The following is a 104,454-nucleotide window of genomic DNA, read 5'->3' as shown; positions in this document are numbered from 1 at the left end:
ACCTTTCACGTCTTGCTCTGTGATTTCTACAAATTCGCCGTTTTTGAATGCCGTTGCGTTGAATGGTTTGATTTCTGTGTTAATCATGATTTTACTCTCTCAATAATTCGGTTGTGTTCGCGCTCTCTTGCGCTGTTGGGGTTATATTGCATCGAATCATCTGAAGGGTAAATTTGGAGTTTTCTATTGATTTAGTAGGTAAAACCTATCAAAAGAAACCTGAACGAAAACAGCCCAGTACGTACCAATAAAAAACGGACCCAAAAGGTCCGCTCATTATTATGATGATCTTCAACTAATAAACGCCTACCTATCAGATCCAGAAAATCACCCTTTCGCCAGTACAAACATGTGATAGCCAAACTCATGAGCACGCTTCGTACATAAGTCAACTTCATGTTTAATATCTTTAAACGCTGCAGATTCCGCCATTTCGCTCTCAAGCTCAGCGACTCTTTGGCCTAGTGGGCCGTAATAGTTCAGCCAAGCTTCCTCACTCATTGGAAAATGGTCCACGACCTGATAACCCGCCTTGTTCATCTGCTCAATGCGCGTTTGTACCAATTGGATATCCGGGTACTCTTGGTGCCAAAAGTCGATAGATTGTTTGCTCGGCGAATCCGTGCGCCAAACCATATCGCTGATCATGAGGTAACCATTGTCACTTAGCAGATCTTGCCACGCAGAGAGGGCTTTCTCTACACCCATGATATAAGCGCTGCCTTCGGCCCACATTAAATCAAAGCTTCGTTTAGCAAACGGCAACTCAGTCATACTCGAACATTCCGTCTTGAGACGCTGAGACAAGCCGAGTTGCTCAAATCGTTCGGTTAACCTGTCTAGTGCTAACTGTTCATTATCAATCGCGGTAATCGTCGCTTCAGTTTGTTCTGCCAATACTTGAGTCGCTAATCCTTTACCACAACCTATCTCTAAGATCGTAGTCGGCTTAGTCGGTACTCGAGACAGTGCTTTTTTAGTCTCTTCTTCGCTGCCTGGTCCCCATCGCTCTAGCGTTTCAAATACACGCATAAAGTCAGCCATATAGAGATCATGTTCGTTCATATCTTTTGATAACCATTTCAATCGCAAGGCTTCTTTCTCACTAAAGCCTTGTTTCATTAACCAATCAAGATGAGCATCTGGAGCCAACTTATCTAGCCCTTCATGCCATGCCTTTAAGTCCCCCTCTCCGAGCATCGCCGCTAATAGGGTTCGAGACTTTTGTTTCTGCTCTATCTCTTCATCCAACGCTCTGAGTCGATTCTGAAGTAATTGCCTGTCTACCTTAGCCTCAAGACAAATCTTGCACTCCTGTAGAGTTAAACCACCAGCCTGCAATTGTTGAATCAAACGCACACGTTGCACATCTTTGTCGCTGTATACGCGATACCCGTTCTCTAATCGGCGACCAGAGATAAGGTTTTGCTTCTCGTAATAAAGCAGCGCAGTGCGTGACAGCCCTACTAGCTTTGCCAGCTCAGATATTTGATACATGGTTTACGCTCATTTTTGCTTAAGTTCACTACTTTAAACTATGAAGTTATAGACAAGTCAACCAAAGAACGCTGAGTGGTAGCTCACTTCGCCCTCAGGGAATTCACCGTTGAATGACAATGCTAGGAAGTACTCTGCTGGCACACCTGATAACGTTAATTTTGGCTGTGCTTTGAAGCCGAATCGACCGTAATATTGAGGCTCACCAAGTAACACAACGCCCTCAAAGCCTAAGTTTTGAACTTGTGAAAGTGCCTCACGAATCAAAGCACCTCCAATACCTTTACCTTGATGAGAAGGAGCTACGGATACTGGGCCTAAACCTAGCCATCGGCTATCGTCTCCTTTAATCAGCACTGGAGAAAAGGCAACGTGTCCGATGAGTTGTTCCTCTTCCTCGCAAACAAGCGAAAGCGTTAATGCGTTTGCTTTTCGCAGTCTTCTCACGATCAGATGCTCGGTCGGTTTTGCGCCCGGTTCATGATGAGGGTGATTTTCAAATGCTTGGTAAGTGATTGACTCTATGTGATTTAAGTCTAGTTCTGTTTCATGTCTAATGTTCATATCTGTCTATCCAATTAATGAGTATTCGCCGACAACGATTTAACGTCTCGGCGTCTTCAATAATCAAACTATAAAGTGTAAAGCTATAGACAGGTCAATGAGAAAAATAGACTTTATTGTACTTTAATTTGCCGAAAGACAGATAAGAAAAAGGCGATCATAAGATCGCCTAGTTCAATTGTGATTTATTATAGTGACTGAGCGAGTGACTCAAAGGCTTCGAGCCTAATTTTCGATGTTTCTCTGGCTGCATTGGAAGCACTATCGGCAGAAGAGAACGTCGCTATAACCACATTTTTGTCTTGGTTGATGTAGAGGAACTGACCAAATACACCACGGTAGGTCGCGATATTTTTCTCTGAGTCATGCACCCACAAGAAGTTCTTGTACCCCTCTAGATGAGAATCATACACTGCGCCCTCTTTCTGTTTGTAGATACTGTTGTTTGTGGCTTTTCTATCTTGCTCATCAACATTAAACGAATCTTTCACCCACTTCTCAGAGAAAACCTGTTCGCCGTTGTATTGCCCATTATTGACCATGGCTAAACCTACACGAGCAAAATCGCGTAATGTTGTGTTAAATCCGCCTGTTGCAATTGGGTTATAGCCGATGTCAGCCATAAAGAAGGCATCATGCTCAGCGCCAAGCTTATTCCAAATGTTGTCTGCAATGAATTCGTTTAGCGGCTGACCCGATACTCGCGCAATCACCCACCCAATCACATCCACATTTGGGCTGTGATATTCAAAGGTGTTGTTGATTGGTAAACCTTCTGCCTGCTCAAACATGCCTGCAAAACTAAGTAGATCTCGTGGCGTGTCATCTTTGGTTGGATCAATAGCCATCAAATCATACGCTGGCACAAACCCTAAGCGACGGAAATATTCATAATGTACCTCGCCTGGCGCCATATTTACGTAGTCTTCACGGTAATTAAGTGCAGATGTCATGTTTAGAACGGTGTGCAGTGACTGTTCACCAAAGTGAGTGCCAGCAAGTTCAGTCACATATTTGCTCACCTTTTCGTTCACATCGACTTTGCCTTGCTCTACCAACAATCCCAGCGCTTGGCCAACGAGCGATTTGGTGCTCGACGCCCAAAGGTGCTTGTCTCTATGTCCAAAGTCACCAAAATACTCTTCATGTAGGACTTTGCCATCTTTAATAATGATATATCCGTCGGTGAAGTCATTGATCATAGCGTCTCGAAACGTGTATTCGTTTTCGCCATATTTAAACTTGTGCTCAACAACTTCAGGACTCAAATTCAGTGGAATTTCGCTAATCGCACCGTCTCTCGGAACCATCACTACCGGGTGAATACCCATATTTTGAAACGACCAATGGTTGTAGGGGTGCTCTGTGTAGTTGCTTAATGTGACTTGATCAGCTGGCTTTGCAGGTACTGTCGACATGGGTTTGATTTCTGCAACCGCTGCGATAGAGAAGGTGCTCGCGATAACCGCGGTAAGTAATGATGGTTTCATGTTCAAACTCTCCAAGAATAGTCTTTGTGTACGCAGCAAGAATATCGTGATAATTTCGAACATATAAATCCATAATGTACGTCTAAAACGTACAAGGGTGAAATCATGATCTCAATTGAGCAAGTTACCTGTTTCACTGCCGTATATGAGCGACAAAGTTTTAGTGCTGCCAGCACTCAACTCGGTAAAGCACGTTCTACGGTACGTGAGCGTATTAATGCGCTGGAAGATCTCATGGGAGTCGAGCTGTTTATTATTGAAGGTAAGAAAGCAAAACCCACTGGTATTGCACACAGGCTTTACCCTCGCGCTCGCTTGCTAGCTCGTCAATCATTAGAATTTGAGAACATTGCCTTTTCAGCTTACAAAGGTGAGCTCAGTCGAATCAGTATCTACCATGACTCTTCGACACCAGCTCAAATGCTCACTTTGATTGATCGCTCTGTGAGAGAAAAGCACAGCAATATCGTGATTAATTGGCTTCAGAGAGATAGAACTACAAGCTTGAAGGCGGTAGAAGAGGGAGATGCTTTTCTTGCTCTCATGCCCGGGCTTGGTCACCTCCACTCTAAGTCTGGAGTTGGTAACATTAACCTCGGTGCCTTTGATTTAGGGCTATTTACATCAACAACGTCTCCTCTGCCAAAGCGGCCAATAACCATAGCGGAGCTTGGGGTCGAGCTTCAATTGGTGAGCGAAAATGACCTGTCGAATGAATTAAGGCATACCCAAGTAAGCTGCCAACTAGAGATAGTCTCTTGCAAGCACTTACTGGTCGAAAAGCTCAAATACTCAGGTTGGACAGTGGCAAATCAAGCTGATTTACTGCCCTATATTGAGGGCGGAGAGATCAGAAAACTTGAAGTCGTTGAAGCCCCTAATTTATTAAAGCAAGACTGTATTCTATTTTACAATCTCTCTTCAGAGGCCTCTGAATTAGAGTCCGATATCATCGCAACGATAACGCAAGTCGCGAAAGATTACCTTAATCGCTAAACATACCTTAAGCGCGAACAATCCCTTGAGTGCCCAAAGCGAGATTAAGTTTGTTCAAGAATCCATGAAGAAAGTGCAGCGTCGTATTTTAGTTACAACTGCATATAAAGAAATCCCCACTTCGAGAAAGTGGGGATTATTCATCAACAACGGTAGTACAACGATATTAAGTTGCCATCGATCTCTTGAACCTTGAATGGAATCTCATAGATATCACTCAAAACATCCTCACGAATCACTTCATCATATCGGCCGCTTTTCACCACTTCACCTAACTTCATTGCGACGATATTATCGGAGTAGCATGAAGCAAAGTTAATATCGTGAATCACAATAACGACCGCTTTGTTGTGCTTCTCAGCAAGCTTTTTAAGCGTTGTCATGATATCAACCGAGTGTTTAATATCGAGGTTGTTTAGTGGTTCATCAAGGAAGATATAGTCGGTGTCTTGCGCAACCACCATAGCAATGAAGGCCATTTGACGTTGACCGCCAGAGAGTTGGTCAATGTATCTGTCTTGCAGGTGACCTATATCCAAATGATGCAAAGCGCGATCAATGGTCTCGTTATCCCTATCAGTCAATCGGCCTTGAGAGTATGGAAAACGGCCAAATGCCACCAATTCACGTACTGTGAAGCGCATGTTGATGTTGTTTGACTGACGCAGCACTGATAAGCGCTTTGCTAATTCAGCAGTATCCCATTGCTCTAATGGCTTATCACCAATCACGACCTGGCCAGCATCGCTCTCAGTCAGTCGACTTGCCATTGAAAGCAGCGTACTTTTCCCTGCGCCATTTGGGCCAATAATACTGGTGACTTTCCCCTGAGGAAAAAGTGCATCAGCGTTTTTCACAACGTATTTGTCGTTGTATTGTTTACTTAAACCGCTAATTTTAATCACGAGTGAAGCCCTTAATCGAATTTATTTCTTGCAAGGAGATATAGGAAGTAACCACCACCAAGGAAATTGATGATCACGCTAATGGTGGTGTTGAAATCAAACAAACCTTCAACAATCCATTGGCCACCTAGCAGCATCATGATAGAGAGTACGATGCTTGCGGTTAGCAGAAACTGATGTTGAAAGTGATTGAATATCTGACGAGTCAACGCCACGACAATCAAACCAAAGAACAGTACTGGGCCAACTAAGGCCGTTGAAATAGAGACCATAATGGTCACCACAAACATCACTTTCATGATCAGTCTGTGTGTGTTGATCCCAAGACTGGTCGCGTTGTCGACCCCAAGCCACAACACATCTAACAGGCGACTCAGTTTATAGAGGTAAGCTAAGGCCAAGCTTAGGGGAATAATGCTCCAATAAACCAATTCATTATTAACACTGTTGAAGCTCGCAAACATCGACCCTTGAATATAAGAGAACTCATCAGGATCAATCACCATTGTGAAGAAGCTGGTTACGCTACCAAACAGGCTGCTTAATACCACGCCCACCAATAACAAGGTGAATATGTTGCGACGCTGATTCCTGAAGTAGAAATGAAACAGCACCATGGCACTCAGTACCATCACACTGGTTGAGAGTACAAAGTTGAGCTTGCTGTCCATGATGTAAGCACTAACTCCACCAAACGTCGCGACCAAGATCACCTGAATCATGACATAGAGAGAATCAAAACCCAGAATAGATGGGGTTAAGATTCTGTTAGAGGTAATGGTTTGAAATACCAAAGACGAAGAAGCGATGGCCATCGCTGCCAGTATGATTGCCAATACCTTTGGAATTCGACGCGAAAGGAAAAACTGGTAGTTATCAGGAGTTAAGCCTTTACCGATAAAGATGGCGCAAATCGCAACGGCAATCAGGGCAAATAGACTAAGTTTTACTGAATCACGCATTCGCCTTATCCCTCAAAATTAGATAGATAAACAAGCTGCCACCAATGATGCTAATCACCATTGAGATAGGCACTTCATAAGGGAAGATGATCAATCGGCCGAAGATGTCACAAGACAGAACCAATACCACGCCAAAGAATGCAGTCCACGGCAGATTGCGCCTCATGTTGTCACCAAAGAACAGTGAAACCACATTCGGTACAATCAGACCTAAGAACGGAATCATGCCCACGATCATCACCACGGTAGATGACAGAACCGCGACCAGAACAACACCAAACATCACGATTTTTTGGTAATTGATACCTATGTTCTTCGCAAAGGTTTCACCAACTCCAGTCGCACTAAATTTATGTGCATAGGTATAAGCAAGCAGCGAAACAGGAACCGCGAGGTATAAGAACTCGTAGTTACCTTTAAGCACAGAAGCGAAGTTAGCCACCGTCCACGCTCCTAGGGTTTGAACGAGGTCATACTGATAAGCGTAAAAAGTTGTAAGCGCAGAAATGACGTTGCCGTACATGATGCCAATCAATGGCACTAATACCGTGCTTTTAAACTTCAATGTCTGCAAAAAGCGTACAAAGACCAAGGTGCCGGCAATGGCAAAACAAAATATGATGATCAGGTGAACCCAGCTACTCGCGTCCACAAAATAGACCAGAGCAACAATGTAACCGAGCATCGCAAAGTCGATAGTGCCAGTGGTAGAGGGTGCCGCAAATCGGTTTTGAACGATCTGCTGCATGATTAAACCTGCAATACTGAGGCCTGCTCCCGCAAGAGTAATCGCGAGTAAGCGAGGTATGCGGCTTGTATATAGGATATTGCTATCTAATGAATTCGGGTCGAGTAGCTGAGTGAATGACAACTCGGCGACACCAACGAACAGAGATGCAATCGCCAGTGAAACCAAAGTTAGACCAGCAAATATATGGGATAATTTCATGAGTATTCAGCAAAAACTGGCAATGTCTAACACCCATTACCAGTTTAAATGTGGTTGTCTAAAGAGCGCCTTCTACGTCATCTAGCATCGTTAGCGTTGACTGGTAGCCACCCGCTGTAACGTACCAAATCACAGGCTGTAGGTATGTAATCGAATCGTTCTTATATGCTGGTGTGCTTTTTACAAGATCGTTATCAAAACGCTCTTTTGCTTTACCAGATGCTCTGCCGACTGCTTGGTCTTTATCCAAAACAAACATCATGTCTGGTTGGGCATCGGCAATGTACTCAAATGAGATTAACGCACCGTGTTTTTTCGCTTCTGACTTAACATTTTCCGCTTTATCTGCAGGTAAAAAACCAAGGTCTTTGTAGATGAAAGACAGGCGGCTTTCAGTGTGGAACATAGAGAGTTTGTTACCTACGCTCATGATCGCCATGGTCTTGCGAGGCTCAGATTTAACTTCCTCACCCACTTCGTCGATACGGGCTTGAACAGTATCAATCATCTGCTGAGCTTTCTCTTGCTCACCAAAGATCTCACCCATTACTTTCCAGTTTTCTGAGGTGGTTTTCCAATAATTAGTATTGTCCACACTGTACATGTAAGTCGGTGCAATCTGACTTAGATCTTTATAAAGCTTGCCCTGACGGTTTTCCGCAATAATCAGATCGGGCTTTAACTCAAACAGAGTTTCATAGTTCACTTCGAACATAGAACCTGTGTTTGTGATGTGCTCACCACGGTACTGACTTAGATGTTCAGGAAGCAGCTTTTTCGTGGTGGCAATTGGTTTCACGCCAAGGTTCGTAAGAAAATCGAGACTACCGTAACCCAGAACTACCACTCGCTTAGGTACGTCGTTAATTTCAACGCTGCCTAGTGAATGCTCGTAAGTTTTTGCAAATGCAGACGTTGCTGCAGAAAGAGCCAATACCGCAGTTAGGAATGTGCGGGTAATTTTATAATTCAACATAACGTTTCCGTTTCTATGTACTTTAAAAATTGGGAGCCAAACTAGAGCTCAGACAACACGCCTGAGCTCTCTAGAGAGGATTTAAAACTGTGCGCGAAGACCTAAGGTGTAACGACGACCATCGAGAATCTTTCCGTATTCTTCGTAGTTTACGTCTTCATCAAATAGGTTGGAGATACCTGCGTAGGCATTGAACGTGTCATTCAAGTCGTAGTTCGCGCCAATATCAGTGATGGTGTACGACGGCGCATCGATGACCGTGTTTTTACCTTGAATCGCTTCATCGGCACTGCGGTATTGCACCTTACCCCATAGGCTGATCTTCTCTGACATTGAATAGCTGCCTGATAAGTTGACCATGTGAGATGGGATGTAGTTAAGCTTGTCGCCTTTATTGACACCTTTGGTGATTTCACTGTCTGAATACGTGTGACTCAGCGTAATGTCATAAAGATCGGCCATGTATTTCACACTTGTTTCAACACCCATGAGTTCAGCAGAATCTTCGTTCTCCCATTGGTAAACGATGTCATAACCGCCTTCACATGCTCCATCAACGTTGACATCACAGATGGCGTTCAGAACAATCGCATCGCTGAACTCGGTGTAATAAGTCGTTAGGCTCGCATTCCAATGTGAATGATCTCTCCAGTTAATAGACGCTTCGTAGTTCCAGCTCTTTTCTGATTTGAGATCTTCATTACCTTTGTTCGCGCCGTTAACACCGCTACCACCGCCGCCTTCAATCCAACTAGAATCCGACTCCTTGATGTTTGGAGTACGGTAACCCTTACTTACGCCACCTTTAAGAACCCAATCTTGGTCTAGCTCATACACGGCATAAACACGCGGCACTACTTCGCTACCGTATTTTTCGTCATAAACGTAACGAGCACCTGAAGTTAGGACCAGATCAGAATTGATATCCCAGTGTAATTCACCGAACAATGCGTAATCATTTCGAGTCAGCTCTGTGACGCTGTCTTCTAGTGCACGATCGGGATCGTGATTAATGTTTTGATGGTTGAACTGACCACCCCAAACCACATGGCCGAAGTCAAGTAGCGTTGTCGTTTGAGAGTTCAATGTATGACGTGTGTAATCCGATTCATCCGCGTTGCCGGCAGTACCCGCTAACGTATCCACATATTCCATTTGCCAGTAAGAAACGGTCTCGTTATCTCCCCAACTAATGTCATGGCCAATACCGTAGAATTGACGTGATACGTCTAACTCAGTATCAACACTCTTATTTGGGTTTGTTGGGTTCTGACCCGACTTATCTTTCTTACCGTCTTCGACTTGAGATGCAAAACCTGCTTCAAAAGTCAGTGTTTGCATCATGCTCAGGTACCACTCTAATTTAATAGAGTTGTTGATGTTGGTTGTGTCTTTTGAGCCGTAAGAGAATTCACTTTCATCGTGCATGTATGCATTACCGGAAAGCGTTAGCATCAGATCTTCACTGCCTGCTGGACCACTCACGTAGTAGCTCAACTTCTCGCTATTTCCTTCATCGGAGTCTTCAGAAATAACAGTTTCCACGCTAACTTCACCCGTCCACGTATCCTGACCACGCTTGGTGATAACGTTGATAACACCGCCGAGAGCGTCTGAGCCATATAGAGACGACATAGGCCCACGAACAACTTCAATACGTTCAATTACAGAGATAGGTGGCAACCAATCAAACTCTGCACCACCACCATAACCGTTGTAATAAGCTTGGCTTGAACCTTGAGGTTTACCGTTTACAAGAATGAGAGTGTAATCCGAACCAAAGCCACGAATGGATACATCTGAAGTAGCACCTTTACCACCGTTTGAGCCTTCTTCCGCGTACACACCCGGCACGCTTTGCAGTGCTTCTGTAATGTTACGATAGCCTTTGTTCTCGATCTCAGATGCATCGATGACAGTAATCGACGCCGGCGCTAACGCCATCTCTTGTTCGAATCCAGTACCGGTAACGGTCATAACCTCATGTTCATTTTCCGCTTCAGCTTGTACCGCCAAAGGCAACATCGCCGCAGCAACGGCTAAGCTTACTAACGTGCGATTTGTGGTCGCGAGCATAATTTACTCCTTTAAATCTTCTTGTAGACTTCCCACTGCAGTGGAGAAAAATTAATTCTTCTTCGCTCACTTCCCCATTTTAATTTTTTAATGCATCCTAAAGCGCATTTCGATTGGGGCTCTTTACTGGCGAAGAAGTAATGGAATTGAAAACGATTCGCATTCTATACAAGTAACCTGACGCTATCCTGACGTCAGCGAAAAACATTACTGACTCAACGGTTAATCAACCAACTGAGTGAGAATTAGACAAAAATGAGAAAGATATGAAGTTATTGATCGTTGAGGATCATCCAGAGCTAAGCAAATTGCTAAAAACAGAGTTAAGCCATTTGGGACATATTGCAGACCAAGCAGCGTCTGGAAAGCAGGCTCTGCACTTGCTTACAATCAGTCGATATGACGCCGTATTGTTAGACCTAGGGCTACCCGATATTGACGGGATGCAGTTACTTTCTCAGCTAAGGAAAAATGAGACCAACGATATTCCTGTTATCGTAATCTCGGCTCGCGACGCCCTGGAATCTCGCCTTGAAGCATTGAACCTAGGTGCTGATGACTATCTCACCAAGCCTTTCAATACCATGGAGTTAGAGGCTCGTCTTAGAACAATTTTACGTCGTAGTAGTGACCGAATGGACGATCTCATTAAGTTTGGAGACCTCGTTTTTAATCGGACTGATCGCGTATTGAGCACAAACGTCGATACGCTTGTATTGGCAAAGCGAGAATCCATGCTGGTCGAAGCCTTAATGAAATCAGCGCCCCGCATCGTGATCAAAGACAACCTAGAAGAGAACCTTTACGGTATTGACGAGTCCAGTTCGACGAACGCTGTCGAAGCTTTGATTTCTAGGCTGCGTCGTAAGCTAAAGGAATTAAAATCGCAATGCACTATCGAAACCAAACGAGGTATTGGCTATCGCTTGGTATGTGCTGACGAGGGGTAAACTTTGAAATCAATGAGTCTCAACAAACGAGTTGTCGTCAGTATTTTAGTGGGCTTTATACTCGGCATTCTTACTGTATCACTCTATGCTGTTCATAGCGTAAAACAGGTAAGAAGAGTCGCGGCATATGCGCAAGCCACGGCGCTAGTAACAGGTTACGACCGCACACAAGATATCAATCAGCTACCAATAATCTTCAATGATGAGCCTATTTCCTACACCCTATTTGATCGTGATGGCAATGTTTTACAAGTGTCAGATGATCGAGAAAAACCTTTAAAACTAAAACCTAACATCGTTTATAGCGGTGGTTGGCTCCCTACCCTAGAAACCCGCGGCGATCGCATGGGCGTTCCTGTTACATTAGATAATGGGGACATCTTAATGGTCGAACAGGTCGACACCAAAAATGGTCAGTTGATTTTTCAGGTCGTCGAAGAGTCAATCAAGGTTATGCTGATTGCGCTTGTTCACCTAGGCTTGTTGTTTTCGCTCATCGTTTATTGGGCCGTTCGTTGGACGCTATCACCAGTTAAAGCAGCAGCTCAAGCAGCTGATACTATATCAACATCGAACCCGACCTTGATATCTCGCAACAAACAACCCAAAGAGATCCTCCCCCTGATCGATGCCGTAAATGGCGCAATCGGCCGTTTAACCGAAGCATACCAAGCGCAACAACGGTTCATCGCTGATGCCGCACACGAGCTTCGTACACCTTTAACAGTATTAAGCTTGCGATTAAATCAGCTCAATAGTACCGGTTGTAAAGAGTTAGGGCAGGCAGAATCTGAACTGCAACAAATCCAACATCTGACAGAACAATTGCTCGAGCTTGCCCGGCTGGAAGGCGTGATGGAAAATAGTAAAACGCCTCAAGAATCCATTGATGTGAACCGCTTACTCCGTGAGTGTATTGTTGACAGCTATCCTTTGTTTGACAACGCCAATCGCGAAGTCGAACTAGAAGCATCGCCCCATCAGATCCAACTGTCTGGATACAGTCACTTATTAAAGAGTGGTTTTAGAAATCTATTAGAAAACGCTTTTTATCACGGAGAAGGAATCGTCACCGTCACGAGTCAAAGCTACAAGGATTACTTTGAGGTCATCATTAGCGATGAAGGTGAAAGCCCAAGTGCTGAGCTACGTCAGCACTTGTTTGAACGCTTTAAAAAAGCCAATGTATCTAGCGGTGGCTCTGGGCTGGGTTTGTCAATCGTTAAGCAAATTGTACACTTCCACGGTGGACACATCACCTTTATGGATACACCTACCACGAAGATTAAAATGCAATTTCCTTCCAACACCATAAAGTAGCGCAAGAGCTTAAAACGGAAATTCGCTGCATGTGCAGTGCTGATCACAAAGTACAAATTGTTCCGTGGTCCAAAAGTTGGATGGTAAGCCTCTAACCTTCATAAACGAAAACAGCCCCAAACTGTTCAGTTGTGGGGCTGTTTTTTGACGATTAAAAGCTAGAGGTTAGTACTTCACTTCATAGTTTAAGTGGAAACGACGACCTGGTGCATTGTAGTAGCGGTTTACGTGAGCATCTGCTTGTGCGTAAGGCGTTACGTACTCTTCGTTAAACAAATTCTCAATAGCAAAGCTTACAGTACCAAATGGTAAGTCGTAATCCATGCCCGCGTTAGCGGTGAAGAAACTATCTACTGCATGATAGTCAGTTGTAGTATCACGAATATCATTAGATACATCGCGTGAACCAGAGTACAAGAAGCTCAGATTGTATCGACCATACTCACTCGCATCGTACATAAATACAGAAGTTACTTTGATTGGAGCAATACGGCTACCATCCAAAGGTTCCCATTTCGCTACACCAGATTTATCTGTCCAGTAGCGTTCGCCTTCTTGCCAAGACACTGTATTCTCATTACGAAGGTTTGCAAGAATGCTGTACCCAAGTGTGGCTTCAGCACCCCAAACTTTCTCTGGTGCACGTGAACTAGACAATTCACCCGTAGCACTTTGAGATAAAGTTGCACCTAAATCAGACTCACTGTAGAACGCGGCTAAAGAGTAGTCGAAATCAGAAACTACACCACGAATACCAGCTTCATAGTTGTCTGTGACGATAGGTTTAATTGCACCATCTACATTCTTAATAGGGTTATCTTTGTCGCCACCATCGCGGATATCACGGAGAGCTTCGTTTGTTGACATACCTTGTGCGTATGAAGCAAATAATTGGTGATCTTCCGTTAAGTAATGAGTCACACCAACGTTAAACAAGAACTCGTCAAAGCTTGGATCGCCACCTTCGACGAAGTTACCTGCATTGCCGTTACTGTAAGTATTACCCACAATAAAATCATCGACACTCAAGCGTACATACTCATAGCGCAAACCGTAAGAGAGTGATGTATCAGCGGTAATGTCACTAACAAATTGAGCAAATGGTGCAATCGCAAATTGTTCAACATCTGGAGTGTTATTGACATAACCAACACTGTTTGGCTGTTTGAAGCTCTGCTGCTCCATATCCAAGCCCCATGTCACCCAAGCCCACTCAACATCACTGCTTACATTCACTTTCATGCCATAGCGATCGAAGTCAGTTTCATTATGACCGTAAGCCACTGGTACTGCAGGATCTGTGTAATCCTTCATACCAAACGTATAAGTTTCTGTGTCTTGCGTCATCCAGTAGCCCGTTACATCGAGCATGCCCAAAGAGAAACCTAAGTCTTGGTAACGAGCTTGATAGTTCGCAAAAGTACGAGTCACTTCATTTGGAGAAGCGCCTGCGGCTTTCGCAGCTTCATGGTCATAACCATAGCCGGCACCACAGTGAACAGCTTGAGCAGGAACACCGTTATCAGGATCTGCGCCAGTCGGACACCAACCATCATTATCGGTAATATTGCGAATGCCAAAAGTAAGAGTCAACGAACGATCTTCATCAATGTTGCGATTCCAGACACCATTGAAATTAATGTTATCCATATCGTCTTCATTATTAATAGATGGTAGGCGATCGCCGTTTGCCCCGTAACTACCGCCACGTTGCTCATACCCTAAGCCCATGCGCCACTGATCCTGCGCATCACCACCTTGAGCTTCTTGATAAACATTCCAGGTAAATGCGTCACTGCCAAACTCTTGGAAGCTCGTACCAACTTTTGTGCGGTATTCAACCTCACCTTCTTCAGGCATTTTGGTGATGACATTAATAATGCCGCCCTGCGCGCCAAGGCCGTAAACTGCAGAACCACCACGAATAACTTCGATTCGCTCCACGTTTTCTGGGTCAATTGACGAGAGCTCTTGACCAAAATCTAGGAAACCATTGTTTTGAGCCACACCATCAATAAGTAGCAGAACACGACGACCACGAATCTGATTTTGACCCTTACTACTTAGGTTACCGTGAATTGATGTTCCCATGCCTGGAACAAGAGTTGAAAGCACGTCGTTAATACTGCGGCTTTGTTTCAATTGAGTCGACAATTGCTCTTTGTCGATCACCGTAACCGAGCGTGGAACGTCATTTAAAGTCTGTTGGCTACGGCTCGCCGTAACAACAATAGTTTCCATTTCTTTAACTTCAGAGCTTTCTTGAGCAATAGCTGAGAAAGTTGACACTGAAATAACACTAGCTACGGCAAAATGCAGCTTGTTTTGTTTAAATTTCATCGAATACCACTACCTATACAAATCGAAGATATTTTTACACAAAGCTTATGAGCCCGATGTTATTGAGGGCTTTATCAATGCGTGGTAGTCTAGCACGCATGTAAATAATGTAAATATCAACAATTATCATTTCCCATCTCATGAACATTAATAAATCCACAAATAAATTCATAAAATCAATATTATTTGGGGTACTTATTTGTAAATCTTGGCCAGCTCTATCCATTCCGAATGATGACTTAGGCCAGATTATTAAACAGGCTGAATATGATCACTTCCCACGAGTCGCAAGTGTTTCAAATTTTGGTGCTGAACTGCTACTTGCTCTCGGTGAAAAGCCAGTCGCTTTGTCTGACTTCCCTCAAGGACAACCTGAGTATTTAGATGATCTGGATGACATCCCAGCACTAGGGAATCGCTCAAGAACCAGTTTTGAGGCTCTCTATAACTCTCAACCTGATCTTGTAATTGGGTTAAGTCGAATGCTAGCGCCTTACCATCAGAGATATACAGAAATTGCCCCATCATATGGATTCGACTTAATTACATTAGAAGATGGTTACTCGGCGGTAGAAAAAGCAAGCTACGCACTCGGGAGAGCCGAACAAGGGAAAAAACTCAATCAATGCTTTGATCATTTTATCTCTGATTTGCAAAGCCAAATCGGAAACAGAGAACTATCGGGGCTATTTCTCACTAGCGCCGGTGTAACTCCACGAGCTTATTACTCGCACTTTGGCGCAGTGTCTCTCATGGAAGAACTAAAGATAAAAAGTGCTAGCGGAGCGTCTCCCTACTCCAGCAAAACTCCATTTTCCGGGCAAATAGGTTTGGAGTGGCTAGCACAATTGGACCCCGACATCATTTTTATGTACGAAACCGCAAAGCCCCAATTTACCGACTCAAAAGTTTGGCACAGTCTCAAGGCGGTTAAAAATAACCGAGTGTACAAAGTATCAATGAGCTGGCGAGAACCCGAGGGACCCATTTCTCGTATCTGGGTGACTATGGATATTGCACATAAGGCCTATCCAGCGCTGTTTGAAGCACCAACTACTGAGCGTGTATATGAGGTGTTGAATGAATCTTGCTCTTAATCCCACAACTTCAGTTGTTGGTACGATTAAGCGTATTGCGACTGTGCTTGCGTTTGTTGCAATCGTTTTACTCTCTTTAAGCACAGGTATTTACCAGTTCAGCTTTAACGACCTTATCGCTTTTGTTACCGATACTAGCTCAAGCAAAGAAGCGCTCGTCTTTTGGGAACTGAGATTACCAAGAACACTCATCGCCTTATTTGGCGGTGCAGCTCTGGCAGTTTCTGGGTATCTAATGCAAGACATTGTGCGCAATCCGCTGGCTTCACCAAACCTTACTGGTGTTATGTCGGGAGCCGCATTAAGCGTATTATGCGCGACCATGTTTTTATTGCCGTTACCGCCGCTATTTTGGGGTGTTCTTGGTGGCCTACTCGGCGGTGCGATTACGTTATCAATCAGTTGGAAAAACGGCGTTACCCCTGCCCGCCTTGCATTGGCAGGCATTTCGGTGAGTGCTTTTTGCCAAGCTGCGGTGACTTATATCCTTCTTTCAGACCGAGTAGACAGTGAAGCCCTGTTCTTTTGGCTAACGGGCAGTAATGCTGGTGCAAACTGGGAGGTATTTACTCCGCTTGTTTACACTGTCATCCCGCTATTTGTCCTTCTGGCTATCACCCATCGTCAGCGCGCTTACTTGCTGCTTGATGATACCGTCGCTCGCGGACTTGGCATTGCGATTAACCAATATCGCCTTGTGTTTGGAATCATCTCCGTGGTTTTGACTGCGGTTTCAGTTGGTGCCTTTGGTCCTGTCGGTTTTGTTGGATTGGTTGCCCCGCATGTCGCACGAATGATGGGTTTAGGGCTTGGCGGTGCATGCTTGATTGGCTCAGCACTTGTTACAGCCGCGGATTTATTAGCGCGTACTCTACTCATGCCATTAGAAATTCCTATTGGCGTGATTACCGCACTCATTGGTGCACCATGGTTTCTGACTCTGATCATCAAAAAGCTAAAGGGACACTCATGATACGTCGTAGTTTAATCCCACTTATGGTCGCCCTAATCCTTGCACCAATAGCTTTTATCTTACAAAGCGAAGAGCTACGCCAATCAGGCGCCCTATTCATCGCCCAAGGAACCTACCATCCATTTTGGTCACTAACATTGCCACGCTTTTTACTCGCGTTAATGGCGGGCATGATGCTGGCAATTTCTGGTTACCTTCTTCAAACCACGCTCAAGAACCCACTTGCTGACAGCGGCATTCTAGGCGTGAATGCGGGTGCATCACTTGGCGCGGTTTGTGCCATTCTTCTGCCCTCATGGTTTGGATGGGAGATATCGGTCGAGAAAGCGCTGCTTCTGTTTGCTATGGCTGGCGGCTTACTAAGCGCCATTCCGGTATTGATTGCAAGCCGACTGGGCAACGCGAGCCTAACCTTGCTAACCGGTGTTGCTATTACGGCGATTCTTGGCGCAGCCAGCTCAGCGCTGATTTTCACGATTGGTCAGGGCAAAACAGACATCGCATTACAATGGATGGCGGGTGGCATGTACGGTCGAGGCTGGGAGCAAGTCTCTTACTTGTTACCTTGGTTCTTGGGCTGCATTGTGTTTGTCGCTCTGGTTTATATTCCGCTGAAATGGGTTCGTTATGATGACTCAGTACTGCGAGGCATTGGCATCAATGGCGCACTGCTACGAGTGGGTCTACTGATTGGTACGGTGTTGATCACGGTACCTGCCGTATCTGCCGTTGGTCCTATAGGCTTTATTGGCTTGGTTGTTCCCCATGTTGCTCGTCTTCTTTGTGGAAATAACCCACTGTATAGCATCATTACCACACTTATTTTAGGCTCTACGTTCTTGGCACTATCTGACTTCTTAGCACGTCATTTGCTGTATCCAACCGAAATTCCAGCTGGTGTCATCACGGCACTGTGCGGCGTACCTTTTTTCTTATTCTTGTTAAGGAAGCACTCATAATGACTCTGTCGAACCAACCGCAAACCTCATCTGGGTTAGAAGGTCAGTCGTTAACGTCCGGTTATAACGACACGATGATCCTTAATGATGTGAATATTCGCCTACAAGAAGGTAAAGTCACCGCATTTATTGGCCCCAACGGCTGTGGCAAGAGTACCTTAATGAAAACACTGACCGGAGCTATCAAAGCGAAAACCGGCAATGTGAGTTTCAAAGGGAAGCCGCTGAATCAATGGAAACTCAAAGAGCTAGCAAAACACGTTGCGATCTTACCCCAGCACCCAACAGCACCTGAAGGCGTATTAGTTGAACAGTTAGTGGCGCTTGGTCGTGTTGCTCATAAGAAATGGTATCAAGGTAACAGTGAAAGAGACCAACAAGTGATTTTAGAATCGCTTGCCTCGGTTGGCCTTCATGGTTATGAAAAGCGAGACGTTAACTCCCTCTCTGGTGGCGAGCGACAACGTGTTTGGCTTGCAATGTGTTTGGCTCAAGAAGCGCAGTGGTTATTGCTTGATGAACCGACAAGCTACCTTGATCTCGGCCACCAGCTAGAGCTTCTAGAGGTTCTGGATAAGTTGAATAAAGAACGAGGGCTTACCATCGTTTATGTACTTCATGAATTGAGCCAAGCCGCGCAGTTCTGTGATGAACTAGTCCTAATGAAAAAAGGCCAGATTCTCAACCAAGGCGCGCCACTTGACGTATTAACCGATGAGACCCTGAAATCGGTCTTTAAAGTCGATGGAACAATGGAAGTGATTAATGGCTTCACCTACTGTCTGCCAAAATCGTATGTTCGTGAGGAAGCGATCTAATGGAAAGAATACAACAACAATTTCTCCCACTGATTGAGTTGCCACAAGATGCCAATACGCTAACACTTAAGCAGCAACAAGCTATCTTGCATAAGCACGAACCATTCTTGCGTTTAACCGTGACTTCTCACCCAGTAGGAATCAAAGGTCGTGATTGGTTTGAGACCGAGTTTTCTGAAACACTGCATGCTTACGCGGAGTCACTAGAGGCAAAATTGCCATTCAGCACACCGGTATGGCACAAAACGTTTAATGCGATTCTGTTCTCTTCACTGGTCGCGATGCGTGTGGTGTTCAACCGTGTACCAAAACTCTCTTTGGACAATATCTATATTTCAGTTGCTGATGACCACCGCATCGACAAGGTCGAAATCTTAGATTCGACACCTTACTTCAGCTTGGATGATTCTGGAGAAAAAGTTGCTTCACAGGAGGCGCTTGACGATAAGCTGGTGGAAACCATTCTCGCGCTTTCTACTTCATTGTCGGATAAGTTTAAGAAGCACAAAGTAAACCCTCGAGTGTTTTGGGGCAATATCCTTTATGCCTGTAACATCAGCTTTTCAAAGCTTGCAAATCAGCCTCTTGATGAAAAGACACATCTGATAGATGAAATGGTTGTTTCCGAGTGGCAGCAAAACCTGTACAGCAAAGTGTTACCGAAAGGTGGTGAGCTAAACGAGATCAAGAAAGTGACGTTCAATGGCTTCCAAAAGATCTATACCCGCAGAGAAACCTGCTGCTTGAAGTACAAACTGGATGGTAAAGATAAATGCGCGACTTGTAATCTGCATGATGAAAAAACTCAGCAGCAGCTGATGCTAGATAAGCTCAATAAAGCGATCGAGCACGCTGGAAATTAAGGACTTATCTCGCCTAGAACGGCAAAAAGCGGCCTATTTTAAATAGGTCGCTTCATTTCTTCTTCGTTAGGGTAAATCAAACACCAGTGCTGTCACTGGCTCTGCTGATTGGTTGGTGAAATTCAACTGACTCTGAGCTTCAACTTTAGCGCCATCACCTTTGTTTAGCTCTACTTCATCAACAGATAGCTGCCCAGCGACCTGATGAACGTATACTTTTCGCCCCTCACTGATCGAAAACTCAATGTTCTGACCAGGCTCAAGGATAAGCTGGTGTAGTGAGGCGTCTTGTTTTATGTGCAATGTGCCATCTCGACCATCGGGGGTTGCTATCGCGGTAAGGCCAAGCGTTTTACCAAAGTCTTTCTGCTGGTAACCCGGCTTATTGCCGACAGTATTTGGTTGTATCCAAATTTGTAGGAACTTTAAGTCTTCACTCTGTGAACCGTTGTATTCACTATGATAAATACCACTCCCGGCAGACATGAGTTGGAACTCTCCAGCAGGTAACGTTTGTACATTACCCTCGCTGTCTTTGTGCTCAATTACACCCTCTAGCACGTAACTAATGATCTCCATGTCGCGGTGTCCATGAGTATCAAAGCCCGCGCCCGGTTTGACTCGGTCATCATTGATCACACGCAATGCCGAAAACCCCATGTGTTTTGGATCGTAGTAGTGACCAAATGAGAATGTATGTTTGCTATCTAACCAACCGAAGTTTGCTGTTCCTCGATCGTTTGCATGACGTAATGTGATCATAATTACCCCCTTCAATTCCTGATTTAAGCCAGTTTCTTAGCTATAGCTTCGTCAAGTGCTGCCTTTCCTGCGCCCGAGAAAGCCAAAGACACACTTGCGGCTAGTAGTGCTAAGCCAAACTCGTAGCCGTTGTTTGACATGAATAGACCGTTTTCAAAATGAACCGTGAAGATCGCAACTAACATGGTTACCGCTAACGCTGCCGCCGCAGGGCGTGTGAGCAACCCGAGAAGGATAAACAGACCGCCGAAGAACTCAGCGCTGCCTGCCAAGAATGCCATCAACACTCCCGGGCCAAGTCCAATTGATGCCATCCATTGTCCTGTGCCCTCAAGGCCATAACCACCAAACCAGCCAAACAGTTTTTGAGCGCCGTGCGCCATAAAGATAATGCCAACAGGTACTCGAAGTGCCAATGCGCCAAAGCCAGCGTTTGATTGTGCGAGTTTTTGAATAAGTGCTTTCATAATCGTGTCCTTAAAGTTATTCGATCAAAATGAGGTGGCTTGATTGCTCTTCCTCAGCTGTTGATGAACAGTCTAGGTGTCACTAAGAGCAGAAAGAATCCGGCAGTTTTGATGCATTAATTCGAATTTTTCGAACAAGATTTATTGAACTATTTCTCGAATGAGATTGATAACAAAATATTATTAATAATATAAATTATGATAATTTCATTTAATTGCTATGACACCCTATTATTCTCTCCATCGAAGCGAAACGCTGAAAACAAGACAATTTATCTAGACAGATTTTGGAGCAGAATATGAAAATGAATCACGTTGGTATCATGGTTGGCGATATGGACAAAGCGGTAGAGTTCTACACGAAAGCGCTAGGTCTTCGCGTTGTAATGAACAACACTAAAGTGATGGAAGAGCGTGAGTCGGCAATTGGCCGTATGTGTATTGCTGTATTTGGTGAAGGCTTCAAAGGTTTCAACATTGCGCACCTAGTAACATCAGATGGTATTGGCGTTGAGCTATTCGAAATGGTTGACCGCGAAGAGCGTCATAACGTTGACTTCTCTCGTCTAGGTATCTTCCACTTCTGTTTGCAGCTACCAAAAGAGCAGTTTGAATCAGCAATCAAACGTGTTGAAGAGTTTGGCGGTAAAGTACGTATGGACATCATGCGCTACCACCCAGAAGACGACTCTAAGCAAGCACAGATGGTTTACCTAGAAGACCCGTTTGGTAACTTATTTGAATTCTACTCGCACTCTTACGAAGACACATACGCTTCTGACTACGAGTAATTATCTCATTCGGAAATAAGCAAGTTTTCAATGCCCATTAGTCGTTAGTGCTAATGGGCATTTTCTTTTTATGGGACTTTAACCCGAATACAACAGCGCAAATCTAAACGTGCTTGGTTGCGAGTTATTGCGTCGCTTTCATCAGACCAAACAGATCTTTAGGATTGCTCATGCGCGGCACTAACTCTATTGTTTCGCCAAACCCGAGCTGAGTAGCAAGATCGTAGATATAACGCAGCACTGAAAGATCTTCGAGGGCAAAGCCAACCGAATCAAAGATGGTGATCTGCTGTTCACTCTCTCGTCCAGTGCTCTTACCTGCAATCACTTCCCATAGTGGGTATACAGGGTGCTGATCTGGCAACTGTTGGATATCCCCTTCAACACGAGTTTGCGGCTCATGTTCAATAAAGATTTTGCCACTAAGCAACACATCAAGATGCAACTCGGTTTTGCCCGGACAATCCCCGCCCACGCCATTGATGTGCATACCCGGTTCGACCATATCAGGTGTTAAAATCGTCGCATACGCCTTATCTGCGGTCACCGTTGTGACAATATCAGCACCGCGCACACACGACTTTGCGCTGTCGGCTTTGATCACCTTAAGATCAGGGTAAGCCTCAAGATGCGCAGCTAATTTATCCATCGCATCTGAATCGATATCGAAGATTCTCAGCTCTTTAATTCCTAAAATGGCATGAAATGCGATGGCTTGAAACTCACTCTGAGCTCCGCAACCAATCATCCCCATTGACTGGCTCTCTTTTCTTGCGAGCGCCTTTGCCGCCATCACCGAAGTTACCGCTGTACGCAGAGCCGTCGAGATAGTCAGTTCGGTCAACAAGCGCGGATAACCAGTCGCTACCTCCGATAATGCTCCAAACGCCATCACAGTCGAAAGCCCTTGGTTTGGGTTTGATGGATGACCATTCACATATTTAAAACCATATAAATTCTGGTCTGCTACTGGCATTAGCTCGATAACCCCAACCTCGCTGTGCGCTGCTGTTCGAGCCGATTTATCAAACTCTGGCCAACGACAAAAATCTTGTTCCATATATCCAAGTAGATCAGCCATGAACGTATCGGCACCTTGCGCATTCACTAGGCGACCTAGCGCCTGTACATCCAAAAATAGTGTCATCTAACAGCTCCTCAATCTCTTATTATTCACATGCATACTGCGATTGGAGATAGTCTAGACGCGACTTGAGCCAACAAAAAGACAACAGAACGTACAAATCTTCAACTTAAACTGGCAATTTGTTAGTATGAGTTTGCAATATGTGAGTTAAAAATCAGTTAGGAGGAAAGGCGTGAGCAACCTAGACGATAAAGACCGAGAGTTAATCGCACTACTGAGAAAAGATGCGCGCATGCCAGTGGTCAACTTAGCCAAGCAGCTCAAAGTATCACGTGCGACAGTGCAGAACCGGATCAGCAAGCTTGAAAAGTTAGGAGTGATCCTCGGCTATACCGTCATACTTAGTGAAGATACTGAGCAGAGTCAGGTAGAAGCAATCATTAGCATTTGTGTAGCAGCAAAGGATGAGAACAATGTACTTAAGAACCTGCAGAGTTTTCCTGAGGTATTAAGCGTGTATCACACTAATGGAAAATGGGACCTGATAGCCAATCTGCGCAGCCCAAACCTTTCAATGTTGGGTGGCGTGCTAGGCCGAATACGCTCTATCGAGGGCATTGAGCAGACCGAAGCTAATTTGCTGATAAACAAAATCTTTTGAATGGAAATAGAACGAGAAGTTGGCCAGATAAAGACGCGCGGTTAATAAGACCGCGCTAGTCAAAAAAGGTGTAATTTGGGTTTGATATAGGTGCAGCTAGATAAAAACAATAAGTTAATGCATCGAACTACGTAATTTGTCACTTCGAGCGAAGGTGAACATCAAGAAAAAGCACAAGAGCAGTAATGCTGATGAGATTTGTAAGGTAAACAAGCTTTCAGATACAAGAGGTAACGCCAATGAAAAAACACAAAGCGCTACAATAAACAGTTCGAAAGCGGCGCCTATAAATGAATAATTATGACGAAAAAGTGCCCATCTATAACTCATTGATAACTCCATTATTGAGTTTAGTTAAAAAAAGCGAAGGAGCATGCTCCTTCACTTTTTTCGAGGTTAAGAAATAACCCCAAGCTGAGTGGGCACTTTATAAAATCATATTGACAATATAAATACTTAAACCCCAAAAGATAGACATAAGACACATTTCGTTAGAGATCTTAAAGGCGGAATATTTCCTCCGCTATTAATACAACTATTAAACAATGAGTGTCTAGAATCGACATCTAACGGTAATTGGTCATTAACTAAGCACATAAAAAAGGATTGGTAGTAACACCAATCCTTCCCGATTCATACTGCGGTAATTCACTCAATACCACTACATAGTAAAGACTGGTGACATTCCACTTTCTTGTCCATTCATAAGAAGCACACCGATGAACACGAGCAGTAGCCCGCCAAACAGTTGTAGGTAGTGTCCGGTTACCTTTAATGTGGCATTATTTTTTTGGCCACCAGCCGATAGATAACGTTTCACTAAATGCTTCCCAGTCAAAGTCATCATTGCGATAATTGACGTTGTTAGAGCAGTTCCAACTGCCATTGCTAATGCACTTAAAACCCCCATCCAATACAGTCCAACCATATTTGCAAACAGCAGTACCATCACAGCACCAGTACAAGGCCTGACACCAATCGTCACAATAATGCCGGCATATTCTCTCAATGTAGAGGCTTTGTTTATCGCCTCAGCATCGGCAACATGCTGGTGACCACATCCACAATCTGCGTGATGCGTATGAGCTGGCTTTTGAATGCTGATAGAATTCAAGGTCGGCGCTTGCATCGTTAATGGTGACTGTCCAGTTGTCGCAAGGCCGGTAATGGCTTTAACTTTGAGCTTTGGTTTGCGCATTGCTTGGTAGATATTGCGAAGCGCTTTCCAACAGATCAAAGCCCCTACCGCAGCCACTAAAGCGAAGCTCAACCAAACGAACATGTTGGCTTTATCGTTGACCACACGCATCGAGGCATTGAACCCCCAAATTAGAACGCTGACTAACAGAATAGCGACCAATGCCTGAAGTAACGCAGAGACGATCGTAAGAACTAGACTCGCTTTTGCTTTTGTAGGGTGTGTAGCCAAATAAGTGGTGACGATGACCTTGCCATGACCAGGACCTAAAGAATGCAACATCCCATAAATAAAGCTAAATCCGATCAGGTAGCTGCCTGCCGCCCACGGTGCAGACTTAGCTTCATAAAGCAGGTCTGCAAGCTGAGTATTGACTTCTCGTTGCCATTGAATACTAGCAATCACTAGCGATGGCCACATAGACCACAACTGATAAGCACCTACAACGACAAGCAATAAAGCACCAGCACCGATCAAGCAGTGGCTCGTTTTGAATTGATTTCTTTGCATTGAATTAGAACCTATAATTTTTCTTTTTTATCACACAGCATTACTGAGAATCAGTAACCTTGGCGCAGTTAAGTTTGATTGTTTGAGTAAAGAGCTGACCCAAGGTGTTATCAGGGTCGGCGTCAACCGACAACGACATTGCGTAGCTCATCTGCTCTGGAGTCGGGTTAGGTTCAACCAATTCAAGCGCACATTGCCGCTCTAACTCTGGGGATAAGCTAACGTCGCTCTGAGAATTCCAGGACATGTCAACAAAATAACTCGGGTCAAAGATGAGTAGGCGCAGCGTATCTCTTGTGACAGCTTTAGGTTTAGAAAGTGGCAGATCAAAAGTCATCACCAGTTTCGCTTTATCACGTTCAAATTTAGCATTCTTGGCAACGCTGTATTTTATCGGTGTCTCTTCATCATAAAAATAAGTGAAGTAATGCTCATACATCATGTTCTCGATGACAGACGCAGCGAGTTTTTCAAAGGTTTCTTGTTCACTCTCAGCGGCTAAGTCTTCACCGTCTAGCATATACATCGAAGTCATAGCATCAAATGACCACTCCATGGACAGGCCGGTAATCATCCCGTTTTCCCCTTCTATATGGGTTTTCATCTCAACCCAAGAGTGAGGATGAGCCTGTAAGCTAGCCGAAAAGGGAAGTAATGCGAGGCCAAAAGCCGCACATTTTTTTAAGTGGGTCTTCAATAAGCGCTTGACGCAGATGGACAGATTGCGAAAAGAAGAGTTGATTGATACAGATTGCAATTTCATGGTTAACATTGGTAGTGCGACGTAATGTTATAATATAACAAAGCATGCGAAAATTGCATCTAGTTTGAAGGTGATTAATCAAAAACAGTAAGTATACAAATATCTATAAATTCAACATTACCAATGTAAATACCTAATGCTTAATAAACCTAAATGCCGCCCATATTAAATAAAAAGCAATCACTAAATGTTAATAATAGATTACGTTATAACATCACAAAATATATGTTATAACGTATCAAGAATAAAACCCAAGACCCAAAATAAATTAAGTCATTGATATAGATGATTTTTTAAATTTTGCCACGCACCTCAAATCATTACCATAAAATACGAGTATATAGACCTACCAAATGCTTATTCCTTGGTTATAATTTAATTTGTTCCACTAGTTTTATGTATATTAAATTAACGTCAAAATAGGAATATCAAGGATGGCTTGTACAAATACTCACTCTCACCCTGAACATGTTCATGGACCAAACTGTGGTCATACGGCAATACGCCATGGTGACCATATAGATTATTTAGTTGACGGTGAACTCCACCACCCTCATGGGGACCACTGCGATACTCATGCCGTGGAAGTCAGCGACAAAAACCCTTCACACTGCCAAGCGACTCATAGCTGTGGAGATCATGTTCATGGCCCAGGATGTGGCCATGAGGCGATCAAGCACGGCGATCATATCGACTACATTGTCAATGGCAGGCTGCATCATCAGCATGGTGACCACTGTGATGATCACGGCCCAGTAGAACTCGCTTAAAAACACACGATTTTTCAGTGTGTATAAAAACAAAAAGCCACCAACTTTGCCAAGTCAGTGGCTTTTTTAGAAGAGTCAAAATATATAACTTAAGCGGAAACTATCGTTTCTTACCCTGCTGTACTAATTTCTCATGCCAAGCAGTATTTCCATCACGCTTGCTCACATCATATTCGGCACAAAACTGAGAAATGGTCATATTGTTATCGCCAGTGGCCAGTTTTAAAGCCAGCTGAACTTGCTGTAGTTTACTTTGCAGGCGAAGAATTTGACCTGCGTTTGGACTTTTCTCTTTCGCGTATTTCAGTGCTGCGTGCTTACGTTCCGCCGCTCCAGCTCTTCGATCCGCCTCGCCCAAGAGAAACTTTAGTTGACCAATCGTTTTGCCTTTCTTAAAAGCAGGGTCAAGCAGCTCAACACATTCATCAAAAGTCGGATTTTCAATGTATGGATCGATTTTATGTGCTTGTTGGCGCATCCACTCTAGCGCTAATTCTTCATCTGACATAGTGAAACCTTGGCGAAAAAAAGAGACATATAATATCGCTCATTAAGGATGGGCTGCAACACTAGATTCTACTCGCATCAGTCGTATTAATGAGCAGTTACTGTAACTATTGTATACAAAATACCTATTCTGCTAGATCGTCATCGCTATGAAGCGTTTAGCACAGCTCTTTGACCACAAAGCCTTTCATGTGCAACCTAGCTCGACTATCACCAATCTTTTCCCTTGTATCGCTCACAGCGAAATGTTGAGTAAGAACAAAACGAATACTTGCAATACTACTTACTAGATTAATTGGATTAATAAGGCTTTCATCCATTTTTCGAAGCCTTTATCACCTGCCCGAATTTACAGTTGAAATCAGTTTTTTTAAAATAAATAATCATTATTGATTTTTCATTAACAAATATTTAGTTTGTAAGCATAAGCCAAACCTGCTTGTAAAATGTGTTCTTCCCCGTATTATTCGAGCCAACAAATAACACTTAAATAAATAAGTCAGGCTCAAAAATGAAAAAAACAATTTTATCTACAATCATCGTTTCAGTTATTTCATCACCAGCGTTTGCACTAACAGTTGATCAAATGGTTGACTCACTAAATAGCGAAACCAAGCAAGTAAGCATTGCTTCTAAAAATAACGCTATGATTGGTGATAACGCTGAAAAAATTTCTGAAATCAAGCATGAATTACTTGTTAACAATATTGCTACTGGTCTAAACGAAGAGCGCACAGTTGTAAACAAGACAAATATCGAAGCTCAAGCAAAAGTGATCGCTGACATTAAACATGAGCTTCACTGGACTAAACAGCACGCCCTAGCAAACGAAGATACTCACGGCGAAGTACAATGGGAAATCAACCAAATCAAAGCTCAAGCTAAACTAGATAACGAAGCTATTGGCGAAAATCTTGATGCTATTGACAATATGAAAGAGACTGTTAAGGAAAATCGTGATATGTCAGCAACTGCCCTTGCAAAAGCAATCATCAGTGAAGAAAACATTGAGAACAACACTAGGGCCGTTGAGTCTACTACAGCAAAAACTGAGTCGAACTCTGAACAGATTGCTGACAATAAAGACCGCCTAAACAAACATGAAACTATCATCGCCGCTCACCACAAAGAAATCTATGGTGATATGGAAGGATTCAGCCGCGCCCTTACTGCTACAAGCTCAGCAGCTAAATCTGATGCTGACATTAACAAAGCTGCTATTGCTCAGAATACCGCATCTATTAAGAAAAACAGCAATGATATTGCTGACCTTCGCCAAGATTTCGAGCGTATGAGCAAAGAATATGCTGGTGGCATCGCAGGTGTCGCAGCAATGGCTAACGTTCCTCATACATACGGCAATGGTGACCTATCACTTGGTGCTGGTGTTGGTCACTTCAGCGGTGAATCAGCTATTGCAGTCAGTGTTGGCTACCGTGTTACTGAATCAATCACAACTCAGCTTGGCGTATCAGCTAACACTGGCAACGACGTAGCACCAGTTATTGGCGCTGGCGTATCAATGTCACTCTAATTAATATACTTAACGTTATCCTACTGCCATATAAAAATTAAAAAAGGCAATCCTAATTTATATTATGGCCACTTTAATTAGTGGCTTTTTATTTATCAAACAAAAAAACACTCATTATTAATTATTTAACCTACATAAACCATCCCAATCTTTCATATTCAATCTCATCAATATCTTAAATAATTTTCGTTCGTTTATTCTTAAATTCTGATCTTTGCACTATTCTTGTGGTGTATCAACTTCTTATTACGTTATTTTTAATCGTATACCTGTTTTCGAATTAACTATCTCTCCACACATAACAAGTTTTCATCACGGAGTAACGAGAATTGGATAAAACGATAGTAAATGAAAAAGGCTATGTCATCTTTAAAGTCCGTATGTATACCACCGTTCAACGCTGAAGCTAAAAATCACAAAGTCGTTTACATAAAATTAGTCCTTAGCAGCAAGGCTATACGACGGTACCCAGAACTGTTAGGTAAGCATGACAATGTTATCGCTCATTAAGAATGGGCCCAATGCCCGATTCTACTCGAATTAGTTGATTTGATGGAAAATCACCAAATTCAATTATATAAGTTTTGTTGATAGTGTTTCTATATAGACCTTATTTATCTACAAAATGATAAGTAATAAGTTCGTTCCATAAGAAAACGGAATGGGAAATGGAACGATGACACTAAATCAATTACAACAAGCACGCGATGTGCAACGTCCAACACGAGAAGCAATGCTGCAACGAGCGCCTGAAGTTCATACGTTTTGGAACAACAATAGAACACTCTTTCAAAACGCATGGGGTGAGTGGGAAAAGAGTCAAAGCTTAGCGCCACTAACAGAGTCACTTATCGACCATAAACTGCGTAATGCGATAAATAGTTCATGGGCTGACCCAACGAAAGAAGATGCAGTCAAAGATTTGCTGAGCGAAGTCGCGCCTGGCGTCTTTAAGTTTCAGTTCTTTGATGTTGAGAGTATCAAACAGCTTCGCAGCTACTTGTCTTCAGCAGCGAGCGCAGACATCCCCTTAAGACCGCCTTACGGCATTGCGTTGAATCGAGGTGGTGCAATGTTGGATGAGCGCTCAGAGGGGTACCTAGCCGCACCAAGCTTCCAGACGTTCTATCGTGAAATGTTGGATAAATACATGAGACCGATCGCACGACTTTTGTTCCCTGAAATAGTAGGTTACGACGCACAAACATTCGGTTTTTCAATACGATACCAACCGAACACAGATACATCTTTAAGAATGCATACTGACGCTTCTTCGGTGACGTTGAACATCAATATGAACCTGCCTGAAGAGACCTTCTCAGGCTCTGAAGTCAGCTTTTATGACCCAACAACTGGAGGGTTAGTTGACCAAACCTTTGAGCCGGGTGTGGCGTTGATCCACCGCGGACATGTACCGCACGCTACTGACCCTATCACGCAAGGTGAACGCTCAAACTTGGTGTTGTGGTTGTATGGAAATCGTGGGCAAATTCCGATGCAGGATGTGAGCTATACATCTATCGATGCCACCCAGCGTTGGACCACACCTACCAATAACCGTGACGCATTTGCTCCTTTTTAACGCGTCATCAGTTAGTTAGCATATCGCAGTGGTTTCATTCTCTAGATATTGGTTTGCCGAATCCACTGAGAATGAAGGCCACTGTATTCGTTTTGCATGACAACTTTTGGCTCAGTATCCTTGCCTGACTCTCCAGTTTGTGGCTCAATGGCGGCAAATATTTCATAACTCGTTACACAACGCGACGCATGAACACTTTACATCTGCTGCCATGCAATCGACACTTCTAATGAAGTAACTAGCAGCGATATAACAGAGTCAATAAAGCATTATGAACAACACGACCGAAAAAAAGTCGAATCCCCTATTCGAGATCCTTTTTAACGTATTTATCCCATCTTTTATCTTGATGAAGTTTAGCGGTGAAGAACACCTAGGCACAGCAATGGCGCTGGTTGTTGCCTTGCTGTTTCCTGTCATTTACGGTGGCATGGATCTTATCCGTAACAAGAAGTTCAATTTCATCGCCGCTCTTGGTTTCATCAGCGTTTTATTAACGGGTGGCATTGGTCTACTTGAGCTAGACACTCGTTGGTTAGCACTGAAAGAAGCCTTAATCCCGGGGCTTATCGGCTTAGCGGTATTGGGCTCAACCTTTACTCGTTACCCATTGATGCAAAAGATGCTGCTTAACGACACCGTACTTAACTTGCCGCTAATCAATGAGCGTCTTGAAGCCAACGGCAAAAAAGAAGCCTTTGATCGCTGCTTGATGTCTTCAAACTACCTATTCGCAAGTACGTTCGCTTTCTCTTCAGCAATGAACTACTTCTTAGCGACGTGGATTGTGACTAGCCCCGCTGGCACAGCAGCGTTTAACGAAGAGTTAGGCAAACTCACTCTTTACAGCTACCCAGCGATTGCAATCCCAAGCATGCTGATGATGTTTGGTATTTTTTACTACATCTGGCGTCAAGTCCGCGCAATGACTCACTTAGAAACCGAGCAAATTTTTCACACTAAGTAACGGTTTCATCTAAACAATAAAACGCCTCAAACGGAACAATTCGTTTGAGGCGTTTTTGTATTGGTGACAACGATTGTGTAACCCATTATCACAACTCCCCTTCAAACAGTGTCTCTTTTACTCATATGAAGCTTCCCTGCTGATTGACCTAACCTCTTATTGGATAAGCTTTAACAGAAGCAATATTCAATTTTTGAGAAACCTCAATAGGATTTTTCTATCGAAGAAATAGAAATAACTAATCTGCAAATTTGCCGTTTTAATGCCATTCTTAACATATAGACACATAACCATAATAATTGTATGGTTATAGTTAATTAATCATACAAATAACACAAGTATTATAGGCAACCAACCTCTCTCAATTGAGGTGCAGTGTTGGGTCTTAGTTAACTTCGTCGCATTCAGGAGATAGATATGCACGGTGAGCAAACTGGTAATGCGGGCAAATGCCCAGTAATGCATGGCGGGAACACAACGCTTGGTGGAAAAGCAACGAAAAACGTCGATTGGTGGCCTAACCAATTAAACCTAAAAATCCTCCACCAAAACGATAAAAAGTCGAACCCGCTGGATGAAAACTTCAATTACGCTGAAGCGTTCAAAGCGCTGAATCTCAAAGCAGTTAAAGCCGACCTTGAAGCTCTGATGACAGACTCTCAAGACTGGTGGCCTGCAGACTATGGCCACTACGGCCCATTCATGATTCGTATGGCCTGGCACGCAGCAGGTACATATCGAACTTCAGATGGACGCGGGGGCGGTAATACAGGTAACCAACGTTTCGCTCCACTAAACAGCTGGCCAGATAACGGTAACCTAGACAAAGCGCGTCGCCTTCTATGGCCCGTGAAAAAGAAATACGGTAATAGCCTTTCATGGGCAGACCTTTTCATCTTGGCGGGTAACGTAGCAATCGAATCTATGGGTCTACCAACTTTCGGTTTCGCAGGTGGCCGTCAAGATATATGGGAACCAGAAGAAGATATCTACTGGGGTGCAGAAAGTGAGTGGCTAGGTGACGAACGTTACTCTGGCGAGCGTGACTTAGAGAAACCTCTAGCAGCGGTTCAAATGGGCTTAATTTACGTAAACCCAGAGGGACCAAACGGCGAACCAACCATTCTAGCTTCAGGCCGTGACATCCGTGACACGTTCGCTCGTATGGGTATGAACGACGAAGAAACGGTAGCACTGGTCGCAGGTGGCCATACCTTCGGTAAAACACATGGCGCAGGTTCTGAAGAGCAAATGGGACCAGAGCCTGAAGCGGCACCATTAGAAGAGATGGGCTTTGGTTGGAAAAACAGCTTCGGTAGCGGTAAAGGCGATGACACAACCACCAGTGGTATCGAAGGCGCTTGGACACCAAACCCAATTCAATGGGATAACGGTTACTTTGACATGTTATTCGGTTACGACTGGGATCTAGTTAAAAGCCCTGCAGGCGCATGGCAGTGGGAGCCAATTGGCGTAACTGAAGATCACATGGCACCGAAAGCTCACGACGCTTCTGTGAAAGTGAAAACCATTATGACGACGGCAGACATGGCAATGCGTATGGACCCGATCTACGGTCCAATCTCAAAACGTTTCCATGAGAACCCAGAGCAATTTGCTGACGCCTTTGCACGTGCATGGTTCAAACTGACTCACCGCGATATGGGTCCTAAGAGCCGCTACCTAGGTGAAGAATCACCATCTGAAGATTTGATCTGGCAAGATCCACTTCCAGAAGCAAGCTTCTCAGCGCTTTCTAATGATGATATCGCTGAGCTAAAACAGGCGATTCTTGCGTCGGGTCTAACAGTGTCTGAATTGGTTTACACGGCTTGGTCAAGCGCATCGACATTCCGTGGTTCAGATTTCCGCGGTGGTGCAAACGGTGCTCGTATCCGTTTAGCTCCTCAAAGAAGTTGGGAAGCGAACCAACCAGAACAGTTAGATAAGGTGCTGGCAAAACTGGAAGCAGTACAAGGTGCATTCAATCAAGGTGAACGTGGTGTTTCCATGGCAGATCTCATTGTCCTAGCGGGCAGCACTGCTATCGAAAAAGCGGCACAAGACGGCGGTTTCACTATCGAGGTTCCATTCTCGGCAGGACGCGTTGATGCAACGGCAGAGCAAACCGATGAAGAATCTTTTGCGGTGCTTGAGCCAGAGGCTGATGGTTTCCGCAACTTTGCGAAGAAACTCTTCACAGTACCAGCAGAAGAGATGCTGCTTGATAAAGCACAGCTACTTGGACTGACAGCCCCAGAGATGACGGTATTGGTCGGTGGCCTACGTGTACTGGGTGCGAACCACAACAACACGCCTCACGGGGTGTTCACCGATAAAGTTGGTGTATTGAGCAATGATTTCTTCGTAAATCTTGTTGATATGGCGACTGAGTGGAAACCTGTTTGTCCAAACAACAGTGCATACTTGGGTACAGACCGAGCAACAGGAGAGAAGAAGTGGACAGCCACACGCGTGGACCTAGTCTTCGGCTCTAACTCTCAATTGAGAGCACTTGCTGAACTTTATGCGTGTGACGATGCGAAAGAGAAGTTTGTGAAAGACTTTATCGCCGCATGGACGAAAGTCATGAACGCAGACCGTTTTGACCTGAAGTAAAGCTTCGGTTAAGAAAAACAAAGGGTAGCATTTCGCTACCCTTTTCTTTTGTTTCCTTTTGAATCGTCAGATTTTCTAATGATTGCACAAACTTTCAAGACACAGTGTCCTGCATGAGGATATTGATAGCGTATCCGTTCCCACTCACAATGCCCTTTCCATTCTTCACGTTAAGCAAGGTCTGACTATTGATTTCAAAACAATGGACAGCTTACGACCGGTTCTACATTTCAGAGCTTTTTGCCTTTTGAAAACAACAATTGATGCTAATCTGATTGCTTATAGATCAGACAATTACTATTTAGACCTCGTCAGAATTTTATTTATACAAGGCGCACTATGGAATTTGAAAACAACATCTTACACCTTGGGTCGTTCTTTGCAGTAACCATGGGTATCATGGTTCTCTTTATTGGAAGAAGGCTTAACCAAGTCATCGGCTTTCTCAAAGAATTCAGTATTCCTGAGCCCGTTTCAGGCGGGATCTTAGCCTCCATTTTGTTTGGCGTTCTTTACGCGACGACCTCAATTGAAGTTCAGTTTGATCTGCTAGCACGTGATGTTTTACTGGTCTACTTCTTTACTACCATTGGTATCAACTCGAGCCTGAAAGACTTGTTCAAAGGCGGTAAACCTTTGATCATTCTGTTGGCTATCACCATCTTATTTATGATCATGCAAAACATTGTCGGTATTTCTGTCGCTTCAATGTTTGGGTTAGAGCCAGTCTTTGGCCTATTGAGTGGCAGTATCTCTTTGATTGGTGGTCACGGAACGGCTATCGCTTGGGCACCTAAAGTCGGAGAGCAATTTGGGCTAGAAAGCGCGATGGAAATTGGCATAGCGAGTGCAACATTTGGACTTATCTTAGCCAGTTTGATGGGCGGTCCTATCGCAAAATGCCTGATTAAGCGACACAACCTAAAGCCTTCTGATTCAAGTCCTGCGGTACAAACTGAAACATCAGAAAGTCAGACGCAGCAGTTGACCTCGTTCCAATTCTTAGATGCGGTGTTGGCTATTCATCTATGTGTCATCGTTGGTGCACTATTAAATGAATTAATAAGCCAAACAGGATTACAACTCCCTCTATTCGTATCCTGTCTGTTCGCTGGTATCGTAATCACCAACGTAATTCCAGACTCTTACCCAAGAATATCGGGTACCAAATGGCCTACGCGATCTCCCGCTATTACCTTAATAGCCGACATCTCTTTGGGCACCTTCTTAGCAATGTCGTTAATGAGTATGCAGCTTTGGACACTCATTGATCTAGCAGGGCCAATCTTCGCGATATTAGGTATGCAGCTACTTCTGGCCGTCATTATTAATATCTTTGTCGTATTTCCTTCAATGGGCAAAACCTATGATGCCGCTGTTGTATGTGCAGGCTTCGGAGGGATCTCTTTGGGTTCAACTCCAACTGCAATGGCGAACATGTCAGCAGTAAGCCAAAAGTATGGACACTCAGTACAAGCCTTTATCATCGTACCTTTAGTGTGCGCATTCTTTATCGATTTAGCCAATGCGCTAATCATTCCTTATTTCATGAGAATGATGTAATTAACCAAGTTTTGGTCCCCCGTCAATCCTAGTCTTCGGCTAAGAAAAACAAAGGGTAGCATTTCGCTACCCTTTTCTTTTGAATCGTCAGATTTTCACTGCACAACCCAGTCAGTAATGGAGTGAGTTACTCTGCAGACAACTCTGGCGAGTCAAATACAGTTATCTCTGGCAAGTCGCCTTCGAATTTCTCTATATTGACCAACGCGCTATGAGCCGCAGTACTTTGTGACAGCTTCGAAGTACGTTTATCGTGAGTCAGAACGTTCGGGTTTCCATGCTTATCTAGACTGCCTTTTTCACTCGGATTCTTCGGGTCATACCATGAACCAGTACACAGATAGATGGTTCTTTCTCGCATATCTTCAGTAACAACAGCCCCAGCTAGACACGCCCCTCGATCATTAAAAACCTTAACGATATCGCCGTCTTCAATTCCTCGAGCCTTCGCATCCACCGGATTGATCATCACAGGCTCACGCCCTTTAATCTTAGCGTTTCGGCTGTAACTACCGGAATCGAGTTGACTATGCAGCTTAGTTTTCGGCTGACCTGAAATCATATGAAGCGGGAAGGTTTCCGCTTGTTTTGATTTCAACCATTCTGTCGGAGGTAGCCAGGTAAACTGCCCTGGACAATCGTCGTATCCAAACGAGGCAATTCGTTCGCTATAAAGCTCGATCTTACCACTTGGTGTCGTCAATGGATGCAAATCTGGATCTTGTCTAAACTCTGCAAGCAATACAGTGTCTGGGTTAGGATCTGCAAACTCGATAACATCCCCATTTAAAAACGTATCAAAATCTGGAAGCTCAACACCTAAATTTTTCGACTCAGGGATTAGCTTTTGCCACATGCTCTCAAGCCATTGTCGTGAGGTTTTGTTTTGAGTGAAATCCTCTTCAATTTCCAAACGCTTTGCGATCTCTGTGAAAATATCAAACTCATCACGAGCTTCACCAACAGGCTCAACAACTCTAGGCATTGGGATCAAGCTGTTGTCACGAGAGCCAGCACCGATATCCTCTCGCTCTAACGTTGTCGTTATTGGTAACACAATATCGGCAAACCTTGCCGTTGAAGTCCAGTTGATCTCATTAACGATGATGGTTTCAGGTTGCTGGAATGCCTCAATTAAGCGGTTAATGTCTTGATGGTGATGGAATGGGTTACCACCTGCCCACCAAACCATACGGATATCCGGATAAGTCAGGTTCATACCGTTGTATTGGTACTCATCCCCCGGATTGAGCAACATATCGGAAATACACGCCACCGGAATAAAAGCATCAACGTCGTTTTTGCGTTGTGGGAATGCTGGCCAGCGAATAGGACGATGCATCAGTCCAATCCCACCATCAGATCCATACGCAATCGCGTAGCCACCTCCAGGTAAGCCAATTTGGCCAAGCATAGAAGCTAGAGTGATCGTCCCCCACAACGTCTGTTCACCATGTTCCGTTCTCTGAACCCCTGCAGCTGTGCAGATAAAGGTGCGTGACTTTGCCATCTGGCGAGCGAGTTGTTTAATGCGTTCAGCTGGAATTTCCGAGAGAGCACTCGCCCACTCTGCTGTCTTAGCAACGCCGTCTTTCTCACCAAGCAGGTACGCCTTAACTTCATCAAACCCAACGGTATATTTGTCGAGGAATGCGCTGTCATGAAGGTCTTCAACAAGCAAGGTATGCGCAAGTCCAAGCATGATCGCTGAATCAGAGCCCGGTACTGCTGCCAGCCATTCTGCTTCAATTTCTGCCGGAGAGTCTGAACGACACGGATTGATGTCGATAAACTCCACACCCGCTTTGCGACATGCCAGTAGTTCGTCTCTCAATCGATGACGCGCACAACCGCCAGGAGAAACTTGAGCGCTCTTAAGTGGCACTCCACCAAACATAACAACCAACTCGCCCTCTTTGGCAATAGTTGACCAGCGTGTGGCAGTCGATGTTAGTTTGTCAAAATCACCGACTATATGTGGTAACAAGATAAGTGCCGTGTTGTAGCTGTAGTTACCTTGACTACTTACAAAGCCACCAGCACAGGTTAGGAATCGCTTCAGCTGGCTTTGAGCATGATGGAAACGCCCCGCACTACCCCAACCATAGGAGCCGCCGAATATCGCTTCATTACCGTGCTCATTACGAGTGGATTTAACCGCTTTGCTGATCAGGTCGAAGGCTGTTTCCCAAGACACTTCTACAAAAGGCTCTTGACCCCTGGTGTTGTTTTTATGTTGTGGTCCGTTCTCAAGATAGCTTTTACGAACAGCTGGTTTCTTAATTCTGGCTGAGCCATAGAGAGAGCTGTGCATGTTGTCATTGATAGGAGAAGGATCCGTATCGATTGGATGTGCACTGACGCGAACTAATTTGCCGTCCTTGACCTCTGCAATCCCTGCCCCCCAGTGACTGGAGGTTGTGTACTTTTTCGTCATAGTGGTACTTAATTAAAATGATTAGAACGCTGCAATAACTAGTATGTTGACCAGCAACGCTTGCTATAGATGCCCAACAGAAGGCTTTGGCTGAAAGTTTACCCTCGCGGGATACAATTGTTCCAGACCTGATTCAGGATATTTGAGAATACGTTATTACCAACCAATAGCCGATCGAGTAAAAACAAGACCCAATGAAGATGCCTTTAATTACAACAGAGCCTCATATTCTTTGATCCCATGGACATTAAAAAGAGACACACCTGATCTTAACTGCAAAATGAAACGTAACTGGTTGCCTAAAAAGGGAAGAAAACATTATGGCCACCGTTTATGTCAGCATCGGAAGCAACATTAACCGCGAACATCACATCACCGCATCTATCAATGCATTGAATGAACACTTTGCACCATTGCACGTTTCTAAATTCTACGATTGCGAACCTGTTGGCTTTGAAGGGGACAACTTTCTGAACCTAGTTGTTGGATTCGAATGCGATATCCCAGTTGCTGAACTAGCTAACATTCTGCGTCAAATCGAATTAGACAATGGTCGTCAGCGTGAGACCAAAGCGTATGCGGCAAGAACGATGGATATCGACATCCTTCTTTACGACGATTTGGTAGGCATCATCGACGGAGTAGAACTGCCTAGGGGTGAAATCACCGAATACGCTTTTGTGCTTCGACCACTCGTCGATATTGCCGCGCAAGAACGTCACCCCACTTTAGACATCTCGTATCAACAGCTATGGGATAACTTCGATAAGGCTAGTCAAAAAACCGAATCCATACCTTTTAAGCTCAACCTCACTCAGCCTGCACAACAGCTCCAACAATATTGATTGAACTCTTAATCACCTGAGCTTTATTGATCTTTTCGTAAAACAAGCACGTAACTGACATCACTCTCTAAGGACTGGACACTGTTATGAATCACAACGCCATCATCACTATTACAAACCTCAGACTGCGAACTTTCATAGGCTTTAATGAAGAAGAGAAAACCAAGCAGCAAGACATCGTTATCAATGCAGAAATCCACTATCCCGCAAACAACCTATGTCTCTCAGACGATGTCGAGAATGCGCTCAACTACAAAAACATCTGCAAAAAAATTATTCACCATGTCGAATCTGGACGTTTTCTGCTTTTAGAGAAGTTGACCAGCGATGTCCTCGGTATTTGTATCGATCATTCATGGGTGCGATACGCCCAAGTAAGAATTGATAAGCCTCACGCACTACGTTTTGCCGACTCCGTCTCGCTCACTCTGAGCTACGAAGCAGACCACGACAACCATCAATAAGGAGTGAGCCATGTTGAACACAGAAGCTGAAAAAGTAAGAGAGGCTTTGCTCGCGAAAGGGCTTGAAACCCCGATGACACAGAGCGAAATGAATAGTGACCAAAAATATAACCGCATTAAAGGTCTCTTAACGGAAGTGGTTAGCACGCTAGGATTGGATTTGACCGATGACAGCCTCGCTGAGACGCCGCACCGCATAGCCAAGATGTACGTTCATGAGATATTTTCTGGGCTCGATTACAACAACTTCCCAAAAATCAGTGTGATAGAAAACAAAATGTCGGTCGATGAGATGGTTAAAGTATCCGACATCGATTTAACATCAACGTGTGAGCATCATTTCATCACCATCGACGGTTTAGCACAGGTTGCCTATATTCCTGAGTCCAAGATTCTCGGGCTGTCTAAAATCAATCGTATTGTTCGCTTTTTTGCTCAGCGCCCGCAGGTTCAAGAGCGTCTAACTCAACAAGTCCTTGTCGCGATACAAACTCTGGTTGAAACAGAAAATGTTGCAGTAACCATCAAAGCCACTCACTACTGTGTGAAATCGAGAGGCGTTATGGATGCTAACTCTGAAACCACGACAACCGCACTGGGTGGTATTTTCAAAACTAACCCTCAAACTAGAGCTGAGTTTTTACGATGAGTGAGACGATTCTAATTACCGGCGTGGGCAAACGACTGGGGTTCGCACTGACGCAGCAACTTTTGTCAGATGGGTATAAAGTGATCGGAACTTACCGAAGCGACTATCCCCAACTGCAACAGCTGCGCGACTGTGGGGCTGACTTACAACAGGTCGACTTTTATCAGCAAAGCAACCTAGACGATTTTCTTCATTACGTTGGTCAGGAGTACAGGACACTTCGAGCTGTCATACATAATGCCTCCGACTGGAAACCAGAAAACAAAGACAACCCGAGTGAGAACGCCTCACAAATCATGAACCAGATGATGACGGTACACGCGAGCGTGCCCTATCTTGTCAATTTAACGCTCAAAGACCAACTGACGGCTGGTGACGAATCTTCAGACATCATCCATATCAGTGATTACGTTGCGGAGAAAGGCAGTAAAAAACACATCGCTTACGCCGCCAGTAAAGCTGCGCTCAACAACTTAACGCTATCGTTTTCAGCCATGTTGGCTCCCAAAGTGAAAGTAAACACCGTCTCTCCGGCGATGATTAAGTTCAATGAACATGATGACGAGGCCTACAAAACCAAAGCTCTGCAAAAAGCACTGATTCCTGCGGAAGCCGGGTTTGAAGAAATAATTGATGGCATCAAGTATGTCCTAGCCAGTCACTATATGACAGGAAGAACCTTGCACCTTGATGGTGGCAGACACCTGAAGTAAAAGGTTGGCCTCCTTCTAGATTAACTCTCCCGCTAGAGCTTCAAACTCTCTAGTGAGAGAGCTCATATATCGCACTCTACTTGTTCAATTCGCGCTCACCACTCTGGTTAAACCAAACCCATAACGTGACAAACTTCACATTTATGCCAATTCATCTCCTGAATTGCGCGCGCTGTATTAAACGCGACTCATATTAAACTTCGCGTGAACCCACCTAGCTCTTTAGGGTTTGAGCGTTCAAACAAAAAATTCAAACAAATGTTTAAATTCATCAATTTTTGAAGCGATTTTCCACTCATTTAACTGGATGACTTTCGCTTTGATCTTGATCAATATGTTAACTGTTGCGCAACATTTCGAACGATAACTTGCATTAGAAGTGAACATTCACTTCCCCAATTTGCTTAGTACAAGGAATGAAACTATGTCTACTCAGGAAACCTTTAAAGCCTTCACTTCACAGCTAGAGTCTGTAACCAACCCGTTCTACAACTTCAATCAGCTAGTGACTAAAAACATCGAGACACTGACCAAGATTCAACTTGATAGCCTACAAGCATACAGCGCGCTTGGTAATGAATCTTTGCAAAGCCTTGCGTCACTAAAGCAGCCACAGGACATCCCTGCATACGGCTCAAAACAAATGGAAGTCGCGAGCAAAATATCACAGCAGCTAATGGAAGATAGCCAAAAGCTGACCCAACTTGGTCAAGATTTTAAATCTGCCGCTGATGAGCTAACGGCTTCTGCGGTTAAAACTGCGAAAAGTGCTTAATTTATTGTTTGTCGGTTGATGGCGAAGCTCAACGGTAAGCATCGCCATCTCTCAGCATCACTTCTTACAAGGATGTCAGAATGGAAAATAAATCGCCCTTTGAAGGTATGATGGATCTTATGTCCCAATATGGGCAAGCATGGATGGACAACCTAGGTCAGCCAACACAATCCACATTGATGAAAACCCAATCAGAAGACTTTACAAAGTGGGCAAACTCAATGGTGCAGAACCCAACCAATATGGTTGAGCAGCAGATGAATTGGTGGACACAACAAGTCAATTTGCTCAACGATTGTATTCTTGGTACTCAAGAACAAACCAAAGAGACCGATCGCCGCTTCCGTGACCCTTCTTGGAACGACACGCCACTTTATCGCTACATCAAAGAGAGCTACAAACTCGCCTGTGACAACATTCAGCAATCAGTAGAAAACAGTGAGGGTTTGGATGACGAGACCAAAACTCGCCTCTCATTTTTCACTCGCCAGTACCTCAATGCCATGTCGCCAAGTAACTTTGTTGCGACCAACCCCGAGATACTCAAACTGACCATGGACAGTAACGGTGAGAACCTTATCCAAGGAATGAAGCAATTTCGTCAAGACTTGGAGCAAAGTGCCGACATCCTCAACATTCGCATGACGGATAAAAACCAATTCACCTTAGGTGAGAACATTGCTTCGACTCCGGGAAAGATCGTGTTTCAAAATGAGATGTTTGAACTGATTCAATACAAGCCAACCACAAAGCAAGTCTATAAACGTCCAACACTGATCGTACCGCCCTTCGTGAACAAGTATTACATCATGGACGTTAACCCTGAGACCTCTTACGTGAAATGGTTGGTCAGCCAAGGTCATACAGTGTTTATGATTTCTTGGATAAACCCTAACGCACAAATGCGAGATGTCGACTTCGGCAACTACGTTACGCAAGGCGTGTTACCCGCGCTTGATGCAATTGAAAGTGTTACTGGCGAACGCGAAGTCAATGGCATTGGCTATTGCATTGGTGGCACAACCTTAGTCGCGGCCATGGCTTATCTTTCAGGTAAACGCCGCAAGCAACGTATTAAGTCGGTCACTCTGCTCACCACCATTCTCGACTTCACTAAACCCGGAGAACTAGGTGTGTTCATCAATGACCCAATCATCAGCAGCATTGAAGCACAAAACAACCAGCGCGGTTATATGGACGGTCGCCAAATGGCGGTGTCATTCAGTTTGCTCCGAGAAAACAGTCTGTATTGGAACTACTACATCTCCAACTACTTGAAAGGCGAAAGCCCAATGGCGTTTGACCTGCTCTACTGGAACTGTGACAACACCAACGTGACTGCCGCGACCCATAATCAGCTACTACGTCAGTGCTATCTAGAGAATCGACTCGCCAAAGGTGAGCTGGTGATTGATGGCGTGACTATCGATTTAGGTAAGGTAAAGTCACCAGCCTACTTCCTATCTGCCATTGATGATCATATCGCCCTGTGGGATGGCAATTTTGAAGGCACTAAACTACTAGGTGGAGACAACAAATTTGTCCTTACCGAGAGCGGGCACATTGCTGGGCCAATGAATCACGCCGACTCAAATAAATACGGCTTCTGGACCAACGACAATAACGACCAAGCTCCTTCTCAATGGCTTGCCAGTGCCGACAAACATCAAGGCTCATGGTGGGCGCATTGGCAAACTTGGGTTGATGAGCGTAACTTCTCTGAAATGATTGAAGCCCGTGAACTTGATGGAGAGCTCGACGCACCGGGTGAATACGTGAAACAGCGCATTCAAGATGTCATCGCACAAGAAGTAGAAATGGAAAAGGAGTCCGCATAATGAAGCCAGAAATCGGCCAAACTGCCACAATAGAAAAGACCCTAGATAAACAAACCGTCGAAGCGTTTGCGAGTGTCTCAGAGGACTACAACCCAATCCATTTAGATGAAGATTTCGCTAAAACCACGCAATTTGAGCGCCCAATCGTACATGGCATGCTGGCATCTAGCCTTATCTCTGGCCTATTGGCCTCAAAAGTACCCGGAGCTGGCAGCATCTATTTAGGGCAATCCTTGAAGTTTGTTCGCCCTATCTTTGTAGGCGAAACCGTCACCGCCAAAGTGGAAGTAACTAGCGTACGCGACGACAAACCCATCGCAGTGATATCAACTCAGGTATTAAACGCGAACGGTGAAGTCGCAGTCGATGGCGAAGCAACGGTGATGTACTCCGTTTAAGTCTCAAACGAAAAGTTAAGCTCCATATTCAGCGCATCTAGTTGGTTGAAGAAACGATCGATGGATGTTGCTGGATGGCTTCTTTCAGGTCATGCAAACTCATTTCTAGTAAGATTGCGGTAACAAAGAACTAAGCGGAAGAGTCCTGTGTTTACGTATAGAAGTTTTCTGTCTAAGTGCTTTCAGATTATGCCTAAAGGAAAGACTATGGAAAGTATCATCAAACACGCCATCGAATTACGCAAAGAGTCTAAGTACCAAGAGTCGAGAGCCTTACTTAAAACACTATTAAAAGATGAAACTTTTGCTGCTAAGGCTCACTTGCAGATTGCTTGGTCGTACGACAATGAGGGCAAAGAGCAACAAGCGATCGAGCACTATCTATCTTCTCTTTCAGGCTCATTATCGTCGGTAGAAAGGTTTGATGCTTTGTTTGGGCTAGCGAGTACTTATCGAAGTCTAGGTATGTATTCGAAGGCACTAACCTACTTCGAACAAACGCTAAGCGAGTACCCCAACTCTGTTGAAGTTCAGCCTTTCTATGCAATGTGCTTATACAACTTGGGGCGCCATAAAGAAGCAACATCATTACTGCTTGAACTTTTAGTATCAACCACAAGTAGCGATGCCATTAAAGAGTATCAGCGTGCCATTTCTTTATACGCTAAAGATCTTGATAGAACGTGGTGAGTTGAAAATCAGACTCAACAAGCGTAAGGCAGTTTTTAAAGCTAGTCGCATAATAAACGCAAAACCAGAACATTTATTAGATGGTTTTTATTTGAGCCTCTTTCTAGTTTGTCATTAGCGTTTATATCACAACAGTTTAGGGTGGCTTCTTGGCTACAAGTGATTCTGAGGAAGTTGTGACTGGCTGAGTACAGCTACAACCAAAATGAAGCCATCTTCTTTTGTAAAATAAGCAGTATGCTTGCCTACAGGGAAATAGAACCCGCCTGGATATATCTCATTACAACTGCGACCAACAGCTGGGTTATCAGCAAGCATTTGAAAACCAGCTAGTAACGTATCTTTGTAACTTAGCCACTGCATCTCAGAGAAATTGTTAACGGTATAGCTTTTGATTTTCCGTAAATGAGCCTGAGCTAACTTACTCAGTTTGTATTTATTATTTTGCATAGTGGGTTATAAGGCATTTAAAAAGTCTTCACCATCAACTTCATTACCTTGTGCCAAATCTTGTTTGGCTGACTCGAAACAATGTCTAAGGTAATCAGCTTTCATCGCCTCCAGCTCTTCATAGTCCTTAATAGACATTACAACTACAGCATCTTTGCTGTTTTTACTAATCTTCACAGGCTCACGTTGGGCGCTTAGAAGTAGCTCACCAAAATTACGTTTGGCATCATTTGCTGTTAGTGTGTGCATGTTCAATCTCCACATCTGGACTTACAGTAAGATTGTAGTTGATCGCATGAAATGGTCAATATAATTAAATCGTGCGATTTGTGCGAAAGGTAAACATACAAAGCATTCAAAGTTTCAAGATGCTTACTCAATTCCCCATCGAGTGTGTTAGACCTTAACCTCTACCTCGCTTCTATCCAAAAATCAGATAAAGACCAAAAATTAAAACCTGCAATGCAAAAACGCCTCCCAAAACGGAGGCGCTTTTATATCAATATCTCGTGCCAATAAAATAGCATTACGTTAGCTCCCAACGAGCTCTGCGATACTAACTGCATTTATGCCCATTTCACACCTGTTCCATGCCAGCTTATCAAAGCAGTACGCTTGGTAGGTACAAGGAAAGACTTGGGATGAAGGTTACGATCAGCACCATAGGCAGGTGTCCAAGCAGAATTAGCTTCATGGTTGGCTTAATGTATTTGTCGAGCGAGAGCTTGGCCACTCCCCCAGCCATGAAAAGCATAGGTGCGCATGGTGGTGAGATGTTCCCCAATCCTAAGTTAACGCCCACGATAGCAGCAAAATGAATCGGATCGATGCCTAGTGCCTTAATGATTGGCAGGAAAATAACCGCAGCAAGAATACTTCCGGAAATATCGTCTACTATCATGCCAATCAGCATTAACAATACATTGATCAATAAGAGTAGTACCAATTTGTTATCACTAATCTGCAGCAACGCATCCGCGATCTGATTCGGTATTTGCTGAAATACCATTGCGCGACTCATGACGAATAAAAAGAACAACACCGCGATAATGGATCCCGTCATCGCTACTGAACTGACAGTAATGTCCATTAGCTGTTTAAAGCTGATGCCTTTGTACACCATGAGTCCAATGACAACCGAGTAAACAACAGCAATAGAGGCAGCTTCCGTCGGTGTCGCCAAGCCACTGTATATGGTGCCTAAAATAATGATCGGCATAAGAAGAGCGAACGTTGCTTTTCTTCCCGTTTGTTGGATATTTTGAAACTGAGCTTTATAAGACTTGGGTTTATGTACTTGGATACCCTGCTCATTTCTCAAGATGAAATGGTTGAGTACGCAGTACCAGAGAGCGAGTAACAGCCCCGGCACTATGGTTGAGAGGAATGCTGCTCCTACAGAAATACCACTGGTAATTGAGAAAATAATCATAGGTATGGATGGTGGGATCAGCAACGCCAATACTGACGAGCAAGCAACCAAACCAGTGGCGTGCCCTTCTGGGTAGCCCTCTTTAACCATTCGTGGAATCATAATTTTGCCAATAGCGGCAATAGCAGCCGTTGAACTTCCTGAAATTGCGCCAAACAGAGTACAACTGATCACAGTCACAGCTCCCAAACCGCCTTTGATGCGCCCAACAAACGCATTAATGAAGTTGAGAATACGTTCAGAGATGCCACTTTCGGCCATCACAAAACCGGAAAAAATAAACAGTGGCAGTGCCAACAGTGAAAAGCTGGCTACTGTGTTATAACCATGCGGCAGCAAGAACGAGATGTTACTACCGGTGATATAAGAAAAGAGTAGTGCGCCTACCCCAAAAGCAAATGCGACAGGAACACCGATCAGCAGCAGCACGACGGTGACTGCCATTGCGAGAATAAATAAGGTCATGATCTGCCCTCCGGTTTAAACAGTTCGCGAACGTCACGACCAATATCGAGTAACAAATAGAGTGAAGAAAGGACAAAACCAAACACCATCGAAGAAGACCACAACCAGCGAGGCCAAGCTAGGTTGGTGCTTAACCGCCCCCTGTCATAAATTTTCATCACATATTCCATAGCGAGATAAGAAAAGAACATCAGTGCGCTGAGAGAGACAAGATATCCAAACAGCTTAATCAGCTCGATGGTTCTTGGATTGTTGACGACAAGATGAATGACTCCCCCTGTGATATGCTCCTTCGTCTTAGTTGCGTAGGCCATACCTGAAAAATAAACCCATACCCCAAGTAACAATGCGACTTCTTCGATACCAGTAAATGGAGAATCAAACACGTAGCGCAGGATGACTTGAAAGAACATCAATAGTGACAAGCTAATAACCGAGCTAATCATGATGAATCGAAGTAACATTTCTAAGAAATCACACACGCTGTAAAAAGCAGGCACATCACGTTGTGCAAGAGAGTCGTTCATAATTGCCTCACATCGCTACTTCTGAACACCGGAGACGGAATAGACTTGATCCATGATGTCTTTACCTACCGTTTTCTCCATGCTTGGCCATTCGTTGCTATAAATACTGGCCTTCGCTTTATCCATTTGCGCGTCAGTAAGTGAGACTACTTTGATGCCCGCTCCTTTCACCTTCTCAAGGTAATCAGCATCAATTTGTTCTGCTTTTTGCCAAACAACTTGCATGGTTTTATCAGCCGCTTGTTGCATTTTGTTGCGCTCTTCGTCTGACAAGTCATCCCACCACTCTTTGTTCACCAGAAAGAATCCTTGCTCAAAGTAATCTTTGGTCAGAATGTAAGTCTCTAGTACATCACGCATTTGCCAGATTTCGATCGAAGGGCCAAAACCACGGCCATCAATCACGCCAAGTTGAAGAGAGGTGTACAACTCACCATAGGGCATAGGTACCGCTGAGAATCCCCAGTCTGCAAAACGGTCAACCGCGACAGGTACATCGACCGTACGAATTTTCAACCCTTTGGTATCTTCCGGGAACTCGACAGGCACTTTCCCTACCCCTTTGCGAATTGCCATAGAGCCAAAACCCGTCGGTACGATGCCAAGAGCATGAAGGCCGATATCAGCAAAGATGTCATTGTAGATGTCGAGCATCCCACCTTTCAGACCATAGATCTGTTTAGCGCTGTTCCAATCGTCGGCAACGTAGCCGAGCCAGGTCAGATCAAGGCGTTTATCGAACTCAGACGCACCAAATGAGATGGTCATCGGGATCACCCCATCAACCGCTTGCTCAAACTGAGACTGCCAATCGCCGAGATCGCCCCCAGAGTGATATTGCGGTGTGTAGTCAGAGCCTGTTTCCTTAAGCTCTTGCATGAACGTCTCAGCGGCAAAGTTAAAGATGTGGTCGTTTGGATAAGCTTGCGCCAAAATGAAACGCTCAGCGGCTGCGTTAAATGCTACACATGAACTGACCGCTGCGAGTGCTACTGACTTGAATAACTTGTTAGTTTTCATAGTTCCTTCCTTGTCAAAAAGACGGCTTAATAAGGAATTAAGCCGGTAGAAAGATGAGTTAGAACAACTCATTAGGGAAATTTAGCTTGGGAATGAGTACTTGATACCTTCACGCACACCGGAAGATGGCCAGCGTTGAGTGATGGTTTTACGATCGGTGTAGAAGCGAATCGCATCTGGCCCATAGATACACAGATCGCCAAATCGCGATTGCTTCCAACCACCAAAGCTGTGATACGCCACAGGCACAGGTAGAGGGATATTAATGCCGACCATGCCCACTTTAATTTCGTCACTGAAGTAGCGCGCCGCTTCACCATCTCGGGTAAATAGACACGTGCCGTTGCCGTATAGGTTGTCATTGATGATTTGCACGGCTTGATCCATTGACTCAACACGAATCACTTGCAGCACTGGGCCAAAGATTTCCGCTTGGTAGCTGGTCATTTCCGTGGTGACATGGTCAATCAAAGTCGCTCCGACGTAGTACCCTTCCTGACAGCCAGCCACTTCGATATTGCGTCCATCGACAACAAGGCGAGCCCCCTGCTCAACCGATGACGTAATATGCTCTTCGATACGTTGCTTGTGCTCTTGACTGATAACCGCACCAAAGCTGTTCTCTTTCTCAGCATAATGGCCAACTTTGATAGAACGCATCTGCTCAGTCAGTTTGGCAATCAGTGCATCTGCGACTTCATCTCCAACCGCAACAGCGACTGATAGCGCCATACAACGCTCGCCAGAAGAGCCAAAAGCAGCTCCAATCAGTTGATCGACAGCGTTATCCAAATCGGCATCTGGCATTACAATCGCATGGTTTTTCGCACCACCTAATGCCTGGCATCGCTTGCCATAACGCGCTGCTTCTTGATAAACGTAATGAGCAATCGGTGTTGAACCCACAAAGCTGACGGCTTCCACTCGAGGATCTTCTAGCAGTGCGTCTACCACCAGCTTGTCGCCATTAATCACATTGAACACACCGTCTGGCAGGCCAGCTTGCTGAAGAAGCTGCGCTAGGAATAGCTGCGCTGAAGGGACACGTTCAGAAGGTTTGAGAATAAAACTGTTGCCGCAAGCAATCGCCATCGGATACATCCAAAGCGGCACCATCGCCGGGAAGTTAAATGGCGTGATGCCTACAACGACCCCAAGCGGTTCAAATTGACTCCAAGAATCAATTTGGCCTGCAACATCTTTACTGAATTCACCTTTAAGCAGTTCAGGGACTCCAGCTGCATACTCAATATTTTCAATCCCGCGGATCAGCTCCCCCATCGCGTCATGGCTTATCTTGCCATGCTCTTTACCTATCAACTCACACAGTTTCTCTGCGTTATCTTCAACCAACACTTTAAATTTAGCGAAGACCTGTGCGCGTTTTGCTGGTGGGGTTTTACGCCAATCTTGCTGTGCTCGCTGAGCAATGGTGATGACTTCATTGACCAAAGCTCTATCAGCCATTGCCAACTTAGACTCCACTGCTCCTGTTGATGGGCAGTCGACATCTAAGAAATTCTCACTGGTTTCTACCACGCGTCCATTAATATAGTGACCAATAATGTTCATTACCTTCTCCTTGTCTTATTTGTTCTCAATGCTTTCGCCTAGTGCATTAACCAGTCGATCAATCTCATCAGGGGTGGTGATAAATGGGACGCCCAGTTGAACCGTATCGCCGCCATATCGTAGGTAGAACCCTTTGTCCCACATGCGCATCGCCACTTCGTAAGGCCGTTTTACAGGTGAGCCATCTTTATGTGTCAGGGTAATTCCGGCCGCTAATCCGTAGTTGCGGATATCGCTGATGTAGGGAAGATCACGCAGAGAGTGAACCGACTCTTCAAACAGAGGAGAGAGACCATTCACTCGCTCCATGATGTTTTGATTTTCGAGTTCGTCGAGTGTGGCCATCGCTGCGGCACACGCAACCGGCGATGCGGAATAGGTATAACCATGAGGGAATTCAATCGCGCTGATATCGCCACTGTTTGCCATGAAAGCGTCGTAGATTTCACTTTGACAGATCACCGCGCCCATCGGAATAATGCCGTTGGTTAACTGTTTCGCTGTGGTCATGATGTCTGGCGTGACGCCAAATTTCTCTGCGCCACTGTAAGCACCCATTCGTCCGAATGCGCAGATGACTTCATCAAAGATCAATAGGATATTGTTCTTATCACAGATCTCTCGAACCTTTTGCAGGTAGCCCACAGGAGGTGGCAACACGCCCGCTGAACCCGCAACGGGTTCAATAATCACCGCGGCAATATTGCTGGCATCATGCAAAGCGATCATTTCATTAAGCTGCTCAGCTAAGTAAGCCCCTTGAGCTGGTAGCCCTTTTTGAAACTCGTTACCGGGAATGATGGTGTGTGATAAGTGATCGGTATCCAACCCTTGTCCATAAAGTGCCTTGTTACCAACGATGCCACCGACGCTGACTCCACCAAAGTTCACACCGTGATAGCCTTTTACGCGGCCGATGTATTTGGTTTTGCTCGCCATACCTTTCTTTCGCCAGTATGCGCGTGCCATTTTCAGAGCCGTATCGACAGACTCTGAACCATCATTGGTAAAGAACACTTTATCCAAACCTTTAGGCATCAAGTCTGCAATCCGTTCAGCTAACTCAAATGCAGTGGGGTGACCAAATTGAAACGAAGGGGCGTAATCTAATGTGGCTAACTGTTTGGTTATAGCTTCATTGATATATTGGTTGTTATGGCCCAAGCCACAAGTCCATAAACCAGACAGCGAGTCGTAGATCTTGCGGTTGTTTTGATCGGTAAAGTAACAGCCTGACGCAGAAGTCATTAATCGCGGATTACTTTTAAACTCACGATTTGCCGTAAACGGCATCCAGAGAGAATCCAACTGATTCGGGGTGAGTGCTCCATTCATGTTAACGTTCCTTTTTATCTGCTGTTACGACATGCAGCCAAAACAGCAATTAAGCAAAGTGGTAACATTTACTTTACATACCGCATTACTCGCATTAAATTGCATTTACCAAAACGTAAGTTTGCTTATTTCAAACTAACTAGAGATAGCAATGGCTAAGAAAACGATTAATCAATTTTCCCACTCTGATTTACGCCTGCTGAACATCTTTAAAGTGGTGGTTGAGAATAATGGCGTCACCCCAGCCCAAGACGTACTAGGCAAAAACAAAGCAACCATCAGTATCGCCCTGTCAGATCTAGAAACTCGATTTGGATTTTCCCTGTGCCAAAGGGGGAGAAGCGGCTTCAAGCTAACACCTGAAGGGGAGGTAATTTATCGTGCCTACTTGGCCTTACATGAAGGGATTGATAACTTCACCAATGTGATCAATTCCATCGATGAGACCGCTCGTGGCGAGCTACGTATTTACATCGACGACAACTTTATTAATCACCAAGAGATGCTGGTCACCCACACCTTACAGAAGGTCAGCCAAAAGTTTCCCAACATTAATCTGTACCTCACGATGGGAAGCAGCCAAGCAGCGAAAGAGAAGCTCAGTCATGATGAAGTCGACATTGCCGTTATGCAGAGGGCGACGCCTGACGCCGGATTGACCTATCTCGACCTGTACAAAGAAAAAGAGTATTTGTACGCGTCAAGCAACCACACCATTTTCAGACGCAGCTATCTCGACATCAGCAAAACGGATATTTTGCAGCTGCCGACAATACAATCAAACTACTCTAATGGTGTAGAGTGGTCGCGCTATAACACCAAGGCGACGACCGACGACAAAGAAGCTACGGCTTTCTTGATTTTGACTGATGAATTTGCTGGCTACTTGCCAAGCTTCTACGCCAAACAATGGCTAGACAGCGGTCGAATGAAAGCGTTAAGACCACAAGATTTCAATAACCGCATCGATTATTGTGTCGTGATGAAAACAACACGCTGCAACGAACTGCTTATCAAAACCTGGCTCGATTGTTTTGATGATATATTGAGAGAAAAAGGTTACGTCACAAACTTTGAGGCTTTACGTTAACGTTGTTCTAGATAGGACTCGCTAGTGTATAACGGAGGCTTTCAAGCCAGTTGTTCATCTTACCGTAGGGGGCTTTCGTGACTGGCAGCTGGGTGACTTCTGGTCAAATATATCTCGACTACCTAGTTAACAGACTTCCTATACTCGACCGGGGTCATTCCCGTTTTCGCTTTAAACAACTTCGAGAGGTGCTGTGGGTACTCAAACCCTAATCCATAAGCAATCTGGCTTACTTGCTCATTGGTGCTCAATAGCGCGTTCTTAATCCGTTCAATCAGTTGGTCTTGAATATACTGTTGAGCGTTACGACCCGTTGCGTTTTTCATCATATCGCTGAGGTAACTGCTCGACATACACATCGCTTCACTGAGATATTTTACGGTTGGTAAACCCTTTTCAGTGATATTGTCAGACTCAAAATACTGGTTCAAGATGATGTCGACTCTCTCCATCAAATCTAGGTTATGGTTTTGGCGGACAAGGAACTGACGCTCATAGTAGCGAGTGCAATAGTTCAGGATCAGCTCAATATTAGAAACGATAAGGCGCTGAGTATGCTTGTCGATGTTCTGGCTGTACTCTTCTTCTATCTGATAAATTAAGTCACTCAGTATGTTCTTTTCTCGCTCTGATACATGCAGCGCCTCGTTGGTATCGTAAGAGAAAAAAGAATAGCCATCCATGTGACTCGCTAGCCCTGAGCGACGAATCAAATCCGGGTGAAACAACAATACCCAGCCATGCTCATCTTCAGTTTCAGCCGTATTGCTATAATGCTGCGCTTGTCCAGGCTTGGTAAACACCATGCTACCTTGGTCATAATCATAATGGTTCCGACCATAGGTGATGTCACCAGTAATACCGGACTTAAACGCTATTTGATAAAAATCATACACATAGGTAGTGTCGCCGTAATCGTAGTTGGTGACTCTCTCATCAATTTGAATTAAAGAAACAAGGGGGTGCACCGGAGCCGGCAGTCCAAGTGCTTTATGGATCTGTGCAATAGCTTTGATGTGAACGATATCTGACATAAAGTACCTTACGACTTACTCACTTGGGTATAAATCTAACACACGATGTTTTAACGCATCCGCCATATTCTGATACTGCTGTTGGGTATGTGTTTCATCCCAAAAATTGACGTACACGCCAGTGTAGTCCTCATGGATAATAAACTTTGTTCCGAGCTCATGCGGTTCAAGATAATAGTGTTGATCAAACGTAATGATGCCCCAGACACCACCGTTATGATTCAAATGAGCATGAGGAGTAATCTCGATGACTCTGGAAGAGATGTTCGCAGCTTTAGAGTCGGTCTCTTGAAAGCGATACGTCACTTTATTACCCTCTTTAAGCTCACCATTAACCAACGTTATTGCAGGGTTCCATTGGTAATAACGTTCAATGTCAGCAAGAACTTGCCACACATTTTCAGGGGCGCTAGGAATGATCACTTCAGTATGAACCGACTTTGCACCAAGCAGTGCGCTCGCCGACACACTTGCTGCGAGCAAGGCTTGAGAACTAAAAATAGGCATAGCAAGTCTCCAACATTACTTGAGTTTCAATGACTAAAGTTAACGAACCATAAAATCAATAATTCGATCAAAGATTCTGTCGCTTAGGAAGCGTCTCATTAGCAGAGTTGTGGTAGAAAATTTTCCCACTGCGTAACGTGTCTTAGGTTTTGGGCTATAAATAATCTCTTGCACCACCTTGGAGATCACCGCCGTTGGTGAGCCAGCACCATCTTTTCCCGACTCTTTAAGGCTCAGATTTGCAACTCGCTTCGCTAAGTCTTGATAAGGTCCGTGGCCGGAATTCCCTAACACTTGTTTTGACATCACTTCAGGGAACTCAGTTTTGATTGCACCAGGTTCCAAAACGACGACGTTAATGCCTTTCGGCTCTAATTCTAGTCGCAAACAATCACTGAAGCCTTCAACGGCGTGTTTGCTCGCGTGATACCAAGCGCCCATAGGTGCGTAGATTTTACCGCCAATCGATGAAGTGTTGATAATGGTCCCTGATTGAGCTTCTCGCATAAACGGGGTCACCATTTGGGTTAATCGAGCTAGCCCAAATACATTTACTTCGAACTGGTATCTAGCATCTTCAAGGCTAGTTTCTTCCACCGAACCATATAAGCCGTAACCTGCATTGTTCCATAGAACATCAATACGACCTTGTTCTTCAATGATTTGGTTTACGCTGTGTGCGATGTCTTGTTCATTGGATACATCGAGCTGAAGCACATACCCACCCGCTAGCTTGAGATCATTCATCTCTTCAACGCGGCGCGCCGCACAATAAACAATGTGGCCTTGCTGAATGAGATCCATCGCCGTATCTTTGCCCATACCAGAAGATGCACCGGTAATGAAAATAACTTTCGCCTTAGTCATTGCTGTTCCCATATTAGTTTTTAAAAATTTCAAATTAATCTGAGGTTTACATGTACTTATTGAAGAAAGTACTGAGTCGTTCCGGTGATTGACCTAACCAGTCGTAGGCAGCCGCGCGGTTTTTAGGTAAATCGAGCATTAACAGCTCTTTTTCTCCACCGAGTAGTCGGTAATACTCATCCACTTTGTCTAATTTGGTCCACGGGTCATTCTTATTTTGAATCACTAGAGTCGGTACTTTGATGTTAGATACATGTTCAAAAAAGGATCCTGCAAGGTCTGCCCCACCACGTTTAATATTGTATTGATTCACCCGGTTGGTTAAGAAGTTCGGAATGCCCATTGCACTCATGTAATCAACATAACGCAGCGGCTGAACAGAGATCAGTGCTTTGATGTTTGGGTAATGTTGTAAGCCATTCTCCAAACCATACGCAAAAGCAGTAGAACTAGTGCCCATGCAGATACTGAGTAACCCAATCTGGCTGTTTCTATATGTAGGGTGGTTTGAAATAAAATTCACTGCGGCAACAACATCTTTCGCCTCTTCACAGCCCCATGCAATATATGGGTTAGAACCTTGTTCACTGTTGCCATGGTTACGCAAGTCGTACATCAGAACGCTGTAACCTTGGTCAACTAAATGCTTTGCTTGGCGTAAAAAAGAGATGCTTTCTTTGTAGAGCTTTATGAGGCCTTTGCCTTCCGGGGTGAACCCTGCACGACTACATTGAACGCCAAAGTGCGACTGAATGATGACTTTGTCGGACGAACCTTCGATCAGCCAACCTGATAGCTTAACGCCATCCTCAGCCTTAAAAGTGACATCTTGGTAGCTCAAGTCATACTGATCTGGCGTCTCGAATACTGGTGATTGACCGCCTTTCGTCATCATATCTGCAAGGTATTTGGTAATCATGATCATCTCTCCGTATCACAGTGCTTAGGGACGAGAGTCAGTATATCGAGAATGTTTTTGAGCGGCGTATACATATCCTAGAAGCACGTATACATATTCCGAAAGGCAAGAAAATGCTTGCAAGCATGGAAGGGAGATAATGACTTATTGCCTAAATCTAATTAATCCCGCTCGCTAGACAATGAAAGCTCTATATTGATAACGATTAGAATATACAAAATCGCAATAACAATACAGGATATACGAAGTAAGTAAGAGTCGACTAGGTTAAAGTTCGAATTGTCGGATTGGACAATAAGTAGTGCGAAAGGTGAGAGTGTAAAAGCTGAAATATTGGAGGGCTCTGGACCATAGATAAAGTAGCCGAGTACGCTTGAAGTCATGAAAGCTATAACTAACCCAAGCAAAGAGGATTCTCCAATGACTATGGATATGAATTCGTACATACAAAAACCAAAGATAGCTAATAACCCACCGAGCAAGTTAGCTTTAAGGTATTTAAAGCTTTGGTGCTTAATAGCCTGTGGATTTGTTGCAAAGCTCAAAATGCAAATAACGATTACTATTGTGTAGTAATCGGGAATTTCAATTAATAAAAATAAGAAGACTACCGGTGATAACATCATTGGAGTTCGCCAAGGGTTGAAGGTAAATGACTTTTCTGTGACATGATGTTCTTTGGATGGTTGAGTGTTTCTCAGAAACTTATCTACAGTGAGACTCATTGCCATAGCGATTGAAAGATTTAAGGCCAAAGCTACGGAAAAATCAATCGAGCTATTTGGCTGAACGAGAGTGGTCGTACAAACCAATGTGGCACATATAAGTCTAAGAGATGTGTAAAAATCATTTGAATGAAACCTGTCCTTATGTGACAGAACCAGCAACAAACACAAGAAAGAAAATACAAACAGTATGGGAGATACTTGGTATAACTGACTAATAGCTAAACCTGAGATAATCCCCCCAAGACTAACAAAAAGTATTTTGACGTAGATGTAAAAAGGTAGGGATGTCAGATCATAATAACGAATGTGTAAGCAGAGCAAAGGGCATAAGAACGCGGCTGGCCAAGAGTAAATGTATAAAAGGCTTATCGCTGAGGTGAATGTAAGAGAAAAACTCAAGATATTGATAGTTGAAGTTCTGTCTAACTTGAACAATGGTAGCTTCTCAATCTGCATTTAAGGCGTTCAATAATATCACGAAAAAGAACGCTAATGAGATTGTGTGGTGATATGAATTTCTCGCTGAACGAGTACAAATAAATTCTCCGTCCATAGACACCCTATCTATTTGAAAGGGTGTCTAGCAATCACTTATAAACATTGAGCTGAAGCTCATTTAATACTTAGATTAATTGAATATTTCTATCGAGCGTTGTTCGCATGGTAATCTTCGACAAAACGATTAAAAGCGGTATTTATTTCTTGGAATGCCTCCATTGCGTTATCTGGCGTGAACTCTTTGAATTTCCACTCAATACCAAATGTGCGCTCAACGATTTCCACCGTCATATCTGTCGCGACCATGGTACCATCTTCACGGATCTCAGCAAAACCTTCCGCCATGTTACCCGCTTCATTCACCTTGATCATCTCTTCAAGTGTGGTGCCTTCAGGAACGATAACTTCAACGCCTTTCGCACTGACACGTGCAGGATAACAACCCGGCAGGCCTTGAGGCGCAGGTACATTCATAACGCGATTTTCATCAAACAACATTGCACGTGCAATCGCCACACCGTGAGCTGATGTTTGTTCTTGGTCGCAAAGACCCGCTTCATTTGGCCACGTATTTTCTGCCACCATTGATGGGAATATTTCGCCTTCGAAATCTAGATCAGCCGTTACATTTTTACCTAGAACAGCGACGTTAATGTAGTAAGGAATGTTTTGGTTAGTGCCAAACCACATTAGCGGCATGATGAGCGAATGATGACCCGCCATGTGAACCGTTACATCAGTTTGATCAACATTGTACTTACGCGAGACGATACGCTTTATTGCTGGCTCACCGAGTGCGAAGTCACCTAAACCACATACTGGCTCAAGGCCGCGAGACTTAAGAGCCACGTGTAAGAAGTCACAACCCGAACCGTTGATCACTTTAGTGTGTTCAGAAAGACCTGCGTTTTTGATTGAGTTCATTAGATTGACAAGAAGAACTGCATGACCTGGTGCCCATGGGCGAAGACCTGTACCTACCGGGTTTGGATCGTAGATGGTTTTTGCCACTTCCAACGGTACTGAGGTACGAATTTTACCCGCAGCGAGAAGCGTTGCTAAATGAATAACCACATCTGGCTTGATCTCTTCGAGTTGAGCGGTTGTCGCTTCAACATCCATGAGGTTCATGACCACTGGCGTGATGTTTGGATACGGCTTATGTGGGTTAGACCACATTGCGTTATCTTTCATGCAACACGCCTTTTGGGTAATAAAGTTTTCACGAATATCGCCAAGATATAAATCGACACCAGGAAGCGCTGCCGTTAAATGCGCAGCAAACACGCCTACACCACCAACACCTGTAATAAGAACTCTTTTATTTGCCATGAGGACACCTCTGTATTTTTCACGTTTATCTCGAATCCTTCGAGTTGGGTATCGTCCGTGTATTGACATCACGACACTAAATTTGAGGGACGACGCTAAACAAGTCGAGAGATACGAGTATTTCCAACATGGAAATACCTTTACAAAAAATCACCAACATCAAGCAATACTACATAATGCATGTAACGAAAAATCAACAAGTTAAAGAGATTTAAAATTATAACTGAACACGCAATTTACCAATTGGAAACCAAAATGTGCGAATATGGAAAAGCACTCTGATTGCATTGTTTCTAATGTGCTGAGACAATTCACCTTACAACGGCCTATTCTCAGAGGTAACCCTGTGAAATTAAACTTAGACATTCAGAACATTCTGGTGCTGAGAAAGATGTACGAGCTGAGAAACGTTAAACTGGTTGCGGAAACCTTAGGTAAAACACCCGGTGCCATCAGTAAAAACATTTCTAAATTAAAGACTCAGCTAAACGATCCCCTATTCGTTCAAACCAAGCAAGGCTTTGAGCCAACTGCCTTTTTAGAAGAAAATTTATCCAGCTTCGACGCGATCCTTGCCAGTGTGGAATCAATTGGCAAACGTGAATTTTCTGCTGCAGCACTGCGTGATACTGTCATCATTTATGCAAACACGCTGTTTTGGGATCAATACGGCGATCAGCTCTATCTAGACTTAAGAGAGCAGGCCCCACATGCGAAGTTTTCATTTCGACGTTGGGGACAAAATCCGAAGAACCGTCTGATTGATGGTGAGAATGCGATTGCAGTACACAATATTGATGAGTCTTTACCTCAATCTATCTATCAGCGCACATTAGGCACTGATCGAGCAGTTTTCTTTGTTCGCGAAGACCACCCAGCAAAAGACATTTCGTCGCTCATGGCTTATCCAATGGTGGTTCTAAAAACACCTGGATGGAACGACCATAAATACCGGATGTTAGATCGCTTAAGAATCTTTGGCTTTCAAGTTAACCCAGCCATAGAAGTTGAGCATCCTGTTATCAGCCATAAGATCGTTCAGCAGTCTGACCATTATGGTTTGACTATGTCGTACAACGTACCAGATGGTTGCCGCGTCATTGAGCCACCCAACAGTGAAAGCTTTAATGTCACTTATGTGGTCAGTTGTCGTCGCGCACAACAACGTGATCCGCAAAACCAATGGTTGTTTGATGCCATCATCAAGACTATGAAAAAAGCCAAAGTGTAATCAAAAAGTCGCGTTTGGGGAGACAGGTAAAAATGAAAACCTGTATCCCCACCCTAATCTTGTCACTCGCCCAAAATCACCTACTCGCTCATACAATTGAACGTTCGTAAATCTTGCTTTTCCTCGTGAGGCCTTAGGCCTACCTCGTACTATCTGTCTAGATTGGCGTGATTTTTCGCGCTGTAGACAATGCTTAAGTGTATATGAGGTTCTCTCAATGAAACTAACTAGAACAGCGATGATCGTTTCTGCTCTGTTTGCGACTGGTGCCCATGCAGGTGGTATTACGCTTCCAGAGATTGCAACGTTTGACAGTGTTTCTTCGGCAGGGATTGCCAACGCAACAAACCGCACGGACGCTTCAGCGATGGCTACCAGCCCCGCAGGTTTAGCCTCCGTGAAAGATTACAGCTTCTCGGTTGGTGCCTCCTTCTTGGATGCAGCTTCCGCACACAGTGGCTACTTATACAACCCAGAATCTGATAAGTACGATATCTACACCACCACCCGCGGTAAAAAGCGCAAACTGATTCCTAGTGCCGCCTACGCAAAGCGTATAAACGACCAAGTGGTGCTTGGCGTATCTGTCCATGGTGAAGGTGGTCTTGGACTCGATTACAGCAACGGTCTAATGGGCGGTGGCATCTACGACGAACAAGCAGTAGAGTTCATCAACTTCAACTTCGGTGGTTCATATCAAGTGAACGATAAGTTCACTCTTGGTGCTGCGGTCATTGCGCAATACATGGAAGCCGAAATCAAAACCAATGATGTTGCGGGTCTTGGACGTGTTAATGCAGACGATAACTCGGTAGAGCCAACCTTTATGCTCTCCGCAATGTACGATTTTACTCCTGATACTTACATTGCTGTGAATTACAAGCACGCAGCAAAGCATAAAATCCATTTACAAGGCGTCGGGGATAAAGAGTTTAAATACCCAAGTATTCTTACCGTCGGTTTAAGCCACCAGTTTGACGAGAATTGGGGAATTAAACTTCAAACAGGCTTTGAAGAGTGGAAAGAGTATGGCAAAGGCGACAAAATCGTCGGCATTAAAGACGGTCGTGAGATGAATAACGTCTACCACTTAGGTGCAGCAGTAAATTACACTGACGGAAACATGAAGTACCAAGCGGGCGCACGTTGGGACAGCAAATCAATGAATGCCAGCGATGCTGAGTCGGACCTGCCTTTGGTCGAGCAATACGCGATTGGTGCCGGTTTAGAATACACCATGAGTAATGGCCATCGTGTTGGTCTCGCCTATGAATACCGCGATCTTGGTACGCCAACTGTTGCTTACGATTTCGGTATCATTGATTACCAAGGTAAAATGACCTCACACCGCCTGCATTGGTTAAGCCTGTCTTACGCTTACTAAGTCACGACTAGCTTTCATTCAAAAGCAGCATAAAGTGTCACTTTATGCTGCTTTTTCTATCGGCACCTTTTGAAAATTCTCACAATCTATGTTTTTTACTTTAGACAATGTCAATAGCGATTCCACGTATTTCTGTGCGAACCAATGTAAATCGCTTTGCCTCATCGATAGCCTTAAAGCGTGAGCTTTGCTTAGATGAAAAAAGCCAGCAGAGATGCTGGCTTTGGGGATACGAGAGGAAATTGGCTTTACCGCGCATTAGGCTTCCGTAATTGGGTTCTTTGCTACGTAGCGTTTGAAGCCTTCGTTGATTTCTTGGAACGCTTCCATCGCCTGATGGGGTTGGAATTCACGATATCTCCACTCCATCTCAAACTCTTCTTCAATGATTTTGGTTGTATAATCGTTCGCAACCATAGTACCGTCAGCGCGGATTTCAGAGAATCCTTCCGCTACGTTACCATGTTCGTTAACCGCAATAAGCTCTTCACGTGTTGTTCCCTCAGGAATAATGACATGAACGCCGTCTTTATTAACACGACATGGGTAACAACCTGGTAAACCTTCAGGGCCTGGTACATTCATGATTTCGTTGGTGTCAAATACGATCGCACGAGCAATAGCAGCAGCGTGAGAAGACGTTTGCTCTTGGTCACGATCTTCTGCGACCTCTGGCCATGAATTGTACTTGTGGAACTCTTTAAAGATATCGCCTTCGAAATCAAGCTTGTCAGTCACATCGGTACCCAAAACTTCCACTTTAATGTATGAAGGAATATCAAGTAGGCTACCGTAGTATGCAAGAGGCATGATCAATGAGTGGTGACCCGCTAGGTAAAGCGTTACGTCGCGCTCGTGAACATCAAGACGCTTAGCAATGGCACGAACAAGTCCTGGCTCAGCCAGTGCCCAATCACCTAGACCACAAGTTATTGGCATGCCGATATTGTGGAATGCCACGTTCAGATAATCACAGCCAGAACCATTAACAACGTGCGTTTGGATACCAGAATCCTTAATTGCCGACATTAGGTTGAATAGCAGTACACAGTGACCAGGTGCCCACGGACGCAAGCCAGTACCGACTGGGTTTGCATCGTAAACTTTCTGAGCCGCTTCAAGTGGTAGAGCCGCTCGAATTTTTTGAGCCGCCATCATTGTTGCTAAGTGGATGATAACGTCTGGTTTGATCTCTTCGAGCTGCTTTTGCATGGCTTCTTTGTCGAGCATATTCATCGAAACAGGGAAGACATTCGGACGATTCGCTTCGTTTTTATTGAAGTAATATGCAGAGTCATACACCGAGTTTGCTTTTGCAATCACGTGCTGCTCACGGATATCAGCTAAGTAAATATCAGTGCCTGGCATAGTTGAAAGAAGGTGCGCAGTATGAATGCCAACGCCACCAACACCAGTGATCAGAATTCTTTTGTTGCTCATAGGGGTTTCCTCGTTATTGCTAAATGAGTTATTCAGCTGAGATCCTTGCTGATCATGTTAAGTACCTCCTGTACTTGCCAGCTTATAGTTACCGATAAAATAGCCCTCTTCGAGGAAACGTAAGAGTTCCCAACAGGAAATTGAAACTAAGTAATTGAAAGATAAATCAAATACCAAAATTGAATCGCGTAATTATTAACAAGAGAGAGGCATTCATAAAACTCATCCGTTGATTAAGAAAAGCAAATATCCGCCTAATCAATAGCCGCCTCAATAAGTCAAATACTTAACTCACTGATATCAATAAAATAAAAGCGCCCAATCCCGATATTTGCTAATAGAACGCTTTCTAAAACCTTGTCTTAACTCCAAACCTTTCCGTAACGAGCACTCATTAAGAGCCGTGTGCTCTCTTTTCCCTCGCACGCCTTAGCGCTTTCCCAAGAGTAAATTCTGCCTTTCCTCGTTTAATTTTTGCCAACTTTCTATGATGAATTCAGTTTAAAAACCCCTACATACGAGGACATGAAAATGTTACTACAAGATAAAGTTGCCATTATTACTGGTGCTGCTTCTGGCATTGGCCTAGACAGTGTTCGTCTGTTCCTAGAAGAAGGTGCAAAAGTAGTTGCAGGTGATACCGTTGCTTCTGACGACATCCTTACGCTCGCTGAGACAAACGAGAACATCGTTTTCGTTAGAGCAAATGTAACAAGTTCTGACGACCATCAGATGCTTATTGACACGGGTGTTGAGACGTTCGGTAAGGTTGATATTGCATTTAACAATGCAGGTATCATCGGTCAAACAGACAAGCTTGGTGCTGACCAAGACATGGACGTGTTCGACAAAGTATTTGAAATCAATGTTCGTGGTGTTGCTCTTGCGATGAACGCTCAAATCAAATACTTCCTAGCAAATGGAATTGCTAACCCAGCGATTATCAACACGACGTCAATTGCAGGTCGTGCTGCTATTCCATTCTGTGCACCTTATGCAGCATCTAAACATGCTGTAAATGGCCTAACGTCTACTTACGCGGTTGATTATGCGCGTCACGGTATTCGTATCAATATGGTTGCACCTGGTGTGATTGAAACACCAATGATTACTGAAGAGGCGGACGAAGAGTCAGCAGCTGCCGTTCTTGCTGCTCACCCAATCGGTCGAATCGGTAAACCACGCGAGATCAGTGAAGTTGTTGCTTTTCTTGCTTCTGAGCGCGCGGGCTTCATCAACGGGGCATATTACAACGTTGATGGCGGCTACTTAGCAGTCTAGTAAAGCTGCACATTTGTGAACTTCTTCTTTTTAGAGCGAACCCCGCTTGTTTGGCCAGCTATCACGCTGGCCCTTTTTTTATTGTTCTGACTAACAACTTATTAGGTGGAATGACATGAAAAAAACAACCCGATACCAACACCCTTACTTTTTATTATTCACGTCATTGGTGGCGAGTCCTTGCTTCGCCCTCAGTGGGTTTCTCACCCACTCTCAAAACCATGTAGCCAATGGGTATCATGAGTACGTGGTAGAGAAAGAACATGAACACACTGCACTCAATCACAACTATGAGCCATGTCGAGATAGGACTTGGGTCGAAACTAGCTTTGCGCCTCCTTCATACCCTGACATTGTTTATCCGAAATATAACCCATTGACCAGAAAGGCGGGAGAGACAAGAACGGGTAAGCTATGCGAACGAAACAACTTACCTTTGCCAATACCAATAATGGACTAATTAAGCTTTATATGAGCCATTTACTCACGTATACAAGCGCTTTCCCGTTCGTAAATTCCGCATTTCCTCGTGCCAGAAGAATTCGAAGCCTACTATAACTGCGTAAATTAGCTCGGCTAATTTTTGCTTCTTCCCAATTGACGAGGACAAAAAATATGAAAACTCTACAAGATAAAGTTGCGGTTGTAACGGGTGCAGGTTCAGGGATCGGACGAAGCATAGCTATTGACTACGCAAACAACGGCGCAAAAGTTGTTGTTTCTGATATTAACGAGCAAGGCGGACAAGAAACGGTTGATCAAATCGTTGCTCTTGGCGGCACTGCTTGCTTCCAGTATGCGAATGTTGCAAACATGGAAGATCATATCGCGTTAGTTGAGCGCGCAGTATCCGAATACGGTCGTTTGGATATTGCTTGTAATAACGCAGGTGTCAGCCACGAGCTTCACGCAACAGGCGACATCACAGTAGACAGCTGGAAGTTCGTTATGGAAGTGAACCTGTCTGGCGTTTTCTACGGCATGAAAACGCAAATCGAGCAAATGCGTAAAAACGGCGGTGGCAGCATTGTAAACATCGGTTCGGTATTGAGCCAACGTGGTTTTTCGGGTGCAGGCGCTTACGTGGCTTCAAAACACGCCGTTATCGGTTTAACTAAAAACGCAGCATTGGATCACGCAGGCGAGAACATTCGCGTTAACTGTGTAGGCCCAGCTTATGTCAACACTCCTCTTGTAACGGCTGCTTTGAACGACGAGCAAGTAGAAGGCTTGAAAGTACTTCACGCAGTAGGTCGCCTTGGCGAAGAACAAGAAATTGCAGACGTAGTGACTTTCGTTAGCTCTGATAAAGCCAGCTTTATAACAGGCAACTACTACGCAGCAGACGGCGGCTACCTAATCCGCTAATCAATTAAGTGCTGCTCTAGACAAACCTAAGGCAGCACTTCTTCTCCTAAAATGACAAGAGGTTTGTTATGACAACAACTACCACGACCAAAGCGGATCCAAAGAAATGGTTTCCGCTTTATGTGTTACTGGCAGCTCAGTTTTCTACTATGTCGGACAATGCAGGTTTAGCGGTTGCTACTGAAGCTATGCTTAGCTTATTCGGTTCGACGATGGCAGAAATTCAAATGGCGAATGCCATCTATCCACTCGTGGCCGCAGCCGGCATGATCACAGGTGGCCTAACGGGCCTCATAATTGGCTGGAAGCGCCAGATGATCATTGGTGCAGCATTGATGGCGATTTCCGCTTTTGCTAGTTCTGTTGCACCGAATATGGATGTGCTTAACTATGTTGCTCGTCTGTCTTGTGGCGTTGCAGGCTGCCTCTTAATACCTGCCGTACTAGCCAACATTGCAGGTATCTACAAAGGTAAAGATCAGGCGATTGCCTTCGCCTCTATTGCGGCTTTCCTCGGTGTAGCCAGTGCACTTGCTCCCGTTATTTTCGGCTTCATGATCGACATTGCAGGTTTCCGCGCGGCATTCGCAGTCCAAGGCCTTTACTGTGCAGTGCTGACTGCGTCCGTTATTTTGGTGATTCCTAATATCGATTCAGAGAAGTTCTCTGGAAAAATCGACTTCACGGGCATCATATTGGCTGCTATCGGCCTTGCATTTTTCGTTACAGGTCTACTGAAAATTTCTGAATGGGGTTTAATTGAGCCGCTTGGCGACGTCCAAATCTTGGGTATCTCTCCATCACTCGTGTCAGTTGCTTTGGGGATTATGATCCTAATTGCTCTAATCAAGTGGGAGAAGAAGTTTGAACTTTCTGGTGGTACGCCTTTGCTTCCACAAATATTCTTAACCAACCCACAGGTACTGCGCGGTCTATATTTGTGCGCGACTGTATTCCTACTGTTCGGCTTTACATCATTTGTGAACGTGAGTTTCATGCAGCTTGTCGCAGGCTTCAATGCCATTGAATCAGCATCTGCATTGGTGGTTTTTGCGGTGGGTATGATCGTTGGCTCTATTGCAACTACCAAGCAGCTTAGTCACTTAACCTGCCGACGTGTCACTCAGCTTGGCTTCGTTTTAGTTGCAAGTGGTGTACTCATGATGTTCCTAGGTTTCGATGTTGATGGCATTACTTGGTGGCAATTTCCATCCCTACTTCTGTTTGGAACAGGCACTGGTATTGTAGCCTCTCAATCCTCATTGGTTGTAACCGATGCTCTACCTGAAAAAGAAGCGCGTCAATCGGGCGGTATTCAAGCAACATTCCGCAATTTTGGTCAAGCGATGGGCGTAGCCATATTGGGCTCCATCATGCTGTTCTCTTTCACAGGTGAAATCAAAAAAGATGTGATTAGTGCGTCTAACCTCTCTTATGAGACTCAAGAGATCATATCTCAAGAGAAACTGATTCCGTTCTCCTCTAATGAGATGGTGGTTGGAATGATGGAAAATAGCACCATTGACCAGTCTGATTACAACGAAGTGTTAGCCATTGTCGCAGACTCTCGTCTGACATCGGTGAACTACACTATGTTGGTTTTACTCATCTGGATGTCTCTGTCTATCTCAATCTGTAATGGGTTACCGAATTACTCACTAATGAAAGACAAAATATAATAGATTGTTATCTAAGATACGTTTAATTATTCCATGGTTTCAAAATGTAGTGGCTCAGCGAAACTGGCCACTACTATTGGGCTGCTCTCTAGTCACGGTCAATTGCAAACGGTGACCAAGCCTGACGGGTTGGCATGACCTCGACTCTGTTGATATTAATATGATCTGGTAGAGACGCAATGTAGAACATATGTTCGGCGATATCTTCAGCGCTTAACGGCGTTGTGCCGCGATATAAGTTATCTGAGGCTGACTGGTCCCCTTTGGTTCTCACTAGCGTAAATTCCGTTTCTGCTATGCCTGGCGAGAGGTCGGTCACTCGCACTCCAGTACCTTGAAGGTCGCAACGCAGGTTGTAACTGAACTGCTTTACGAATGCTTTACTCGCACCATAGACATGACTGCCCGGGTATGGCCACTGACCCGCTATCGACCCAACGTTGATGATTGTGGTCCCTGCCCCAACTTCAATAAGCTTAGGAAGTAGCGCGTGGGTAACGTTAACAAGACCTGTACAGTTTGTGTCTATCATCGTGTGCCAGTCGGTAAGATCGACCTTCGGCGCACCCTCCGGAGCCAACGCCAAGCCCGCATTGTTAATCAATGCCGTCACCTGTGAAAACTCGCTTGGTAACGCATCAACAGCCTGTTTAACGGCATCAGCATCACGCACGTCTAGCTGTATGATGTGCGTCGGTACACCCAACTCTTCTTTAAGATCTAGTAATCGCTCTAGGCGTCTACCCGAGAGCACCAAAGACCAGCCTTCGCTTGCAAACTTATGTGCTGCTGCGCGTCCAAAACCAGAAGTAGCGCCGGTAATAAATGCAATTTTCTTCATCTTGCTTTTCCCTTTTAAAGTAAGTCCCAATTAGAGTAAAAATGTAACGAGTGCTAGCCCCATCAGAATGGGTGCGGTTGTTAGCCTTGGAGAAAGCTCAGGCAACCATTGATGCATCTTCTTACCAATGGTGTTACCGACTAACGCAGCGGGTAGCAGCGTCATACTCGTCATGATCAAATGTCCGGTCACCGCCCCAATGACTGTTAGCCCTACAATCGACGTCATTGCACTCGCCATGAAAAATACGATGGCTGTCGCCCGAAGCTCGTTAGAACTCATCATCAGATTGAGTAAATACAAAATTAAGGGCGGTCCACCAGCAGAACCAGCCGTCATGCCAAATCCAGAGAATGCTCCGACAGCTAACGAATAACGCTTATCAAGCCAATTTAGCCTTAGATCCAACATGATCAATCCGCCAGCAACCATAGATAAGCCAGCAATAAGAAGCTTTAATCCATCCGATGACACCCATGACACTACAAACAACGAAAAAGGTGTCGCTATTAGCATCCCCGTAATCAGCTTTGTTACTAACGGCCTATCGATGTTGGCGCCAACACCTCGAATAAGACACAGGCTACTAAGCAAATCGAGAGTAATAGCGATAACAATCGACTCAATTGGCGTAACAACAAAGTTCAGACAAAGCGCAGCAATCACAGCAAATCCAAAACCTGAATAGCCGCGAACCACACCCGCAAAAACAATCAAAAGTGATCCAATTCCGAGTTCTGTCCAAGTCATGAGTTAGTGGTTCCATTGCGTCTACTGTGCACCTGACATCAGATGCGTTCCGTGTTTTCAATGTAATGAGGTTGACTTGAACGCCATAGAGCCAGTTTTCTAAATCCTTTAGGGCAGACAGACGCGGCGATACTGACCCACCACTTTTTTTAAACTGACACTACACCTCCACGAGTTTTTCTCGCCAAGATAGCGTTACTGCTCGCCATCAAGAGCGATGTTATTGCACAGGAGAATAAAATGGATTTGTTATCATCTGAAATCACTAACCAAGACGTCATTGAACTCGACAAGAACGTGTTTCATTCTTGGTCCGTTCAAGAGAGTGCCACCCCAATTGCGATAGCTCGTGGGCAAGGTTGCACTATGTGGGACTTTGACGGGAGCGAGTATTTAGACTTCAGCAGTCAGCTTGTGAACACCAACATTGGTCACCAGCACCCTAAAGTGATTGAAGCTCTTAAAATGCAGGCGGACACACTCGCAACCATCGCTCCGGCAACCGCAAACTTAACTCGAGGGATAGCAGCTAAGAAAATCCTTGAGCGAGCACCAAGTGCCTTCAAAAAGGTGTTCTTTACCAACGCAGGTGCCGATGCCAATGAAAACGCAATTCGAATGGCACGACAGTTTACTGGCCGCGACAAAGTGCTATCAGCCTATCGCTCGTACCACGGCAATACAGGCTCAGCCATCGCAGCAACCGGAGATTTTAGACGCGTCCCCAACGAATACAGCCGTGGTCACGTACACTTCTTCAACCCTTATTTATATCGAACTGAATTCAACGCGACGTCAGAAATAGAAGAGTGTGAACGCGCATTGGCTCACTTAGAGCGCGTTATCGAGTGTGAAGGCCCAGGCTCTATCGCAGCCATTTTACTTGAGACGATTCCGGGCACAGCAGGCTTCCTGCTCCCGCCAGAAGGTTACTTGCAAGGCGTTCGTGATCTTGCAACCAAACATGGGATTCAATTGATTTTTGATGAAGTCATGGTCGGTTTTGGGCGCACGGGTAAATGGTTCGCGTTTGAGCACTTTAATGTCACTCCAGATTTAGTGACCTTCGCGAAAGGGGTCAACTCAGGTTATGTACCCGTCGGTGGTGTACTGGTCAGTGAGGCGATATGTGACTTCTTCAAGTCTGAGTTCTTCATGGGCGGGCTTACCTACTCTGGCCATCCCCTTGCAATGTCTACTATCGTAGCTGCCATCGACGCCATGGAGGAGGAAGGCATCATTCATTACGCAGACGAGATTGGTAACTCGCTTCTTGGGCCATCACTGATCGCGTTAATGGAAAAACGTAGCATCATCGGCAACATTCGAGGCAAGGGCATGTTTTGGGCAGTGGAGCTGGTCGAAGATCGCGCGACCAAGGAACCACTTAGCAACGCGAAAATGGGTCAAATTAAGCAAAAGCTCACCGAACAAGGCCTACTCACCTTTATCGTAAACAATCGCATTCATGTCACCCCTCCGCTCATTATTAAGCCGAATGAGATCAAAGATGGTGTGGCGATTATCGATGAAGTTTTAAGTCAGTTCGACTAATACAAATCAGCCAAAGATTAAAACAAGTGCCAAGCAACATGCTTGGCACTTTTAGTTAATGAACCCAAAGACAAGTTGTTAGAACAACACGGTATTCAATGCGGGTTACTTCAATCCATCAAAGGCTTTCGCCAGTTCAATAATCCCCGGCTGAATGAGTTCTTTATCGATAGAGTGAAAGCCCAGCCTGAAATATCGGTTGGCATCATTGCTCATTAACGTACTCCTCATCGCTGGACGACTCGAAATGGATCGCCCTTCACTGCTCGTTGGCACACTCTCTTGGGGTGGCGTCATAAAATGCGAATGACCTGTCTCTACTAATACACCGTATTGCGCTGCCCTTGATACCAACATCTGACTACTGACTCTGTCCGGCGTTTGCAACCACAACGCATTGCTTAGCTCATTCTTAGCAAGTCGCTCACAGTATGGAATGTGCTTGGATACCGCATCATTAATAATATCCCAGCGCTGACGGGTGTTCTCTCTGAATCGACGCACAAAGCTATCGTAGTAACCCTGAGCGATGAAATGCGCCATTTCCATTTGCAGGCGTGTTGGAGGATGTCGGAGCATCAAACGGCGAAGAGCTCTGAGTTCGTAAATCAGCTCCTCTGGCGCGACGATAAACCCAAGCCTTAGGCCCGGTGCGAGTATTTTAGAGAAGCTACTCACGTAAATCACTCGACCTGTCTTATCTTGAGCTTTGAGTGCCGGTGCTGGATTTAATTCAAAGTTGCTGTTGGAGTCGTAATCGTCCTCGATGATGATGGCATCGTTTTGGTGGGCGAGGTCCAAAATCTGTTTGCGGCGCAGCGAACTCATCGTTACCCCGGTTGGGGCTTGGTGGCTTGGCGTCACGTAAAAGTAATCACACATTGATGAGAGCGAGTTGAGTTTCAGCCCCTCTTCATCCACTTGATGAGGATGCAGCTGAGCGCCCGCTAAACCAAATATGTTGTAAGCCTCTTTATACCCAGGGTTCTCAACACCGACACGAGATTCGCGGTTCATTAGCAGCTGCGACAACAGGTACAGGCCATTTTGCGAGCCAACGGTTATCAAAATCTCATCGTTGCTGGCGTGGATCCCCCTTTGAGGCAGAACTCGGGTCCGGATCTGTTCAACGAGCAGTTCAACATCTTTATCGACTTTGTCACATAACCAACCGTGGTCTTGAGAATCGGCAATCACTTTTCTCGACGCTTCACGCCAATGAGATAATGGAAACTCATCAATATAAGGTTGGCCATAGATAAACGGATATTTATAACAGCTCCATTGCGTTGGTTTTACAATTCTAGGAAACTGATGCGTGTTGACCTTTATTTTATTACCCCAATTTGGTGCAGCCATTGCACTATTTTCTTCAGTGGCACTTAATTCTATTTCCGTTTCTTCCTGACTATTTTTATAGCTATCAGATAAATAATACCCACTGCGTGGTCTACTAATTAAGTACCCATCATCGAGCAAACTTTCATAGACTAAAGACACCGTATTACGCGACACTTTTAGCTGCTGAGACAGCTTGCGGCATGAGGGTAACGCCTGCTCTGGTGCGAAGATCCCGGCCAAGATAGCCTTAACCAGATACTCTCGCACTTGTTCTTGTAGGCTCCTGGTTGAGTCAAACTCAATAAAACACTGATAGTCGATAGCCACTACGTCAACCTCCACTATTATTCTACGAAAACCATATATTTTGGCTGGAGCAAGAAATAGACCACAACCAATATGGTTATTATTTATTTACAATCTCATAGCTGTCCCATTGCGATTTAGAAATTGGCTCTACCTAATAATCCCTTCAAATATCTAAAGTGAAAGTGTTCAAGAAAAACGTTCACGATATTTAAAAGGATGGATATATGGGACATGGAATGAATGTAAAAAAATGGTTTTCGCTAGCGGCTATCACACTGGCAGTGGGGACATCAGCGAGTGCCCTCAGTGCGGATCTTCCTCAGGTATTAGAGTCTGGCGTACTCAAGGTAGCCACTGAGGATAATTACTCTCCGTTTAACTACATTGCGAAAGGTCAACCAAGCGGCATCAACAAGGACCTGCTTGATGAGCTTCGCGAGTATGCCAAGTTCGACGTGAAACAAGATATCTTACCGTGGACTGGCCTACTTGCCTCTGTCTCAGCGGGACAGTACGACCTTGCGCTCACCGGTGCTATCGTCACGGATGCTCGCCTTCAAGTCTTCGATTTCACGCCACCTATCGCTTCTGCGCAACACTACTACCTTGCTCGAACCAAGGATGATTCTATCTCTGGCGTGTCAGATTTAGATGGTAAAACTGTCGGCCTACAGGCAGGTAGTGCCTTGTTGGAGCGCTTGCCGGAACTCAAAACTATGCTAGAAGCAGACGGTAAATCACTGGGCAGAGTGGTTGAATATCAATCCTACCCAGAAGCCTATGCGGACCTCGCCAATGGTCGCGTTGACTACGTCATAAACAGCATCGTCTCGGTCAACGAGGTGGTGAAAACCAAATCAAAAGTGTTCAAGAAAGGCGAAGCGGTATCTGGCCCTGGTTTCGTGAGTTGGCCAGTGCCTAAGCAAAACCCTGAACTTCTCGCCTATTTGACCGATTTCTTCAAACACCTCAAAGAGACGGGCCGACTTGCGGAGTTACAAGAGAAATGGTTTGGCGAGTCATTTGATGACCTTCCTATCGAGCCAATCACGTCAGTTGAACAATACCATTCTCTGACAGCAGTAAACCCAAGCTAAAAGAACAACCCCAATAGCGGGCTTACTGTTTTAGCTGTAAGTCCGCCTTCAACATCAAACCGTTATCGGAGGTGCATACATTATGGATTACTACGCATGGATGCAGTTATTAGAAGGCGCGTGGACGACCGCTTGGATCTCCCTAGTATCTATTGTCCTTGGGGTTGCAATTGGGTTAGCCATTGCACTAGTAAGAATGGCCAAAATTCCCTTTATCGACCAGTTTCTCGGTGTTTATGTAAGCTGGGCTCGAGCCACTCCATTGGTCACGCTAGCCCTATTCATTTTTCTTTCGTTTCCCGCTTTTGGTATCAACTTAGATAAACACCTATCAGCAATATTATGTCTCACACTAAATACCTCCGCGTTCAATGCTGAAATCTGGCGCAATGCGTTTTTGAACTTTTCGAATGGTCAACGCGAGGCAGCGGAAGCCATTGGCATGTCACGCCTCGTTTATTTCCGCCGCATTATGTTCCCGCAAATGGTGATTGTGAGCCTACCAGCACTGGTGAACGAGATGTCTTTTCTTATCAAAGGCAGCCCAGCGATTGCCGTCATCGGAGTAGTCGACCTTACGCGAGTGACCAACCGTATCGCCGCAGTGACATACGAGCCACTTGGGCCAATTTTATGCGCGGCAGTCCTTTATATGTGCATCATCGGCTTGCTGATAAAGCTTCAAAACGTGGCTGAGCAAAAAGCCAGTAATTTAGCTGCCTAGGAGAAATGGATATGAATGAATGGCAAATCATTTGGGATCAAAAAGAAATTTTTACTTACGGCTTAGTCACAACGGTGGTGCTGTTTTCCTCGGCATCTGCGATTAGCTTCTTTATGGGTTTAGCACTACTGAGCGTACTTGAGAATGGAAGTAGCGGGCTAAAATTCTGTGTAAGAAGCAGCATCAACGTCATGCGAACACTGCCGTTCCTGATTCTCGCCTACTTGCTTTACTACGGCTTACCACAAGTCGGGATACGTATGGACGCGATGACCGCTGGCCTCGTCTCACTTTGCCTCTATCACAGTACGTATTTTTGCGAAATTTTTCGGGGCGTAAGAAAGGACATGGACGAAGGCTACATCGAGGCAGCAAAATCATGTGGTTTCTCGAAGTTTAAAATATTCACCCGCGTCATTACGCCCAACGTTTTATTTAAATCCATACCGCTCATTGCGAACCAGCTCATCATCTGCCTTAAAGACACCGCGTTTTTAAGCATCATTACCGTCAGTGAGATCACTGCAGCGGCCAACAGCATTCAGTCAACCTACTTCATCCCACTTAACGCCTTTATCGTCGCGATTGGCTTGTATTGGATGGTCAGTATTGCGGTTGAACAACTAACAAAACTAGCACTTAGCAAAGTGCTACAACGAGGGCTAAGTCATGCTTAAACAATCTGTTGAAACTCTATCGACCACTGAATCCATACCAGCCGTTGAAGCTTTACCAGCCGTTGAAGCTATACCAACCGTTGAAACTAGGCCAGAAACACCAGTTAGTGAGTTTAAAGAGAGTGCCGACCTACATATCGTCGAACCTTTGGAGCAGGCGCAATCAGAAACCGTAGACGCAATACAAACACACCCTGCTGATCAAGATTCGATTATCAAAATCATCAACCTGTCCAAGCAATTTGATGGCATTGAAGTTCTAAGAGACATCAACCTCAATATTCAAAAAGGCGAAGTAGTCAGCATTCTAGGGTCTTCCGGTTCTGGGAAATCGACCTTGCTCCGCTGTATCAACTGGTTAGAACAGCCAGAAAGAGGGTTTATCTACATCGGTGATGAGCGTATTGGCGTCAACGCAGAAACCAACAAACCCGCTAAGTATAAAGAGCTCGCCCAGATGCGCCAGCGAGTCGGTATGGTGTTTCAAAGCTTCAACCTGTGGCCACACCTTACGGTTAAACAAAATGTGATGGAAGCATTGATACATGTGAAGAAGTGGATGAAAGCCGATGCAGAATCCATGGCCGAAATCCAACTAGAAAAAGTCGGCATGTCACACAAGCTTGATAGCTATCCGAGTATGTTATCTGGCGGACAAAAACAACGTGTCGCCATTGCTCGCGCACTAGCCATGGAACCTAAAGTGCTGCTCTTCGATGAACCCACCTCTGCGCTCGACCCAGAGTTGGTTGAAGAAGTACTAACCGTTATGCAGAAGCTTTCTAAAGAGGGCTATACCATGGTGATCGTGACTCACGAAATGGACTTCGCACGCCAAGTATCAGACCAAGTCGTGTTCTTGGAAAAAGGAATATTGATAGAGAAAAACGCTCCCGAAAAATTCTTCACCAATCCAGATTCAACGCGCGTAAGGCAGTTTTTGAAGCTAGATGCATAGTCAGAGACTCAACCAAAACACTCACGACTTGATGTTTATTAGGGTCACTTTCTAGGTTGAAAGTGACCCTAATTTTATTTGCGCACTATTACCGTCATATCTCACCAATCACCCACAACAAACTCATAGCTTCTGCCTATGAAACGTATCGTGGCTAATCCCTATATCAATTCTGTCCCACCATTAAAATAGCCTTCATCCCCTTTATATCGCTAGCCGATCTTTCCTATCTAGGAGGTCAAATACCTATCTGTAGCCCCATTCATAACTTTGGAACAAACCGTTTTGTTATAAATCTCTATTAACGTTGGTCATTGAAATGAGAAATAAATTCTTACTTACAGCAATAACACTAGCGCTACCCTTCAGTTCATATGCTTCTGGAAATGTACTACCATACGAAGCCCCAGAATTTAACGGGAAGATTGGTCGCACAATCGCAGAATCACAAGAAGATTACCCACAACCCGTTGAAGCTCCTGAAGGTGCGCCAAACATTATCCTCGTCATCCTTGACGATGTTGGCTTTGGTCAGACATCCACTTTAGGCGGCCCGATCCCAACGCCAGCAATGGATGAGTTGGCTGAAGAAGGCGTTACTTACACCCGTTTCCACACAACAGCAGTATCCAGCCCAACGAGGGCGTCACTACTGACAGGACGAAACCACCACCAGCTCGGCTTTGGAACCATTTCTGAAATGTCATCGGGCTACCCGGGTTACCACAGTATCTGGGGTAAAGACTCGGCCAGTGTTGCTGAGATTTTAAAGCAGAATGGTTACAACACGGCTGCTTGGGGTAAATGGCACAATACCCCTGATTGGGAAACCAACCAGACCGGGCCATTCGATCGTTGGCCTACTGGATTAGGTTTCGAATACTTCTACGGGTTTATGGGGGGTGAAACCAGTCAGTATGAGCCTCAACTGTTTAAAAATACCTTACCAGTAGAACCTGAAAAGAAACCGGGTGAGACATACCACCTGACTGAAGATCTGGCGAGAGATGCTGTTAAATGGATTAAACAACAAAAATCCCTTAACCCAGATAAGCCTTACTTCGCGTACTTCTCAACGGGTGCCATCCATGCGCCTTTCCACGTTGGTAGCGAATGGATCGATAAATTTAAGGGCCAGTTCGACGATGGCTGGGATGCGATGCGTGAGCACACATTTAAGAGGCAGAAGCAACTTGGCATCATTCCGAAAGACACAAAGCTGACTCCAAGACCGGATGAGATCCCTGCGTGGGATGAACAGTCTGAGGACGAGAAGAAACTCTTTGCACGTCAAATGGAAGTAGCCGCTGGGTTTATGGCGCACACTGATCATTGGGTGGGTAACCTAATCAAGGAAGCGAAGGATATTCCAGGGGCAGAAAACACCATGGTTATCTATGTCGTAGGCGACAATGGCGCTAGTGGTGAGGGCACGCTCATCGGCACAACTAACAACATGATGGTACAAAACGGTTTCCCAGACACGGTTGAAGATCAGTTGGAAGTGATTGATGGTATCGGTGGAAAAGACTTTGAAAACCACTATGCAGTACCTTGGGCTTGGGCGGGCAGTTCCCCTTTCCAGTGGATGAAACGTGTCCCATCTCACTTTGGCGGAACCCGAAATGGTCTCATCGTCTCTTGGCCAGAAGGAATCAAAGCGAAAAATGAAAAACGCACACAGTTCCACCATGTTGTCGATGTCGCCCCGACTATCTATGAGGCAGCTGGCATTGAGCTCCCGACAGAAGTGAACGGTGTTGAGCAATCACCAATGGCTGGTGTTCCGATGAACTACTCATTTGATGGTGCAGACAAAGAAGGCACTAGGAAAACACAGTACTTTGAAGTAGCAGGTCATAGGGCTATTTATCATGAAGGTTGGGTGGCATCAGCATTCCATGGCGTGCCGTGGGCATTCATTGGTTCGAAAGGGTTTGATGATGTTACTTGGGAACTCTACAACATTGATGAAGACTTCTCTCAAGCAAATGATCTTGCTAAGTCTCACCCAGAGAAACTTGAAGAGCTGAAGAAGATATTCGATGAGGAAGCCAATAAGTATGACGTCTACCCATTGGATGACCGCTACGCCGAGCGCGTAGTAAACCCAAACCGTCCGTCGATTACTCGTGGTAAGAAGAACTTCAGATATTACCAAGGCACAGTGCGCATACCAGAAGGTGGTACGCCTCCGGTCTACTCACGTAGCCATACTATTGAGTCGAAGTTGGACTACAACCAAGGTGATGAAGGTGTCATCGTGGCAGTTGGGGGCAATGTTGCTGGCTACACCATCTATATTAAGGATGGAAAACTGCACTACCACTATAACTTCTTCAACAAAAAACGCTTCCATGTGACATCAGAAGAGCCATTGCCGAGTGGCACACTCGACATCAAGATGGACTACAAGCAAGAGTCTAATGAGCATGGTGGCGGTGGTACCGCAACACTTTACGTGAATGGCAAAGAAGTGGGTTCTGAGAAAATTGGAAACACGGTGCCGCTGCGCTTTGCAGTAACAGAAACTACCGATATCGGTATGGATCTGGGCTCTCCAGTGACACCAGAATACGAAGCGCCTTTCGAGTATCCGAACCGTATTGAGTTTGTGGATTACACGCTCAACTAGCGGTCACTTTATCACAGCCTGTCGCTGCCAACCGAAGATGTATTGTCTCGGTTGGTAGCAACATACAGCTCCCACTAAGCAACATTCAACAACACCTAATTATCAAGCCCCCTTTGGCCGTGAGGAATTTTCATGCAAACACCGACTAGTTGTCATGTAATGGCAAAACCGACTGGCTCAGTCTGTAACATTGACTGTGATTACTGCTTCTATCTAGAGAAAGAAAAACTCTATCCAGATCGCCAAAACAACTGGCGTATGAGCGACGAAACGTTGGAAGCTTATATCAAGCAGACTATTGAAGCACAGAAAAATGACCACGTTCAGCTTACTTGGCAAGGAGGCGAGCCTACGCTCATGGGGCTGGCTTTTTTCCAACAAGCCGTAGAGCTGAGTACAAAACACGCAGGAAAAAAAACGGTTGAACACAGTTTTCAAACCAATGGGTTGCTGCTTAATGATGACTGGTGTCGTTTCTTTAAACAGCACAACTTTCTTGTTGGCCTGTCGATTGATGGCCCCGCTGACCTGCATGACTGCTATAGAAAAAACAGAGCCGGCAAACCTACCCACGCAAAGGTAATGCAAGCGGTCGATCTGCTAAAAAAGCATAACGTAGACTTTAATACACTGACCGTGGTGAACCGAGAAAACGTGAAGTATCCGGAGCGTGTCTATCAATTTCTCAAGGGTATTGGTTCAACCCACATCCAGTTTACGCCTCTGGTCGAACGCGAAGCGAGGGAAGTCATAGGTGATCAATTACGTTTGGTTCTACCGAACGAAACATTGGCGGATGTCACCGAGTGGTCTGTACCTGCGCGTCAATATGGTGAGTTTTTAAACGCTATTTTTGACCAATGGGTACGAAAAGATATCGGCCGAATTTATATCAACATGTTCGATAGTACATTGAGCAGCTGGTTTGGTGAGAACCCTAGTATTTGTCACTTCGCCCAGCGCTGTGGTCACGCCTTTGCTCTGGAAGCAAATGGGGATTTATACAACTGTGATCACTATGTTTATCCTGAACATTTATTGGGCAATATTCACGAGAAATCTATCGAAGAATGTAATACAAGCTCTCAGGCTATTCAGTTCGGAAAAGACAAACAAGAAACGCTAAACGCAGACTGCAAACGCTGTAAATACAAGTTCGCCTGCAATGGCGGCTGTCCAAAGCAGCGCTTTGCTGTTAGCCCAAATGGCTTACCTAACCACAACTACTTCTGTCAGGGTTATAAGCTGTTTTTTGAGCATACCGCTACCTATATGCAGGAAATGTGCAGCTTACTCAAACAGGGACGATCTCCTGCAGAACTGATGTGGGCACTCAACTACAGAGAGCCCAAAACCAGTGCGACAAAAATGAGCCCTATAGGCAGGAACTCACCTTGTCCATGTGGCAGTAGTCAAAAATACAAACGTTGCTGTGGGTAATCTAATCCAATGATTTAAAAGGTTGCCACCCGCCCGCGATACGGCGCTTAATAGCATCTCTGAGCGACTTGTGTTGCTCGTTGCTAGCGTATCGCTTGTGGTAAGCCAAGCTATAATTGATAGCACTAAGCTCAATGGGACACGCTAGCGTTTTTAATCCCAACGTGTTTTGCCAGTACTTGGCAAAGCCTTCTGATACAACAGCGACCGCATCAGATTTCGATACCAACATTAACTTGGCCGAAAGCGAACCCACAACGCTATGAACCTTGCGTTCTTGAACTATCGACTTAGCGCCATGCTCAAAGCCCGACATTCTTTCCCATTTGGTGGATAAAATGACATGTTGCTGCTGATAAAACTCCTCACTAGTCATTGAGTCGCCAATTGCTGGGTGGTCAGCTCGACAAATGACTATCGCGTTTTCTTCAACAATGGGCTCAATAATCAGTGAGGGATCTCTAACCGTAAATACAGACAGTGCGAGATCCAAAGATTGGTTGCGCAGACGTTCTATCACATCCATCTGCTCAGCTGGCGTTTCTTGTATTTGAGCATGGTCGAGATTAACGACTTGATGGAGAAGCGCTTCATTAACATGTACCTCGAAACTCACATCCTCTGTCACTGCATTAATAATCTCATTGAAGCCTTGATGACATCGTGCAGCGAGCTTATGCGCATTGGCAGTAGGGCTAATACCCCGCCCTTGCTTTACAAAAAGCTGATAACCGATATCCGCTTCCATTTTTCTTACCGCAGCACTTACAGAAGGCTGGCTTATACCAAGGTTATTGCCCGCTTTAGTAAACGAACTCGTTCGGTAAACCTCAAAGAATGTTCTGATTAAATTCAAATCAAATTGCTGATCACTTTGCATAGATTTCATTTTCTGTAGAAAGGTATTTTTGCCCACTGGCATGTTCAGTATAACGACATGTTTTCTAAACCACCAAAGTGTGCTTTCAGGTGAGAGTGGTGAACATCAAGCGATTGAAAAGTCATGAGGAGCTCGTTCATGGATTCACAAAAAATAGCGATAAGTTAGTTCGACTATCGATATAAATCTAGGTAGCCACATCTATATCTCTCATAGACGGTTGCTATCTATAGGTTGAACCTATGGCAGGTATAACAGTACTTCCCTACACCTGGTTTTTCTCCCGAATACAATGAGTTCGTTGACAGGTCCCCCTCCACTTTCGTATTTTTAACTGGGAAAGCTTCCATGAAACTCAATCAAACAACACTCGCTATACTTGCCGTCGGCGCATTTAGTTCGTGCACAAATGCTGCTGGCCTTAGTATGTCTCAACTCGCGACCACCAAAAGTGTTGCTACTGCTGGCGCTGGTAATGTAACCAACGCGTTGGACTCATCAGCGACGGTTTCCAATCCGGCGGCTCTATCTCAAATCAAACAGAGCTCTTATCAAATCGGAGGCCAGTATATTGATGTCTTCTCAACATTCACACGCGAAGACAATGGAGCAACGACTGAATCATCAAAAGGCTTGATAGCACCACATCTGTCCTATGCGAAGCGTATCAACGAAAAGACGGTAGTAGGCGCATCATTACACTCGGCAGGAGGGCTTGGCGTCGATTACAGCAACGGTGTTTCTGCTGACCCAATTAATCTGATCAGCGAAAACGCGATATCTATTGTCAATTTAACAACAGCAATGTCTTATCAGATTTCAGACCAACTTTCGATTGGTGGTTCTGCAATCCTTCAACATGCAAGTATTGATGTGGTTGGAGGTATCAACTCAAGTAGTGACAAGCTTGCTTCCGGAACCAGTATTGCTCCGACTTTTGCTGTAAGCGCATTTTATTTGATGAGCGATCAAACAAGCATTGGGGCTCAATACAATCACAGTAGCGATCACGAATTTGAAGTCAGTTCATCAACAGGACTCGATCCCACAGTCGGACTATCTTGGGTTCGCAGTTTTGACGTGGGCATTCGCCACTCATTAAGCGAATCAACAGCGATAATGCTCAATGCGAAAATGGAAAACTGGCATGACTACAATGCCAAATATGACATGACTTACTCTCTAGGTTTAGGGCTACAAAAAAATTGGATCGTTGGACGCTCTACACGGGTACAAGCATCGACTCTAGCCCTGTATCAAAAGAAAAAAGAGATGTGTTACTCTCCGTCGATAAGCAATGGCGAATCGGTATTGGTGCAGAGTATTTGCTTGATTCAGGACGACAATTAGGGGTCGCCTACCAGTATCAAAACAACGGTGAAGCAGAGATCAATGCAGACAATGGTATTATTCAGCCAACAGGTGATTACTCCGATAATCGAATTCACTTCTTAACAATATCTTACCGTTATTAGTCTGGACGTGCTCTACGTGTAGCGGAGTACACTTCGAATATTGTGAATCTAAAGTGCTATCTCATTACTGCCTAGATAGCACTTGAGCAATCACGCTTTGCTATATATCTCTAAGCTCGCTCCATCAATGGAGTAGCCTGACTCGACCCCGATATCATCAGAAATGACCGTTTCTGCTTTCAAGGTTCCGGTAATGTAGACGATATCCCAAAGGTCTTTAGTGGGAGCCCCTTCTTCAAATTTGACGTAAATAATCTGGTTGGGCGGTGGTGGTGGAACGTGAATGCACGCACCATAAAACGGAACCAAAAGAAACTCAGAGATGGACTCTGAGTCCCCTTCTAATGGAATCACGAAACCGGGTATCTTTACGTTGCTGCCATGCAATTCTGGACGAGCACTTCCCACTAACGCCTGCTGAGCAACATTCGCACTGTGGTCAAGGGCAGCAAAGGTTTTATCGCTGACGCGTGCGCGTTCTCTTTCTGGGTTTAGATCAAGCCACTCAATTTCTACCGTATTTTTATAGCGAACCTGGTTTGCCGCAAAAGAGGCAGAGCTGAGTGTCACCATGATCAAAGAAGCGATGAACAATATGCGTTTCATATATTAACCTTTGTGTTGCACAGACTTGCGCGTCGATGGAAATCGCCACCGGCTTTGGGTGATAAAGCCGGTGGCGAGGGGCACAGCGAGCTAAGTCTTATTTCACCTGGTACTTACTGTTAGTACGGATGTAGATTGTCGCCTCAGAGTCACCCGTGTTGGTGATGTCATGAGAGAACTTGCCCTCAGACTCAACGTAGCTTCCCGGGTTCAAAGTAAGATCGCTGCTTTGTTCTTTTGAGTTGTACTCAATCGAGCCTGCAATCACAACGGCGCGAAACTCACTTGCGTCTGTCGTAATTTTGCCGTCAAAGCCTGCTGGCAGTTTTTGAAGCTAGATGCATAGTCAGAGGCTAAACCAAAACACTCACGACTTGATGTTTATTAGGGTCACTTTCTAGGTTGAAAGTGACCCTATGTGAGACAGAGAAGGATTGAAGCTTTTTTCAATAATCTAGCGTGTGAAATGCATTTAATAGGTCAATGTTGCACAGTTTGACATCACATATATAGATAAAAGTAATGAGCATTACATTTATAAATGAGATGTATATCTCTCTTAATATTTTGATTACTTTCTAAGCTTAGTTGATTTTTATCCAATTAAACAGAAGGTTATATGATAAATAGAATAATAACACTAAGTGGCGTTGCATTACTTTGCTCAGCGAGTGCGCATGCACAAATGCAAAATGGAAGTTTTGAAAACTGGGAAGGAAACGCACCATCTGGATGGAGTGTAATTGATTCCGGGATTGCGGTTTCACCCGCTACTGACCCTGTCAAAAACGGCAGTTTCTCTGCGCAAGTAACAGTGAATACAGGCACTCAAAGTAATACTGATTTTCTGCAAACGATATCCGTTGAACAGGGGAAAACTTATGATTTCTCTGTCGATGTTTACCACACGGAAGGCAACGTGAAAGCTCGCCTTTTTGTTGATGGCTATTTGGGTTACTCGAACAATGGTTTAACTAATCAGTGGCAGGCATTGACTCACTTATACAGTGCTACGAGCACCAAAGATATTGTTGTGGGCGTGCGATTTTATGACGATGCAGATTTTGATGGATCAGAAGTGGTGTATCTAGATAACTTTCAGCCTACGGTCACTCCACCCACGCAAAGCTGTAATGATACCCGTGCGACACTTACGCTAGTGACGGATAACTATGGCTCTGAAACCAGTTGGTCTCTTAAAAACTCAGTTTCTCAAACTCTTTATTCTGGTTCAGACTACCAAAGTAACACCACCAATGAAGTGGAAATGTGTTTAGCAAGCGGTACCTACACACTAGAAGTTCTAGACTCTTATGGCGATGGGATGTGCTGCAACGTGGGCAATGGTTCTTACAGTTTGTCAGTTAATGGGACCGTTGTGGCATCTGGCGGTGATTTCCAATCAAGCCAGAGTACACAATTTGTGGTTGGTGGCTCAACGACACCACCAACTGAACCACCAGTGTTAGGCGAGTATTACAAAGACGCAGAAGGCAAAACGGGCTTTGCACTAAAAACGGCCTTGTATCAAATTATTGATAACCATAGTAGTCAAGGTTACACCGCTATTTGGACATTGGTGTCTGAGGCTGACTTAGACGCATACTATGAGACGGATGGGTCGATTCTCGACATGTATTCAGAGAAGCCTTCAGGTTCGGATTCAATCCAGTTCACTAAAGTGACTGATCAATGCGGTCAGTACAGCAAGGAAGGTGATTGTTACAACCGAGAGCACTCTTTCCCGAAAAGCTGGTTTGGTGGGAAAGTCGAGCCAATGAACTCTGACGGTCATCATCTATTTGCCACTGACGGTTACGTTAACTCGAAACGCAGTAACTGGCCATTTGGTGAGGTAAGCAGCGCAACATACACATCAAGCAATGGCTCTAAACTAGGCAATGCAGCGAGCTCTCTTGGTTATGTGGGTACTGTATTTGAGCCAATTGATGAGTTCAAAGGTGATTTCGCAAGAGCATATTTCTACATGGCAACACGCTATGAAAATGAAATCGCGAACTGGGAAGGTAACTCTGCAAGCTCAGATGCCGTTCTGGATGGAACCAATACCACCGTGTTTGAACCTTGGTTACTTACGATGCTTAAGCGCTGGCATTCTGAAGATCCGGTAAGTCAAAAAGAAATCGACCGAAATCAAGCGGTACATGATTTTCAAGGGAATCGTAACCCGTTTATTGACCACCCTGAATTTGTCAGCCAGATCTGGGGAAATTAAATGTAACGTAACCATCATGGCAATCGTTTCATGATGACTGGATTAAGCCCAAGCATTTCTTGGGCTTCTTTTGATATTGAAAGGCATTGGGTGCATGACAGTATTCTCTGTGTATCTTATCGATAGTAACAATCAGCCTCTTTCATAAAGTCGGAACGCCGTCGTTATAACTAGTCATACAGTGAATAGTCAGTTGAGATGCAATACACGTTTCACGACTCTCGGTCACTATTTGATAAAGCAGGGACACTTGTTGACATTAAGGTTACAAATCTCAAGCAAAACTCATTAGACTCTCGATCATGACTTTTAACGAGAATCACTGGATGCACAGGCTGACACTAGCCCTTTGTTTATTGTTTTGGCTCCCTACGTTAGCCAATGCACAGAGCTTGCAAGGCAAATGGCAAGCACTCTATCAATCGAGCTGGCAAGCATCCCCAATCTTTGTTTCTCAACAAGAGTTATCCCATTACCCGAAGGCTCTGCTCAAAGACCGTAGTCGTTACCCCGATTTCAAAAAATTCAGTTGGGAGGATGTTGCGTCGTTAGCCGCAATACAGCAAACATGCCAAGCGATTGAACCTTCTAATTCTGCGTTAAACGATGCCATCGAGTTCGAGCTCGCTTTGTGTCAGCAACAAACCTTAGATGCAATCTGGTTTGCCGCTCATTCTAAACAACACCCTGCTGGTGGAAGTTTCGCGGACCGTTATGTAGCGCATTACCCAGAGACAAAAGAACAAATTTACCCGTTTTTAACGATTACCAATCCACTGCATCCGCTCTACACCAAACTACAGTCCTTAACAGCGGAAGGTAAAGAAGCCCTGCTTGATGGATATCGAGCCTGGCAACAAGGTGATGTACTTTGGTTAAGTGGAGAGCAAGGCTGGAAGGCCGTCCCGCAGGATGTTTGGAAGCCAATTGCGAAGCAACAAGGCATGACCTTATCTGGAGAAAGCTGTTCGTTTCGATACAGTAATCTCTGCATGAGTGAAACGAACAACGACACTCTTTTAATGAAAGTAATGATCTTCTCTTTGTTGATTGTTCTATTTTCAATATTAGCAAGATCACTATTTCTAAGAACAAAACAGCGTAAAGAGAGACAGTTTGTTTTGCAGCTCCTGACTCATGAACTTCGCACACCAATTACCAGCCTTGGTTTAACCGTCGAAATGTTCAGAAATCGCTACGATGAGTTCCCAGATGAAACCCAAGGTGCGGTTTGGCGTTTAATCTCTGACTATCAAAGGCTCTCTCAGCTCACTGAAAACAGTAAGGTCTATCTGAGCACTGAACAAACAGAACCTTTATTGAAGCAAAACGCTTCTCTTGAAGAGTGGCTCGATCATGTATGCGAAAAGCACAACATTGGCTATCAATGTGATTCCGGCGAAATAGAGCTTAACCTACCCTATTACTGGCTGACCATCTGTTTGGATAACTTAATCAAGAACGCCAAGCAACATGGTAAAGGCGAAGTAACAGTTACCGTCACTCTTAAAGAGAAGCTAAGAATTGAGGTCCAAGACCAAGGACATTTCCCTTCGTTGTTACAACGTACTTTGTCCAGAGTCACTCCAAACGACCCACATAAACACGATAACATGGGTATTGGCCTCACCATTGTGGAACATTTAATGAAACAGGCAAATGGACGCCTCATTATTCTTCGTAATCCAACCAGATGTATCTTGGAAATAGCTTATGAACACCCTACTACTGATTGAAGATGACCCGTTACTTGGGCAAGGCCTCGTCAGTTTCTTTGAGTCTAACGGTTATCAATGTCTTTGGGCGCAAGATTCCAGTAACGCCAACAAACTGTGGTTACGCGCCGATCTTGTCGTACTCGATAGACAACTAGAAGACGGTGACAGCTTACAACATCTTCCAAACTGGTTGCTCCTTAAAGCGCTACCCGTGATTGTATTAACCGCCAAAGTAGAAGTTCAACAACGTGTTGAGGGCTTAATGGCAGGAGCAAAAGATTATGTGACCAAGCCATTTTCAAATGAAGAGTTGCTGGCGCGGGTCATCACTCAACTGCGCCCTCTAGGTACAAGCCATCTAGCTTACGCCAACATAAAGATCAATTTATCAGAAAGAATTGCTTATCTGGAAGAAAGCCCTATCGCTCTGAAACCCAAGGAGTTTCAACTTCTGGTTCTGTTTATCCAAAACCAAGGACGAGTGTTCCACCGAGACGAACTGCTTAATAAAATTTGGGGCTATCAAGCCTTTCCAAGCACCCGAACAGTAGACAATCACATACTCCGTTTGCGTCAAAAACTGCCAACACTCCAATTAGAAACTCATCGTGGTGTTGGCTACCGTTTGGTTGGGGATTCGCAATGAAAGTAACATCGCTAACCGCTTTGCTGTGTGCGTTGCCGTTTGCTAGTCATGCGACTTGGTTTGTAGAGACACCTTTACAACGCTCCTATCAATCACTACTTGATGAGCAACCGCAGCTTGCATGGCAAGAACTACAGATCGCACTTAATCAAGAAGCACTTGATAGTCAGCTTTGGCTGCCCGTAAAACAAGAAATACTCACTAGAACTCAATGTGGAAGACAACTAAAACAAAGTGATGTATCTACCCACCATATCCAAGTGAGCTTTATTAAGCGTTACGGTCTTTCATCACAGGGCTATCAGATTAAAATCTCAGCCGAACCACGCAGCAATGATCTAAATGAACAGACTCAGGCATTCACACTCATCGCTCCAGATGGTCTTTCGATGATTGAAGGGCAGCTCGACTCGGGCGTTGATTACCAAGAAATCGAGACGAATGAGATGTTTATTAAGCCTGAATCTGGTGTTTATCAATTAACCATTGGGGCGAACAGCTACCCCATTGTTGTTGCTTTAGATGACAGTAATCGCTGGTTAACACTGAAGAATAAACTTGAGAACGCACACCTTGTAGTGACGCCACCAGAGGTTATCGATAACTGCCCTAATACCCACGTAAGTTGGCAATGGTTTGATGAAAGCTACAACATGTTAGGTTTCAAAGTGCCGATCAAGGCAAAGCAAGTTGCGGTTCCTGCACAAAGCCCTGCGGGAGAAAAGGCCAAGCACCTAAGCGCATCAGTGGAAATGTTCGAGTACCAAGGTGCGATTGAGGTCCAATACGTTCAACGCGTCGCTGTACCTTTCTAGTAAGCGTTTTTATAACTTTGATGGATATCTTGGTAGATAGTTTTGATGGGTCGCTTTGATAGTTCTTCGAGATAGAAATAGAGACATATAGGTGACAAAACATTAACGCATCTTGGGTGTAATAGCCGTAATTACTACCACGGAATCTAAACATGCTGAATATCCACCATAAATTAAATGCTTCGTCTTGTGCCATGTTAGCCCTATTCACCGCTTGTACTTTTTCAACAGAGACACAAGCGAGTGGATTTACACTTCAAGACCACAGTGGTGACAACACCAACAATACTGTTCTAATAAACCCATCAACACTCACGATAGATTGGAATGGCTTGAGCGTTAACAATGCTGCGCTAACCGTTGACGGTATCTCTCAAACAGTAGCCGAGATATCCCGGGATTCAACCAGCGCCTCTTGGACGTTAATGCCAAGCCTAGTCGAAGTAAAAGCGGAGTTAAAACAAGGTGAACTGTTCCTGCAATTCATCCTACCTTCCGATATCAAGGTAAAGCGCAACCAACCAATCGAACTGGCTTGGTTTGATCTTGCAGAAAAAGAAACACAAACACTGCTACTGCCCTTTAGTGAAGGTATGCGCGTGCCTACCAACCATAAACTTTGGGCCAACTATCTCGCCAATAACCACTCTGGGAGTAACACCACTCAAGACTTAAAGATGCCGTTTTGGACCACGCAGCAGAGCGATCAGTTCATCAGCTACCAGTTGATCAACCCAACCAATAACCAACTGTTTTTTACTGATATCAGTTCTGAATCGAGCTCTAAGAACAAATCCCTTATTGATATGAGCGCATCGCATCAATTTACCTCGCTAAATCAATCTCAACCTTTTGCTGTCCGCATAACGCTCGGCGATTCAATACTCGACGGTGCCAAGCAATACCGAGACTGGCGCATCGCTAATGGATTATCAGAATCACTAGCGTCAAAACAAACACGTAATCCAGATATCAGTAAGCTGGTTGGTGCAAGTCATGTTTACCTGTTTGGTAAAGATCCTTTGAGTATCCAAGATGTAAAAGACTGGTGGGGACTAAAAGAGTGGTACTTTGAACGCTCTAAGCTCAACATATCCGAGGAAGCTCAGCGCGAACTAGCCACTTTATCCAAGGGGAAGGACTGGTTGAGCCAATACCACAAACAGTTGCTGTTGGATTCGATTAGCCAATCACTAAAAAGCTTATACCCCGTCGCATCCCCTACACTGGCTGATAACACGATTGAGGCACAATACATCGCCGCGCAAAGCAGAAAAAAATGGTTGTCTGAATATGCCTCTTCGTTTCTAAACTCACCAGACACTTGGGGACAAGCCTTATCATCCGCCATGGTCGATAATCTAAATAATGCTGGATTGAACAAGCTTTGGTTGGGCTTTGATAACTGGATGCCTGCCTTTTATCAACCAAACGCGGTCGAGCTAGCCAAACAATCTGGTTACTTGGTTGGGACTTACGACTCCTATAACACCGCAATACCGGCTCAATTAAATGACAGTTGGTTAACCGCCCAGCTACCAGATCCAATACGAAAAACATGCGCAATTGAACAAGCTGATGGGGCATTGAAAAAAGGATTTCGTGGTAACGGCTTCTACTTAAACCCTAATTGCCATTTGGACTACGTAAAACAGCGCGCTAAAGACATCATGAACTTTGGGCACTTCAATAGTTTATTTTTAGATGTCGATGCGACCGCAATGGCACGTGAAGACTACAGTGACAATACCAGTGAATCGCAGATGCTTTCCGCTTTTAACAACCGAATGCAGTGGCTAAGCGAGCAATCATCTCTCGTATTGGGCTCCGAAGACGGCAACAGCTTAACCACCAAAGGCATTGCATTTGCGCACGGCTTAGAAACGGTTGGGTTCGGGTGGACAGATAAAGAGATGAAACAAGATCGCCAGTCCCCCTACTTTCTAGGTCGCTGGTATCCTGATCATAAGCCCGACTTTTTCTTCAAACCGGGAAAGGTTAAAGAGCCGTACAAGTCACTACTGTTTTCGCCTCAATATCGCGTTCCGCTATACCAAACTGTATTTCATGATGAAGTGATTAATACGCACCATTGGCACTCAGACAGTCTCAAGTTTACCAATGTGAAAACCAACCGTGACTTAACAGCCATGTTGTATAACACGCCCGCGATGGTGCACTTAACCAGAGACGAAGCTGTGAAAAGTACAAGCCCAAGGCTCAAAACCTTAAAACACTATCAAGATGGGTTTAAACCGATACATGAACAGCTGTGGAATAAAGCCTTGATTGATTTCTCATGGTTAAATAGCAACGGTACCGTCCAACAAACCATGTTCAGTGATGGCAGTAAGATCATCGCCAATTTCTCTGACCAAGCGTTTGATCAAGGCGACATTGATGTAGCTGCGGCTTCTATCCAAGCAATATTAAGCAATGGAGAAGTCATAAAGTGGAAAGCCGAACTTAACTAAGTGTGATTTGTTTAGTCCCTTAGCTGATAGCAAAAAGCTAAGGGATTAAGCTTTCCGAAATAGCGTTCAGGATTAAGCTAACTACTTACGCTTCTCACTCTGAAACGGTAACTCCTCTTTGTAGACCTTCAGCGATAAATGTGGGGAGTGTAAAATGACAGCTCGCTCTTAATGCACTAAGTGCACCTGTTTTGCTACCTTTTGAAAGGACTCCTTCTTTTTACAAAAGGTAGAAATTCTCAAAAGCCAGAAACAAGCATTCAATCGCTAGTGAGATTGGAATATGGTAAGAATACAATCAAAATACGGATCTCTAAGGCCTTACTATCATGAATTTCAGTATTGAACAGTTAGTCACATTTGTAGCCGTCTACGAGGAATCCTCGTTCAGTAAGGCCGCTGCAAGTTTAAATAAACACCGAACAACGGCGAGCCAGGTTATTTCCAATCTAGAAGATCTATTGGCAGTCACCTTGTTCGAAAGAGATGCGCGCAGTGTGAGGCCAACGGAAGAGGGTGAGCTGTTGTATCATTACGCGAAAGTCGCGATAGAACAAACCAATATATTTGATCAAATTGCGTTGAGTTTGGCTAGCGGAAGAAATGAAACGATTAATTTTGCTTACTCTAGCTTGATACCACATGGGGCCCTTTCACAGATCCGCAAGCAACTTGCAGTCGACTTTCCTACACTAAGAGTGAATTATATCGTCCGTAATCAACAAGAAATTGAAGACGGTATCGTCAATGGAGAGTTTCACTTTGGTTTAGTTAATGTTGACCGAAGTCGAGGCGTCTATAACAAAGATGTGACTTTTGTAGGTAATATTCAGTTTTTACCTTTTACCAAAAAAGGCGGCACATTGACTCAAGTGCCTAAGAATCGTCTCGCCGCAACCATGAGAACCACTCGCCAATTTGTGCTTACATCCTTTATAGAAGAAGGGTTAGGCAAACGCGTGATTCTTTCTGCTAATAATGAACAAATTGACCAAATGTCTTTGGTTATTAAGTTACTGCAAGAAGATTTAGGATGGGCCTGGTTACCTAGAGTGCTCTCTGAATCTCCCTATATCACCGAGCACCTAGAGCCACTTCAAATCAATGAGATGAAGTTTGGTATGCGCTTTGGTTTTTCTTTATGGAACCCGCATACAAAGCATGTTCTGGTGATAAAGAATTCAGTTATCAAGGCAATTGACGACTATATCGCGAAGTTCGATGCTCTCGAGCGGTAGAATTGCTCAATAAAGAGTTGAAATAAGATGAACCAATGGGGCCTTCCTAGCCCGTTTAACATTGGATTAGAACGTCTGGGTAATGCGGAAACTATAAACACTTGTTCTATCGACAGAGGCGTTGTATGCCGGATTGAAAATCATCTGATAACCCACGGACGTCTCAACGTTTTTAAATAGATTGATACGATAGAAAGTATCAATGCTCCACTCATCCCTTTCCATAGGGTTATACACTGGCTTCACATAGCTTGCTGCAACCCCAAACATGTCATCTTTCAACGCCACGTTTGTTTTTATGTAGCGAACAGAGCCCTGCTCTTTATATACCGCAGCGTCATCAAAGGCACGACCATAACGGAAAACCGCTATATTATTTCCATCTTTAGTTAACTGCTGTTCATGCTTCACAAACAGACCCCAACCTTCTTCACCAGTACTCCCGCCATTCGCTTTTTCTGGGTCATCAACACCATCAGTGTGCCAAAACGACAGTGTTGAGAAACCAGCCTCTTCATTTAACGGGAATAGCTTGGCTTGTAACTCAACGGCCTTGAAAAAGTCACCTTCAGTGATATCGCCAAAGTTCGTACGATCGCCATACGCATCGGCAATAACAGCACCGAACCTAAATCGTTCCGAAGGATAAAACGCCACTGCAGCACCTAAAGCGGAATCAGGATAAGCAATACTTGGTGCTCCTTGGCTGCCAACGGGCAGAAATGTTGATGTTGCATTGGCATATTTTGAAGAGCCTAGCATTCTATCTACCGTCATTTTACCTAATCGATAGCTCCAACCTTGATCTTCAGATCCGCCTCTCCAATAGAGATCGCGTAAAACAAATGTCGGGTTCGTCGCATCATAAGGATCGGCACTACCAGTCGCACTGCCTATTGCTTGCTGCCCTAACTCTACCGGTGTAAGCAAATTGCCGTACCCCCACCGAGCTTCTACCCCAAACCCTATCTGGCCCGCAGAAGGATCATCATGTTTAACGGCATTCCACGTACCATACAAAGCAGCGATAGTGGCAAGACCAGTATTGTCGAAATCTGGTTTAGTATCACTGGCAACCTGAAACAAAGAGCTGTGAAATCCGGCAAACGCAAACCCGTGTTCATCATAAAGATCTGATTTTTTGTTGTTGAAAGACGAGTAAGAGTCCTCCCAACTTTGGGCGCTAATCAGCGTACTTCGATCATTCACGTCTGCTTGCGCGAGCATTTCCATTTGAGCCTCTTCCGAAGCCAGGGATGGTAGAGCGACAGTCATTGCCATAAGACAAAGTAACGTTGAGTAATTCGATAGGCTTTTATTGTAATTTGTGTCTGTCGCAGCATTATTTTTACTCACCTGCTGGGGAGAGTTTAGATGATACATAAGATTTCTCTCGATAAAGGGAAGTTGAAAGTATTGAAATAGGAGTTTAAGGGCTCGAAAAGAACCCTTAGATTAAGCAGAATTACTCTTCTGAGAGACCGGTAGAAATCAGGATATGCTCTGCAATTTGCTCTGGTGCTTCCGCATTAGGAAAGTGACCAGTGCCCTTGATTTCGACATAATCAGCGTCAGGTGCAATTTTATTAAGCTCACGACCTATCTTTACGTTTGCAACAGGATCATCTTGCGCCCATACAATGCGTAGAGGCTGAGTATCTGTAATCGCATTTAACCAACGATCGGCATAGACGTAACGCTCACGCATGTACAAACTTTGAGCAGCAAGACGCTCCACACCTTGATCACGAAGTAGTAGTTCACTCATTAGATCGATGCGTTCTTCACTCAAGTTGCCAATTGTCATTGATGTCAGAATGTCTGGAATAACTGGAGATGCTTTACGGAATGCCTTAATTGCTTCGAATAATGTCTCGTTACTCTCGGCCAATTTTTGCTCTGGTGGTTCATCAGAGATCCACTGAATGATGCTGCCATTGGTCAGCATTGAGCTTTCTAGGTCAAAACTGAGGCTTCCTTCTAAATGTCTTGCCATCAATTCAGAGTGAACACTCGTCGAAATATCGTGGCTCACAACGTGAGCCGATTTTACATCTAGCTCATTTAGAATCTCTTCCGTAATGTCAGCCATTTCCATTAGTGAGTAACTAAACGCGACAGGCTTGTCACTCAAGCCCCAACCTACATGGTCGAATGTGATCACTCTGGCTTTATCTTTCAGAATATCGACAGTTTCACGCCAGTCTAAGCTTGATGATGGATGCCCATGCAGAAGCACGATAACCGGACCTTCACCCACATCATGATAAAAGATGTTGTGGCCTTCAATCGTCAAGTAGTTACCTGTCGCCTGCCACTCTTTTGCCGCTTGTGACAGTTCCGTATTCTGTGCTTCAACTGACACAGGAACTTGAGAGGTCGCTGCCACAGACAGTCCTGGAATCGCGAGTGAGAAGCCTAAGCCAACAACCAAAGCCGACGCTCTAAACATTTTAACTAATTTCATAATTACCGATCTCATTTCAATTCATTTGATGCCAGTAAGATTTCTGGCAAGAGTTAAGCGAGTACAAGCACTACAGTTCACAAAAGTGTTAGTCATCAACAGAACTGTTTACTTGCGGTGAGTCGCTTTGACGGATGAATAATATGAGGATTTAGGCAACGCGAGTAATCGCTAGCGATTGATGCGATCCATCAATCGGCAATTGTGTTAGATAGGTGTTTTCAAGAAAAGACTTGAGTGCCAGTAGCGGTACAGAATTTGATGTCTGTAACCTAAAACAACTGGACTCAAGAAAAATTGAATAAACGATATCACCTGTCGGGGAAATGAATGGGTTGTTTTTAGGTGGTGCCATTTTCGATCATTGATAACAAATCATTGATAGATTTTAGATAAAAATACGAACTTCAACTCTCGTAACCCCTACCTCACCATCCCCTTCAACCAAGCGACAAACAGATTTACTTTGTCCGATTTCCTCTCAGGGGCAGTGGCCACGTAATAGTGTTGCTTGCAGGTCACTTCGGTGTTCGAAAACGGGACAATCAACTCGCCAGACAAAAGCAGAGGTTCAATTAAGCTGGTTCTTCCCATTGCGATTCCTACCCCATGCTGAGCGGCAAGCACCGCTAAGTCAGAGCGGTCGAAGCTCATTCTTGAATAGTGTTCAACACCTTCGAGGTTGTTCGCATGCGCCCACACCTTCCATTCATCTTCATTTGAGTCGTAATCCCAAGCTTGGTTGTCATGCAGTAATGTGGCGTGGCGCAGTTGCTCTATTGACTCACTTAAGTTCAGTTTCTCGGCATACTCTGGCGTGCATACAGGAATAATGGTTTCTGAAAAAAGTGATTCACACTTAAGGTGTTTAGGCTGCTCGGCATCAAAATAAATCGCAGCATCAATGCCGTCTCCTTGAAGCTTTATGTTCTCATTGCCGGTTAGCAATTTGAGCTCAATTGACGGGTATAACTCTTGGAAACTGAGAATGTTAGGTACTAACCAGCACTGAGCAAAGGAAGGGCGACAATACACCGTCAGCAGCCCTGAAACGTCGCCATTTTGAACATCAAATACATCTTGGTTTAGAGCATCTAACGCTCGGCTCACCGACTCGTAGATACGTTGACCTTCTTCAGAGAGAGTGATTTTTCGGTGGTTTCGAATAAACAGTGGAATACCCAACTCTTCTTCAAGCTTAGTGATTCGATGTGAGATAGCACTGGGGGTCAAGGCAAGCTCTTCCGCAGCCAATGAAAAGGAGCAATGACGAGCAGCCACCTCAAAGGTACGCAGCTTAGATAGTTGAAAGCTGTTTAATCGGTTCTGCTTGGTGAACATATTGTCACTGGTATACATAATTTACCCAAATTTCTACGCCAATTTGATAATCAGCTTACATCATAGGTATGAGAAATTTTATTCCAAACCTCAATTATTCACACCAAATCCTTTTAGATTCAGATTTTGGTTTAATCTATTTCATCCAAATGTGAGTTATCGTCATTTGTCAGCGACCTTAAAGATCTATTTAATAAAGTTAGAAACTATGGTGAATACTAGCTTTATGAAAGACATCCACCTCTATTTGTCACAATGAAAGGTATCAAGATGACGATCGCAATTGACCAACTCACCCAACAATATCCGCTTATTGAAGAGCTAATCTCGCTCAAGGAAACAGCTTGGTTCAACCCTGCTATCACCAGCTTTGACGAAGGATTGCCGCATGTTGGACTTGATCAAAGCGACATTAAAGACGCCAGTGACAGACTGAATCGATTTGCGCCCTACCTCGCCCATGTTTTCCCTGAAACCCGTGAAAGCAACGGTATTATTGAATCTGATGTGGTCACCATCCCATCGATGAAAGCAATTTTAGAAAGTGAGTACGTAACCCATATCACTGGACAGTTGATGCTAAAGAAAGACTGCCACCTACCTATTTCAGGCTCGATTAAAGCCAGAGGTGGTATCTATGAGGTGCTGGTACTCGCAGAGAAATTGGCACTCGATGCTGGAATGCTCAATGAAAGTGATGACTACACACTATTAGCAACCGAACCATTCAAAGCGTTCTTTAGCCAGTTCAGCATTGCCGTTGGATCGACAGGGAATCTTGGCTTGTCTATCGGGATCATGAGCGCAAAATTAGGCTTCTCCGTCTCAGTCCATATGTCAGCAGACGCCAAAAAGTGGAAAAAAGACAAATTGCGCTCTCATGGAGTAACAGTTGTCGAATACGAACAAGACTACAAGACTATGGAGTAGCGGTGGCTCAAGGGCGAAAAGAAGCGGAGAAAGATCCAAGCTGTTTTTTCATTGATGATGAGAATTCGCAGTCGCTGTTTCTAGGATATTCCGTGGCTGGACAGCGATTAAAGCAGCAGTTTTGTGAAAAGAGTATTGTCGTAGATGCTGAGCACCCACTGTTTGTTTACCTTCCTTGTGGCGTCGGCGGAGGCCCAGGTGGTGTGGCATTTGGGTTGAAAGCCGCATTTGGCGATCACGTCCACTGCATTTTTGCTGAGCCTACCCACTCACCATGCATGTTACTTGGCGTACACACAGGGCTTCACGATGAAATCAGCGTCCAAGATATTGGTATCGATAATATCACCGCTGCAGACGGCCTTGCTGTAGGTCGCGCTTCTGGTTTTGTTGGCCGAGCAATGGAAAGGCTGTTAGACGGTTACATCACAATCTCTGATGAACGTATGTATCGCCTACTTCGCCAACTCAGCGAGTTGGAAGACATTCAGCTTGAACCCTCTGCGCTAGCCGGCATGCTTGGTCCGGTGATCTTGACCAACAATAACGAATACCGAGAGCGAATGGGCTTCGACGATATCAAAATGGCTAACGCGACTCACCTTGTTTGGGCCACAGGAGGCGGGATGGTTCCTCAATCAGAAATGAAATTCTATCTGGAACAATCAAGCAACTAACACTTCTTGCCTTTCGGTTGGCCACCGGCGCCAACCGCTCTAGGAATGCTCACAATCAAAAAAGGGGCGCGGTTATAACCGCGCCCCTCATCGTTCAAGTATCTATTTTTGGACAATACAAGGGTTTAAGAGAACAGCTCCGTTCGATTGCGGCCATTTCTTTTAGCCTTGTATAAAGCGTTGTCTGCAAGCTCAAGTGTCGACGATATTGGTGTAGCATCACCGTACCACTGTGCAACACCAATCGAGATCGTGGTACCCTCTTCGAGCGATGTAATATCTGATTCAATTGACAGTCGAATGCGCTCCGCGATCTCGTAGGCAACATCCATACTGGAGCCGTCTAAAAAAATGATGAACTCCTCACCGCCAGAACGACACACAATATCAACATCTCGAACCTGAGCTTTCATCAAATCCGCGGTTTGCTTGAGCAGCAGGTCGCCAAATTGATGGCCATATTTGTCATTTACAGCTTTAAAATGGTCAATATCCAATGCCAGTACAGACACAAGCGAGTCGCTATTTTGAAAGTTCTCGATAGCTCTCTTCAGTCCACGTCGATTTAACAGCCCTGTCATCGGGTCGGTCAGGTTTTCAGAGTGCAGTTTCTCTAGTTGATGAGAAACCAAATTAAAGGTGTTTTCATAACTTAGCTTGAGCTGGGATGCTTCAAAATACCAAGGTTTAACACTGCTCAACTCGCTGGTTACCAGTTGTGTGGTATCGAGCTTATTTACTGTGTTGGCGAGTTGCCACAGTGGCCTTGAGATATAAATTGCAGAAATCCAGATGAAAAACAGAGTCCCAATTCCTACAGGAATAGATTCGAACATTACGTACTGCATTTGAGATTCTAATTCTAAAATCGCTCTATCTTTCGGCGTTTGGGCGACGATCCCCCACCCAGTACTTTTCACCATAGCAAACCCTGACAGCATGGCGACGCCTTGAGTGTTTGTTATCCCCATAGCGCCATCACCTACGTTGAGCACCTCTTCAATCGCCGCGTTCCCCAACACCACTTCACCGATGCGGTTCTTTTGCGGGTGATAGATCAGCGAACGATTTCTGTCGACCACATACAGATACGAACCATCTTTGTAGTTATGGCGACTCAACAAGTTGCTAAGAAGGCTTGAGTCTTCAAGGTAGATACTCCCACCAACATACCCAAGATACCTGTCTTGAGGGGAGAATATCGGATAGGTCATGCTGATAAGATAATTACCCGCAGGCGAGATAAATGGGTCGGAAATCAAAGGTGCTTTTGCTCGCAATGACTGCCTAGAACGTTCAGTAGTGAGTTTGACACCCTTAATGTCCACGCTCACTGGCATAATCGACGCGATCACACCCTCGTCATCCACCACATACACCGAATTGAATGAATCCGTCTGTTGTTTCAGTCTCGTTGTTTCTTGAGTGACAAAGTTGGCATCATTGAGACGAGAAGAGAGCAATTGCGCACTGTACTTCAGTTGAGACATAACTTGCTCAACATACACATCGGTCATTGCTGCCATCTTGTCAGCATATACACGATTTGCTTCTAGGTTCTTATTGATAATAAGTTCGTGTTGAGCTCGGTAGCTCGAGTGGAATACGTTCATCAACGTAATAGCGACACTCAGAATACACAAAGATAAGACAAGTAGTCGTAAGTTAATTCGATGACCAATCACTGACGTCATGCCTGACTTCCATTGAAAAAAAATACCCCCCTATTTCTTGGATGATATACATCACCAGATAGGAGAGTATTATAAAGAATTTAAATTTATAAAATATATTACCAATAGTGATTCGCTAAGTAAAAACAAATATAATCAGAATGAGATTTCAATCTTATTCGAGATTAAATAACAATATATGTTGATATTAAAAACAGCCAAATCATTTAAATGTCAAACTAAAATCTCGGGTAAGCCAAGGTTTTTGCACGCCTGTCTCAAAAGTGAACCACATCTTAGTATTTGAGTTTAATGATCTTTTTCATAGTCGAACATAAAAGAAACCATACCACTTAAGGGTTAGGAAATACCGGGCACAAGGCTTATTGATAACTTGTTTATACCGCAAGCCCACTATTTAATGACCTCGCATTCAGATATAACACTTGATGGGCCGTCTCCATTAGCATATTTATTCACAATAAATACTGGTAGTCACACTTATATTTATCAAGCCAACATGACTGGTTAACATGTTTTTATTTGTTTCCATACGTTTCATTTATTCAATCAATAATTCCAAATTCGCATGATAACTTTCCCCTTCAATTGCCTTGGTTTTTCATTTAATGTGATGAAACTTGTAATCACCAGCGGCCAAAGACGTGAACTTAAGACAACTCGAAATCTTTTATGCGGTAATGAAATCAGGCACCGTCTCTGGCGCAGCTAAAACACTTCATGTATCACAGCCGAACGTCACGCGCGTGTTATCTCATACTGAGCAACAATTGGGGTTTGCACTGTTTGAACGTATCAAAGGGCGACTGGTTCCAACCAAAGAAGCGCACCTTCTACTTCCTGAGGCTGAAAAAATCTACCAACAGCTTGGGCAATTTCGTAACCTAACCAACAAGATAAAAGCCGGCGATAAGCACCTAACCATTGGGGCGCCTCCTATTTTGTCTTCCACTATGTTGGCCCCACTGATAGCTCAAATATGTAAAAGTGGTGACTACACCATTGAAGTATCAACAGGAAACCAAGACGAGCTGTGTGATGCCCTGTTAAAAAATCAAATCGATCTTGCGATTTGTTTTGGTAACGATGCCCCTAATGCTTTGGTACAAAAAACATTGGTGACATCTGAAATGCGCGTGATCAAACCGCTTTCACTAGCGGCATCAGAGCCCGTAAGTCTTCAGCAACTCCTTTCAGGCCAAAACACGCTGATAGGTTTAGACAGCCGAGACCCATTAGGAGCTCAACTCGACCAAGCAATACATACGCTGATGCCAGACTACCACCCAAAAGTAACGGTAAGAAACTACAGCTCCGCCGCGGAACTGGTCGCCCAAAACGTTGGTTGTGCCATCGTAGATCCTTGGACCGCACAGCAATACCAAGGCCGAGTTAGTTGTATCAATCTAGACCCCGCTATCGATATCTCTGTCTCTTTACTTTATGCCGAGCATGCGCCATTAAACATCGCCGCCAGAGCGTTCGTACAACAGTTAGAGAACAGCCTATAACCTCTTGTTATAGGCTGACAACAAATAAGCATTCGATATACATACCCTGCCCTTTTACTGTGGTTGCACACACCACCGTATAACAAGGATGCACAATGTCTATCGCTCAACCCTACCTACTTTTCTTAGGCGACGTCACTGACCCAATTTCAGCAAAAACGGCCCGAGGTATTGCACTTTGGCGACCAGAATTGTGCATCGGAGAGTTAAGGCTTACTAAAGAGACCGTCTCTCTAGGCTTAAATGAATTGACGCTAGAACAAGCACAAAGTCAGGGCGCCAAGACGCTAGTCATCGGCACAGCCAATGCGGGTGGCGTGATCCCAGAATCTTGGAAGAGCACCCTTATAAAAGCGGCACAGCTAGGCTTTGATATTGCTTCAGGTATGCATTCACGACTAGCCGACATTCCTGAGCTTGCAGAGCTTCAAACCGCAGGCCAAACCAAACTTCATGATGTGCGCCATTACGATGCGCCGTTGGATGTTGGTACGGGCTTCCCTCGCCAAGGAAAACGTGTCCTTACCGTGGGAACAGATTGTTCTGTCGGAAAAATGTTTACCGCTCTGGCACTAGAGAAAGCATTACAAGACCTAAACGTGAGTGCTCAATTCAAAGCAACGGGACAAACGGGGATTCTCGTTGCAGGAGATGGTATCTCCATTGACGCTGTAGTCGCCGATTTTATTTCGGGTGCGGTAGAAGCCATCAGCCCAGACTTCAATGATCATGATTGGGACATCATTGAGGGACAAGGCTCACTATTTAACCCCTCTTTTGCTGGCGTGAGTTTAGGGTTGCTCCATGGCGCTCAAGCTGATGCTCTGGTCTTGTGTCATGAAGTAGGACGACCTCACATTCGCCATCTTCCACATTGTAAAGTCCCTTCAATTTCTGCCACGATAGAAGCAAACTTGATAGCAGCAAGATTAACCAACCCTAACGCAGCATTGGCAGGGATTAGTCTCAACACATCGGCGCTCAATGATGATGAAGCCAAAATACTTTGCGCCGAGTGGCAAGAGACCTATCGAGTACCTGTTACCGACCCTGTACGTTTTGGTATTCAGTCTATTGCCCACAACCTGAATACCAAATTTTAATTGGTGAGAACGGATCATGTTAATAGAAGCCAAGGCACACAGTATTGAACTCGCAACTCCTTTTGTTATATCAAGGGGTGCTCGAACCCACTGCCACACCGTAAGAGTGACAACGTCACATAAACAACAGCAAGGTACAGGCGAATGTACTCCTTATCCTAGATATGGCGAAAGCGTTGAGTCAGTCATTGCCCAAATAGAAGCCTGGGTACCCGAGTTAGAAAACCTTTCACCTCAAATGGCCAAACAGCGATTGCAAAACATGCCAGCGGGCGCCGCGCGCAACGCCGTCGATTGTGCTCTTTGGGACTTGATTGGAAAGGTAGAAGAGACCTCATTTCCTTCGCCACATTTCCATGTCGACAATGCGATTGAAACCGCTATGACAGTATCGATTGGCGATGTCCATAAAATGGCCGAACAAGCAGCACAGTATGTCGAGCAAGGCGCATCACTGCTCAAAGTAAAACTGGATAGCGAAGCAGTAATTGAACGTGTCGCAGCGGTCAGATCTGCCGCCCCCAATTGCAAGATCATACTCGATGCAAATGAAGCTTGGGGCTCTCTCAATTTAGAACAGTTATTCGAACAGCTCGCCCCTTTTGATATCACCATGATTGAGCAACCTTTACCGTCAGGGGAAGACCATCCCCTAGCCAGTATTAAGCACCCTATTCCACTCTGTGCAGACGAAAGCTGCCACACTAGAGCACAACTTGCCGACCTGAAAGGGCTTTATGAAATGGTTAATATTAAACTCGATAAAACAGGTGGGTTAACAGAAGCGTTGCTCTTGGAAAAGCAAGCTCGCGAAAACGGCTTCTCTATTATGGCTGGTTGCATGCTGGGTACGTCGATCGCAATGAAGGCCGCTTTGCCAATTGCAACCAATGCAGAGGTGGTTGATTTGGACGGCCCGGTATTGCTTGGAGGAGATGTTGAAGACGGACTTAAATATCACTCTGGAAAACTGCACCTATAGCCTTTTCATCTAACCGAGATGTTTCGTTAGCTGCCCTCAACACAGGGCAGCCTTGCTTTCAATAGAGTGGGGACTCAAGTGAGCTAGTTCGCCCATTTCCAAAGCGGCGTGTCGAGTATTCCCTGCCCCGGAATGCAAGTTTCACCCAACTGTTTATCTAAGAAGATAGAATTACATTCAGGGTGCTCTTCTAACGTCGAGACTAAACGGGAAGCATGAGACACCACCCAAACTTGCGCCACTTCAGAAGCTTTAATAATAAGTCGCCCTAGAGCTGGGAGTAAATCAGGGTGTAAGCTGGTTTCCGGCTCGTTCAATACCAACAAAGAGGGTGGCCTTGGGGTCAACAATGCAGCAACAAGCAATAGATAGCGAAGAGTTCCGTCCGAGATCTCGGATACTTTAAGTGGTCTTAATAACCCCTCTTGGAAGAACAACAGTGAGAAGCGGTTGTCTTCACCTTTAGTGATTGAGATTGTTGCTCCGGGGAAAGCGTCGTCAATCGCTGCCGCTAACGCTTCTCGATCACCAATTTCATAAATGGTTCTCAGTGCAGCGAGTAACCCATGCCCCTCATGATCAAGCACAGGCGTAAACGTACCAATTCTAGACTGACGAATGGGTGAGTCGACATCAGTACGGAACTGATCGTAGAAACGCCAGAGTCTGATTTGTTCTCTCACTCGGAAAATTTCAGGTGCACTGCTCGGGTCGGCAAGCTCTGTAAGAATACTATCGAGCGTTGAAAGATGGTCGGCATGCACACGCCAAGAGCGGCCCTCGCGAATCTTCACTATCGGGCCCTGCCTATCGACTAAACAGCTTGCAGGTCTGTATGACGAGCCCACCCAAATACACTCTCTGCGAATAACTGGATCAAACTGAAATAGCGTCGGGTCAGGGTTGTCACCAGTATCAGGAGACGGTAGCCCTAGTGAAATACTGTAACTGAACTCTTCGCCAGCGAAGCCAAACTCCAGCCGTGTCGGTTTTCGCTTTTTGTACGCCCCTTGAATTGGTGCCGTACCTTGAATCATCTCGCGCGATAACTTTTCTGGCCCCGCCCAAAAAATGGACTCCAAACCGCCACTTTGAGCCAATGCAGAAATCAAGTTTCCGTCCGCAGTTTCGCTGAGCAGTTTTAGTGCTTTGTAGAGGTTTGATTTACCACTGCCATTAGCGCCAGTCACCACATTTAAACTCGACAATGGTGCTACTATCTCTTTTAAAGAGCGGTAATTTTTAATCGCAAAGGCTTCAATCACGGCATTTCCTTCAAGGTTTTGTTTAAGCTATCACGCTAGTGAAATCAAAAATGTAGAGAAGAACATCAACCTACATACCCTAAAATCTATAAGGCTTACGCCGATTTCAAGGCATACTTGCTTTCATAAAACTGTTGCTGCTCTTCAATCGCCATCAAACTGCACGTTTTACACATTCGAACTTTATCAAGCTTGTACTTTAAACAGCATGTTTTCCTTCGTGCAAACAGTGCATAACCACTTTGGTTTGAGGTCGATTTGATCTCCACCAAACTATTCTTCTCACCTAATATTGAAAAGAGCCACTTTTCAACAGTCTCGCTTTGGTCATGGCTCAGACCATTCTTGCGATGATCAGACAATCGAGTGAAGCCTTGCGCTAGAGCGTTGCTCAAGTTGCCCCAAAAACGTTTTCTATTCACACGTTGCTCGGCAAAAATAGGCTCTAGTTGAGCCCCAATATTAGCGACAACTTCAGCAAGTTTTTTATCTAACGCTAGGTCACTCAGAGCTCGGCTGTCTTGGTTTTCGAGCGCGATGGTATTGATTCTACCATTAGGTTCGATGTTTAAATGAATCGCCTTCGCGTCTGTCTCTGGAACAATCCCATATTTCCAGCGCAACGCGACCAAGGTCGGAAAAATCAGCTCGACAAGCTGTTTGTGCCATAAAGATGCGCATACCGCAGTCCCTAACTGAGTGTGCTCAGCATGTAGAGACATCAGCTGTGCGAAGGATTCGTTTAGCCAAGTATTCAAGTCGATATTTTCGTCGCTAAGCACTTTGAGTTCATGGCGTTGATCAACCTGCATTAATTCGTTTAACGCCAGCTCTAGCGAGTAGTGTTTTCTTTCCCCCCATAAAGATTGCAGGTGGTTAAAGTCCGTTGTGGTAAAGCCCGATGAAACCACCTTTAAGGGAGCGGCCTGGATTGATTTGATTTTCATTCTAAAACTTAACTTTGTTGTTCACAGACAAACTGTGCATTATCTATTTCACACTGTATGAGATATCGATACTGTATTCGCGCTGCTTCCATGTGACGAAATCGGGTGCAGCAGGAAACGGTTCCGCTTTTCGAACAAGCTTAATTGCGGCACGATCAAACTCACGAACTCGAGAAGGCTTCGCGATTTTATAATCTTTGATCATCCCCAATCTATCGAGGGTAAATACGACCACCACTACGCCCTGTTTACGCCTTGATTTCAATATCTTAGGCGTCACCTTTTTAGAAAGTAGGTGCTGGCGAATATAGTAGTCAAACTGCGCTTCATCAGCGATACCGCCCGCTTGGTTCCCTGCACCGGTTTCTTTTTGCTGAACGTTTTGCTGCTTCGAACCGTCTACACCTTGCTCTCCAACTTTCTTTTGCGCGAGCAATTCAGGGGAAGGTTTAACCTTGGCTTCTTGAGGTTTTGGTTCGACAACTTTCTCTTTGGGCTTTGGCTCAACTTTACGCTCTTTCGCTGGTGGTTTTTCTTTCGGTAACGGTTTCTTTTTCACTGACTCTTTCTTTTGCACCTCTGGCTTTTTTACAGGTGCTTTTTTAGGAACCGCTTGTTTTACTGGCTCTGGCTCTGGCT

The 104,454-nt window shown here is 44.6% G+C and carries 90 protein-coding genes and 2 pseudogenes; 49 read left to right on the top strand and 43 right to left on the bottom strand.

All coding sequences use genetic code 11. From position 1 onward, the window contains the following. The 4 genes and pseudogenes from KI655_RS00460 to KI655_RS00445 all read right to left on the bottom strand — a co-directional run. Positions 1-87 (bottom strand): annotated as a pseudogene (locus KI655_RS00460) (peroxiredoxin); the annotation flags it as partial. 240 nt (positions 88-327) lie between these two features. Then, positions 328-1,497: a MerR family transcriptional regulator gene (locus KI655_RS00455; RefSeq protein WP_285400751.1), complete on the bottom strand. Its 1,170-nt coding sequence runs from the start codon at positions 1,495-1,497 to the stop codon at positions 328-330. A 57-nt stretch (positions 1,498-1,554) separates the two neighbouring features. Beyond that, complete coding sequence (locus tag KI655_RS00450; RefSeq protein ID WP_285400750.1) at positions 1,555-2,061, bottom strand: GNAT family N-acetyltransferase; 507 nt, start codon at positions 2,059-2,061, stop codon at positions 1,555-1,557. Between the two features lie 188 nt (positions 2,062-2,249). Then, entirely contained in the window at positions 2,250-3,551 is a 1,302-nt protein-coding gene (locus tag KI655_RS00445; protein WP_285400749.1) for a serine hydrolase, read from the bottom strand. Positions 3,552-3,656: 105 nt separating this feature from the next. Between KI655_RS00445 and KI655_RS00440 the strand changes: the two genes are divergently transcribed. Then, positions 3,657-4,547: a LysR family transcriptional regulator gene (locus KI655_RS00440; protein ID WP_285400748.1), complete on the top strand. Its 891-nt coding sequence runs from the start codon at positions 3,657-3,659 to the stop codon at positions 4,545-4,547. A 143-nt stretch (positions 4,548-4,690) separates the two neighbouring features. Here KI655_RS00440 and KI655_RS00435 read toward each other — a convergent pair whose 3' ends face one another. From KI655_RS00435 to KI655_RS00415, 5 genes are all read right to left on the bottom strand, one after another. Further along, entirely contained in the window at positions 4,691-5,452 is a 762-nt protein-coding gene (locus KI655_RS00435; RefSeq protein WP_285400747.1) for an ATP-binding cassette domain-containing protein, read from the bottom strand. 11 nt (positions 5,453-5,463) lie between these two features. Next, positions 5,464-6,414 carry an iron chelate uptake ABC transporter family permease subunit gene (locus KI655_RS00430; protein ID WP_285400746.1) on the bottom strand — a complete coding sequence of 317 codons (951 nt, stop codon included), beginning with the start codon at positions 6,412-6,414 and terminating at the stop codon, positions 5,464-5,466. Beyond that, on the bottom strand, positions 6,407-7,363 hold the full coding sequence (locus tag KI655_RS00425) for an ABC transporter permease (protein WP_285400745.1): 957 nt from the start codon (positions 7,361-7,363) through the stop codon (positions 6,407-6,409). The genes KI655_RS00430 and KI655_RS00425 overlap by 8 nt, the downstream gene beginning before the upstream one ends. 58 nt (positions 7,364-7,421) lie before the next feature. Beyond that, positions 7,422-8,339, bottom strand: a complete 918-nt coding sequence (locus tag KI655_RS00420; RefSeq protein WP_285400744.1) for a siderophore ABC transporter substrate-binding protein — start codon at positions 8,337-8,339, stop codon at positions 7,422-7,424. A gap of 81 nt (positions 8,340-8,420) precedes the next feature. Beyond that, the gene (locus KI655_RS00415; RefSeq protein WP_285400743.1) at positions 8,421-10,415 is read right to left on the bottom strand and encodes a TonB-dependent receptor domain-containing protein; all 1,995 of its coding nucleotides are present in this window, start codon (positions 10,413-10,415) and stop codon (positions 8,421-8,423) included. A gap of 266 nt (positions 10,416-10,681) precedes the next feature. Here KI655_RS00415 and KI655_RS00410 point away from each other — a divergent pair, with 266 nt between their 5' ends. Then, positions 10,682-11,365 (top strand): response regulator transcription factor, encoded by a 684-nt coding sequence (locus KI655_RS00410; protein ID WP_285400742.1) that lies wholly within the window; start codon positions 10,682-10,684, stop codon positions 11,363-11,365. Between the two features lie 12 nt (positions 11,366-11,377). Continuing rightward, the gene (locus KI655_RS00405; protein WP_285400756.1) at positions 11,378-12,685 is read left to right on the top strand and encodes a HAMP domain-containing sensor histidine kinase; all 1,308 of its coding nucleotides are present in this window, start codon (positions 11,378-11,380) and stop codon (positions 12,683-12,685) included. Positions 12,686-12,850: 165 nt separating this feature from the next. Here KI655_RS00405 and KI655_RS00400 read toward each other — a convergent pair whose 3' ends face one another. Beyond that, positions 12,851-15,025, bottom strand: coding sequence for a TonB-dependent receptor (locus KI655_RS00400; RefSeq protein WP_285400741.1), 2,175 nt, complete (start codon positions 15,023-15,025; stop codon positions 12,851-12,853). A gap of 140 nt (positions 15,026-15,165) precedes the next feature. Between KI655_RS00400 and KI655_RS00395 the strand changes: the two genes are divergently transcribed. Genes KI655_RS00395 through KI655_RS00375 form a run of 5 tightly spaced genes read left to right on the top strand, consistent with a single transcriptional unit; the run spans position 15,166 to position 19,735 of the window. Beyond that, the gene (locus tag KI655_RS00395; RefSeq protein WP_285400740.1) at positions 15,166-16,122 is read left to right on the top strand and encodes an ABC transporter substrate-binding protein; all 957 of its coding nucleotides are present in this window, start codon (positions 15,166-15,168) and stop codon (positions 16,120-16,122) included. Further along, positions 16,106-17,095, top strand: a complete 990-nt coding sequence (locus tag KI655_RS00390) for an iron ABC transporter permease (RefSeq protein WP_285400739.1) — start codon at positions 16,106-16,108, stop codon at positions 17,093-17,095. Before KI655_RS00395 ends, KI655_RS00390 begins: the two co-directional genes overlap by 17 nt. Next, on the top strand, positions 17,092-18,054 hold the full coding sequence (locus KI655_RS00385; protein ID WP_285400738.1) for an iron ABC transporter permease: 963 nt from the start codon (positions 17,092-17,094) through the stop codon (positions 18,052-18,054). Before KI655_RS00390 ends, KI655_RS00385 begins: the two co-directional genes overlap by 4 nt. After that, complete coding sequence (locus KI655_RS00380; RefSeq protein ID WP_285400737.1) at positions 18,054-18,872, top strand: ABC transporter ATP-binding protein; 819 nt, start codon at positions 18,054-18,056, stop codon at positions 18,870-18,872. Before KI655_RS00385 ends, KI655_RS00380 begins: the two co-directional genes overlap by 1 nt. Continuing rightward, positions 18,872-19,735, top strand: coding sequence for a (2Fe-2S)-binding protein (locus KI655_RS00375; protein ID WP_285400736.1), 864 nt, complete (start codon positions 18,872-18,874; stop codon positions 19,733-19,735). The genes KI655_RS00380 and KI655_RS00375 overlap by 1 nt, the downstream gene beginning before the upstream one ends. 66 nt (positions 19,736-19,801) lie before the next feature. Here the strand turns inward: KI655_RS00375 and KI655_RS00370 are convergent, their stop codons facing one another. Further along, entirely contained in the window at positions 19,802-20,497 is a 696-nt protein-coding gene (locus tag KI655_RS00370) for a pirin family protein (protein ID WP_285400735.1), read from the bottom strand. Positions 20,498-20,520: 23 nt separating this feature from the next. Further along, positions 20,521-20,964: a DoxX family protein gene (locus KI655_RS00365; RefSeq protein ID WP_285400734.1), complete on the bottom strand. Its 444-nt coding sequence runs from the start codon at positions 20,962-20,964 to the stop codon at positions 20,521-20,523. A 299-nt stretch (positions 20,965-21,263) separates the two neighbouring features. On the opposite strand from KI655_RS00365, the gene KI655_RS00360 reads away from it, so the two are divergent. Then, a complete protein-coding gene (locus KI655_RS00360; RefSeq protein ID WP_150873126.1) occupies positions 21,264-21,755 on the top strand; it encodes a VOC family protein in 492 nt (163 codons plus the stop codon). A 124-nt stretch (positions 21,756-21,879) separates the two neighbouring features. On the opposite strand, the gene KI655_RS00355 is transcribed toward KI655_RS00360, so the two are convergent. Beyond that, positions 21,880-22,902, bottom strand: coding sequence for an ornithine cyclodeaminase (locus tag KI655_RS00355; RefSeq protein WP_285400733.1), 1,023 nt, complete (start codon positions 22,900-22,902; stop codon positions 21,880-21,882). Positions 22,903-23,074: 172 nt separating this feature from the next. Between KI655_RS00355 and KI655_RS00350 the strand changes: the two genes are divergently transcribed. Beyond that, complete coding sequence (locus KI655_RS00350; RefSeq protein WP_285400732.1) at positions 23,075-23,503, top strand: Lrp/AsnC family transcriptional regulator; 429 nt, start codon at positions 23,075-23,077, stop codon at positions 23,501-23,503. Positions 23,504-24,164: 661 nt separating this feature from the next. Here KI655_RS00350 and KI655_RS00345 read toward each other — a convergent pair. Both KI655_RS00345 and KI655_RS00340 read right to left on the bottom strand, forming a co-directional pair. Continuing rightward, positions 24,165-25,211, bottom strand: a complete 1,047-nt coding sequence (locus KI655_RS00345; protein WP_285400731.1) for a nickel/cobalt transporter — start codon at positions 25,209-25,211, stop codon at positions 24,165-24,167. Positions 25,212-25,251: 40 nt separating this feature from the next. Next, the gene (locus KI655_RS00340; protein ID WP_285400730.1) at positions 25,252-25,974 is read right to left on the bottom strand and encodes a DUF1007 family protein; all 723 of its coding nucleotides are present in this window, start codon (positions 25,972-25,974) and stop codon (positions 25,252-25,254) included. A 434-nt stretch (positions 25,975-26,408) separates the two neighbouring features. Here KI655_RS00340 and KI655_RS00335 point away from each other — a divergent pair, with 434 nt between their 5' ends. Beyond that, positions 26,409-26,744: a hypothetical protein gene (locus tag KI655_RS00335; protein ID WP_285400729.1), complete on the top strand. Its 336-nt coding sequence runs from the start codon at positions 26,409-26,411 to the stop codon at positions 26,742-26,744. 100 nt (positions 26,745-26,844) lie between these two features. Here KI655_RS00335 and KI655_RS00330 read toward each other — a convergent pair whose 3' ends face one another. Continuing rightward, positions 26,845-27,252: a hypothetical protein gene (locus KI655_RS00330; RefSeq protein ID WP_285400728.1), complete on the bottom strand. Its 408-nt coding sequence runs from the start codon at positions 27,250-27,252 to the stop codon at positions 26,845-26,847. Between the two features lie 510 nt (positions 27,253-27,762). On the opposite strand from KI655_RS00330, the gene KI655_RS00325 reads away from it, so the two are divergent. From KI655_RS00325 to gltS, 5 genes are all read left to right on the top strand, one after another. Then, the gene (locus KI655_RS00325; RefSeq protein ID WP_285400727.1) at positions 27,763-28,785 is read left to right on the top strand and encodes a YadA C-terminal domain-containing protein; all 1,023 of its coding nucleotides are present in this window, start codon (positions 27,763-27,765) and stop codon (positions 28,783-28,785) included. 676 nt (positions 28,786-29,461) lie between these two features. Continuing rightward, positions 29,462-30,367 carry a 2OG-Fe(II) oxygenase gene (locus KI655_RS00320; RefSeq protein WP_285400726.1) on the top strand — a complete coding sequence of 302 codons (906 nt, stop codon included), beginning with the start codon at positions 29,462-29,464 and terminating at the stop codon, positions 30,365-30,367. Between the two features lie 271 nt (positions 30,368-30,638). Further along, positions 30,639-31,334 (top strand): VC0807 family protein, encoded by a 696-nt coding sequence (locus KI655_RS00315; protein WP_285400725.1) that lies wholly within the window; start codon positions 30,639-30,641, stop codon positions 31,332-31,334. A 417-nt stretch (positions 31,335-31,751) separates the two neighbouring features. After that, positions 31,752-33,953: a catalase/peroxidase HPI gene (gene katG / locus KI655_RS00310; protein ID WP_285400724.1), complete on the top strand. Its 2,202-nt coding sequence runs from the start codon at positions 31,752-31,754 to the stop codon at positions 33,951-33,953. 339 nt (positions 33,954-34,292) lie between these two features. Next, positions 34,293-35,516: a sodium/glutamate symporter gene (gene gltS, locus KI655_RS00305; protein WP_285400723.1), complete on the top strand. Its 1,224-nt coding sequence runs from the start codon at positions 34,293-34,295 to the stop codon at positions 35,514-35,516. A gap of 127 nt (positions 35,517-35,643) precedes the next feature. Here gltS and KI655_RS00300 read toward each other — a convergent pair whose 3' ends face one another. Then, positions 35,644-37,953 carry a molybdopterin-dependent oxidoreductase gene (locus tag KI655_RS00300; RefSeq protein WP_285400722.1) on the bottom strand — a complete coding sequence of 770 codons (2,310 nt, stop codon included), beginning with the start codon at positions 37,951-37,953 and terminating at the stop codon, positions 35,644-35,646. A 320-nt stretch (positions 37,954-38,273) separates the two neighbouring features. Here KI655_RS00300 and folK point away from each other — a divergent pair, with 320 nt between their 5' ends. From folK to KI655_RS00260, 8 genes are all read left to right on the top strand, one after another. Then, positions 38,274-38,798 (top strand): 2-amino-4-hydroxy-6-hydroxymethyldihydropteridine diphosphokinase, encoded by a 525-nt coding sequence (folK, locus tag KI655_RS00295; protein ID WP_285400721.1) that lies wholly within the window; start codon positions 38,274-38,276, stop codon positions 38,796-38,798. An 86-nt stretch (positions 38,799-38,884) separates the two neighbouring features. Beyond that, positions 38,885-39,262 carry a dihydroneopterin triphosphate 2'-epimerase gene (folX, locus tag KI655_RS00290; protein ID WP_285400720.1) on the top strand — a complete coding sequence of 126 codons (378 nt, stop codon included), beginning with the start codon at positions 38,885-38,887 and terminating at the stop codon, positions 39,260-39,262. A 10-nt stretch (positions 39,263-39,272) separates the two neighbouring features. Further along, entirely contained in the window at positions 39,273-39,911 is a 639-nt protein-coding gene (folE, locus tag KI655_RS00285) for a GTP cyclohydrolase I FolE (RefSeq protein WP_285400719.1), read from the top strand. Further along, positions 39,908-40,624 (top strand): dihydromonapterin reductase, encoded by a 717-nt coding sequence (folM, locus tag KI655_RS00280; protein WP_285400718.1) that lies wholly within the window; start codon positions 39,908-39,910, stop codon positions 40,622-40,624. Before folE ends, folM begins: the two co-directional genes overlap by 4 nt. Before the next feature lie 424 nt (positions 40,625-41,048). Further along, positions 41,049-41,399 carry a phasin family protein gene (locus tag KI655_RS00275; protein WP_004738385.1) on the top strand — a complete coding sequence of 117 codons (351 nt, stop codon included), beginning with the start codon at positions 41,049-41,051 and terminating at the stop codon, positions 41,397-41,399. An 80-nt stretch (positions 41,400-41,479) separates the two neighbouring features. Next, positions 41,480-43,237, top strand: a complete 1,758-nt coding sequence (phaC, locus tag KI655_RS00270; RefSeq protein ID WP_285400717.1) for a class I poly(R)-hydroxyalkanoic acid synthase — start codon at positions 41,480-41,482, stop codon at positions 43,235-43,237. After that, the gene (locus tag KI655_RS00265) at positions 43,237-43,635 is read left to right on the top strand and encodes a MaoC family dehydratase (RefSeq protein ID WP_032550751.1); all 399 of its coding nucleotides are present in this window, start codon (positions 43,237-43,239) and stop codon (positions 43,633-43,635) included. Before phaC ends, KI655_RS00265 begins: the two co-directional genes overlap by 1 nt. A 207-nt stretch (positions 43,636-43,842) precedes the next feature. Then, the gene (locus KI655_RS00260) at positions 43,843-44,325 is read left to right on the top strand and encodes a tol-pal system YbgF family protein (protein WP_285400716.1); all 483 of its coding nucleotides are present in this window, start codon (positions 43,843-43,845) and stop codon (positions 44,323-44,325) included. Between the two features lie 153 nt (positions 44,326-44,478). Here the strand turns inward: KI655_RS00260 and KI655_RS00255 are convergent, their stop codons facing one another. From KI655_RS00255 to KI655_RS00225, 7 genes are all read right to left on the bottom strand, one after another. After that, positions 44,479-44,775, bottom strand: coding sequence for a type II toxin-antitoxin system RelE/ParE family toxin (locus tag KI655_RS00255; RefSeq protein WP_285400715.1), 297 nt, complete (start codon positions 44,773-44,775; stop codon positions 44,479-44,481). Positions 44,776-44,781: 6 nt separating this feature from the next. Then, positions 44,782-45,024: a type II toxin-antitoxin system Phd/YefM family antitoxin gene (locus KI655_RS00250; protein ID WP_285400714.1), complete on the bottom strand. Its 243-nt coding sequence runs from the start codon at positions 45,022-45,024 to the stop codon at positions 44,782-44,784. A gap of 352 nt (positions 45,025-45,376) precedes the next feature. Beyond that, complete coding sequence (locus tag KI655_RS00245; protein ID WP_032550772.1) at positions 45,377-46,672, bottom strand: TRAP transporter large permease; 1,296 nt, start codon at positions 46,670-46,672, stop codon at positions 45,377-45,379. Next, the gene (locus KI655_RS00240) at positions 46,669-47,199 is read right to left on the bottom strand and encodes a TRAP transporter small permease (RefSeq protein ID WP_285400713.1); all 531 of its coding nucleotides are present in this window, start codon (positions 47,197-47,199) and stop codon (positions 46,669-46,671) included. The genes KI655_RS00245 and KI655_RS00240 overlap by 4 nt, the downstream gene beginning before the upstream one ends. 15 nt (positions 47,200-47,214) lie before the next feature. Continuing rightward, a complete protein-coding gene (dctP, locus tag KI655_RS00235; protein WP_285400712.1) occupies positions 47,215-48,219 on the bottom strand; it encodes a TRAP transporter substrate-binding protein DctP in 1,005 nt (334 codons plus the stop codon). 81 nt (positions 48,220-48,300) lie between these two features. Further along, complete coding sequence (locus tag KI655_RS00230; RefSeq protein WP_285400711.1) at positions 48,301-49,791, bottom strand: CoA-acylating methylmalonate-semialdehyde dehydrogenase; 1,491 nt, start codon at positions 49,789-49,791, stop codon at positions 48,301-48,303. Positions 49,792-49,806: 15 nt separating this feature from the next. After that, positions 49,807-51,126, bottom strand: coding sequence for an aspartate aminotransferase family protein (locus KI655_RS00225; protein WP_285400710.1), 1,320 nt, complete (start codon positions 51,124-51,126; stop codon positions 49,807-49,809). Between the two features lie 151 nt (positions 51,127-51,277). Here KI655_RS00225 and KI655_RS00220 point away from each other — a divergent pair, with 151 nt between their 5' ends. Continuing rightward, a complete protein-coding gene (locus KI655_RS00220) occupies positions 51,278-52,216 on the top strand; it encodes a LysR family transcriptional regulator (protein ID WP_285400709.1) in 939 nt (312 codons plus the stop codon). A 122-nt stretch (positions 52,217-52,338) separates the two neighbouring features. On the opposite strand, the gene KI655_RS00215 is transcribed toward KI655_RS00220, so the two are convergent. From KI655_RS00215 to KI655_RS00195, 5 genes are all read right to left on the bottom strand, one after another. Beyond that, complete coding sequence (locus KI655_RS00215) at positions 52,339-53,250, bottom strand: AraC family transcriptional regulator (protein WP_285400708.1); 912 nt, start codon at positions 53,248-53,250, stop codon at positions 52,339-52,341. A 15-nt stretch (positions 53,251-53,265) separates the two neighbouring features. Beyond that, positions 53,266-53,757, bottom strand: coding sequence for an SRPBCC family protein (locus tag KI655_RS00210; protein ID WP_285400707.1), 492 nt, complete (start codon positions 53,755-53,757; stop codon positions 53,266-53,268). Between the two features lie 39 nt (positions 53,758-53,796). Beyond that, a complete protein-coding gene (locus KI655_RS00205) occupies positions 53,797-54,624 on the bottom strand; it encodes an oxidoreductase (protein ID WP_285400706.1) in 828 nt (275 codons plus the stop codon). Positions 54,625-54,670: 46 nt separating this feature from the next. Then, positions 54,671-55,543, bottom strand: coding sequence for an alpha/beta hydrolase (locus tag KI655_RS00200; RefSeq protein ID WP_285400705.1), 873 nt, complete (start codon positions 55,541-55,543; stop codon positions 54,671-54,673). A gap of 1,370 nt (positions 55,544-56,913) precedes the next feature. Beyond that, the gene (locus tag KI655_RS00195; protein WP_285400704.1) at positions 56,914-58,101 is read right to left on the bottom strand and encodes a hypothetical protein; all 1,188 of its coding nucleotides are present in this window, start codon (positions 58,099-58,101) and stop codon (positions 56,914-56,916) included. A 346-nt stretch (positions 58,102-58,447) separates the two neighbouring features. Between KI655_RS00195 and KI655_RS00190 the strand changes: the two genes are divergently transcribed. Beyond that, entirely contained in the window at positions 58,448-59,332 is an 885-nt protein-coding gene (locus KI655_RS00190) for a LysR family transcriptional regulator (RefSeq protein ID WP_285400703.1), read from the top strand. A 217-nt stretch (positions 59,333-59,549) separates the two neighbouring features. Further along, positions 59,550-60,716 (top strand): OmpP1/FadL family transporter, encoded by a 1,167-nt coding sequence (locus KI655_RS00185; protein WP_285400702.1) that lies wholly within the window; start codon positions 59,550-59,552, stop codon positions 60,714-60,716. Between the two features lie 258 nt (positions 60,717-60,974). On the opposite strand, the gene KI655_RS00180 is transcribed toward KI655_RS00185, so the two are convergent. Beyond that, positions 60,975-62,156 (bottom strand): hypothetical protein, encoded by a 1,182-nt coding sequence (locus tag KI655_RS00180; protein ID WP_285400701.1) that lies wholly within the window; start codon positions 62,154-62,156, stop codon positions 60,975-60,977. A 531-nt stretch (positions 62,157-62,687) separates the two neighbouring features. Between KI655_RS00180 and KI655_RS00175 the strand changes: the two genes are divergently transcribed. The 3 genes from KI655_RS00175 (at position 62,688) to KI655_RS00165 (ending at position 66,484) form a co-directional block, all read left to right on the top strand. Continuing rightward, complete coding sequence (locus KI655_RS00175) at positions 62,688-63,437, top strand: SDR family NAD(P)-dependent oxidoreductase (RefSeq protein ID WP_285400700.1); 750 nt, start codon at positions 62,688-62,690, stop codon at positions 63,435-63,437. 615 nt (positions 63,438-64,052) lie between these two features. Next, positions 64,053-64,805 carry an SDR family NAD(P)-dependent oxidoreductase gene (locus tag KI655_RS00170; protein ID WP_285400699.1) on the top strand — a complete coding sequence of 251 codons (753 nt, stop codon included), beginning with the start codon at positions 64,053-64,055 and terminating at the stop codon, positions 64,803-64,805. A gap of 68 nt (positions 64,806-64,873) precedes the next feature. Further along, on the top strand, positions 64,874-66,484 hold the full coding sequence (locus KI655_RS00165; RefSeq protein ID WP_285400698.1) for an MFS transporter: 1,611 nt from the start codon (positions 64,874-64,876) through the stop codon (positions 66,482-66,484). Positions 66,485-66,572: 88 nt separating this feature from the next. Here the strand turns inward: KI655_RS00165 and KI655_RS00160 are convergent, their stop codons facing one another. Together KI655_RS00160 and KI655_RS00155 are read right to left on the bottom strand one after the other, a co-directional pair. Next, positions 66,573-67,325, bottom strand: coding sequence for an SDR family NAD(P)-dependent oxidoreductase (locus KI655_RS00160; protein WP_285400697.1), 753 nt, complete (start codon positions 67,323-67,325; stop codon positions 66,573-66,575). A 30-nt stretch (positions 67,326-67,355) separates the two neighbouring features. Next, positions 67,356-68,075, bottom strand: coding sequence for a sulfite exporter TauE/SafE family protein (locus KI655_RS00155; RefSeq protein ID WP_285400696.1), 720 nt, complete (start codon positions 68,073-68,075; stop codon positions 67,356-67,358). Positions 68,076-68,315: 240 nt separating this feature from the next. Between KI655_RS00155 and KI655_RS00150 the strand changes: the two genes are divergently transcribed. Beyond that, positions 68,316-69,629 carry an aspartate aminotransferase family protein gene (locus KI655_RS00150; protein WP_285400695.1) on the top strand — a complete coding sequence of 438 codons (1,314 nt, stop codon included), beginning with the start codon at positions 68,316-68,318 and terminating at the stop codon, positions 69,627-69,629. A gap of 105 nt (positions 69,630-69,734) precedes the next feature. Here the strand turns inward: KI655_RS00150 and KI655_RS00145 are convergent, their stop codons facing one another. After that, positions 69,735-71,297: a PLP-dependent aminotransferase family protein gene (locus KI655_RS00145; RefSeq protein WP_285400694.1), complete on the bottom strand. Its 1,563-nt coding sequence runs from the start codon at positions 71,295-71,297 to the stop codon at positions 69,735-69,737. Positions 71,298-71,503: 206 nt separating this feature from the next. Here KI655_RS00145 and KI655_RS00140 point away from each other — a divergent pair, with 206 nt between their 5' ends. The 6 genes from KI655_RS00140 to KI655_RS00115 all read left to right on the top strand — a co-directional run bounded on the left by KI655_RS00140 (position 71,504) and on the right by KI655_RS00115 (position 78,810). Then, positions 71,504-72,376, top strand: a complete 873-nt coding sequence (locus tag KI655_RS00140) for a transporter substrate-binding domain-containing protein (RefSeq protein ID WP_285400693.1) — start codon at positions 71,504-71,506, stop codon at positions 72,374-72,376. Positions 72,377-72,458: 82 nt separating this feature from the next. After that, positions 72,459-73,100 carry an amino acid ABC transporter permease gene (locus tag KI655_RS00135; RefSeq protein ID WP_285400692.1) on the top strand — a complete coding sequence of 214 codons (642 nt, stop codon included), beginning with the start codon at positions 72,459-72,461 and terminating at the stop codon, positions 73,098-73,100. A gap of 11 nt (positions 73,101-73,111) precedes the next feature. Then, positions 73,112-73,777 (top strand): amino acid ABC transporter permease, encoded by a 666-nt coding sequence (locus KI655_RS00130; RefSeq protein WP_285400691.1) that lies wholly within the window; start codon positions 73,112-73,114, stop codon positions 73,775-73,777. A gap of 181 nt (positions 73,778-73,958) precedes the next feature. After that, the gene (locus KI655_RS00125; protein WP_373417298.1) at positions 73,959-74,735 is read left to right on the top strand and encodes an amino acid ABC transporter ATP-binding protein; all 777 of its coding nucleotides are present in this window, start codon (positions 73,959-73,961) and stop codon (positions 74,733-74,735) included. Positions 74,736-75,054: 319 nt separating this feature from the next. Continuing rightward, positions 75,055-77,370 (top strand): arylsulfatase, encoded by a 2,316-nt coding sequence (locus KI655_RS00120; RefSeq protein WP_285400690.1) that lies wholly within the window; start codon positions 75,055-75,057, stop codon positions 77,368-77,370. 132 nt (positions 77,371-77,502) lie between these two features. Continuing rightward, positions 77,503-78,810 carry an anaerobic sulfatase maturase gene (locus tag KI655_RS00115; protein WP_285400689.1) on the top strand — a complete coding sequence of 436 codons (1,308 nt, stop codon included), beginning with the start codon at positions 77,503-77,505 and terminating at the stop codon, positions 78,808-78,810. A gap of 1 nt (position 78,811) precedes the next feature. Here the strand turns inward: KI655_RS00115 and KI655_RS00110 are convergent, their stop codons facing one another. Continuing rightward, on the bottom strand, positions 78,812-79,690 hold the full coding sequence (locus KI655_RS00110) for a LysR family transcriptional regulator (protein ID WP_285400688.1): 879 nt from the start codon (positions 79,688-79,690) through the stop codon (positions 78,812-78,814). A gap of 348 nt (positions 79,691-80,038) precedes the next feature. On the opposite strand from KI655_RS00110, the gene KI655_RS00105 reads away from it, so the two are divergent. After that, complete coding sequence (locus KI655_RS00105) at positions 80,039-81,040, top strand: outer membrane protein transport protein (protein WP_285400687.1); 1,002 nt, start codon at positions 80,039-80,041, stop codon at positions 81,038-81,040. Then, positions 81,016-81,165 (top strand): hypothetical protein, encoded by a 150-nt coding sequence (locus KI655_RS24135; protein WP_373417297.1) that lies wholly within the window; start codon positions 81,016-81,018, stop codon positions 81,163-81,165. Before KI655_RS00105 ends, KI655_RS24135 begins: the two co-directional genes overlap by 25 nt. Positions 81,166-81,255: 90 nt before the next feature. On the opposite strand, the gene KI655_RS00095 is transcribed toward KI655_RS24135, so the two are convergent. Next, positions 81,256-81,771, bottom strand: coding sequence for a DUF3299 domain-containing protein (locus KI655_RS00095; protein WP_285400686.1), 516 nt, complete (start codon positions 81,769-81,771; stop codon positions 81,256-81,258). A 97-nt stretch (positions 81,772-81,868) separates the two neighbouring features. Next, the gene (locus KI655_RS00090) at positions 81,869-82,096 is read right to left on the bottom strand and encodes a DUF4437 domain-containing protein (protein ID WP_285400753.1); all 228 of its coding nucleotides are present in this window, start codon (positions 82,094-82,096) and stop codon (positions 81,869-81,871) included. 294 nt (positions 82,097-82,390) lie between these two features. Here KI655_RS00090 and KI655_RS00085 point away from each other — a divergent pair, with 294 nt between their 5' ends. The 6 genes from KI655_RS00085 to KI655_RS00060 all read left to right on the top strand — a co-directional run bounded on the left by KI655_RS00085 (position 82,391) and on the right by KI655_RS00060 (position 90,898). Further along, entirely contained in the window at positions 82,391-84,007 is a 1,617-nt protein-coding gene (locus tag KI655_RS00085; RefSeq protein ID WP_285400685.1) for an endonuclease, read from the top strand. Between the two features lie 326 nt (positions 84,008-84,333). Next, the gene (locus KI655_RS00080; protein WP_285400752.1) at positions 84,334-85,743 is read left to right on the top strand and encodes a DUF3404 domain-containing protein; all 1,410 of its coding nucleotides are present in this window, start codon (positions 84,334-84,336) and stop codon (positions 85,741-85,743) included. Further along, positions 85,721-86,371 (top strand): response regulator transcription factor, encoded by a 651-nt coding sequence (locus KI655_RS00075; protein WP_285400684.1) that lies wholly within the window; start codon positions 85,721-85,723, stop codon positions 86,369-86,371. The genes KI655_RS00080 and KI655_RS00075 overlap by 23 nt, the downstream gene beginning before the upstream one ends. Further along, positions 86,368-87,186: a DUF2861 family protein gene (locus tag KI655_RS00070; protein WP_285400683.1), complete on the top strand. Its 819-nt coding sequence runs from the start codon at positions 86,368-86,370 to the stop codon at positions 87,184-87,186. Before KI655_RS00075 ends, KI655_RS00070 begins: the two co-directional genes overlap by 4 nt. Before the next feature lie 152 nt (positions 87,187-87,338). After that, positions 87,339-89,660: a glycoside hydrolase gene (locus KI655_RS00065; RefSeq protein ID WP_285400682.1), complete on the top strand. Its 2,322-nt coding sequence runs from the start codon at positions 87,339-87,341 to the stop codon at positions 89,658-89,660. A 329-nt stretch (positions 89,661-89,989) separates the two neighbouring features. Beyond that, a complete protein-coding gene (locus KI655_RS00060; RefSeq protein WP_285400681.1) occupies positions 89,990-90,898 on the top strand; it encodes a LysR family transcriptional regulator in 909 nt (302 codons plus the stop codon). Positions 90,899-90,964: 66 nt separating this feature from the next. On the opposite strand, the gene KI655_RS00055 is transcribed toward KI655_RS00060, so the two are convergent. From KI655_RS00055 to dsdC, 3 genes are all read right to left on the bottom strand, one after another. After that, entirely contained in the window at positions 90,965-92,281 is a 1,317-nt protein-coding gene (locus tag KI655_RS00055; RefSeq protein WP_285400680.1) for a carbohydrate porin, read from the bottom strand. A gap of 82 nt (positions 92,282-92,363) precedes the next feature. Then, the gene (locus KI655_RS00050; RefSeq protein ID WP_285400679.1) at positions 92,364-93,365 is read right to left on the bottom strand and encodes an alpha/beta fold hydrolase; all 1,002 of its coding nucleotides are present in this window, start codon (positions 93,363-93,365) and stop codon (positions 92,364-92,366) included. 423 nt (positions 93,366-93,788) lie between these two features. Next, entirely contained in the window at positions 93,789-94,724 is a 936-nt protein-coding gene (dsdC, locus tag KI655_RS00045) for a DNA-binding transcriptional regulator DsdC (protein ID WP_285400678.1), read from the bottom strand. A gap of 252 nt (positions 94,725-94,976) precedes the next feature. On the opposite strand from dsdC, the pseudogene dsdA reads away from it, so the two are divergent. Then, positions 94,977-96,313 (top strand): annotated as a pseudogene (gene dsdA / locus KI655_RS00040) (D-serine ammonia-lyase). A 125-nt stretch (positions 96,314-96,438) separates the two neighbouring features. On the opposite strand, the gene KI655_RS00035 reads toward dsdA, so the two are convergent. Continuing rightward, on the bottom strand, positions 96,439-98,007 hold the full coding sequence (locus KI655_RS00035; protein WP_285400677.1) for a sensor domain-containing diguanylate cyclase: 1,569 nt from the start codon (positions 98,005-98,007) through the stop codon (positions 96,439-96,441). 644 nt (positions 98,008-98,651) lie between these two features. Between KI655_RS00035 and KI655_RS00030 the strand changes: the two genes are divergently transcribed. The 3 genes from KI655_RS00030 to dgcA all read left to right on the top strand — a co-directional run bounded on the left by KI655_RS00030 (position 98,652) and on the right by dgcA (position 101,603). Beyond that, complete coding sequence (locus tag KI655_RS00030; protein ID WP_285400676.1) at positions 98,652-99,518, top strand: LysR family transcriptional regulator; 867 nt, start codon at positions 98,652-98,654, stop codon at positions 99,516-99,518. A 95-nt stretch (positions 99,519-99,613) separates the two neighbouring features. Then, positions 99,614-100,621 carry an N-acetyltransferase DgcN gene (gene dgcN / locus KI655_RS00025; protein ID WP_285400675.1) on the top strand — a complete coding sequence of 336 codons (1,008 nt, stop codon included), beginning with the start codon at positions 99,614-99,616 and terminating at the stop codon, positions 100,619-100,621. Positions 100,622-100,637: 16 nt separating this feature from the next. Beyond that, positions 100,638-101,603, top strand: a complete 966-nt coding sequence (dgcA, locus tag KI655_RS00020; protein ID WP_285400674.1) for an N-acetyl-D-Glu racemase DgcA — start codon at positions 100,638-100,640, stop codon at positions 101,601-101,603. 83 nt (positions 101,604-101,686) lie between these two features. Here dgcA and KI655_RS24130 read toward each other — a convergent pair whose 3' ends face one another. The 3 genes from KI655_RS24130 to KI655_RS00005 all read right to left on the bottom strand — a co-directional run. Then, the gene (locus KI655_RS24130; protein WP_285400673.1) at positions 101,687-102,868 is read right to left on the bottom strand and encodes an AAA family ATPase; all 1,182 of its coding nucleotides are present in this window, start codon (positions 102,866-102,868) and stop codon (positions 101,687-101,689) included. Between the two features lie 95 nt (positions 102,869-102,963). Further along, complete coding sequence (gene fhuF / locus KI655_RS00010) at positions 102,964-103,815, bottom strand: siderophore-iron reductase FhuF (RefSeq protein WP_285400672.1); 852 nt, start codon at positions 103,813-103,815, stop codon at positions 102,964-102,966. A 43-nt stretch (positions 103,816-103,858) separates the two neighbouring features. After that, positions 103,859-104,454, bottom strand: a 596-nt coding sequence (locus KI655_RS00005) for an energy transducer TonB (protein ID WP_285400671.1), incomplete at its 5' end; no start/stop codon positions are given.

It is taken from the genome of Vibrio sp. D404a (assembly GCF_030248535.1).
Classification (GTDB): Bacteria; Pseudomonadota; Gammaproteobacteria; order Enterobacterales; family Vibrionaceae; genus Vibrio.
The sequence above is the reverse complement of the archived record's forward strand: the minus strand, read 5'-3'. Positions and strand labels throughout refer to the sequence as shown.

What these genes read in the sequence shown, in the direction of transcription:
- KI655_RS00455 (WP_285400751.1), bottom strand. Translation starts at nt 1,497, where the DNA reads ATGTATCAAATATCTGAGCTGGCAAAGCTAGTAGGGCTGTCACGCACT.
- KI655_RS00410 (WP_285400742.1), top strand. Translation starts at nt 10,682, where the DNA reads ATGAAGTTATTGATCGTTGAGGATCATCCAGAGCTAAGCAAATTGCTA.
- KI655_RS00055 (WP_285400680.1), bottom strand. Translation starts at nt 92,281, where the DNA reads ATGTATCATCTAAACTCTCCCCAGCAGGTGAGTAAAAATAATGCTGCG.
- KI655_RS00265 (WP_032550751.1), top strand. Translation starts at nt 43,237, where the DNA reads ATGAAGCCAGAAATCGGCCAAACTGCCACAATAGAAAAGACCCTAGAT.
- KI655_RS00060 (WP_285400681.1), top strand. Translation starts at nt 89,990, where the DNA reads ATGAATTTCAGTATTGAACAGTTAGTCACATTTGTAGCCGTCTACGAG.
- KI655_RS00340 (WP_285400730.1), bottom strand. Translation starts at nt 25,974, where the DNA reads ATGAAATTGCAATCTGTATCAATCAACTCTTCTTTTCGCAATCTGTCC.
- KI655_RS00355 (WP_285400733.1), bottom strand. Translation starts at nt 22,902, where the DNA reads ATGACACTATTTTTGGATGTACAGGCGCTAGGTCGCCTAGTGAATGCG.
- KI655_RS00255 (WP_285400715.1), bottom strand. Translation starts at nt 44,775, where the DNA reads ATGCAAAATAATAAATACAAACTGAGTAAGTTAGCTCAGGCTCATTTA.
- fhuF (WP_285400672.1), bottom strand. Translation starts at nt 103,815, where the DNA reads ATGAAAATCAAATCAATCCAGGCCGCTCCCTTAAAGGTGGTTTCATCG.
- KI655_RS00330 (WP_285400728.1), bottom strand. Translation starts at nt 27,252, where the DNA reads ATGTCAGATGAAGAATTAGCGCTAGAGTGGATGCGCCAACAAGCACAT.
- KI655_RS00210 (WP_285400707.1), bottom strand. Translation starts at nt 53,757, where the DNA reads ATGCCTATTTTTAGTTCTCAAGCCTTGCTCGCAGCAAGTGTGTCGGCG.
- KI655_RS00080 (WP_285400752.1), top strand. Translation starts at nt 84,334, where the DNA reads ATGCACAGGCTGACACTAGCCCTTTGTTTATTGTTTTGGCTCCCTACG.
- KI655_RS00070 (WP_285400683.1), top strand. Translation starts at nt 86,368, where the DNA reads ATGAAAGTAACATCGCTAACCGCTTTGCTGTGTGCGTTGCCGTTTGCT.
- KI655_RS00230 (WP_285400711.1), bottom strand. Translation starts at nt 49,791, where the DNA reads ATGAACATTATTGGTCACTATATTAATGGACGCGTGGTAGAAACCAGT.
- KI655_RS00380 (WP_285400737.1), top strand. Translation starts at nt 18,054, where the DNA reads ATGACTCTGTCGAACCAACCGCAAACCTCATCTGGGTTAGAAGGTCAG.
- KI655_RS00430 (WP_285400746.1), bottom strand. Translation starts at nt 6,414, where the DNA reads ATGCGTGATTCAGTAAAACTTAGTCTATTTGCCCTGATTGCCGTTGCG.
- dgcN (WP_285400675.1), top strand. Translation starts at nt 99,614, where the DNA reads ATGTCTATCGCTCAACCCTACCTACTTTTCTTAGGCGACGTCACTGAC.
- folX (WP_285400720.1), top strand. Translation starts at nt 38,885, where the DNA reads ATGAATCACAACGCCATCATCACTATTACAAACCTCAGACTGCGAACT.
- KI655_RS00180 (WP_285400701.1), bottom strand. Translation starts at nt 62,156, where the DNA reads ATGAGCAACAAAAGAATTCTGATCACTGGTGTTGGTGGCGTTGGCATT.
- KI655_RS00195 (WP_285400704.1), bottom strand. Translation starts at nt 58,101, where the DNA reads ATGGCAAATAAAAGAGTTCTTATTACAGGTGTTGGTGGTGTAGGCGTG.
- KI655_RS00115 (WP_285400689.1), top strand. Translation starts at nt 77,503, where the DNA reads ATGCAAACACCGACTAGTTGTCATGTAATGGCAAAACCGACTGGCTCA.
- KI655_RS00050 (WP_285400679.1), bottom strand. Translation starts at nt 93,365, where the DNA reads ATGAAATTAGTTAAAATGTTTAGAGCGTCGGCTTTGGTTGTTGGCTTA.
- KI655_RS00065 (WP_285400682.1), top strand. Translation starts at nt 87,339, where the DNA reads ATGCTGAATATCCACCATAAATTAAATGCTTCGTCTTGTGCCATGTTA.
- dgcA (WP_285400674.1), top strand. Translation starts at nt 100,638, where the DNA reads ATGTTAATAGAAGCCAAGGCACACAGTATTGAACTCGCAACTCCTTTT.
- KI655_RS00035 (WP_285400677.1), bottom strand. Translation starts at nt 98,007, where the DNA reads ATGACGTCAGTGATTGGTCATCGAATTAACTTACGACTACTTGTCTTA.
- KI655_RS00450 (WP_285400750.1), bottom strand. Translation starts at nt 2,061, where the DNA reads ATGAACATTAGACATGAAACAGAACTAGACTTAAATCACATAGAGTCA.
- KI655_RS00160 (WP_285400697.1), bottom strand. Translation starts at nt 67,325, where the DNA reads ATGAAGAAAATTGCATTTATTACCGGCGCTACTTCTGGTTTTGGACGC.
- KI655_RS00345 (WP_285400731.1), bottom strand. Translation starts at nt 25,211, where the DNA reads ATGCAAAGAAATCAATTCAAAACGAGCCACTGCTTGATCGGTGCTGGT.
- KI655_RS00445 (WP_285400749.1), bottom strand. Translation starts at nt 3,551, where the DNA reads ATGAAACCATCATTACTTACCGCGGTTATCGCGAGCACCTTCTCTATC.
- KI655_RS00225 (WP_285400710.1), bottom strand. Translation starts at nt 51,126, where the DNA reads ATGAATGGAGCACTCACCCCGAATCAGTTGGATTCTCTCTGGATGCCG.
- KI655_RS00155 (WP_285400696.1), bottom strand. Translation starts at nt 68,075, where the DNA reads ATGACTTGGACAGAACTCGGAATTGGATCACTTTTGATTGTTTTTGCG.
- KI655_RS00300 (WP_285400722.1), bottom strand. Translation starts at nt 37,953, where the DNA reads ATGACGAAAAAGTACACAACCTCCAGTCACTGGGGGGCAGGGATTGCA.
- KI655_RS00320 (WP_285400726.1), top strand. Translation starts at nt 29,462, where the DNA reads ATGACACTAAATCAATTACAACAAGCACGCGATGTGCAACGTCCAACA.
- KI655_RS00360 (WP_150873126.1), top strand. Translation starts at nt 21,264, where the DNA reads ATGAAAATGAATCACGTTGGTATCATGGTTGGCGATATGGACAAAGCG.
- katG (WP_285400724.1), top strand. Translation starts at nt 31,752, where the DNA reads ATGCACGGTGAGCAAACTGGTAATGCGGGCAAATGCCCAGTAATGCAT.
- KI655_RS00315 (WP_285400725.1), top strand. Translation starts at nt 30,639, where the DNA reads ATGAACAACACGACCGAAAAAAAGTCGAATCCCCTATTCGAGATCCTT.
- KI655_RS00120 (WP_285400690.1), top strand. Translation starts at nt 75,055, where the DNA reads ATGAGAAATAAATTCTTACTTACAGCAATAACACTAGCGCTACCCTTC.
- KI655_RS00325 (WP_285400727.1), top strand. Translation starts at nt 27,763, where the DNA reads ATGAAAAAAACAATTTTATCTACAATCATCGTTTCAGTTATTTCATCA.
- KI655_RS00395 (WP_285400740.1), top strand. Translation starts at nt 15,166, where the DNA reads ATGAACATTAATAAATCCACAAATAAATTCATAAAATCAATATTATTT.
- KI655_RS00215 (WP_285400708.1), bottom strand. Translation starts at nt 53,250, where the DNA reads ATGTCAGATATCGTTCACATCAAAGCTATTGCACAGATCCATAAAGCA.
- KI655_RS00075 (WP_285400684.1), top strand. Translation starts at nt 85,721, where the DNA reads ATGAACACCCTACTACTGATTGAAGATGACCCGTTACTTGGGCAAGGC.
- KI655_RS00400 (WP_285400741.1), bottom strand. Translation starts at nt 15,025, where the DNA reads ATGAAATTTAAACAAAACAAGCTGCATTTTGCCGTAGCTAGTGTTATT.
- dsdC (WP_285400678.1), bottom strand. Translation starts at nt 94,724, where the DNA reads ATGTATACCAGTGACAATATGTTCACCAAGCAGAACCGATTAAACAGC.
- KI655_RS00365 (WP_285400734.1), bottom strand. Translation starts at nt 20,964, where the DNA reads ATGAAAGCACTTATTCAAAAACTCGCACAATCAAACGCTGGCTTTGGC.
- KI655_RS00375 (WP_285400736.1), top strand. Translation starts at nt 18,872, where the DNA reads ATGGAAAGAATACAACAACAATTTCTCCCACTGATTGAGTTGCCACAA.
- KI655_RS00085 (WP_285400685.1), top strand. Translation starts at nt 82,391, where the DNA reads ATGATAAATAGAATAATAACACTAAGTGGCGTTGCATTACTTTGCTCA.
- KI655_RS00405 (WP_285400756.1), top strand. Translation starts at nt 11,378, where the DNA reads ATGAGTCTCAACAAACGAGTTGTCGTCAGTATTTTAGTGGGCTTTATA.
- KI655_RS00170 (WP_285400699.1), top strand. Translation starts at nt 64,053, where the DNA reads ATGAAAACTCTACAAGATAAAGTTGCGGTTGTAACGGGTGCAGGTTCA.
- KI655_RS00130 (WP_285400691.1), top strand. Translation starts at nt 73,112, where the DNA reads ATGAATGAATGGCAAATCATTTGGGATCAAAAAGAAATTTTTACTTAC.
- KI655_RS00165 (WP_285400698.1), top strand. Translation starts at nt 64,874, where the DNA reads ATGACAACAACTACCACGACCAAAGCGGATCCAAAGAAATGGTTTCCG.
- KI655_RS00425 (WP_285400745.1), bottom strand. Translation starts at nt 7,363, where the DNA reads ATGAAATTATCCCATATATTTGCTGGTCTAACTTTGGTTTCACTGGCG.
- KI655_RS00240 (WP_285400713.1), bottom strand. Translation starts at nt 47,199, where the DNA reads ATGAACGACTCTCTTGCACAACGTGATGTGCCTGCTTTTTACAGCGTG.
- phaC (WP_285400717.1), top strand. Translation starts at nt 41,480, where the DNA reads ATGGAAAATAAATCGCCCTTTGAAGGTATGATGGATCTTATGTCCCAA.
- KI655_RS00415 (WP_285400743.1), bottom strand. Translation starts at nt 10,415, where the DNA reads ATGCTCGCGACCACAAATCGCACGTTAGTAAGCTTAGCCGTTGCTGCG.
- KI655_RS00150 (WP_285400695.1), top strand. Translation starts at nt 68,316, where the DNA reads ATGGATTTGTTATCATCTGAAATCACTAACCAAGACGTCATTGAACTC.
- KI655_RS00220 (WP_285400709.1), top strand. Translation starts at nt 51,278, where the DNA reads ATGGCTAAGAAAACGATTAATCAATTTTCCCACTCTGATTTACGCCTG.
- KI655_RS00185 (WP_285400702.1), top strand. Translation starts at nt 59,550, where the DNA reads ATGAAACTAACTAGAACAGCGATGATCGTTTCTGCTCTGTTTGCGACT.
- folM (WP_285400718.1), top strand. Translation starts at nt 39,908, where the DNA reads ATGAGTGAGACGATTCTAATTACCGGCGTGGGCAAACGACTGGGGTTC.
- KI655_RS00260 (WP_285400716.1), top strand. Translation starts at nt 43,843, where the DNA reads ATGGAAAGTATCATCAAACACGCCATCGAATTACGCAAAGAGTCTAAG.
- KI655_RS00175 (WP_285400700.1), top strand. Translation starts at nt 62,688, where the DNA reads ATGTTACTACAAGATAAAGTTGCCATTATTACTGGTGCTGCTTCTGGC.
- gltS (WP_285400723.1), top strand. Translation starts at nt 34,293, where the DNA reads ATGGAATTTGAAAACAACATCTTACACCTTGGGTCGTTCTTTGCAGTA.
- KI655_RS00205 (WP_285400706.1), bottom strand. Translation starts at nt 54,624, where the DNA reads ATGACTAAGGCGAAAGTTATTTTCATTACCGGTGCATCTTCTGGTATG.
- KI655_RS00385 (WP_285400738.1), top strand. Translation starts at nt 17,092, where the DNA reads ATGATACGTCGTAGTTTAATCCCACTTATGGTCGCCCTAATCCTTGCA.
- KI655_RS00250 (WP_285400714.1), bottom strand. Translation starts at nt 45,024, where the DNA reads ATGCACACACTAACAGCAAATGATGCCAAACGTAATTTTGGTGAGCTA.
- KI655_RS00440 (WP_285400748.1), top strand. Translation starts at nt 3,657, where the DNA reads ATGATCTCAATTGAGCAAGTTACCTGTTTCACTGCCGTATATGAGCGA.
- KI655_RS00135 (WP_285400692.1), top strand. Translation starts at nt 72,459, where the DNA reads ATGGATTACTACGCATGGATGCAGTTATTAGAAGGCGCGTGGACGACC.
- KI655_RS00420 (WP_285400744.1), bottom strand. Translation starts at nt 8,339, where the DNA reads ATGTTGAATTATAAAATTACCCGCACATTCCTAACTGCGGTATTGGCT.
- KI655_RS00105 (WP_285400687.1), top strand. Translation starts at nt 80,039, where the DNA reads ATGAAACTCAATCAAACAACACTCGCTATACTTGCCGTCGGCGCATTT.
- KI655_RS00095 (WP_285400686.1), bottom strand. Translation starts at nt 81,771, where the DNA reads ATGAAACGCATATTGTTCATCGCTTCTTTGATCATGGTGACACTCAGC.
- KI655_RS00335 (WP_285400729.1), top strand. Translation starts at nt 26,409, where the DNA reads ATGGCTTGTACAAATACTCACTCTCACCCTGAACATGTTCATGGACCA.
- dctP (WP_285400712.1), bottom strand. Translation starts at nt 48,219, where the DNA reads ATGAAAACTAACAAGTTATTCAAGTCAGTAGCACTCGCAGCGGTCAGT.
- KI655_RS00110 (WP_285400688.1), bottom strand. Translation starts at nt 79,690, where the DNA reads ATGCAAAGTGATCAGCAATTTGATTTGAATTTAATCAGAACATTCTTT.
- KI655_RS00275 (WP_004738385.1), top strand. Translation starts at nt 41,049, where the DNA reads ATGTCTACTCAGGAAACCTTTAAAGCCTTCACTTCACAGCTAGAGTCT.
- KI655_RS00200 (WP_285400705.1), bottom strand. Translation starts at nt 55,543, where the DNA reads ATGATTACCAAATACCTTGCAGATATGATGACGAAAGGCGGTCAATCA.
- KI655_RS00390 (WP_285400739.1), top strand. Translation starts at nt 16,106, where the DNA reads ATGAATCTTGCTCTTAATCCCACAACTTCAGTTGTTGGTACGATTAAG.
- KI655_RS00140 (WP_285400693.1), top strand. Translation starts at nt 71,504, where the DNA reads ATGGGACATGGAATGAATGTAAAAAAATGGTTTTCGCTAGCGGCTATC.
- folK (WP_285400721.1), top strand. Translation starts at nt 38,274, where the DNA reads ATGGCCACCGTTTATGTCAGCATCGGAAGCAACATTAACCGCGAACAT.
- KI655_RS00245 (WP_032550772.1), bottom strand. Translation starts at nt 46,672, where the DNA reads ATGACCTTATTTATTCTCGCAATGGCAGTCACCGTCGTGCTGCTGCTG.
- KI655_RS00370 (WP_285400735.1), bottom strand. Translation starts at nt 20,497, where the DNA reads ATGATCACATTACGTCATGCAAACGATCGAGGAACAGCAAACTTCGGT.
- folE (WP_285400719.1), top strand. Translation starts at nt 39,273, where the DNA reads ATGTTGAACACAGAAGCTGAAAAAGTAAGAGAGGCTTTGCTCGCGAAA.